Genomic DNA, 115,343 nt, shown 5'->3' on the forward strand with positions numbered 1-115,343 from the left:
TCTGTCTCCAGATCGTTTTGAGTCACTTTACTACAGCAATCTAAAACTCGCGAATTGACCCTATTTACTGTGTCCACTCTATTGACAGAGGTACAAAAATGCCGTTAGTTGGGAGATGCCCCCTCTGTTTCAATGTTAAAACAACTGGTGAAGGGAAATATTCCGCTTCTTGTAGTTGAAATCTGACGACAGTCTATGTTCCGGTGCTAGCTTTCCTATGGAAAGCTTTCAAGCGTGCGCTTTGTGCCTACAAGTCCAACCTTACCCGTTCGCTCATCTTCGCTTGTTGTTAATTTCTTTTGTTCGTCTTATACAGATAAAAATAAGATGCGGTGCGTGATTTAGCTGGAAAAAATACTGTTAACTCTTTCTCTTTAAGTGTTTTTCTCAGATTAAAAGGAAATTCTCCAGTTAATTCTTCCGTTTCTACGAGAAATCGAGGCGAATCCGAGTGATTAACAGGAGTTTTTCCAGTTATTCTTGCGAAAGGTGCGATTTCTGATCATTTAACGGTAGTATTTCCAGTTATTCAGTCACTAAAGTATTTCCGCCCGACCTTCAATCGCTTCTACACACCTGAAGGCCGGGCGGTTATCGCTTGCTCATCATTTGTTCAAGAATGCGATCATGGGCGAAAAACAGAAAATGGCGGGTTCAGGATTCTTCCTGAACACCGCCATTTCGTGATTATTGCATGATTTTTTAACAGGTGGGGTCTTATCATAGACCATGCCTTATTTTAGGGCAGCCTCTTAAGCTGTATGCTGCTTCCTAGACGGGCAGAGCGGAGGAATAGCCGAGATGGTTATTAACCTTTCAAAGGTTGAACCACCGGCTTCGAGCTGTCCAGCTCTACTGGCTGTCCGTACAGGCTCAACGTCAACGCTTCGCCCTCAAGCAGCTCCAACTCCACGTTTCCTGTTGTGATCGTTACCGCGATCAGACGTCCGCGGAAGGTCAGGCGGAATGCGTATTTTTCCCATCCGGACGGGATGGAAGGCGCAAGCGATAATCCGCTTTCTTTTAAGCGGGTGCCAGCAAAGCCATAGACAATTGCCATCCAGGTGCCGCCCATGTTGGCTAGATGCAGACCGTCTTTGGTATTACCGTGTGTATTGTCGAGATCCAGACGGGCAGTCTCAATGAAATACTCATAGGCTTTCTCGTGATAGCCGATCTTGGAGGCCATGATGCTGAAAATACAAGATGACAACGAGGAATCATGGGTCGTGATTTTCTCGTAGTAGTCATAAGAACGACGGATCGTTTCTTCGCTTTGCTCATCCTCAAGCAGGAAGTGGGCCAGCACGGTATCGGCCTGCTTACACACCTGATAGCGATACAGTGTGAGCGGATGGTAGTGCAGCAGCAGCGGGTGCTTCTCTTTTGGTGTATTTTCGAAATCCCAAACGGCTTTGCGCAAGAACGTGTCGTCCTGCGGGTTGATCCCCAGCTTCTCATCGAACGGCAGCAGCATGGCTTCGGCAGCTTGACTCCATTCTGCAACTTCTTCAGTTGTTACGCCAAGACGTTCAGTGAGCGCGTGGAAGCCTTGCTCATCGTAAGATTTCAGGGTTTCGAAGCTAGTCACTGCCCATTTCAAGTTATGCTTAGCCATCACGTTAGTATAATAGTTATTGTTCACGAGACAGGTGTATTCATCCGGTCCTGTAACTTCGTCGAGGTGGAATTTGCCTTCATGGTAGTGGCCAATTTCCATCCACAAGCGGGCGGTTTCGAACAATACTTCAGCGCCGTATTCCAGCAGGAAGGCGTTATCCTGTTCAGCCAGATAATATTGAATGTAACTGTAGGCAACGTCGGCGCTGATATGATACTGAGCGGTGCCGGACGGGAAGAATGACGAGCATTCTGTACCGGAAATCGTCCGCCACGGGAACAATGCACCCTTGGAGTGTCCCATTTCCTTAGCCCGATCACGAGCTTGCTCCAGCTTGGAATAACGGTATAGCAGCAGTTGACGAGCCAGGTCAGGAGAAGTCATCAGGAAGACAGGCAACATGTAAATTTCCGTATCCCAGAAATAGTGGCCCTCGTATCCTTCGCCTGATAAACCTTTGGCAGAAATATTGCTGTGCGGATCGCGTCCTGCGGATTGCAGAAGCTGATACAGGTTGAAGCGAATGCCCTCCTGAAGCTGGGCGTCGTTCTCAATCACAATATCAGAAGTCTTCCAGAAGTCTTGCAGGTATTGATGCTGCTGTTCCAGTAAATTCGTGAACGTTAGGGCTTTGAGGCCTTCCTGCAGAGCAATTCCGGTCTCAACAAGAGCGTCCGAATGACGAAGGGTATCGGTATATACATTCCATTTGGTCAGTTGCAGTGGACCCGTGAGCTGAGCCGTGGCTGTTACTTCGCCAGCCCGATCGTTGCTCTGTGCCTCAACTGTCCAAGCTCCGTCCCATTCGTGCCGGGTAACGCAGGCTGTGCGTAGACCAGAAGTCATAGTGGCGTTCTCGACATGCACATACTCACCCTGAATCCCGCAGCCGACTACAGACAACCGTTTGCTGTGTCCGGCAGCGACCCGCGGATCATTAGGGTTACTGTAATTGCTGACATCCCCGTTCACTTGGGATACAATCTTGATTGCACCTGTGAAGTTCACTGGTTCTAGCGTGAGGTTAATCGCGAACAGTTCCTTATGTGTGAAGGAGACCAGTCTGCGGAAATGAAGCTTCAGTTCTTTGCCGGAAGGTGTTCTGAAGTGGACTTTGCGCTCTGAATAGCCTTTGTCCATATGCAGGCTGCGCTCATAACTCACAATGCTGCCTTCGGTCAGGGAGAAAGGTTCTTCCTCGTCACCGATATATATGTTGATGCCCTGTGCATCGATAATGTTCACCAGCTTCTGCTGGGTGCCCGGGAAAGCATACAGTTTCTCGCCATATGGAATGTCAATTACATCATGGAAGGCGTTCAGGTATGTGCCACGAATGCTCTGAATTCCAGTATCGGCATACCCTTCTTCGAAATTCCCGCGAACCCCCAGATACCCGTTGCCCAGCGCGAAAATACTTTCTAAATTAAGCAGTGTCTCTGCGGTTAATCCCTGATTGGAAATGTTCCAGCTCATGCTTTTTAAGTCCTCCCTTGGTGGTTATGGATTGAATTTTAAGGCGGGAAAGTCTAAGATTATACTAATATATTTAACTTTTTATCAAAATTTTAAGGTGGGGGTAGAAGTATGACAAGGCAGGAGCAAGCAATCCCTTTGCCGTCCTATTTATCCACCCGTTCCGAGAACCTAAATCAAGGTTTTGTTCATCCTCCGCTGGATTATGAGCATGAGCTGCTAGAAGCCATCCGCGTCGGGAATGAGAACGGGGCGCTGGAGGCGCTGCGAAAGATTAATGCACTGGAAGCGGCCAAGCTGGCCCGCTATCCGCTGCGTTCGAAGAAGAATGCCATGATCGCTTCATGTACGTTGTTCACGAGAGCGATTATCCGTGGTGGTGTGGACCCGGAGACCGCTTTTCAATTAAGTGACACGCTGATCCGCGACATTGAGATGGCAACGGAGATCGAATGGCTGCTGCGTTTTGAATACGAGATGGTATTGCAGTTCATTGCTGTTATGAAAAGAGAAAAAGAAACCCTTCACTATTCTCATATTGTGAATCTGTCCGTGTATTTCATCCGGGAGCATCTCTTTCAGGACCTGACCCTGGGGATGATCGCCCGCCATGTGAGTGTGCATCCAAGCTACTTGTCAGACCGCTTCAAGCGGGAGACCGGGATGGGGATCACAGAGTTTGTCAATCGTCGTAAAATCGAAGAGTCCAAGTCCATTTTGGCCCACAGCAATCAGTCGATTTCCGAGATTTCATTCATGTTCAAATTCTGTAGCCAAAGCTATTATACCCAGCTGTTCCGGAAGTACACCGGCATGACCCCCAAGGCATTCCGAAGAAGTGGGGAATTCCACAAGCTGCAAGGGGATCATAACTAAGATATGAACCCGCCTGCCTTCTCCTATAATAGGGGACTGCAGGTTTTTTGCAGATATAAATGGCTAAAACCGTTAATATTGTATAGCTTTCGTTATTTTGTATAATGGAATCCTGTGGCAGTATACGCTAGCATAGAATTATTCAGCCGCTTGGATCGGGCGCAGCAGTGCGAGACGAGAGCGCGGAGGAAAGAATCTGTGCAGTCTGGTTTAGCAGGCATTGAAAGCGGTATCATTCAAAGACAAAAGGAGGTTTACAGGAATTGCGTAAAAAAGGAATCTCACTGGTGTTATGTTTCCTGATGGTGTTCAGCAATCTTCCGGCTGCCTTTGCGGCCAAAAACGAAACCGCTTCCGTAACTCATTGGGCCGAAGGAACGCTGGCTTCATGGGTAGAGAAAGGGTTGATCCACGGGTACCCGGACGGCACTCTGCGACCGGATGAAGCCTTAACCCGGGCTGAGGCTGCGTCACTCGTCAACAAGCTGTTTGGCTTTAAAGTGTCTTCGGCCGGGAGCTTCAGCGATGTGAAAGACAATGCCTGGTATTCGGACACGGTATCCGCAGCTAAAGCGGCAGGTTATATCACAGGTTATCCTGACGGAAGCTTCAAGCCGGAGCAGAAGGTGAACAGGGAGCAATTTGCCCGCATGCTGGCTGGGGCATTTCAGCTTCCAGACAGCGGTGCTTCTGCATTAGCTGGATTTGGAGATGGCACAGCAGTTAGCGCCTATGCCCGCGAAGCCATGGGTGGACTATTGGCCGGTGGTTATGTAAGCGGATACGCGGATCATACGCTGCGGCCACAGAATGTAATTACCCGTGCTGAGGCGGTGACGTTGCTGGATCGCTTGGCGGGACAGATCGTGAATAAGCAGGATGCGAAGGTATCCGGAATTAAGAGCACGGGGAACGTAGTGGTAAATGTGCCAGGCGTGACCCTGAATGGAGCTGATATTGCTGGAGATTTGTACGTCGCTCCTGGCGTGGGGGAAGGCGATCTGATCCTGGAACATTCCACCGTTAAGGGCAGTGTGCATATTGATGGCGGTGGGCAGTTCAGTGTCTATCTGAAGGATTCTAAGCTCGGGAAAGTATCCATTGAGAAAAAGAGTCCTGTACGCGTTGTTATCTCCGAAGGCAGCCAGGTAGGAGACGTAGATATTCTTACGCCTAGCAATCGACTTGAGGTAGGGCAAGACGTAGTCATCCAGTCGCTCAGCATTGCCTCGGATGCGTCCGACACCAAGGTCGATGCCCAAGGCACGATCCTGGAGATCAGCAATGCGGCGCCATCTGTTACGCTCAATAATGCCGCTTTGCCAGCTGAGAGCGGAGTAAAAGTGGAGAAAGGCGTGCTAGGAGCAGCAACTCAGAGCAGTAGCGCTCCGTCGCAGCCTCCCGTTATTCACGGCAATGTCGTACCGAGTACGTCGCCGACAAGCCAGTCGACCTCGGGGCCGGTAATCCAGCCGACGACAGCACCAACAAGTCAACCGACGACAGCGCCGACAAGTCAGCCGACGACGGCGCCAACAAGTCAGCCGACGACGGCGCCAACAAGTCAGCCGACGACGGCGCCAACAAGTCAGCCGACGACGGCGCCAACAAGTCAGCCGACAGCGGCGCCAACAAGTCAGCCGACGGCGGCGCCAACAAGTCAGCCGACGGCGGCGCCAACAAGTCAGCCGACGGCAGCGCCAACAAGTCAGCCGACGACAGCGCCAACAAGTCAGCCGACGGCAACGCCGACAAGTCAGCCAACGACGGCGCCACCTGTACTGGCACCGGATACGACGTTTAATTTCGTCAGCCAAACTATTGAACTGAGCTTTGCAGATTCAGCGGCATGGCGCAGTGCAATCAGCGGAATCACTGTTAATGGCGTGTCCCTGGATGCCGGACGCTACAAGGTAGGAGCGGGCAGCATCGCATTCAAGGCCGATACCTTTAACATTGGTGAGAACCAGATTGCCGTGTCAGCCACTGGATACAGCAACAGTAGCGTTGTGCAGGAAGTGTTGAAAAATCCTTCCGAGGAGAAGGATTGGACACTAGCTTGGAGTGACGAATTTGACGGCAAGGGCAACAATTTGGATACCAACGGAGTGAATCTGGATAAATGGGCCTATCAGCTTGGCACGGGTTCCCAATACGGGTTGACCGATTGGGGCAACAACGAGCAGCAATATTATCGTAAAGAGAACGTCAAAGTAGTAGATGGCAGCCTGGTGATTCAGGCCAAGAAGGAAAGCTTCGAGGGCAAGCCTTATACTTCAGCCAGACTGTATACCGAGCCGACCTTCAATAAGACTTATGGTAAATTTGAAGCCAGAATCAAGCTTCCGAAAGGTCAGGGACTATGGCCAGCATTCTGGATGGTACCGACCGAGAGCAAATACGGAATGTGGGCCTCCTCCGGTGAGCTGGATATCATGGAAGTGAGAGGACGCCTGCCGGGAGAGGTTGACGGTACGCTCCACTTCGGTGAGGGCTGGCCGAACAACCGTGCAACAGGAACGGCCTATCATTTTGCTGAAGGAACCGACATTACCGATTTCCATACGTATTCTGTGGAATGGGAGCCGGGTGAGATCCGCTGGTATGTGGACGGGGAAATCTATCAGATTCTCAACAACTGGGACAGCTGGGGCAAGAATATGCCTGCCAAATACGCCTTCCCAGCCCCGTTTGATCAGAATTTCTATATGATTATGAACCTCGCTGTAGGCGGAACATATGATGGCAATCGGGAGCCGGACGCTTCTCAGCTTCCTGCGGAGATGGTAGTAGATTATGTTCGCGCGTATGATATGACCGGAAGACCATATATGACTCCGGTTGAACCGAGCGTTGCCCTGGAGCCACTGCCGGAAGGCACGAAGTCTGCTATAAATGGAAGCTATGTGTATGACCCCGGTTATGAGCAAGGGTTTACGAATGTGCCGGATTCTTCGGTAGAAATGGATACCCGGTATTGGAATTTCGTCCATATGGATACCTTTGGTGGTGACGGTGCCATAAGCGCCGATACTATAAATGGTAGCAAGTTTGCCAAGATCGAGATTTCTAAACCTGGTAATGCCGTGCATGCAGTTCAGCTCATTCAGAATGTCACGCTGGGCAAAGGCAGATGGTATAAGCTGAGTTTTGATGCCAAAGCCGCCTCCAGCCGTAGCCTGAGCGCCAAGCTTAGCGGTGGGGCAGACAGAGGCTGGAGCAGTTACTCCAGAGTGCTAGAGGCTCAGTTAGGCACAGAAGTACAGCCTTATGAGATGACTTTCCAGATGGATAAGGATTCAGATCCGTTGGCACGTCTGGAATTGAATATGGGTCTCAGCCCGTCCACAGTCTGGATCGGCAATGTGAAGCTGGTAGAGACAGAAGCACCTGAAGCCTATCCCGATCAGGCTAAAGAGCCGCTGGCGGATGGCAACCATGTATACAACGGTTCTTTTGATCTGGGACGTATGGATCGCATGACTTACTGGCATTTCAATGCTGATCAGGCTGTAGCTACGGCCTCGGTAGATATTGAGGCACGTGAGTTGTCTGTAGTCATCAAAGGCGGAGATGTTCAACCGGAAGCGGTTATACTGAACCAACCGGGTATAAATCTCGTCGCAGAGAACAAGTATCAGCTCACGTTCAAAGGAAGAGCGGATGTGCCGCGTGAGATTCAGGTGGCTGTTCGCAGTAAAGATGGATTGAGAAGTTACTTGGAAGCTGAGAAGGTCTCTCTGACAGAGACGATGGCAGAGAAAACAGTAACCTTCGACATGCCTGAGATCACTGATTCTGAAGGACAGTTGATATTCCTGCTCGGCGGAAATAGCGGAACTCTTGTGTTGGATGATATCTCTTTGCTACGCCTGACCAATAACAACATGGGCGAGCTGCCGCTGGAAGAGCAGTTCCCGCTCAAGAACGGCGATTTCTCCAATGGCACAGTGAGCTGGAGCGAGCATGTGCAAGGGCGTTATGACGGTTGGGATAAGGTCACGAAGTTCTCCGCGGAGGGTGGAGAATTGAAGTTCCATATCGCGGGTCAAGGCAATAACCCGTGGGATGTCATGCTGATGCAGAATGATTTCCCGCTGCGCAAAGGCAATACCTATACCGTCTCGGTAGATGCAAGATCGACCAAGAGCCGGGACATTGAGATCGTAGTTGACGCGGCCAATGAACGCTATATCAACCAGAAGGTACGGTTGACACCGGAAATGCAGACCTTTACTTACGAGCTTCCGGTTACCGGGGATCTGATAGCTTCCTTCAAAATGCTGCTAGGGAAAGTGGAAGGGCTGGCTGCCTCTGGAGATCATGATGTCTTCGTCGACAATGTTCGGGTGGAGCTAAAAGGGGCGCGGGCCAAGGCCTTCCTGCTGAACAACGGCGAATTCACCGATGGATTGAACGGATGGGATACCCATTGGCAGGGTAAGTATGATCCTGGCACCTCCGAAGCCGACTTTGACGGCAGTGGGCATGCAGCCCAAATCACCGTTGACAAGACGGGCGCCAATCCATGGGATATCATGCTGATGCAGGGCGACAAAACGCTTGAGAAAGGCAAAACCTACGTGTTGTCCTTCTTCGCGAGATCGACGCTGCCCCGGAGTATTGAAGCGGTAGTCGAGAGTACAGACAATGTCCGTTTTCTGAATGAAAAGGTGGCACTGGATACATCTACTCAGCACTATAGCCTGGAGTTTACACTGAAGGGCAATAGTATAGGAGCCCTAAAGTTCCTTCTTGGAAAAGTTAACGGAGAAGAACTTGCAGCACATAAAGTCTATTTGGATACGATTACCCTGGAGGTCAAAGGAGCGAAGGCCGCAACGGGCGAGAAAGCACAGGAAGGTAACGATATTTCTTTGCCTAAAGGTCCTGTCCTGTCCCCGGATGCATCAGCCAATCAGCCGGGAGCACCGATTCAGCTTACTTTTGCTGATCTTCCTGCTTGGAGAACGGCCGTCACCGAGGTGTTGGTGAACAACGTCCGTCTGCCGGATTCTTCGTACACGTTGACAGCAGGGGTGCTGACGCTGAGTGCTACTGTCTTTGAGCACACAGGGGAATACACAGTGACAGTTAAGGCAACAGGCTTTGAGCCTGTGCCCGTGACCCAGTCGATTGTAGGCGAAAGCGAGTGGAGCCTGGTCTGGAATGATGAATTCTCCGGCACCGGTACGCAGCTCGACACTAATGGCGTGGACTTGAGTAAATGGGCTTATCAGAACGGAACCGGCCAAGAGTTCGGACTCGACGGCTGGGGTAACAATGAGAAGCAGTATTATCAAAAGGACAACATTAAGGTGAAAGATGGTCACTTGGTCATAGAGGCGAAGGAGCAGAATGTTGGCGGTAAGCCTTACAGCTCGGGCCGGCTGTGGACCAATCCTACATTCACCAAAGCTTATGGGAAATTTGAGGCCCGGATCAAGCTGCCGGAAGGCCAGGGGCTGTGGCCGGCATTCTGGATGATGCCGAAGGATCAGGCGTACGGTACCTGGGCGGCTTCCGGTGAAATTGACATTATGGAAGCAAGAGGTCGGACTCCAAATGTGGTTGACGGAACTCTTCACTATGGAAAGAGCAGTCCCAACAACAAGGCCAGCGGGGGCCATTATAATTTCCCTGCGGGAGAATCCATCACGGATTTCCATACGTATGCGGTTGAATGGGAACCGGGAGAAATCCGCTGGTACGTGGATGGCGTTCTTTTCTTCAAGGAAAGTAACTGGTACAGCTGGAGCACAGGACAACCGGAGAAAAATGCTTATCCGGCACCGTTCGACGAGCCATATTACATGATTCTCAATTTGGCTGTTGGCGGCAACTATGACGGTGGTTTGGAACCGCCCGCCTCGAAACTGCCTGCACAAATGCTAGTCGATTATGTTCGTGTCTATGAGTTGACTGGTCGGGACTACAAGACACCGGTGGAGCCTGAACTGGTCAAGGAGCCTATTCCGGACAATGCCAAGAAAGCCATTAACGGAAACTATGTATACGATACTGCCTACGAGAAGGGATTCAAGGCGATTACACCGGACGATACTCTTGATCCTGTATATTGGAACGCGGTAACTGGAACAGGTGGCGCGGCGACGGCAAGTGTCGAGGCTATCCTGGGGACACCATACGCCAAGATGAACATCACCGCCGGAGGCAACAACGATTATTCGGTGCAGATGATCCAGAAGGTCTCTTTGGTCTCCGGCCACTATTACAAAGTGAGCTTCGATGCGAAGGCGGGATCAGCCCGGAACCTGAACGTTAAGCTGTCGGGTGGAGCCGACAGAGCATGGGCAGCGTATTCGGATGTGTTCTCAGCGGCGCTCAAGGAGCAGTCGGAACAATATAGCTTTATTTTCCAAATGACGGAGAATACGGATCTTGGGGCGCGATTGGAATTCAATATGGGCCAAAGTACGCTTCCTGTATGGATTGGCAACGTCAAGGTGGAAGAGACAGAAATGCTGGTCGATCTGAATGCGCCTAAGGCGCCGCTGGATAATGGAGATCATGTCTACAATGGCGGATTTGAGCTTGGAACGATGGATCGGATGATTTTCTGGAATTTTGCAGCGAAGAATGGCGCTTCTGCTGAGGCGTCGGTGGACCCTGCTACTAAAGAACTGGCGGTTTCGATCAGTAAACCGGGTTCGGGGACAGATGATATCCAGCTCACGCAGAAGGGGATCAATCTGTTGCAGCGGGATAGCTATAAGCTAACCTTTGATGCTAAATCAGCAGCGGATAGAAGCTTGAAGATCTCACTGCTTAGCAAGGATAGCGTTAAGGTCTATGCGGAGCAAAGCCATAAACTAACACCGGACATGAAGACTTATACGCTGGAATTCACCATGCCTGCTGGAACAACGGATATAGAAGCGATGCTGGCCTTTGACCTTGGCGGGGAACTGGGCAATATCACACTCGACAGTGTCCGCCTCATCCGTACGACCAATAATAATGTGGACTACTCGGGCGTGAAGCTGTTCCCGCTGGTTAACGGTGATTTCGCGCTAGGTCTGGAAGGTTGGGAGCCATTCGTTCAAGGTGGGGCAGCAACGTTCTCTGGTGAAGGTGGCAAGGCCAAGATCACAGTATCCAATCCCGGAGGCGAAGCCTGGAATGTGATGCTGAACCAATCCGGCTTGCCCCTGACAAAGGGCTTCGAGTATGTACTGTCCTTTGATGCAAGTTCCACGGTTGCCCGAAATATCGAGGCGTCGCTCGAGAATGCGGGCTACACCCGGCGTTTTGAGACCGGACCGATTGATCTGACTCCGGAAACGAAGCATTTTGCGTATACCTTCAGAGCTGGATCAGATGATTTGGTTGCATTGAAGTTCATTCTTGGCAAAACCTCATCCAGTCCGTCTGCTATTCATGATATCGTGATTAGTAATGTAGTGTTCGAGATCAAGGACGCCCCTGTTAAACGGCCACCGACACTGGTACCGAGCCGGACCGGCAATGTTGTAGGCGCACCGGTGGTAATCGCTTATAAGGGAGCGGAAGCTTGGAGTCAGGCCATCCAATCTGTGAAGATTGGAGAGAGTATCGTTCCGTCAAGCAAGTATACGGCTTCGGGCGACCGATTGACGCTGGCAGCAGAGCTTTTTGAGACAGAAGGTAATTATACGATTACTGTAGAAGCGAACGGGTACGCTCCAGCTACTGTTAAGCAATCTATATTCAGCAGTGATGGCAACCTCGTCTATAATGGCTCCATGTCTAATGGAAAAGCCCACTGGGATGTATGGAAAAATGCTGCCGATTGGTCTGACTGGAACGTCGTAGACGGAGTCTCCAAGATTGATATCCATTATGACGGCGGCAACGATAACGAATGGAAAGTTCCTTTTAACTGGTCAACCCAACTGATGCAGGAAGGGATCCAGCTGGAAGGCGGAAAGGCTTATGAACTTAGCTTCAAGGCGTGGTCTACGCTAGATCGTCCAATTGTTGTTGAACTGAACGGCTATGCAGGCACGAATAAGCTTACTTACAGCATTAACGGAGATCGTGAAGCAGTGTATAAGGCTGCGATTACTCCAGGTAATGCAACGACGCTGAAGCTGATCTATCTGCTCGGTAATGTGGATGGTACCACAAATGGCAAGGAGCATAGTATTTTTATCGACGATGTGGCGATTAGAGAAGTGAAGGCTTCGCCGGTACTCGCGGAAAATACAACAGATAACAAGGTTGGTCGTCCAATTACACTCCGTTTTGCGGACAACGCGGTATGGCGGGGGGCCATCCAAGGGGTGAAGATCAATAATGTTGTTGTCGCCAAGGATCAGTACACGGTTAATGCGGGGGCAATAGTGCTGAATGCTGGATTGTTCCCTAGCGCGGGCAGCTATACAATTACAGTTTCGGCCACGAGCTATGCCGATGCCACAGTAGTGCAGAAAATCAAGACTGACGCGGAGAATTTGGCACTTCATAAACAAGCCACCGCCTCCAGTGCGAAGCAGCCTGCAAGTAATGCTTTTGACGGCAATGCTCAGTCCCGCTGGGAGTCGGATGCTACGGACCCGCAATGGATCGCGGTTGATCTTGGCGCTGTCTCCAAACTCGAGAGTATTGTGCTGAGCTGGGAAGGCGCATTCGGCAAGGGTTACCAGATTCAAACTTCTACGGCGGCGGTTCCCGGCGAAGGGGACTGGAAAGAGGTATACGCCAAGGAGAACGGTCTCGGAGGTTTGGAAGAAATCACATTGAACAGTGTGGAAGCGCGTCATGTCAGACTGTATGGAATTACACGCGGGACGCCGTATGGATATTCTTTGTGGGAATTTGAGGTGTATGGTACTCGTGATGGAAGCGGAGAACCACCAGGGCCAGAAGGTCCCGGTCAGCCGGATGTGAAGACGGCCCCGGTTCTGACGGCGGATTCCTTGGGCAATATTGTCGGTCAGCACATTACGGTGAGTTTTGCAGACAATGCTGCTTGGCGGGAGGCCATATCATCGGTAAAAGTAGATGGTGTCGCTCTGACTCAAGGGTACACGATTGCAGCAGGCACCCTTTCATTTGAGCCTACGGTATTTACCCAGGCCAAGGATTATTCGATTAAGGTATCAGCGGAGGGATATGCAGATGCAACTGTCGTTCAGACGCTAAAGGCAGCCCCTTCGACTGCTGTGAACGTAGCGCTTCATAAAACGGTGAGTTCATCTTCAGCCCTTACTCCTGCAGCTTTGGCATTTGACGGTGATCCAGGTACCCGCTGGGAATCGGAACACAGTGACAATCACTGGATCGCAGTGGATCTAGGGGGAATCTATCTTCTGAACGCGATTGAACTGAACTGGGAAGGAGCATACGCCAAAGGTTACCGAATTGAAGTCTCTACCGCGGCGGAGCCGGGGGATGGAGACTGGCAAACCGTGTTCTCCACGAATAACGGAGTTGGCGGACTGGAGAAACTCCCGCTTCAGGACGTTCAGGCTCGGCATGTACGCCTGGTCGGTACGGAACGTGGTCTGCCCTACGGATATTCGTTATGGGAATTTGGAGTGTATGGTGTTCCACAGCGCTAGTACTCTCTGCTACAGAATATTTAGTCGAGCAGTAGCGCTAGTATAGAAGAAGGCCAATCAGCGATATTGCTGGTTGGCCTTTTTTACAGGTGAATAAACGTACTGAAACTGAAAAAATACAAGGGATAAGAAATGGGGAAGTTGGATCTTTAGAGCCGGCAGCATCTGCCTGGAAGTTTGCCTAATAAGACCGCTGGAGATCTGAAGCTCAGGATTTAATAATCCGTATGGATTCTTTCAAGAATCGCCGAGTGTAATAGAAAGACAGGACCAACAGAAAAGCGAGTAGCAAGCCCACTGGAAAGCCAAGAATTCCAGGCAAGGCGTACCCCGGATAAATATTCATAGCTACACCGTTCCAGCCGAAAAGCCCCAGTAGGGCAGCGATCAGGGCGATCGCCGCGCATAGTAGGCTCCCCACCGTCCAAACACTGAGAATGGGAACACAGAAGAGGATCAGGAAACTTTTAATCGTAAGTTTTATTAGGCTACCTTTGGAATAGGTACTGCTATTCATCACGTTGCCTCCCTGTCAGGTAGGAATACCACTTTTTTCACCTTTGATTTGGAATCTACGTTCAGACGCTTGCTGTAATGGAGTTCCTGAATAATGCAGCCCGGCCCAATGGTGACGTCCTCGCCACAGACCAGATCAGCACTGGTTCGCTCCAGCCTGATCGTGGTTCCTGTGATGGTACCGCAGTTCATTTTACGCAAGGGTCCCATCAGGAAGCTGAAAGGGGTGGACGATAAAAGAATGGATATCTCTCCGCCTGCGCCCATCTTATCAATTGAACACGCATTTCCAAGACGGATTTCTATGGAATCTCTGGCCGTCAACGAGCTCATCCGCACTGCCCCTTCGGCATAAAGGGATCCCGTTGTCGTCTCCTGCGTTGCAGAAAAATAACCGGATGAATGAATCTCCTCAGCTTGAAGACTACGCACTCGTAAACTTCCGAGATTCTTGACTTGATGTGCAACGCAGGCATTCGCAACGGAGCACTCGCCGGATATTTTTAACCGTGTTGTTGTAATGCTCCCCCGGGCAGTCAGGGCTCCCAGCACTTCCACCGAGGTAGCCACAATATCGTCCCTTCGTAAGAGTGAGCCTTTCACTTTTAGCGGAAGCTGACTAAATGCAGGTTCAGACGGTATGTCATCGTGCATCGTACAGTTCACCACCTCAACAAAAATTTATTTGAACGATTAAAATATATAACAATTATAATGTATATTCAATATAACATTATTTTGACCATGGGTATGCCAAAAAAGCACTGCATTGTGCCTTAAAACCACACCCTGCAGTGCTTTGCTGTAAATCTAATCTGAGTAGGCTCAGGAAAGCTAATCTACAATGTCATTCATCAGCTCATGAACCTTTTGAAGTGTCCCAGCGATGATCTCCAGTTGGTCCTTATCGAACCTGTCAAAAAGCTGCCGGATGCGCTGCTCCCCCTGAGCTGTAATCACAATATTGACTACTCTGCGGTCTTCCTTGGTACGAACCCTTTCAATCAGGCCATCATCTTCCAGCTTATTGCACATGAAGGAAGCCGCTCCGGGTGTGATAATGAATCGTTCTGCTATATCCGTAATATTCAGGCTCCCGGTGAGCTGAAGCTGAAACAGCAGCATGATTTGATTTTGTGTCAGCGACTCCGTTTGGATTATTTTTTCAACAAAAGCCTGGGAACTCCGCTGCACACTGGCCATGGTATCCATAACAGCATGGATGGCCTGGTCCTTGTTTGTTTTAGCACTCATAAGCCCACTCCAATTTGGCAATATTCCTATAGTTCCTAAAATATATAGAAGCTATAACTTTGTTGTCAAGCCACTGTAATCTAAACCTCCGTAGGATACTGCTTGCAGATCTCTATGAACTGCTGAACAATAGCTGGTTGCTGCTCATTGCTGCGGGTACAGATCGCCAGATTGTTCGTGAGATGAATGTCCTCCACCCATACCCTTGCCAGCAGCCCGCGCTCAACATACTCACGAACTACCAGTGATGAGACAAAGTTCGCCCCGTATCCCGCTATCACCGATCGGATGGCCTCGTTGAGACCGTTGAATTGCAGCGCCACCTGCGGTGGTTTCAAATCATAGGTCCTACACAGGGAAAATAACCGCTCCCGCGTAGAGCTTCCTTCTTCACGCATGATGAACGGTTCTTTCATCATCTCAGCTAGGGTCACCGAACGATTGGCAAGGGGATGGGAAGGAGAGACTACAAACCACAGCTCATCTTCAAAAAGCTCCACCCAGTCCATATTCTCCGGCCTGCCCTCCAATCCGCCTCCATAAATGGCCACATCTGCCTCGTGCCGGTTCAACTGTTCAAAAGCTTGCCGCGAGTTCGTGGTCGTAATGACGACCTCAATCTGATCATAGCGGGCTTTAAAGCGGGCGGCCCAGCTAGGAATCAGGAAGTTTGCCGGAAGATACGTAGCGGCAATGCGGATTTTGCCGATTCGTCCTTGCCGGTAATCCTCAATGAATTCATCAATCTGTTCCTCATACGTAAAAAAGTTCCCGGCCTGCTTCGCCAGCTCCATGCCAAAGGGAGTCAAGGATACACCTCGCCCGCTCGGTGTGAACAGGGGAAGCCCGAGATCCTTCTCGAACTTCTTGATCTGGCTTGTAACCGCAGGTTGGCTGATTCTGAGTTTGACGGCCGCCTTCGTCACGCTGCCCGTCTCTGCGACATAGTAGAACAGCCTGAGGGCATGTATATTCATCCTGTTTGCCACTCCTTATATAACCAAAATATATGAATGAGTTAAAAACATATATTAGAATTATGATTTCATTCATCATAAGCTGTAATCAGGAACAAGACAAATACTTGATTCAACGATTATGAGGAGGAATGAAACGATGGAAAGAACACAGAGATGGAGCGAAGTGGATAATTATTTCAACAGCAAGCTACTGGCAGAAGATCCCTTGCTTGATGCCGTGTTGTCTGCCAACTCAGGAGCGGGTCTACCCGCCATTGACGTTGCGCCGAATCAGGGCAAACTTCTGCATCTGCTGGCCCGCATGAAGGGAGCAAAGCGTATTCTGGAGATCGGAACGCTGGGCGGTTACAGCACGATCTGGCTGGCTCGGGCGTTACCTGCTGAGGGGAAGCTAGTGTCACTGGAGTTTGAACACCTGCATGTGCAAGTAGCCGAGGATAATCTGCGGGCGGCAGGTTTGGCTGACAACGTACAGGTTATCGAAGGACCGGCACTGGAATCTCTGGCTGCTTTGGAGGCTCAGGGCGTGGAGCCATTTGACTTTATTTTCATAGATGCCGACAAGCCGAACAATCCTCATTACTTGCAGTGGGCGCTGAAGCTGGCAAGCCCGGGCGCTGTTATCATTGCCGATAATGTGGTTCGTGACGGTGAAGTCGTGAATGGAGACAGCGGGGACGATCGGGTTCAGGGAATTCGTCAGTTCACCGATCTGCTAGCCGCCGAACCGCGAATCGATGCGACTGCGCTACAGACCGTAGGCAGCAAGGGATATGATGGGTTTATACTCGGTGTGGTGAAGGGCTAAACGAACTCTCGTAACTCACTAGCAACAAACACAAACACAAACACACTCACTAGCTAATAAACAAGCTATATAGAACGTATTAAAAAACTAATATAGCCAAGAAAAAAGAGAGTTTTTATAAGAAGGATCGAAGTGGTGTAATTAACGACATTTTCGTACCTTAAATCCTCTGTAGCTACCGGTTAATGGAGATTAATTGCAATATTGTACCTTAAATCCTCCAGAATCACCCGTCCAGCGTGTTTTTGGGAAAATAAGATACAAATATGTCCTTATATCCCTTATTTACCTATATTAAAGAAAAATAAGGTGCAAAAATGCACTTAGTTGAGGAGGGGCCCTTCTTTTTCACTGTTAAGACGGCTGGTAAAGGGGAATATGCTGCCATAGGTTCAAATCTATCGACAGTCTATGTTCCATTGCTAGCTTTTTTGTGGAAATCATCAAAAATTTACCATCCAAAGAAATCCACACGGAAGCCAAAGAAGGCGTCCAAACCTAGCTTTCCTATGGAATGTTTTCAAGGGAGCGCTTTGCGCCTACAGTTCCAAACTTCCCCGTTCGCTCATCTTCGCTTTTTGTTAACTTCTTTTGTTCTACTTATATAACTGGCTTATATAACGAAACAGCAGCTTCTCTCGCTACTTGCATCCGGAGAAAGCTGCTGTTTTAGTTTTATTTTATAAGTCCAGAATCCTTAAGGAATTGTTTAGCTACATCTTTGTATTCTTGCTTATTAATATCTACTTCGCCATTCAATTTCTGCATAGTTGCATCATCCAGCTTCGCGGATACCGCATCCAGAAGCGAACTTATTTCCTTATCCTGATCTAAAGTTTCTTGACGAATAACTGGAGCAACATTATATGGAGGCCATAGGTGTTTATCATCCTTGAGAACCACCAAATCCGGGTTAAGCAGTTCGCCGTCTGTTCCAAAGGCCATGGTAGCTTGAGCTTCATCGTTTAAGACTACGCGATATTTAACTCCATAATCGAAAAGCTTGAGGCTCTTAAATTTGAAATCTCCATATACACGATTCATTCCAAGTAATCCATCTTCACGTTCCTCGAATTCAGGTACACCGGCGAAGTTAATCTCGCCTGCTTTGGCTTGCAGCTCAGAGAGGGTTGTGATGCCGTATTTCTCGGAAGCGGAGCGGGATATAGCTATTGCCTGGGTGTTATTGGCTTGGGAAGGTGCTAACCAAACGAGGTTAAATTCCTTCTTATAATAGTCCGAGACAAGATCAAACACTTGCTTAGGATCTGTGAGCGGCTTCTCATTCAGGATGTTCTGCAGGGCTGTGCCTGTGTACTCTGGATATACATCGATATCCCCTTTTTTGAGTGCTTCATGGGCAATCAACGTTCCGCCAAGGTTAAGCTTTCTATCTACTTTAATGCCGGCATTCTCAAGTACTAATGCATACATTTCGCCTAGTATGAGCGATTCGGTAAAGTTCTTGGAACCCACCACTACTTTTTTCTTGGAGGATCCGTCTCCGCAACCAGCAGCAATACTCATTAAAGCAATGATTAGTGTGAGCAGTAGTAAGCTTGATTTCTTCTTTTTCATCTCAATTCCCCCTGCAATCATAATTAGACTTTATTGATTATTATCATTCAGTAATAATGGATTATTACTTTACAGGGCCAATAATAACATTACTTACAAATAAATTCAATCACATTTGTTTACTTGGGATTATTTTTTTAAAAGATGGATTTTAAGCCGTACAACACTTCGGTTTATTCCCTATAAGAATACTTAATATTTATTGACAATCAAAACGATGCCACTTACTATCTATTTAATAAATTGTTATCATTTTGTAATAATGAACTTCAATAAATACTTTGTGAGGAGTATGAACATGAGTGCCTCATTACAATTAGACGGATCAAACTTGAAGATGGAGGATATGTCTGCAGTTTTGGCGGGTAAGGTATTCAAAGTGAACATAGTTAAACAACATGGCCAAACCCACTCATTCCAACAGTCAGATCTCCCAACAGAGACGTTTGGAGAACAGGGAGAAAGTTTCTTGGATTCATTAAGGGACTGGGTACAATCCGATGGCGAGTTATTGCCTAAAGAAGTAGGTCTCTTGAGTTTATATCTTCTATTGAATCATTCAGTTAAGCATAGTGATGTGCTAAGTGATGGATTGCTGGAAAGAGTTTTGTTTTTCGTGAATCAGCGGATCGAGCCTTGCTTACATAAAGAAAACAGAACTGGGTTCTCCGTGATGAGTGAACTAATTCTGATCCTTAACGGGGAAGAGGAACTGGTGTGTTACCACGAGGGGCAATTCAAAGCGGTGGGGTCCTTATTCCGGGAGATGAATCTGTCCAAGCTTCAATTAACTCAGCAAGAGATAGTGTTGATTAGCAACCTGTGCTGTGTGTCTACAGCGATGTCTATTTACGCAGTTGCTGAGGCTTCGAGGTTGACGAAAACTGCAGATATTTGTGTTGCAATGCAGCTTGAAGCCATACGCGGGGAGACTGGAGCTTTTGACCGACGCTTGCATGAGCTTGGTAGGCCGTATACTAGTCAGATCGAAGTGGCGGAGAACGTACGAAGAATCATTTCTGATAGTGAATTTACTACTGAACGAGGCCGGGAAGCTTACGGCGGAGACAATGGCCCCCGCTGCCAAGATGCCATCAGTATTCGGGCTGTACCCCAGACGCATGGGGGAGTCAGAGATACGGTTAAGTGGCTGAAGGAGCAACTCGATAAGGAGATCAATGATATCACGGAGAAGTCGAATCCGTTATTAGGGTACTTGCTGGATTTGGTCATTGTCGGCTTAATAGATCTCGGTAATATCAGTGAAAGAAGAAGCTTCAGACTCTTGGACAGCAAAATGTCATATGGGCTGCCGATGAATCTTGTTGGAGAAAACCCGGGTTTCAATCATGGCTTCCCGGTCATCCAGGCTGCTGCTACAGCAATATTGGCTGAAATGAAATTGCTGGCCCTTCCGGGTACTGCTTTTTCAAAGATCGATCACAGTACCCAAAAATATGTGTGCACGACGCTGGAATCTTCGCTGAAGATGCTCGATGCGATATCGCTGCTTAACAAGATTTTGGGGATCGAGATGTACATGGCTGCTCAAGGGATGGATCTTGCCAAGGGTAAACTCGTGGACTTTGAGTTTGGCGTGGGATCAAAAGAAGCGCTTCATGTATTCAGAAACTTTGTACAGACGGTGACAGTGAACCGTTTTGCTTCCCCAGATATGGTTGCCGCGGAGAAAGTCGTCACAGATGGCATCGTGCTTCAGGCAGTAGAAGATATTGTCGGAAATTTAAAGTAAGGTGTGAGCCTATGAAGGATGCAAACTTATATATCAATGGTTATAGCTTAACTGTAGAACATATTATTGAAGCTGTGCGCGGAGAATGGGAAAGTGTACGCCTTAAGGCAGAAGCAAAAGCAAGATGTGAGAGCAGCAGGGCGCAAGTCGCTCGTTGGCTTGGATCGGATGCCCCTGTTGTTTACGGTGTGAATACGGGGCTTGGCAATCTGAAGGATACGGCATTGTCGCCGGAAGAGCATCTGGATTGGAATAAAACGATCCCCTATCCTCATGCCGTAGGTGTGGGGGAGTATCTGAATCCCGTCATCACCAGAGCATCTATGCTCATTCGTGCCAATGTGCTAAGCAGGGGATACTCTGGTGTAAGACCCGAGTTGATTGAGAGAATGCTGGAGATCTTTAACCATGGAATTGCTCCAGCGATTCGTGAGCTAGGCTCTACAGGATTAAGTGATCTTGGCCCGCTTGCTCACAACGCTATGGTTGTCGGGGGATTGGAAGAAGCAGAGGTGTTCTACAAAGGCAGACACATGACTGCTCAAGCTTGTTTTCAAGAATTGGGCATGGAGGATGTATTCCCTCTGGAATGTAAAGAAGTGCTATCGCAAATGAATGGTTCAACCATGACACAAGCGATCGCTATCTTTGCCTGTCATAATATGCAGCAATTGCTGGAGATTGAAACAAGGATCGAAGCCATTCTGAATCACGGCCAACCGATCCTTATCGATTCGAAAGAACAGGTCGATATGGCTGTCGAGAAGGCCTTTGAGATCATTCTGAACACCGTGAACTTCGAGAATAACATCACCTGCGACAATCCGCTTCTATTCGAAGTGGAGGATGGCTACGAAGCTGTAATGGGATGTAATTGCAGTAACACACAAGTAGGCTATGTGATGGACCTGCTTAATTTTCTCATTGCCGATAAGGCGAACTATATTATGGAGTTCATAAACAGGATAGACCTGAAAGAAGGCGGAAGGCTGAAAGCAATTCGCGAAGCAGCTTCGGCACGAGTGAGACTGATTCATTCCTTGAGCCTCCCTGCTAGCGCCGATTCTATATCTACCAAGGCCAACCAGGAGGATCACGTTGAATTTAGTTTTGGTGCTGCAAGAAAGGCGCTTAAGGCGCTGACTGCCTACCAATCTCTGTTGTCATATCTGTTTGCTGCGGCTACAAAGACAGATGCGGTTCGTAAGAACGCAAGTAAGGTGCTGGAGGTGTTCCCTGATTTGAAGGTGAATATAACGGGTTCCTCTGCTAATCTGGCCGCCAGTATCAATCACTATTTGGCTGAACAATTCGATCTGGTTTCATTGGTATTAAAGACGGATTGAGACTGAAGCTTAACTTCTGCCATAAAAGTTAAGTCTCGATGAGTGCGGCGTATCATTCTGTAATCAAATAACCCGTAAGGAACGGAAGTGCTTCTCTCCGTTCCTTACGGGTTATAGTATGCATTCATGTTATACAGTACGTTTCAGCGGCGTAGTGACAGGCCGGATGACATTCGTGTGGGTATCTTTTCTATGGAGCAGCTTGCGCAGGTATGGAAGGACGAAGTAATCAAGGCCGATTTTACCAGCATTGGCGGCCGATACGATGACGATCACTTCCATGAGCAGCAATTGTACATTCGTGCTGACGGTACCCGAGAGCAGGTAAGCAGCGTTCATAACTAGACCCATGAGAGCAGCGAAGGTAGTGAATGTTCCTAGAATCAGTCCCAAACCAACCAGAAATTCACCAGCCGGTACCAGGAAGTTAAAGAAGTCTACACCAGGCAGCGCCGCATGCTGGAGGAAGCTTCCCCACCAAGCTTGGACGGTTGCGCCCTCGCCGGCACTCTTGGCAATAGCCCCACTAATAAATCCCGAAGCGTCGAATCCCCCGGTAAGCTTGTGCCATCCGGCAGTAAGCCATTCATATCCCAGATATACCCGTACTATTGTGAGCAGCAGCATAGCGGCTTTATTTGTTCTGAACCAGTTGTTAAACATATCCCTTCACTCCTTTTAATGTGTGCTTTCTTGTCTGTATCGGATGATCATCTTCGATAGCTTTATATTAAGTGATTTATTTCACAATAGGTGTGATAAATATCACAAAAAGCTAATAAATTTTGATATCAAACTAAAATTGTGAATATTTTGTTTTGAAATGTGTCGAAGGGAACTTAATCGAGGCAACGGTATCGCTTTCAAATGGTTCTTGACAGAATTTTTGCATAAAATTAACATACAGATATGAATGAAAAAGCTATCGTAGCCGTTATAGGCCGAATCCATCGTAGAAGTAATAGATTTATCGAAAAGGAATTGAAGAAGCATAATATTCACGGAATTGCTCCATCACATGGGGACATTCTATTTCATTTGTATGGACAGGAATCCATTACAATGAACCAGCTCTCTTGCCTGATCGACAAGGACAAATCAACCATCACTGCATTAGTCGAGAAATTAATGCGTCTGGAGTATGTCAAGAAAGAGCAGGACCTGAATGATGGCCGCATCTTCCGCTTATCCATTACAGATAAGGGAAGAGCGCTGAAGCCAATTTTTGAAGCAGTATCCGATTCATTGCTGACTGCGGTGTATGAAGATTTTGCCCCGGAAGAGAAGGAGCAGTTGCTTCAGTTGTTGGGGAAGATTAATTTGTGAGCGAAGATGCGATTTTTTTAAAAAATGAGACAGCTCATCACGAAACTGCAAAGAACAGCTCAGATTTGTGCTGTTCTTTGTGCTGTTCATTGTCAGCTAGTTTAGGAAAAGTGATACCGCAAAAGAGGGCTTGGTATAAATTTCGAACTAAATTGTATAAATTTAATGAGCTAATGCAACCTTTTCGAATAATCGCCGTCTAGAGTGTACCAATTGGGAAATAAATCATGACAACACAACCAGCAACCCAACACAATTCACGGAGGAATGAAGATGAACAAACGATTTTTAAAACCACTGCTTCTAATGATGATGGTCGCAATTTTTAGTTTTAACGTTACGGGGGCGGCCTTTGCGAAGGGTGGCGGGTCCAAGAATCCTCCTAACAACGGCATAGATATAGCGACTGCAGTAAGCATGATCGTAAAAGGACTAGACCTGAACCTGAATGCCATCGATTTTATCAAAATGCCAGTGGCAAGCGATCACTATACAAAAGTGAAGGATAACGCTCCATATGCCAAGGATTTCATTTACGCGTATTACAATGGAGTGCAGCTTCCTAAGGACATTGATCCTTCCGCCAAAATCTCCAAGGAGTACTTTGCAGAGCTTCTGTACCAAGGTTTGAGTCATAAAGGCGATTTTGTCTCGATTGAAGCATTCCAAAAGGTGGAAGTGGCAGACGGAAATCAAATCAAAAAAGAATACATGAACAGCATTCAGAAACTGCTGATCGCCAAGATCGTTACGCTCGACAGCAAACAAAAATTTTATCCGAAGAACAGTATCAGCCGCGATGCAGCAGCCAATATGATCAGCAAAACTGTGAAATTCATTAATAACTACAAACCAGTTCCAACACCCGCTCCAATCGATGTTAAATTAACCACCGGCAAGGAGACGGATGCTGTTACTAAGGTTACGCTCTCCGCTACGGCGCCAACTTCCGGGTATGGACTTGAAATCACAAGCATTCAATTCACGAAAGATCAGGCAGTGATCAAATACAAGCTGGTGAAGCCGGCCCCTGGCTCCATGAGTGCCCAAGTCATCACCGAAATTAAAGCCGTAACCTACATTCCTTCAACATTCAAACCTGTTCTTCAGGCCAATAAATAATACGGATACTCGCATAAAAGCTTTATTAGCAACGGATGGACTCGATAGGAGCCATCCGTTGTTTTTGTATAACGGGTAGGGAGAATGAAAAATAAAGAAGTGAAATGGAGGATTCTGTAATAATATCTCGAATATATAGGGGATGTACGTATGATTAGCTAAGGGGGATATCACAATGGCTCTTCAAGCAGAAACTCTTGTGGAAGAATGGCTGAACAAGAACGGGTATTTTACGATAAGAGGCATCAAGGAGAAGCTGAATGAGATTGATTTCCTCGCGGTACGGCGAAGTGACGAAGGCGAGTGGGAGTATGTCCATTGTGAAGTTCAGGTTAGTGTGCGACCTGTGGCCTATATCAGCAAGTTGACTAAGCAGCAGATGGAGAAGCTAGGCGTGAAGTCGAAGACAAGTGCCAAACTGCGCAATTCTGAAAGTCTAAAGGATAGCGTAAAGGCCTGGGTAGAGATTAAATATACCTCTGACAAAAAGAAGAAGCTGCGTAGCTCTGTGATTGACACCGAAGAGTGGCAGTATTGGTTCGTACACGGAAGAGTGAAGGACCAGAATGAGTTGGAGCAAATCAGCAGTGAAGGTGTGAAGCTGGTAGCAATCAAGGATATTTTGCAGGAACTGACGGCCAATGCGACGGAGCATAGTTTCTCTGCAGCTTCAGCGGGCGATTTGGTAGAACTGATTAATCTGTTAAATGAGGAAGAGTAGAGCAGTCCTGTTACCCTTTTCTACGTTCAGGCACCCATATGAGTCTTTGAACCCATTGGTGATGATTGAGATAGAGGACCAACTCTTTGGAGAAGATGTTGGTCTTTTTTGCGTCCATTGGTAACATGTAGGTAATATTTCTTATTAAAAACCGCGTATTTCGACAAATAAATACATATTTCTTATTAAATACCTTTACTATTTACAAAATTTTATTTAAGATTCTCTTATGTGTAATGGAATAGGAAATAATATGTAATGCGAATTTTTCTTAATTTATTACAACAGATGATCATACATGATGGAGGAATGCACAAATGTTCACAATCGAATATAATGCCGCAAAAAACAGAGTTGTCGTTACCGCTCAAGAGGTTACACTGGACAATGCTCAGCAATACATTGATGAGTTCACCAAGATTCTTGAAAAAGTAAAACCAGGGTTCACTGGAGTAACCATCCTGACTGGCGCTAAAGTATTGTCTCAAGAAGTAGCTAAGGAACTGGCACCTACTAGTGAACTGGCAACTCAAAAAGGCGTATCCACTGACAAGAAATGGGCCTATGTAACAGGTTCTTCCATTTACAAAATGCAAATGAGACGTATCTTCGGTGACTTCGTGGAGTACTTCGAAACCGTTGAGCAAGCAGATGCTTACCTGAGCAACTAATCTCTATGGAGTCAAAATGTAGCAGCTCACACCCTTAAAGGTGTGGGCTGTTTTTGTTTTATGGTTAGGACTACACACCAGGAGCCTGCGGCTGACGCGGGCTTTTTGCTGTTCCATGATGATGATCCGAAATAGAGGGTCTGCGATGCGACATACTCCGCATACAGCACAGAAACCATCGACGATACTAGAGAAGTTAAGGGGAACTCATTGTGTTATTAGTTAATTTTTTCTAAATACATGTAATAGATTACGCTTGCCAGCGTATTAGCTTCTGTAAATCACTTGGCCGGGTGAATATGGCAAGAAAGGAGAACAGAGGAATGCAAGAGCGCGCATTGCTACAATTTTTTGGTCAGATAAAGCAAGAAAGCGATACAGTCGTGGACAAAGATAAGCTCTTCACAACGATTTTTGAAACCTATTATTCAAGGATATTCAACTATACCGCTTATCGCGTCAATTGCCGATATACGGCGGAGGATTTGACCAGCCAGATTTTCGAGAAGACATTGTCCAAGCTGCACAGCTACTCTGGGGAAAAAGCACCATTCGAAGTATGGCTGTTCGCCATCGCGAGAAACGTAGTGAACGATTATTACCGGAGCCAAAAGAGAAATCGCTTGTTCTCACTGGATGCCATCCGTGAACTGGTATCAACAAGACAAGCCCCTGAGGAGCGTATGCTGGAGGGAGAACGCAGCAGCGGACAACCGTGCGCTGGATACGCTGGCGGCCAAAGAACGGAATATAGTGGCACTTAAATTCGGAGCGGGTCTAAAGAATAAGGAGATCGCCAGCATCACAGGAATGTCCGAGAGTAACATCGGCGTGATCCTGTACCGCAGTATGAGGAAATTAAAATCGGAGATAGGGAGCGTGGAACAACTGTGAATGCCAAGGATACGGTACAGAGGTTGTCCAGAGACATAGATGAGGGTCTTCATCAAAAAGATTCCGCGGAGTGGAACGGTTCTCCAGAGTACCTTGAACTGCTGGGCTTAAGCAAGGCTCTGGCTGGACATGACTTCAGTGAAATTTCCGATAAGGCAGACGTTTTGGATAAGATACAGAACCAGGTTAAAATGAAGGAGGCAGATAAAAGGATGAAGGTTAAAAACAGCATCAGACGGCCAGCTATAATCATGGCTTCCATTCTGGTTGCAGGTGTGCTCAGCGTTAGCTTCGTTAAGCCATCCTTTGCCCAGGAGATGCTAGGCAGAGTTTTGCAAAAAATCAATTTGGGAAACATTATTGCCAGTCAATACGATCCAGAGCAAGAGCCGCCGTTTCCAGAGAAGTGGAAGGGTAAGCTTTTTGACAAGGACGGAAATAAGATAGAATCGTATACGGAGAAGCTGGGCGAGGTCTATACTGCTGAGGGTGAGCTTATCGTAGGTTCTGATGGGGATGAGCTGATTACGAAGAGCCAGCAGGAACAACGCGATCAGGAGGCAACGGCGAAAAAATTAGTAGTAAAGGAACCGGCTGAACTGGAACAATACGCGCTTTTCTCAGTAAAGCTTCCCAAGTATTTACCTGAAGGCTTCGTTTTTGACCATGGAGAATTTTATAAGGATGAGAACGGTATTAACGGCAAATACCTCGACTTGTTCTTTACCAGTGAGAAGAAGGGTACGAAGATTTGGATGCAACAGCGCTACTCCGACAAGGAGACGGCATACGAAATGTCTAGCACCGGCAAGATGGAGAAGGTCAGCGTAAGCGGCGTTGACGCCGTGATGTGGGACGAGAGAAACCTCGACTGGGAAGCGGATGGGGTATTATATGGCCTCTCAACCAAGGGGCTAGACCGGGCTGAGGTCCTGAAAATCGCTGAATCTATTCGTTGAACATGCGCTAATAGTACGAATGAGAAGATCTCCTATGTGGGGATCTTCTCATTCGTTGGGGGTTATAAGTAGCGGGGAATTGTGAAGCTTAATAGATATTTCTAACTATATAACTGGAATAACAGAGAAACGAATCTATTTCTACTAAGCGGGTTAGCTTTAATCCAGAGATGTAAATAAGGGCATTTTTGTACCTAAATCGGATGAAACTGAGGATTGGCGTAGATTAAGGGCAATTTTGTATGTTAAATCTTCAGTTTTCATGTCCTACACTACTTTCACAAGAAATAAGGTACAATAATTATATTATTTCCCTTTTTATCCTCAAAAGAAAGATATGAGATGCAAAAATGCTCTTAATTGGGAATAATGGTTTGAATCTTTAATTCGCTCTATATAGCGTCTAAAAACTTACAATATCTATTGTACCAAGTTAACTACTTTAAGAGCTCGCGTTGAGTGCGGGTTCTTTTTATGATCACTTCTTTTCACCTTTCAAAACCCATGCTTGTCATGCCCGTCTGCATATTGTGGTCAAGTCCCTCATAGACATGTACTAATCAATGCATTCAAAACAGGTTAAGGGGATGATGTCATGCGCCGGTTAACATGGGTACTCGCAATCATTATGAGCGTGGCCCTGGTGCTCACGGGGTGCGGGAAGAAGGATGCTGCGTCCGTAGTCAAGGATTTGAACGATGTGGCTGACAAGTTGGAAAGCAAGCAGGGAACCTATCAAGGCTCGGGCACGATGACCCTGTATACCGGCGAACAGCCGCAGGAATACAAGGTGGAGGTATGGTACAAGAATCCATCCTATTATCGAATCAGCTTGTCCAATGTCCAGAAGGATATCACGCAAATTGTACTCCGCAATGATGAGGGCGTATTCGTACTGACGCCGAGTCTGAACAAGAGTTTCCGCTTCCAGAGCGACTGGCCGGATCATCAGGGGCAGGTCTACCTGTACCAGACACTGGTGCAAGGCATTGTCTCCGATAACAACCGCCAGTTCGTAGCCGACGGAGATAACTTCGTGTTTGAGGTGGCGGCGAATTATCAAAGCAGCGCATTGGTGCGCCAGAAGATCTGGCTGGATAAGAAGTCATATGCGCCGAAGCAGGTGCAGGTGTCCGATTCGGAAGCCAAGGTTGTTGTGAATGTGAAGTTCGACAGCTTTACCTTTGATACGGACTTCACGAAGGACTCTTTCGATATGCAAAAGAATATGTCCACCGGAACGCCATCCAAGAGTACGGTGGCCGAGGTGGATGGGGACGGCAATCCGGTGTCGGCACCGGAAGAAGGAGAGAATAACCAGCCGCCGGTGGCTGCAGAGCTTGGCGACTTCGGTATTGTGGAGCCGAACTACGTTCCTGAGGGTGTGAGCCTGAAGGATTCCAATAAAATCGAAGGCAGTAAGGATCAGGCGGTGTTGCTGCGCTACGACGGCATTTATCAATATACGATCATGGAAGCCCGTCCGCTGGACCGTGCAGTATCCCTCACTCCTGGTAGATTGTGGGATATGGGTTTCACCTTCGGAGTCCTTAGTGGGAGTGGTGACGATTTGCAGACACTGACCTGGACGAATGAAGGCATCGAGTACCGGATTACAAGCGCAAATCTGCCAGTTGATGAAATGGTGAAAGTTGCCGCTTCTATGCAGGAACAATCGGGTAAGTAATAGGAGTAGGCGGATACTGCGTATTGTGGGAACCTTTCCTCTACATCGCAGTATCCGTTTTTTCTTTATTCGCTGGTTAATTTGGGTATATTATTTTTAGGCCGCCTAACTCGCTTGTGTTACATTGACAGTCACCTTCCGTTAGCATTACCATTACCAGTAAGACATTACTTAACAGATAACGTTTTACTACAACGTAAGAAGGTGACTTTGAAGTGCAAGCAAGCTATCGACCAACAGCAGCTGAGATCAATCTGGACGCTTTGCGCGCCAATTACGAAGCTTTCCGTACCGCTTTGCCGGCGGAGACCAAGTTTATGGGGTGTGTCAAAGCTAATGCGTACGGCCATGGAGCAGTGGAAATTACCCGGGAGCTGGAGACACTGGGTGCGGATTATGTCAGTGTAGCGTTTTTAGATGAGGCGCTTCAACTGCGTCAAGCAGGAATCAAGCTCCCCATTCTGGTGCTTGGCTATACACCTCCGGATGGAATCGCTGCTGCCTGGGAGAATAACATAACCGTGACGCTGTTCACGAAAGAGGTACTGGAGGCTATTGGACAGCTTCCTGTAGATCCGGGGCATCGGCTGAAAGTACACATTAAGATGGATAGCGGGATGGGCAGGCTGGGACTATTGCCGCCTGATGTACCTGCTTTTATCGCAGAAGTGCAGCTTGTGGCGCAAGCGGAGCTGGAAGGCATGTTTACCCATTTTGCCAAAGCAGATGAAGAAGACAAAAGCTATACAATGGAGCAGTACCGACGATTCACGGACGTGGCGGAAACGCTTCGGGAACAAGAGATTGATATCCCGATCATACATACGGGCAACAGTGCTACGGCCATTGATACACCTTATCTATCCAGCAACATGGTGCGTGTAGGCATCAGCTTGTACGGCTTCTATCCCTCAACCGAGGTGAACCGGCAGCTGATCGATCTGCAACCGATTATGACGCTGAAGACGCAGGTAGTTTATGTCAAGAGCCTGCCGCCCTACTGGGGCATCAGCTACGGCACCCGTTACGTCACAGACAGTGAAGAGATCATCGCAACACTGCCTGTGGGGTACGCAGATGGATATTCCCGCATGCTTAGCGGCAAAGCGGAGGTGCTAATACGCGGCCGCCGGGTCCCCGTCGTCGGAACAATCTGCATGGACCAGTGTATGGTATCACTGAAATCTTTCGCTGAAGAAGCGGAACAAATCAAAGCAGGCGAAGAAGTTGTACTCATCGGCCGGCAGGCTGGCGTGTCGATCACGGCAGACGAGTTGGCGCTCCACCTGGGAACCATTCACTATGAAGTTGTTTGCATGCTGGCACACCGTGTACCACGCGTGTATATACGCGAAGGTTGCACTCCATACCTGGTGAATGCTTTGCTGCAGCCGTAATGCCCTGAAAGTTGACAATATATAAGTAATTTCTGGGAATGGATTAAATCGTAAACAACTATGTCTTGTATAGTCTATACGAACCACCATTTCTAGTTTATAATGGGATGCAGCATACTTGATATACTGACAGCATATATTCCTTGTATAAAATTCCTTGTATATTGCTAAACTGAAAGACAAGGGCAGAAGGTTTGTGGGGGTGGAAGAGAAGGTGGCCAATTTGCAGAACACCAAAAGAATCATGATCAGCTTGCCCGATCATCTCTTGCAGGAAGTGGATGGAATCGCTCAACTGGAGAATTCCAACCGGAGTGAATTGATCAGGCAGGCCATGAAACTGTACCTGAGTGAACGGAGGAAACGTGCCATCCGGGAGTCCATGCAGCGTGGCTACATGGAAATGGCCAAGATTAACTTGACCATGGCATGCGAGGCGTTCCTCGCGGAGGAAGATGCAGACAGCACTCTTGGCCGCTTAGTAAGCGGGGTGTAGACATTGATCGTGAAACGCGGCGACGTTTTTTTTGCCGATCTCTCGCCTGTAGTAGGTTCCGAACAGGGCGGAGTTCGGCCGGTTTTGATCATTCAGAACGACATTGGCAATCGCTTCAGCCCCACAGTCATTGTGGCGGCGATCACAGCACAGATTCAGAAGGCGAAACTGCCGACGCATGTGGAGATTGATGCGTCTGCTCACGGGTTTGATCGCGATTCGGTCATTCTGCTGGAGCAGGTTCGGACGATTGACAAACAGCGCTTAACGGATAAGATCACCCACCTGGATGATGATACGATGAAAAAGGTGGATGATTCGCTGCAAATCAGCCTTGGCCTGATTGATTTCTAAGCAGGGTAAGGATATTAATTGTACTTGAACAAAGGCGTTCGGGAGATCTCCCGGGCGCCTTTTTAGCATTGGCTGCAACGAGGGAATGAGACCTTACCCGGCAGGGGACAATGGAACTTGCGGCAGCGGGGTTCTCTTTAAATTTTAAATCTGCTATAATTAGACCGGACAGTCGGTTTAGGAGGGATTTGTAATCAAAGGACGTTCAGATGGAGAAGAAACGAAGAAACGGATTGTACAGAACGCGGCCAAGTTGTTTGTCCAGAAGGGCTACGGCGCGGTAACCATGAATGAGGTATGTGTGGCCGCAGGTGTCAGCAAGGGCAGCCTGTATCACCATTTTCCCAGTAAGGATGAATTATTCTTGTACGTGGTGGAAGAGGATACCGAGTTATGGCTCCAGAATTGGGATATCAAGCGGGCCGGGATCACAGATCTTGAAGAACGCTTCTATGCCTATGCCGAGCACTGCGCCAATGATTTCCAGAACCCGCTGATCCGGGCGCTGGAGGAGTATGCAAGAATCAAAGATCATACCGCTGAAATCGAGGAACGACTGTGGCATATGTATGATGGTTCATTGCGGGCTTGTCGTGATCTGGTAAAGGAAGGGATAGATACCCATTATCTCAAGGCAGATGAGCCTGAGGATATTGTCGTTATTCTCAGTGGTCTGCTGGAAGGTGTCGGAAAGGTGTCGGAGATTTCGCGCTCGCCGATGGGGATAGAGGAAATTAAAGAATATTATCGGAAATCGCTCAGACTGTTGCTTCAGGGAATACGTACGTAGTGAGAAGCGTAAGCTTTCTCATGTCTTAAATTAGACCGGGTGGTCGGTCTCTATTGGTCGGTTTTTTATTTTTATGGTATGGGTTTGCCCGTACCAGCAGATATTTAGAACAGAGAAAATTAGGCTTCAATGAATGCCTAAAAATATTATTCGAAACTGTGCAGGGAGCACACGGAGGTAAACCATGTCATTACTGCTTAGAAACCGGGGAGCTATACTGCTTGTCATGTTGACGATTTTTCTGACTTTTACCGGAATCGGTCTTGTTGTACCCATTATGCCTACTTTTATGAATGAACTAAATATTAGCGGAAGTACGGTTGGCCTACTGGTAGCGGCGTTCTCACTTAGCCAACTGCTCTTGTCTCCACTCGCAGGTAGGCTGTCCGACACAATGGGGCGGAAGAATATAATCGTCGTCGGGTTGGTTGTTTTTGCCGTGTCAGAGCTAGTGTTCGGCCTGGCGAGTATGCCTTGGATGCTGTTCATCTCTAGAATGCTGGGCGGAGCGGGAGCGGCCCTGATTATGCCCGCAGTTATGGCCTACGTTGCAGATACGACCTCCTTGGAGGAACGGGCCAGAGGCATGGGGCTGATTAATGCGGCCATCTCGACTGGTTTTATTATTGGACCCGGGATTGGTGGTTATCTTGCCGAGTTTGGCATTCGCGCGCCGTTCTTCGTGGCTGCCATCGCGGCAGGACTTATTGCTGTGGTGACGTTCGCGGTTCTGCCGGAATCTCTTACTGCGGAGCAGCGTAAAGAAGCTAAAGCCTCTGGAAAGAACCAGGAAAGTCTGTTGTTACAGCTTGTGCAATCTTATCGCCAGCCTTATTTCTTCAGTTTGGTTATTGTATTCGTACTCGCTTTCGGTCTCGCCAATTACGAGACGGTATTCGGATTGTTCGTGGATCATAAATTCGGATTTACGCCGAAGGATATTGCCTTCGTCATTACATTTGGTTCCATTGCCGGTGCAGTGGTTCAGGTATCGGCCTTTGGCTGGATTCTGAATCGCTTCGGAGAGAATAGAGTCATTGCCATTTGTCTTTTGGCCTCGGCCGTATTTATATTGTTGACGGTATTTGTGAGCAGCTACTGGGCTATTATTACAGTTACCTTTATCGTATTCTTGGCCATGGATATCCTGCGACCTGCGGTGAGCACGCAATTGTCCAAGATGGCCGGGGATTCACAGGGGTTTGTCGCCGGTATGAACTCGGCATATACGAGTCTGGGTAATATTGCTGGACCAATCGTAGCCGGTTATCTGTTTGATATCAACATTAATTTCCCATATGCTGTGGCGGCGCTTGTCCTTGCCGTGTCCTTTATCCTGTCACTCAGCTCCAGTAAACGGAGTATGAGAAGTCAGCAGACATCATAGGATTCCCTTATGAAAATGCCCACGCTGGCGCTTCTCCGTGTTCTCCGGAGCGGTGCCCGGCGTGGGCATTTGGGTACCGGGGCGAATGTGTGATACTATTTTAGCATGAAGGTTGTACAGAATTGCGAGGCGGAAAGAGGGATTGTATTGACTGCAGAGAACATGAATGCTGAAGCCATATCAGATGAAGCGGCTGCCCAGCGCGAGCAGGAAACGATTATTCTGGCAATTGCCAAGGAACTAAGCATTGCGCCCAAGCAAGTGCGGACCACAGTAGGATTATTGGATGAGGGCAACACGATTCCCTTTATTGCGAGATACCGGAAGGAAATGACGGGAGAACTGGACGAGAACGCGCTGCGCGACATCGAAGAGCGTCTGGGTTATCTGCGCAACCTGAGCGATCGGAAGAAGGATGTGCTTCGCAGTATTGAGGAGCAAGGGAAGCTGACGCCGGAGCTGCAGGAGCAAATCTCCAAGGCGATTAAGCTCCAAGAGGTGGAGGATCTGTACCGTCCATTCCGCCAGAAGCGGAAGACCCGGGCCAGTGTGGCCAAGGAGAAGGGGCTGGAGCCGTTGGCAGAATGGATCTTCGGGCAGCCGAGACAAGGCAGCCCTGAAGGTGAGGCAGCACGTTACATCGACGCCGACAAGGGCGTAGAGACGGCCGAGGCAGCGCTGCAGGGTGCGATGGACATTATCGCCGAGAATATCGCCGATGATCCGGCCATTCGTTCCTGGGTGCGCCAGTATACGGCCAGCCAGGGAATTCTGGTCTCGGAAGCCAAGGATGCCGAGCAGGAATCGGTATATGAGAACTATTACAGCTATCGTGAGCCGGTACATAAAATGCCACCGCACCGTATTCTCGCGATCAACCGCGGGGAGCGGGAAAGTGTGCTCAAGGTGGGCATTGAGATTGTGCCGGATAAGATTCATACCTTCATCGGACGCAAGGTCATCAAGGGACCTTCTCCGGTCAAAGACCTGCTGGAAAGTGTCATCGAAGATGCTTACAAGCGTCTGATTGCTCCATCCGTGGAGCGTGAGGTGCGCGGGGAAATGACAGAGAAGGGTGAGAATCAGGCGATCTCGATCTTCTCTGGCAATCTGCGGAGCCTGCTGCTGCAGCCGCCGGTTAAGGGTCGCTGCGTCCTCGGCGTGGACCCTGCCTACCGCACAGGCTGCAAGCTTGCCGTTGTAGACGACACGGGCAAGCTGCTGGAGGTGGCGGTGACCTATCCGACACCGCCGAACAATAAAAAGCGCGAAGCCGCTGCCAAGTTCAAGGAGCTGATCGCCAAGTATGGCATCCAGCTCATCGTGATCGGCAACGGGACTGGTTCCCGCGAGACGGAGCAGTTCACGGCCGAGGTGATTGCCGAGATCGGCAATCCCGACCTGGCCTACCTGATCGTCAATGAAGCGGGAGCCAGTGTCTATTCCGCCTCCAAGCTGGCGCAGGAGGAGTTCCCGGACCTTGATGTGGCGGAGCGCAGCGCCGCATCGATTGCCCGCCGCGTGCAGGACCCGCTCGCGGAGCTGGTCAAGATCGACCCCAAGGCGATCGGGGTCGGGCAATACCAGCATGATGTCTCGCAGAAGCATCTGGAAGAGAGCCTTAAGGCCGTCGTGGAATCGGCCGTTAACCATGTCGGCGTCGACGTGAATACCGCGTCGCCGTCGCTGTTGTCGTATGTCTCCGGCGTGAATGCGACGATTGCGAAGAACATCGTCAAATACCGTGAGGAGAACGGCAAGTTCACCGCGCGGAAGCAACTGCAGAAGGTGCCGCGCCTTGGCGCAAAATCCTATGAGCAGTGCATCGGATTCCTGCGGATTCCGGGCGGGGACAACACCCTCGACAGGACACCAATCCACCCCGAGTCCTACACGGTGGTGGACCGGTTGTTCAAAACGCTCGGTCTGGATGTATCCAGTCTCGGCAGCAAGGAAGTGGCTTCTGAGCTGGCGGCGCAGAAGCCGGAGGAACTGGCTGTCCGGCTGGATGTCGGCGTGCCGACCCTGCGTGACATCCTGGAGAGTCTCCAGCGTCCGGGCCGTGACCCGCGCGAGGAGCTGCCACTGCCGATCTTCCGCACTGATGTGCTGAAGATAGAAGACCTGGCGCCCGGCATGGAGATGCAGGGCACCGTCCGTAACGTGATCGATTTCGGCGCGTTCGTCGACATCGGGATCAAGAACGATGGGCTGGTCCACATTTCCCAGCTCAGCGGCAGCTTCGTGAAGCATCCTATGGACGTGGTGTCCGTCGGGGATAACGTGACGGTCTGGGTCATGGGTGTGGACCTTAAGAAAGGCCGGGTCAGTCTGACCATGCGCCCGCCGCGTACAGAAAATTAGGCAACGGCATACTGAATTTAGTAAAGCTACCTGCATGGTTACAACATGCAGGTAGCTTTTTTGTATAATGAGGGTATACAATCAGAGACGGTTCCTGACATATAAGATGAATGAAAGAAAGTAACAAAAAGCGAGAAGGAACGAAGGGGAAGGTTTGGAACTGTAGGAGCGTTAGCGCTCGCCTGAAAGCTTTCCACAGGAAAGCTCGCATCGGAAGCACAGACTGTTCCCAGATTTCAACCGCTAGAAGCGGTTTAATTGAAGAAATCTGGGGACAACAGCGACCGGAAGTCCAAACATTCACCGTAGTGACGACCAAGCAATACGTTTGACTCTTGAATTCATCTATATCGCAACAACAGCCAGCAGCAGTGAACACGGGTGGGAGTGAATACAGTGAAACGAATAACGATCCTGATAGCAGATGATGAAGCAGAAATTGCCGATCTGGTCGAGCTGCACCTGACCAAAGAGGGATACCATATTATCAAAGCTTTTAACGGCAGAGAGGCGGTACAGGCTGTACAGACCCAGACCGTGGATTTAGCGATTCTGGATATTATGATGCCAGAGATGGACGGATACGAGGTTACCCGGCAGATTCGCGAGAAGCACCATATGCCGATTATTTTTCTGAGTGCCAAGACCTCTGATCTCGATAAAATCACAGGACTAGTCATCGGGGCGGATGATTATATGACCAAACCGTTCAATCCGATGGAACTCGTGGCACGGGTGAATTCACAGCTGCGCCGGTCCATGCAGTTCAGCCAGCCAGCGGCTGCGGCCAGCACTGTTCTGGAAGCGGGTGGACTCAGTATTAATGCCGAGCAGCATACGGTGATGCTGTACGGACAAGCCATTGACCTGACGCCGAAGGAGTTCGATATTCTGTATTTGCTGGCCAGCCATCCGAAGCAGGTCTTCAGCTCGGAAAATATCTTTCAGCAGGTATGGGGCGAAGCGTATTACGAGGGCGCCAACACGGTGATGGTGCATATTCGAACGCTACGCAAGAAGTTAGGCGAGGACATGAACAAAACCAAGTTTATCAAGACGATCTGGGGCGTGGGGTACACGTTCAATGGATAGAGGGCTACGCAGTTTTCGGACGAGAATGATCACGTTCCTGGGACTCAGCATGCTTCTGTCGGGCAGTATTACTTATGTCATTTACAGGCTTCTTCAGATGTATTATTCCGGAGTGAAGCGTGAAGATCCCTTAGCTCATTACCGCCATATTATGTCTAACATTGGGGATATTTACTTTTTTCTGTTGATCTTTATCCCGCTCGCAATCTTCTTCTTCTACCTCTTCACGAAGCCGTATGCCTCCTACTTTAATGAGATTACTAAAGGCATTCACCATCTGGCGAGCGGCGATTTCAAGCACCGGGTCGATATCTCCTCCAAGGATGAGTTTCGGGCCATTGCCAAAGAACTGAATCTCGCCAGTGAGAAGCTGCAAGAGGCGGTGGAGCGGGGGGCGTTTGCGGAGAGCAGCAAGGATCAGCTGATTGTGAACTTGGCCCATGATCTGCGTACACCGCTTACCTCGGTCCTGGGCTACCTGGACTGGATTCTGAAGGGGGATAAACTGACAGAGGAACAGACCAGACATTTTACCGAGATTGCTTATACCAAATCTCAGCGTCTGGAGAAGCTTATTGATGAGCTGTTCGAGATTACCCGGATGAATTATGGCATGCTGCCCCTCCAGAAGAACCAACTGGATCTCAGTGGTCTGTTGATGCAGCTAAGTGAGGAGATGTACCCGGTCTTCGAAAAGAACCAGCTCAGCGCAAGGCTGAACATCGTGCCCAAGCTGCAGATTCAGGGCGATGGAGAGCTATTAGCCCGTGTGTTTGAGAATCTGCTCAGCAATGCGGCCAGGTACGGGAAGGATGGACAATTCGTAGATATCAACAGCTTCTCGGAAGGCAGCGAGGTCGTTATACAGGTGTTGAATTACGGCGGATATATCACACCCGAGAAATTACCGCATATCTTCGAGATGTATTACACCAGCGATCAGTCGCGTAGTCAACAGGAAGGTGGTACAGGTCTGGGTCTGTTTATTGCCAAAAATATCGTCGAGCAGCATCAGGGTACCATCACCGTAGAGAGCAGCGTGGTCCGTACCTGCTTTGAAGTGAGATTACCGCAGGAGAATCACCCGGTTTAACGTATGATCTCTGGAGAAGTTCTACCCTTCTAATTTAAGGAAAACTTTATATTTAGCCCCGATTTTTTTTAAACAGTGGTCTCTATTCTGAAGGTAAGAGGAATCAGGGAGGTTAACTGTATATGAAAAAGTGGGGCTTTTTTGTAGTTGTTGTACTTATGCTGGGCGGGATAGCCGTTAAATATGTTTCGAAGGGCCTTACCGAAGAGGGTGAGGCCAAAGATAGCCAGCCGGGCAGTAATGCGTTCCAGATGGTCGCGGCATCGCAGATTTATCAAGGAGAGCTGCTGCTAGTCAACAAGGATCATCCTTTGCATGAGACAAGCATCAAATCCGATATCGTGAAGCTATCGGAGCATTCGGAGCTCACGCAGGGATATGTACTGATGGACACGAAGCTCCGCCTGTCGAGGTTGGTAGCTGAGGCCTTTGTGGAGATGGTTCAGGCTGCAGAGCAGGATGGGGTCAATCGTTTTCTGATCAGTAGTGGCTACCGTGACTTTGCAGAACAAGAGGCGCTATACCGGGAAAAAGGATCGCAGGTTGCCCTCCCGCCGGGTCGCAGTGAACATAATCTGGGCTTGTCGCTGGACGTCGGATCTTCCCAAGCGGAGATGAAAAGGGCGCCGGAGGGGAAATGGCTGAAGAAAAATGCCTGGAAGTACGGTTTTGTGCTTCGCTACCCGGAGGACAAGACGGCGATTACCGGAATTCAATACGAGCCATGGCATTTTCGTTATGTTGGTCTGCCGCACAGTGCCATTATGCAGGAGAAGGATATGGTGCTGGAGCAGTATCTGGACTATCTTCGGGAGAAAAAAAGCCTTACTGCTGAAGCTGAGGGCAGGACTTACGAAGTAACCTATTACCCGGTCACGGACAATGTGATGATCAGAATTCCAGTGAATCAGCGTTATGAAATATCAGGCAATAACGTGGATGGCGTCATCGTGACGAGCGAGAAGTGAAGACAACCTGAGAGGAGAGAGGCGAGGACAACATGAAGAATTCCAAATCACCCGGTATGCTAACACTCGTATCATTCACTGCATATCTGTATCTGCTGGTCAAGGTCATCCTGTTCAAAGGCGGGCATGTGGACGTACATATTCTACTACAGCAATTTCAGCGTACGTTACAGGACCCGTGGAGGATTTTTCTTCGCTCCTACAATCTGGTACCCTTTAAGGAGATCCAGAGAGACCTGCATCACTTGTCGCTATCGAACCCTTTTCTGAATATTAATCTAACCGGCAACGTACTGGCGTTCATCCCGTTTGGTCTGCTCTTGCCGATCGTCTTCCGAAACCGCCAATGGTCGGCGGCCAAAATGTTGGTGTGTTCGCTGCTGCTCAGCCTGTGTTTCGAGTCCACCCAGCTTGTGCTGACCATCGGAACATTCGATGTGGATGATCTGCTCCTGAACACATTGGGCGGGTTAGTAGGTTATATTTTGTATAAAATGTTCTCCGGGCCTGTCCGCCGCAAGCCTGACAATGAGGCAGACCGGGGAGAAGATCAGCTGAGATCTCAGCAGCGTCTAAGTGCACCGGAGTATCTGTTTCTGGATAAATGAAGCATAGGAGTGGTTGCCATGGAAGGCGGGTGTGTAAGATTTTACGAATTTGGAAGCCCGAGGGATAGCGTACAATATGAGCTTAAACCCATTGAATTTCCGGGCGCCGGTAAGATTCTTGTGCGGATGCTGGCTTCTCCAGTGAATCCCTCTGACCTGATTCCGATTACTGGAGCTTACGCTCACCGCACCTCACTTCCTGCTATTCCCGGGTACGAAGGTGTAGGAATAGTGATCGCAGTGGGACGGGACGTATCCCCGGCACTTATGGGCAGCCGTGTGTTGCCCTTGCGCGGGGAAGGGACGTGGCAGGAATATGTGACGGCTCCCGCAGAATGGGCGGTTTCTGTCCCTGACGGGATGGATGATTATACGGCTGCACAACTTTACATAAACCCGGTCACCGCATGGGTCATTTGTACGGAGATATTGAAGCTGAACCCGGGAGATACGCTAGTGGTCAATGCGGCCGGTTCTGCGTTTGGACGTATCCTGGCTCAATTCTCCAAAATGCTCGGATTCCGCCTGATCGCCGTAACTCGCAGTAATTACTATACAGAGGAGCTGCTCCGGCTGGGCGCGTCTCAAGTGATTGATACGACAACGGCATCACTATACGATACGGTGATGGAACTGACGGAGGAGGACGGCGCCACTGCCGTCATTGATTCAATTGGCGGACCTTCAGGCATGGAATTATCCATGTGCCTTCGCCGTGGCGGTACCTTCGTAACGCTTGGACTGCTGTCTGGCATCCCGTTGAATGGGGCGGAACTGAGTCGCAGAGGCAGCATCGAGATCAAGTTGTTCCACCTGCGACACTGGAATCAGCAGGTCTCTGTACAGACGTGGCAGGCGACCTTTAACCGGATCATCTCTATGATCATGGAGGGGCGCTTATCACTGATGAATCCGGCGGCGTGTTACCCGCTGACAGAGATTAGGGAGGCTGTTCATGCGGCGGCTTCTCCCGGTAGGAATACCGGGAAGATTATGTTGAGCGGTTAGGCAGGAATGAACAGACAAGGAAGAGTAAGTATGTTAATATTGGCTCATTCTAGAGGAATGGGAGCTGGATCTTGTCATGGGAAGTACGAAAATATATTTGACACGGCATGGAGAAACAGAGTGGAATCTGGTACATCGGATGCAAGGATCTGAGGATTCGCCCCTGACCCCACGGGGGCTGCAACAGGGGGAGTGGCTTAGAAAAGGGATGCATGCCGTTCCGCTGGATGCCATCTACTCAAGCCCCAGTCCCCGGGCGGTGCGGACCGCAGAGCTTGTACGCGGAGAGCGCAGTATCCCTCTGGAGACCTCGGAAGCATTTATGGAGATGGGCTTCGGCTTATGGGAAGGAAGCTTGCATTCTGAGGTAGCGCCCCGCTATCCTGAGCAGTGGCATAACTTCTGGAAGGACCCCGAGAAGTTCGAGCTGGAGGGAAGTGAGACTTATGGACAGGTGCAGGCAAGGGCACTTCATAAATTGCAGGAAATTCTGGAGAAACATGAAGGGCAATCCGTGCTTATTGTTACGCATACCATAACGATTAAGCTGCTGATGGCTTATTTCGAAGGGAAGGCAATGATGGAGCTTTGGGGGCTACCCGAGATTCATCCAACAAGCCTTTGCCGTATTGATATTACTGAGGGTGTCCCGGAAATTGTATTGCATGGGGACATTAGTCATTACGAAGAATAAATATAATGGGGCCGACCGACATGTAAGTGATGGTACGTTGTTCCCCTTGATGGAAAAAATGACCCCGAAAGAGGGTCATTTTTTTGTTTTGAACGAACTATTGAGAATACCGACAGCAATGTTGTTCATACTTACCCGTGCAAACTACTGAAGAATCGGGTCAGCTGGCAATGAATCAATAAAACACTTTCGTATGCAGCAGATCTATAGCTTGCTCTAACTCCTTCAGCTCGTCTTCGGAGATGTCCTGTAAGCGTTCATCGAACTGGGCTTCAATCCGGCGGAACACTTCATTCATCAGCGCTTCCCCTTTGGCCGACAGCCGGATGTATTGTTTGCGCCGGTCCTCCAGATCAGTAACCTTCTCACAGAACTGCTTCTCGCTTAGCTTCTTGATTTCCCGGCTCGTATTCGGCATGGACATATGCATACATTCACTGATACTGCTGAGCGTAGATGGCTGACTGACAGCAATGTATTCGAGGATCTTATATTGAACGGTGGTAATATCACCCGGTCTGACATCTTTGGTGAAATCATTCGATATTTGATGCACAGCAGCTGTAAAAGCCAAGAATTTTTGAAAAATAGCACTCTTGTCCACAGAATCCCCTCCCTTGACAACATAGCAAATTAATTATCAAAAAACAATTATCAAATGAATATTATCAATTGACAACTAATTATTGACCGTGCTACCATTTTGTTATCAAATGATAAGTAAAGGGGTTCAAATTATGAAAATGCTCGTCATCTATACGCATCCCAATCATCAAAGCTTGAGCTACGCCTTTCTAGAGGAGGTTCTTAGAGGCAGCCAGGAGAATAGCAACATCAGTGAAATTAAGGTGCTGGATCTTTACGAAGAAGGCTTTGATCCCGTTCTGGTGTTCAATGAGCATAAGCGCAGACGGGATATGCACACAGAACCCGCGCTTGCCAAGTACCGGGAACAGCTTCTATGGGCAGATAAGATTGTATTCATATATCCGATCTGGTGGGGGCGGCCACCGGCGATGCTTATGGGCTATATTGACCAAATGTTCGCGTCGGGATTTGCTTATAAGGATACAGGTAAGCTGCTGCCGGAGGGGCTGCTGAAAGGGAAATCGGCCGTCTGTATCTCGGTCATGCAAGGACCTGCCAACTATCTGCTGTTGTTCCTGAACAACGCGCACAAGGCTTTAATGCGCAAAGGATTACTCAATTATGTCGGCATCAAGAAGGTGAAGTTCTTCGAATTCGGTAGTATGGAGAGTCCGCGTGGACGGCATAAGGTGAAGCTGAACAAGATTTATCGTTATTTTCAGGCGGTTGGACGCTAATGTTATTCTATTTTGTTGCGTTTACAACAATTTTGATATAATATAATGTTGTGAATGCAACAAAAATAATGAATCTCATTACACGCTAGGAGCTACCCCCATGAAAGAAATACTGAGAGAAGTCGGTATGATTGCCAGATGTTTTGAATCTATCAGCAATATCGAATTTAAAGAAATTCACCTTGCGAAAGGGCAATATTTATATCTTGTACGGATATGCGAGAACCCTGGCATTATTCAGGAGCGGGTTGCAGATATGCTGAAGGTGGATCGGACAACGGCTTCGCGTTCCATTAAAAATCTTGTCTCGGGTGGACTGATAGAGAAGCAAAGTGATCCAGACAACAAGAAGATATTGAAGCTGTACCCAACAGCAGAAGGAAGACGAATCTATCCGTTTTTAAAAAGAGAAGAGGAGTACTCCAATTCTGTAGCCTTGCAGGGCTTTTCCGAAGCCGAACTGGAAGTTGCTTTAAAGCTGCTGCACAGGATGCGGACTAACATAGAGACGGATTGGGAATTGGTTAAAAAAGGTGGCAAGCGTCACTACACTTGATTGAAGGTGAGACAACCGATAAGGAGAGACATGCGATATGAGTACGATCGAAATCATTAATTATGAGAAACAATACCATGAGGATTTTAGAAGGCTGTCTTATGAGTGGCTGGAGAAGTATGTCTCCGTGGAGCCGGAAGATGAGAGAATCTTAGCCAATCCTGGAGAGATTATTTTGGATAAGGGTGGGTTTATCTTTCTGGCCATGTATCGCGGTGAGGTGGTAGGAACGGCATCTTTGATCAGAGTGGATGATGCTGTATTCGAACTAGCCAAGTTCGCAGTAACCGAGCAATATCAGAGACTGGGGATCGGAAGACGCTTAATGGATCATTGCTTAAAGGTTGCGAGACAGGAACAGTCAGCGAAAATCATTCTGTACACCAACCACAAACTTGTCCCGGCCATAGCCTTATATAGAAAATATAACTTTATAGATGTACCTATTGCTGACAATAAGTATATAGAGTCCGATATGCGAATGGAGCTTCGCCTAATCTAATGATTAACTAAATTTAATCAAAGAAGCTTGACCTTGCAGTATACTTCAACGTTTAAGGTGTATGTATCATAGATGTTGGGGGTATTGCTCATGAGATTACTGGAAGTTGTTGTTGTGCTGGTGGTTCTGGCCGTTACAGGCGGAATGCTCTTTGGAAAAAGAGAGCGGCGCTGGAACACCATTATGTTGTGGTCCTTAGGACTGATTGTGCTGTTGCACGCCATTATAGATAAGGTCCGGTTACAAATGGTTCCCGCCTATGCCGTAGCACTGGTGCTGATTATCGTGTTGTTGGTTAGACAGATCAAACCTATCGGCCAAGCGCGTATCCGGTCCTGGTGGAGCAAGAGCCTGCTGTCTGTTCTGGTTCTGGCATTATCGGGTGTGGCGGTATATCTGAGCGTACTGTTGCCTGTGTTCACCATGCCTGAGCCGTCTGGAAAATATGCGATTGGCACGGTATCCCGTCAGCTGACGGATGAATCCCGTACAGAGACTTTGGGGGACCAGCCTGGCAGCAAGCGCGAACTGATGGTGAATGTGTGGTATCCAGTAGACCCGGATCAGGCCAAAGGGAAGCCGAAGGAGCATTATCCAGGAGACTTGGGAGAAGCCATCAGTCTGGTGTTCGGCTTTCCGAAGCAGCTGTTTGATTATGTAGGCCTGGTGCCTACACATGTAGTAGATGGAGTCACAGTTTCATCGGACCAAGACCATTATCCAGTGGTGTTATTCTCACCGGGGGTTCGCTCCACCCGCTTTCAGAGTCTGACCGCTATTGAGGAGCTCGTAAGCAACGGATATATTGTGGTGGGTATGGATCATCCTTACACCTCGGCCAAAGTCACGTTCCTGGATGGTCATGCTGCACTTTATAAACCTGATCCAGAATTTTCGACCTCGGCAGAGGTGTACCGGCAGAACATCAAAGGCGTTGGAATTCGTGTGGAGGATAGTCGCTTTGTTCTGGATACCCTTGAAGTGTGGAATGTGCAAGACCCAGATGGGTTGCTGCAAGGCAAGCTGGACTTGGATCATGTCGGTATCTTCGGGCATTCCTACGGCGGGGCAACGACTGCAGAGGCACTTGCGCAGGATGACCGGTTCAAGGCAGGGGTCAGTCTGGAGGGCGGATTCTGGGGTGATGTTGCCCATACCGGCCTCAAGCAGCCTTTCATGTACATGATGACTGGCGGCACGGCGAAGATGCTCGACGCCTCAATAACGAACAAGGACAAAGTGTTCTATGAGGAGTTTATTCCCGATCTGGAGTCGGCAATGACGCATAGCACCAGCGACACCTATTATTTGACGGTGGAGCCTTTCTTTCACCAGAGCTTCACAGATATTGCCCTGCTAGCCCCGTCCCTTTTTGCGAAGGACATAGATCCGGTCCATAATGTTGATATTACCAGATCCTACGTTCGGGCCTTCTTCGACCAATATTTAAAAGGAGAAGAACAGCAATTAATGGACGGGCCTTCTGCCGATTATCCGGAAGTGAAGTTCGACGACCTTTACACGAAGAAAAGAATGTAAGCTGGACATGAGGCACAAGACAGGGGGGCACTGACATGGAAGGAATGACACGCGGGGAGCTGGCGAAGCAGACAGGGGTCAGCATGGCGACGATCCGTTACTATGAGGATTCTGGTATCCTGCCCCCTCCGGCACGGATTGCCAATGGCTACCGCGTATACTCCGAGGATTATGTGGTGAAGATCCGGTTCATTAAGGATGCCCAATCTCTGGGGTATCCTCTAAAGCAAATCAAAGAAATTCTCCATGATCTCAACCAGGGTATAGGGAAATATTCGCTGGAGTCTGGTGAGGAGATTTTGAAGGAACGGGTACGTGATAAAATCCAGGAAATCGACGAGAGGATCGCTACGCTCCGGTCCATTCAGACCTTGCTCTCCAGTCTGCTGGAGATGCCTAAGGAAGAGATCCATGATTATCTGCAATCGTTTCAAAATAGAGAACAGGTGTAATCTATGACATGTTCAGGAGGATACATATGGATTGTAAAATGGTTTTCTTCGACATAGACGGAACGCTTACGAGTCATGAGGATGGCAGGATTCTGGAGGATACCCGAGCAGCGCTCCGGGCGTTGCACAGGAACGGTATCAAGGTGGGGGCAGCCACCGGGCGACCGCTGTCCATGTGTGGAGAACTTAGCCAGCTTGGCATTGAAACTGTGATTACCGCGAACGGAGGATATGCGAAGCATAAAGATGAAGTGATCCATAAGCTGCCGATGAAGCTGGATTATCTCAGGGAGGTTTTTGAGTTCGCACGAATGAAGAATCATGGATTGTCCTTTTACACTGAAGACTTCTCCATGAATGGAGTCCAGGATGCGGAGAGACTGCGGGCCTTGAAGGAGACGCTGGCCTTGGTATTGCCATGGGCAATGCAGGGGACAGACTTAAGCAATCCGCAGACTTTGTGACGAGATCATCCAGCGAGGGCGGAATTGAGTATGCGCTGAAGAAATACGGACTCATATAATCGATGCTTTGCGAAAGGTAAAAAAGCAGGCCATGCTCCCCGCGGGAAATCATAGCCTGCTTATATTGTTTTCTAGTGGTTACTTGTCTTCCACGTGTATTACTTGATACCTGGAGCTGGGGAGCTGGTACCGTTCACGGACTTTGCTACGGCTGTGTAGCCTTCCGGAAGGTACGTAACTGCTGAACCTTTGGTAATGACCTGCGGATACATTTTCCCAGGCTCAGGGTCTGTTACATTGAAATAGATCGTAGCTGTCTTGTCTTTGCCAAACTCGATCTTCTCAATCACCAGTCCATAGCCGGGGTTAGGCAGGTTGTTCACGGTCAATGTCACTTTATTGACGCCCTCTGAAGCTTTGGTCACGTTGATATCCGTCTCGTAGTTGTAGCCTGGTGCATTGGCGCTATCATCTGGTGCTGCAATGTTCTTGGCGAATTGGGCCGTATCGTAAATCCAGGCTGCGGCTTGTGAGCGGGTTACGGGATCATTTGGCCGGAATTTCCCGTTCTTGTCCAGCTGAACAAGATGTGTGTTGAGCAGAATTTGCAGGTTACTCATAACTTCATTGGAGAGTTTGTCCCCGTCTGTAATATTAAAAAACATCATCGTCACTGGGAAATTGCCTTTTGTCTTGAGCGCTTCAGCGAGCAGGTGTGCGAACTGCGCGCGCGACATCGCTGCGTTAGGGTCCACATTCTTGTCGAGTGGAAGTCCGTTCTGCTTCGCGGTCAGGAAAGCAGAGGCATACCAGGCTTTATCGTTTACATGGGAAAAATAACTGCTTACAGTGCCCGTGCTACCGGCATCGGGCTTCGGCGACAGCTTTAAACCGCTGACGATGAATTGAATGCCTTGTGCAAAGGTTACACTGCTCTTCGGCGCGAACTTGTCACTCGTAACACCGTTAATCATGCCATCCTTATGCAGGGCATTAATCTTGGCCTCCGCCGGATCTCCCTTCAGATCGGAGAATGCAAATGCCGATGTCCCGAAGGACACGCTTGCCGCTAGAATACTGCACGCTATCGTCATTTGTTTAGCGCTATGGATGAATGTCATTTTCTTCATTGTGCCTCACCTCTTATCTTCTTAGATGGGGGATTGTCTCAAAATGTTGCAGGAACTTATAATAAACTTATAACTTTTAAGTGAGTGACAGGAGATCTATAGAGATGGGGCAGCAGAGGATGGAACGGATTAATATCGGAATTTTTGCCCATGTTGATGCCGGAAAGACGACAACAACGGAGCATATTTTATATGAGAGCGGTCGCATCCGTTCGCTAGGTAGCGTCGATACCGGCACGGCGCTGACCGATTCGCTTGATGTGGAACGTCAGCGGGGGATATCGGTACGGGCGGCGCTGGCTTCCTTTGCGTGGAAAGGGGTACAGGTGAATTTGGTCGATACTCCAGGCCACGTCGATTTTCTCTCAGAGGTTGAGCGCTCACTCCGGGTGATGGACTGCGCGGTGCTGATTCTCTCTGCAGTCGAGGGCGTGCAGGCGCAAAGCGAGATGATCTGGAGCGCCCTGCGTAAGCTGAAGATTCCCACAATTATATTTATGAATAAAATGGACCGGACCGGCGCGAACCCGGAAGCGGTGCTGGCTCAGGCCCATACGTATCTATCCGGGGATATTATCCCGATTCAAGAGCCTCTTGGCAGGGAGCAGGATTATGCCGGCACTGCGGATTTATGGGAGAATGGCGCGGATTCCGCTGCGCAGACTGAACTGCTGGAAGCCTTGGCTGAGCGGGATGAGGCTTTGCTGGAGACCTATATGGCTGGCGATTCACTTGATCTTGCCATATGGCGGAACCATCTTGCGGATCGTGCAGCAGCTGCGGAGCTGTTTCCGCTGGTCTATGGTGCCGCTGCCAAGGGAATGGGCGTTACTGCCTTGCTGGACGCTATGATTCAGTATTTCCCAAGAGCGGGCGGAGATGCAGAGCTTCCCGTATCCGGCATTGTATATAACATTCAGCGGGATAAAAGTATGGGGCGGATGGCTTTTGTCCGCTTGTACGAGGGTACGATTCGCAATCGTGATGCTGTGCAGAATTACTCGCAGAATATCCAGGGCAAGATTACCCAGATCCGTAAGGTCGAGGGTGGTCGTACTGAGGATATTGGCGCTCTGGAAGCCGGAGATATCGGCGTGGTGTACGGCCTGTCAGGGGTGCGGATCGGCGATGTATTAGGCCGTCCAGATGCGATTCCGCAAGAGGCTAAGCTCGCGGTACCGCTGCTGACGGTGCGTGTACATTGGGCAGAAGCAGCAGACGATCACAAAGTGATTGCCGCCATGCAGGAGCTGGCCGACGAAGACCCGCTGCTGGATGCGCAGTGGCTCCCGGAGGAACGGGAGCTGCACATCAAGGTGATGGGGCCGATTCAACTGGAGATTCTCGGCAGCGTGATGGAGAGTCGTTACGGCCTTGCAGTCACCTTCGGGCAGCCGTCGGTGATCTATAAAGAGACGCCTGCACGTGCGGGTGAAGGCTTCATCGCCTATACAATGCCTAAGCCCTGCTGGGCGATCTTGCGGTTCCAGATTGAACCAGGGCCGCTGGGCAGCGGCCTGGTTTACGATTCGGTCGTGCGCAGCTCCGACCTGCTGCCGCAATACCAGAATGAGACGGCCCGGCGAGTGCCGGAGGCCTTGCAGCAGGGATTGTACGGCTGGGAGGTCACCGACCTGAAGGTGACATTGGTGGAGGGGCAGCACCATGTGTGGCATACCCACCCGCTGGATTTTGCCGTGGCGACGCCAATGGGCATCATGGACGGGCTGGCCCGCGTTGGCACCAAGTTGCTGGAGCCGGTGCTCCAGGTGCGGATTGTGGTGCCCGAGGAGAACGGTGGTCGCGTCATGAACGACCTCGTGCAGATGCGCGGCACCTTCGAGCCGCCGGTGCTGCTGGGCGACCGGATGGTCATCGAAGGCCGTCTGCCGCTGGCGACATCGCTCGATTATCCGGTCACGCTAAGCTCCTTCACGAAGGGGCGCAGCACGTTCACTTCTTTTTTTGCCGGATACGAAGAATGCCCGCCCGACGTTACCGCCGAGCGCACCCGCCGTGGTGTGAACCCGCTGGATCAGTCGAAGTATATTCTCAGCGTGCGCAAGGCGCTGCAGGGGTAGGCGAGGGGGAGTGTTTTCTGGATTCGAGCGTGGTGAGTGAGTAGATATAGTTTGAAGGTATAGGTAGTAGGTGTGGTAGTAAGGGTAGGTATGGGTGTAAGAGTAGGTGTGGATGTAGAGGCAGGTGTTGATGCAAGTGTAGGTATGGATGTAAAAGCAGATGCGGACGTAAGGGCAGGTATGGGTGTAAGAGTAGGTGTGGATGTAGGAGCAGATGTGGATGCAAATGCAGGTATGGATGTAAGGTTAGGTGTGTGGATATAAGAGTAAGTGTGAATGCATGTGTAAAGGCGTAGATGTAAGTGCAGGTTGTAGTTGTATGTGCAGGTAGTAGGTGTGAGCATAGTGTAACTGCCCGGTTAAATAACTGGAAAAATGGGCGTTAATTAGGCGAAATTACGGCTTCTCTCTAACAATAACAGGAAAAACTCCTGTTAATTTCGCTGATTAGCTTCAATTTCGTATGAATGGAAGAATTAACGGGAGAATTTCCCGTTATTCTGGAGATGGCGCTTAAAAATCCATGATTAACGGTATATTTTCCTGTTAAATAACCCTGTAGCCGTAGCATCCAGTGATACTGGGATATCCTTCATCAAGGGTTTTTCGAATGGACTAATAAAGCAATTTTATGATGCATTTTAAGAATGAGATAAATACCCATGCTTAAATCTTTAAATCTATACTTATTACATTTATCACCATTTATATTGATAACGCTTAAAATTTATATTGGATATGGAATCTTTCTTTAGTAAAAGTATATATATGTAAATATGGGCGTGATATAATTCTAGTTATTTGTCATATTAAGATGAATTCCAAGCACTAAAGGCCAGCAATCTTTTGTTATCTTCATAAAATAACAAAGAGAGGGTCATTGTCGTGAACAAACCCAAAGTATTTATAGGATCATCCCTTGAGGCGAAGCATTATGTGGATGCCATTAACGAAAATTTGAGCTATGTGGCTACGGTGACACCGTGGACCGCTGGCGTTTTTAATGAAAACCGTTACACGATGGAAGATCTGGACGAGCAGCTCACGCAGAGCAGCTTTGCTGTTTTTGTGCTGGCCCCAGATGACCTTGTCACTCTGCGCGGGAAGGTGTATTTAGCACCACGGGACAACACTATTTTTGAGCTGGGAATGTTCTGGGGCAAATTAAAGCGTGAACGGGTCTTCTTCATCTTGCCGCGCTCGGTGCCGCAAGAAGTAGATGGACAAGGGATCGATGGATTTCGTCTGCCTTCGGATCTGCTGGGACTTACTTTGCTGTATTATGAATTGCGGGATGATAATAATTATACGGCTGCTGTAAGTGTGGCTTGTGCGAAAATTACCCGGCAAATCGGGGAAAAGCAGCATTTTGCCGATCCCTATGTCAAGATTCACAGCCTGGAGCGGGACATTCGGATGAAGGATATGCTGCTGATGTTCTTCATCAATTATGTCCGGCCCTCGAACCTCTCGGCTGGCGGGGAATATAATAAATTATATGAGGCTGTCAGAACCAGCTATGACATCTCGTCACTGGAGCAATTCCGAATCCGGGGAGCGGCCATTTGGCGTGCAGAAGGCAATGACGGGATCAGGCAGGTGGCTGGCAATGTCGGCAAAGACCGCTTCTATGCGTTTGAGGACAACGACGGCCGTAACGGTAAGGACCGGATTCTGGTGCTGGATGCTTTTTTACAGGGAACGGTTCAATTTTTTCTGTACCGGGTGCATGTTGCTGCTGAATATATTGTGTGTTATCCTCTAGGTAAGGAATTGGTAATTACGATCCATTTGATTGGCCCTCTGGAACTGACAGCGAAGCACTTCGAGCAGCTCTCCGAGGACAACAAGGAATTTATGAACGTACTCAATTATTTGTTCGGAGGGATTTTAAATGAGCAAACCACGCGGTAATGAGGGCAGCCTTGAGAAAGCGGGGCAAGCCTATAAAGTCTCATCTATCTCCCGTAAGAATCGGGACAGGCTAAGAACAATAGCCCTGAGTAATGAGTCAGACAGAATCGTCAAGGGACCTTCCGTAAGTAGCGATAATGACGTGAATTATATTTTGGTGTACCAAATGGATGCTAATTATGAGAAGCCGTTTTTTGCACGATAACATATAAAGAATGCTGAAGGCAGGAGGATCTTGGGGGACCGGGATCAGCTTGCTTTTTTTGTTGCGGGATGAAGCTGGTTGTCTTTTAAAAGGTTATAAGATAATTTAGTATAGTATTCGTGATTAGTGAGCATGGGCTCTTCAATAAGGGGTGAACAGCATGAGTGAGCTATACAGAGTGTTGGTTGTTGATGATGAACTGTTGGTTAGACAAGGCGTCAAACATATACTGAATTGGGAACAGCATGGCTTCTGTATCGTAGGTGAGGCTTCCAATGGCAAAGAAGCGTTGGAACTGATTGAGGAGCTATCTCCACATATCGTGCTTACCGATGTCGTCATGCCGGTGATGGACGGCGAAGAGCTGACTCGTCTGATTAAGCATAGCTGGCCGGATATTGAAGTGATCGTGCTTAGCAGCTTCAGTGAGTTTGATTATGTTCGTTCCACCTTCCAAAGCGGTGTGTCTGATTATATTCTCAAGCCACATCTGGAGACGAAGATGCTGCTGAGTGTGCTGGAGAGAACGGTAGAAAGACTTCCCGCCAGTCTGCAAAGGAAACCGCAAGCCGATTACACGATCACGTTGAACCAGGTACTGGAGAAGCTCGTTGACCGCTATGAGGTGGAAGTAGATCCGTCGATCCTGGCAGAATGGTTTCCTTACCGGAAGTATTACATAATGGGCACTGCTGTGGATGAGGGTGAGCAACTGTTGGAATCTTTGCAAGCGCTTATTTCGGAGATGACCCTCTATCCATTGCCGGTGAATTCCATCCCAAGACACCCAGAACTGAGAGCTTATGTTGTGAATATCGGACAAGATGCTGAGGTAGAGACTGTTCTTTTGTCCAAGCTGAAGCTATTGTACCCTTCTTCTGTTACAGATAGTGGGGACTTCGTTTGGGCGCTTAGCGGGCCTTTTCATTCACTGGATCAACTAGGGGGCACCTTTCATCGCAGCTTCTTGCCATTGCTATCCTATCGCTTTTTCCTGCCAGTGCCGATGGTGCTTGCACCGTCTGAGCTGCCGCATTTTGAAAAGGTTATCAGAGCCTCAGCGTCCTTAAATGACACCACGTTGCACGCTTTGATGGAGCATATTCGTAGGTTGCAGCTTGAGGAAGGCTTCGGAGTGCTCTATCAATTCATTGCGCAGCAATCGGAGTCGTACAATACGGATGTATTTGAATTCAAATCCTTAATCGGTAATCTGATCTTCAACGTCATTCAGTTGCTGGGCACGATGAACATGAGCTCAGACGCGCTGAATGAGGCGAAATATAGCTATTTCAAATCCATAGAAGAAGCCGGACATGTAACAGATATTATTACGCTGCTCGAGCAGTTCCGGACGCAAATCGATCGCAGCATTCATGAGGCTACATCTTCTTTCCATGATGGCAATCCCAATATGAAGCTGCTGCTTGATTACATTGACAGAAATTATACGGAGCCGATCACATTAACCGAGATGGCTAAGCAATTTCATTTCAATCCTTCGTATTTATCTAGCTTCTTCGCTGCCCATCATCACGAGGGCTTCAAGGAGCATTTGAACCGGGTTCGCATAGATAAGGCTGCTGATTTATTACGGGGCAGTGATCACTCGATCTCTGAGATCGGCAGCATGGTCGGCTACTCGGATCATAGTTATTTCTGCAAAGTTTTTAAGAAGAATACAGGCATTTCTCCGAGCCAATACAGACGACAATATTATACACGAGTGGAGAAGGAGCAGGGATGAAGGAGCGACTTGAACGATTACGATTTCAGGGACTGTTTATTAAAATATTTTTGGTCATGGTGGGTTGTATCATTGCAATTGCCGTATCCGTGGTATGGACCAATCTGCGTATGACGCAGCAGCTGTTTCTGAAGACCTTCAGCATTACCAACTCTAAAGTGCTGGATCAGATTCATAATAACTTCGAGTCCTTTCACTACTCGGTTGTACTTGCAGCCAATCAAGCCCAGCAGAGTGTGACGCTAAAGAGCTATCTGACCGAAAAGGAATCGGACCAGTTGTACCGTGTAATGAACTCCTATTACAACATGACTCAGCAAATGAATCGAATTCAATCCGGGATCACTAGCTATTCGGTGGGTCTGTCGGTAATCGGTAAGAATGGCCGGGATTATACGGGCGTAGTGAATTATGATAAACCAACAGCGCGGGAGCTTAACCGCAGTGCTATAACGACCTATGCAGCAGAGCAGCCTGGCAGAATGATGTATCAATATTATCGGGATGAGCAGGGGAAGCATGCCATTGTCGCTACAAAAGTGTTGCGGGAGCGTACGACAGAACAGCAATACGGCATGTTGTACATCGCTATTGATGAGAGCAGCTTCAAGCCGTTCTATAATAATTTCTCCAGTGAAGGCAACGACTTCATTGTGCTTGATCGTAATGGAACCGTGGTAACAAGCAACCTGTCTGACCTTGAGGGACAGAAGAATGACGAACTGCTGCATGAGGCCAAGTTGGTTCAGGAGCAAGGACAACAAGCCAGGAAGGTCCATATCATGGATCGGGACAAGCTGATGCTCGTGCAATATTTGCCTTCGTATGACTTTTATCTGGTGAATATGATTGACCAGCAAAAAGTGCTCGGACAGATGGTAAACACACGCAGTGTGGTACTCATCTGTCTCTTTATTGTGCTTATTGCTCTGGTAGTTGTCTTCCTGATCTCGCAGAGAATGACCCGGTCGATTACGCTGCTGGCCCGCCAGATGTCCAAAGTGACGCGCCGTAATTTTCATAACTATGTCAAGGTATCCGGGGGCTATGAGATTCGGGAGCTGGGGCGGGCATACAATTATATGCTGGATGAGATCCATGATTATGTGGACAGGCTGGTGGAGACGCAAAAAGGACAGAGAAAGGCGGAGCTCGCAGCCCTTCAGCAGCAGATTAACCCTCATTTTCTATACAATACCTTGGCTTCGGTCAAATTCCTTGTGCAGCAGGGTAGTAAGGATAAGGCTGAACAAACCATTCATGCGTTAATCTCTCTTTTGCAAAATACGATCAGTAATGTGTACGAGACAGTGTCCGTAGAGCAGGAGCTTGTGAATCTGAAGAGTTATGTGTTCATCAATCATATCCGTTACGGGGAGCGGATTCGGGTTCATTTCTTTGTTGCGCCGGATTGCGTGCAGTATCAGGTTCCCAAGCTGATTATTCAGCCATTCATCGAGAATGCATTCTTTCATGCCTTTAACCGCAAAACAGAAGGTGTTATCCATGTTTTAATTGCGAGGGAGGGGCAAAGGCTACTCTGCGAGGTAATCGACAACGGTGATGGCATGGAACTGACGGGCGGGGAAGAGGGAGATCTCCTGAATTCAGCTCAGAACAAGGTGCCCAAGCATTCCAGTAAGCTGTTCTCCGGCATCGGGGTCGCCAATGTGAATGATCGGATCGGACTGTTGTATGGTGAAGAGTTTCAAGTGAACATTACCAGTACCGTTGGTGAAGGGACCAGAGTAAAGATAACGCTTCCTTTAATCGAAAAGACGGAAAATAAGTGATGTAAGCGGTACAAAATCTAATGGAATTACTATAATCCAAAAATAATACATGCCGGTATTAAGCGTAATGTGCATTCGGGCAACAAAAGAACAAATCTATATAAAGGATGTTCTAACGTTACATTGTTGCCCGGTGATATCATTAATTCATGCCTAGTAAGCGTTTTCAGTAATTTTCATGAAATCGCTTTAAAGCGGATCTTACATCATAATCAGTCAAAGGGGCGGGACAAATGAAAAAAGCACTACTCTTAGTATTGGCTTGTATGGTATTGCTGGTGGGTTGCTCTTCCGGTGGATCTAATAAAGAAGCTGCATCCGGGGATGGTCAGAAAGAACTTACAATCTGGGCATGGGACCCTGCCTTTAACATCGCAGCATTGAACATTGCCAAAGAGACTTACAATAAGAAACACCCGGACGTGAAAATTAACATTGTTGAATATGCCCAAGGCGACATTATTCAGAAAATGAATACAGGACTTAACTCGGGAACTACCAAAGGTCTTCCCAACATCGTATTGATCGAAGACTATCGTTCCAAAGGTTTCCTGCAATCGTATCCAGAGTCCTTCTATGATTTGAGCAACAAGATCAAGGGATCAGATTATGCGGATTACAAAATTGGACCGACAAGCATGGACGGCAAGCAATACGGTGTTCCTTTTGACTCCGGTGTAACTGGACTGTATGTCCGTAAAGATATTATCGAGCAAGCCGGCTTCACAATTGACGATCTGAAAGACATCGATTGGAACAGATACATTGAAATCGGTAAAGTGGTCAAAGAAAAAACAGGCAAGGACATGATTACCTTCTCACCAAGTGATCTGGGCTTCGTTCGTGTCATGATTCAATCCGGACATTCCTGGTATATGAAAGAGGATGGCAAGACGCCTGATTTGGCCGATAACAGTACATTGAAGGAAGCCTTCTCGCTGTACAAAGAAATGCTGGATTCCAAGATCGTGAAGATCAATGCCGACTGGAGTCAATTCATCTCCTTCATCAACAATGGCGATGTGGTCACTGTACCTTCGGGGAACTGGTTGACGCCTTCCGTGAAAGCTGAAGTTTCTCAATCTGGAAAATGGGCTGTACTTCCTTTGCCAAAATTGCCTAACACACCGAATGCAACACATGCCTCTAACCTGGGCGGAAGCTCGTGGTACGTCATGAATGTTCCTGGTGCTGAACTGGCGGAAGACTTCCTGGCAGAAACGTTTGGATCTGATGTTGGGATGTACGAAGAACTGCTTAACAAAATCGGAGCGATTGGAACGTTGAAAACAGCTGCGGAAAGTGAAGCCTACAAGAAAACCGATGAGTTCTTTGGCGGTCAGCAAATTGTAAAAGACTTCTCCGAATGGACAGCGCAAATTCCTAACGTGAACTACGGTGTGTCTACCTATGCCATCGAAGATATTCTGGTAGTCGAAATGAACAACTATCTTAATGGCAAGAACCTGGATCAAGTCATGAAAGATGCTCAGGCTCAGGCAGAGACGCAAATTAAGTAAAACACGTAAGTATTTGAGCATTATGTAACCCTTGGGCGCTGCGGCATCGTGAGATCCAAAGCGTCCGGCGGGTTATTTTGCAGCCAGAGAGGAGACCTTGCTACGATGAATGCTAAGAAACGTGGGCTAAGCATGACCGCTAAGTATAATTTGACAGGATGGGGCTTTGTCCTGATTTCTGTAGTTATGATTGCCTCATTCTATTTCTATCCAATGATTCAGGCGCTTTTCTTGTCATTTAAAACAGGAACAGGCACCAACCTCACCTATACAGGGTTATCCAACTATACGCGCTTGTTCTCGGATACGACCTTCAGAACAGCGCTATTTAACACCTTTATCTATCTAATTGTTCAGGTGCCTTTAATGATTCTGCTCGCAATGTTCATCTCTGTACTGTTGAATGACTCCAAGCTTAAATTCCGTGGGTTCTTCCGTACGGCGATCTTCTTGCCTGCAGTAACTTCTCTTGTCGCTTACTCTGTTGTGTTCAAATATTTGTTTGGATCCGATGGTCTGATTAATGCGATGCTGCTGAAGCTGTCGATTATTTCTGCTCCCGTGGAGTGGATTACAGACCCGTTCTGGGCCAAAATTACGATTATTATCGCCATTACATGGCGCTGGACCGGGTATAACATGATTTTCTATTTGTCCGCTCTGCAAAATATCGATGGCTCCATTTATGAAGCTGCACGTATTGACGGTGCTTCTGCCTTTAAACAATTCACCCAAATTACAGTGCCGCTGCTCAAACCGGTTATCCTGTTCACTTCTGTTACTTCGACGATTGGTACCCTGCAAATTTTCGATGAGATCGTGAACATTACCAAAGGCGGACCGGGTAACTCCACCATGTCCATCTCGAACTATATCTATAACCTGTCGTTTAAATACACGGCTGACTTTGGATATGCGGCGACAGTATCCTATGTGATCGTCATTCTTATTGTTCTGCTGTCGTTCCTTCAATTTAAAGTGGCAGGTGATAAGAAATGAGAAATCCAAAACGTATATTCACCTATGTGTTTCTGAGCATTGCTACCTTCATTTCGGTATTTCCGTTCCTGTGGATGATAATCAGTGCAACGAATAAATCCGTAGATGTAACCAAAGGCAGACTTCTGCCGGGTAACTATCTATGGGAGAACTTATCGAAGCTGATCGAAACGACTGATCTATGGACTGCGCTCTGGAACTCGGCTAGAATCTCTGTCCTGACTACAGTCCTGTCGATTATCATCGCCTCACTCGCTGGTTACGGCTTCGAGATGTTCCGTAGTAAGGCGAAGGATGTTGTATTTAACATCTTGCTGCTGTCGATGATGATTCCATTCGCCGCCCTGATGATTCCACTGTACCAGATGTTCGCGGGTATCTCTAATACCATCCCTGGAATTGGTATTGATACGGTGGCGTCTGTGATGCTCCCGACCATTACGACGGCATTCCTGATCTTCTTCTTCCGTCAGAATTCCAAGATGTTCCCTAAGGACATGCTGGAGGCCGGACGTATTGATGGTCTGACGGAGCTGGGCATCTTCTTCAAAATCTTCATGCCTACCATGAAAACAACCTATGCGGCAGCAGGGATTATCACCTTCATGTCGAGCTGGAACAGTTACCTGTGGCCGTTGATTGTTTTGCAATCACCGAACCAGAAGACCATTCCGCTGCTGATCTCCACCCTGGGATCAGGTTATGCGCCGGACTACGGCCTGATCATGGTGGCGATCGTCATCGCCACCTTGCCAACAGCCATCGTATTCTTCGTGATGCAGAAGCATTTCGTAGCGGGAATGACGGGATCGGTGAAATAAATAGCTTGCGAGTTAAGAGCAAGTGATGTGATGAAGGCGGCCCCCCACGAGAGTGGGGGGCTGTTTTTGCGTTGGGATATAAGGGGGAAGTAAATATGCAGGAGGATCTTGGAGCGCTGAGGTCAGCTTGCTTTTTTTGTTATGGAGGTTGTGTTGGGCTGTGCTACTATATAGTAGTTTTATCATGAAAATACTTATTAAGTATCACTTAAAATAGGCTGCTCAATCGAATAGACTCAAGGAAAGACAGACCAGATATTTCGGAGAAAGGAGAGTGCTATTGGAAAAGAAACCGTTGAATAACCGCTATCTTGATGCTCCCGGATATCATATGCAAATGGCCTGGATTATGTATGATCACCGTCAGTTTAAAATGTGTTACATTTTATGCGAATGGGCACTGTCAGATATGGTTCAAGCATTGTACGTAAAGAAGTTAGATGGATATGCTAACTATAGAAATCTTTCGATGGAAGAACAGTTGCATCTGCTCCATACAGAATCTGATCACGGCCTTGATATTATTGTGTTCTGGGGGACATTGAAGTGTCTTGCAACTGAACTGGATGTTACGCATGATGCGAACGTTAGGTACGAAGATGTTAGACGTTTACTGCATAAAACAGAAGGGATTCTTTGGCGATTGTCTCAGCGTGTATACGAGGAGCCGGTGATGTGGTATCAGAGGGTGCGAGGGGAGGAGAGTGGGCTTTAGGAGATTACAGGGCTAATCACAACTTTACTTTTTTGGGATAAGAAGAGGGATTCTACATATTGGAAAAGAAATAGTATAAGGAGATAGTCCTGCTATCAAGTAGGGGGAAATCCAAGTGCGAATGTATAGCTCACATGAAAACCCCGGGTCCTCCGCACCAATATTTTTACATTATTTGTGTGGAAAAATCCTGGGATGCTGATATAAGAGTTTATATTGAAGAGATTTGGTGCGATTTAGGTGTGTAAAAAGGTTTTTTATCCTTTTTATGGTTGAGATTCGCTGTCGCTCCCTACGCGGGAGCGTGGATTGAAATGTGGAACGCCGTATTCCTCAGTGATTTCCGGGTATTGGGTCGCTCCCTACGCGGGAGCGTGGATTGAAATTCGGCTTGGACCCGGTAGCAAAACATTTTTACGTCGCTCCCTACGCGGGAGCGTGGATTGAAATCGCTTAACCTCGCGATATTCCCGTAGGACACCACCGGTCGCTCCCTACGCGGGAGCGTGGATTGAAATCCATCCGGTAAGTGCAATGCGTTGGGCGTCATAGTCGCTCCCTACGCGGGAGCGTGGATTGAAATAAATTTACCTGTTTGATCTAATAACTCCTTAGCAGTCGCTCCCTACGCGGGAGCGTGGATTGAAATTCCATTATCAACTTCTCCACTAATCGGCATTGTAGTCGCTCCCTACGCGGGAGCGTGGATTGAAATTTTCCATCCACCCGGGAAGACGACAATATAGTCAGTCGCTCCCTACGCGGGAGCGTGGATTGAAATAGGAGAAGGTTAAGAAATATCTTTTTGATATTAAACGTCGCTCCCTACGCGGGAGCGTGGATTGAAATATGTGTATACGAAAGGGGAAAAATAATGAAAACCAAGTCGCTCCCTACGCGGGAGCGTGGATTGAAATCGCACGTGCAGTGCAGAGGACAAACCTTAGAGCAGTCGCTCCCTACGCGGGAGCGTGGATTGAAATGACCTTCGCCAGATGGGAGATCTCATCGAGATAAGGGTCGCTCCCTACGCGGGAGCGTGGATTGAAATTGGCTACCTCAAAGGCTTGCATTGCGATGTTCCGTCGCTCCCTACGCGGGAGCGTGGATTGAAATAGGAATTCCTCCGGCAGATCAGGGATGGAGGCAGGCTCGTCGCTCCCTACGCGGGAGCGTGGATTGAAATAAAGTAATCAAGAATGGCGATACTGGTCGAAACGGTCGCTCCCTACGCGGGAGCGTGGATTGAAATAGTGATCGTTGCAATAGTCAGCGGGAACCGTTAGTCGCTCCCTACGCGGGAGCGTGGATTGAAATTCTAGCAACGGTTCGAACTCCGCCTCTAATTGCGTCGCTCCCTACGCGGGAGCGTGGATTGAAATTTATTACAAACTAAGCCTTGTCTGGATGGACGATTCCGTCGCTCCCTACGCGGGAGCGTGGATTGAAATCAGACCTGGGTCATAAGGTTTGAGGTTGTGGACGTCGCTCCCTACGCGGGAGCGTGGATTGAAATACTTAAGCATTGAGGAGAAACATTTAAAACTTTGTGTCGCTCCCACAGGAGAAGCGGCAAGTATTCGTCGCTCCCTACGCGGGAGCGTGGATTGAAATTATTAAATGCTTTTACTTCAATAATCCCGTTGTGGTCGCTCCCTACGCGGGAGCGTGGATTGAAATTGCCCCCACTTATGTGAAACAAGAAAGGGAGGGCGTCGCTCCCTACGCGGGAGCGTGGATTGAAATCGGAGTTAGCGCGAGGCTCCCGGAAGAAGTTCAAGTCGCTCCCTACGCGGGAGCGTGGATTGAAATGTCCGCCCAGGCTGCGTAATCCCCATGTGACTCAAGTCGCTCCCTACGCGGGAGCGTGGATTGAAATGCATAGACAACGAGGTCGCCGCCGCGATCATTCGTCGCTCCCTACGCGGGAGCGTGGATTGAAATTGTGCACTGGATACCCCTGCCCCATCGCTCTATGTCGCTCCCTACGCGGGAGCGTGGATTGAAATTCCATGTCTCGCATGGCATACACAACGTTACCGGTGTCGCTCCCTACGCGGGAGTCTGGATTGAAATCGAATTGGCTACACCAGTGAGTGAATCACGCAAGTCACTCCCTACGCGGGAGTGTGGATTGAAATTTAACTGAAGTTACCGGAGCCACATACCAGCAAGTCACTCCCTACGCGGGAGTGTGGATTGAAATACACAGTAACCTTTATCTCTTAGCGTGTCTGCGTCACTCCTTACGCGGGAGTGTGGATTGAAATGTTGTGCTATATGCAATAGGAATTAATTTATCTGTCACTCCCTACGCGGGAGCGTGGATTGAAATGTTGGAGTCGTTTTGTCTGCTGTGATCGTAGGGTCGCTCCCTACGCGGGAGTGTGGGACTTGAATATTAAGCGGTAAACATCCTCCTCAAAGCGGTCACTTCCCCTTAAACAGGAGTATGGCAGTTAATCCATACTCCTGTTTGTCATCGCCTATTTTATGAACCAAACCTCTTTTTCGACTATAGATAACCTCATATCAATTCTCTTCAAACACAATTTTACAAAAAATCCACCAATATATTAGATAATTTAGGAAATAAGCAAGGATATTTATATTTTTTGGAGAATTATCTTAATATGAGTAGTTCTATATCCTTATGAAGGAGGGAACAATGCACTACATCCACGCCAATCTAGTTTGTGATTAATCCCTAAAGGAGAGATCGAATGGAAGAATATATCGCTCATATCCGAGAAAGTGACAAGAAAATACAGACTGTTGCTGAGCACTTAACGGGCGTACAAGCTCTGGCAGAGGAATTTGGGGATAAAATAGGTGTTAAGCATATCGCCGGGCTTGCCGGTGTGCTCCATGACATGGGGAAATACACTGAAGAATTTAAGGAATACATACTTATGGCTGTGTACCACCCGGAGATGCCTCCCAAGCGAGGCAGCGTAGATCATTCTACTGCGGGAGGGAAACTGTTATTTAAGTTGTTTCATGATCATAACAAGAATAGCAACGATAAAGTGGATACTATGAACAGAATGATTTTGGCTGAGATCGTAGGCAATGCTATTATTTCTCACCATTCTTATTTGCAGGACTTTTTGAATCCAGATTTGGAATCCAATTACTTACGTCGTGTGAAAGAGAAGAACCTTGAAGAATTCGATTGGTCTGAAACCAACTTTTTTAAGCAGGTTATGGATGAAACGAAGTTCCACGAGTACGTAAATCAGGCAGTCAAGGAATTGAATTCGTATCTGCAAAAAGATGCTGGGACTAGTAGAGAGCAGCAACTTATGTTTCTGACTAAATTTATTTTTAGTGCACTGATTGATGCAGACCGGACGAACACTCGATGTTTTGAAGAGAACAAGGTAGATGAACCAGTCAATCATGAAGAGTTGTTCGGAGTATTTTACGAGAGATTGATGACTAAAATTGAATCTTTCACGGAACAAGAAGGTTCTGATTCCCCCATCAATCGCTTAAGAAGAGAGATGTCAGATCAGTGTGACCAGTTTGCTGCCAAGGCATCCGGAATTTATACGCTGTCCATCCCAACGGGTGGTGGAAAGACGCTGGCGAGTTTGAGATATGCGTTGGGGCACGCCAAGGAGTTTGAGAAAAAGCACATCATTTATGTAGTCCCCTACACAACAATTATCGAACAGAACGCTAAGGAAGTCCGCAATATTTTACAGGATGAGGCTCATATTCTGGAGCATCACTCTAATGTAGTTGAAGAAGAAAAAGAGGATGATGAACTCGAAGACGGTCTGATCAATCTGCGGCAAAAGTTAAAGCTGGCTAAGGATAATTGGGATTCTCCTATTATCTTTACTACCATGGTGCAATTTCTGAATGTCTTCTATGCCGACGGGAGCCGGAACATTCGGAGACTGCATAACTTGAGTGAGTCGGTGATTATTTTTGATGAGGTGCAGAAGGTCCCGGTGTCGTGTATCTCTCTGTTTAATCAAGCGGTTAATTTTTTGAAAACCCACGCGCGTTCCAGCATCGTCCTCTGTACGGCTACACAACCTGAGTTGGATTATGTTCAACACAAGCTGAACATCGAGCCGGAAGCCGAAATGATAGGTGGCCTGGATCATGTCATTCAAGCATTCAAACGGGTGAATATTGTGGATAGGGCAACGGGGGAACAATTTGATAGTGACAAGCTAGTTGATTTTGTTATGGAAAAGGTAGAAGAGATCCAGAGTGTACTGGTCATCCTTAATACCAAAACCGTTGTTAAAACCCTATACCAGAAGCTGCAGGAGCAGAGTTTGCCTGTGTCTGTATATCATCTGAGCACCTCTATGTGTGCGGCTCATCGTAATGAAATATTGGCAGAGGTGAAGGGGAAACTTAAGGATCGAAGTCCAGTCATTTGTATCAGTACACAGCTTATCGAAGCTGGTGTCGATGTAAGCTTCAAGTGTGTAATTCGTTCCTTGGCAGGGTTGGATTCAATCGCTCAGGCAGCAGGGCGATGTAATCGCCATGGTGAGGATGATGTGCAGCAGGTGTATGTTATTGATCATGCAGAGGAAAATGTGAGCAAATTAAAAGAGATTCAGAGAGGTAAGGAAATCTCAGCAAAGATTCTCGTGGATTTGAAGCGAGATCCGTCTTCTCATGGTGGTAGCCTTCTGTCTGTACAGGCCATGGAAAGATATTTTCAAGAATTTTATACGGAGTTTGAGTCTAGTCTGAATTATTTCATTCCCAAGCTTGGGGAGAATATGACGGATTTATTGTCGTCCCAGCGGATGGAAAATAAGTATTACCAAGCATATCGTCAGAGACATCAAGAAGCATTGCCATTGTTCTTAGTTAATAGCTATAAGACTGCTGCTGAGCATTTCGAGGTCATTGATAGTCATACCACATCTGTAATCGTTCCCTTTAAAGAAGGGGAAGAAATCATTACGGAATTGAACGGGCAGCAGAGCATTGAAGACCTCTCACGTTTACTGCGCAATGCCCAGCAATATACCATTAATATTTTTACCCATGAGAAAGAGAAGTTAAGCAAGAATAATGCTTTGGTGGCTTACCTGGACGGCAAAGTTTTAGCTCTGACCGAAGGGGCTTACCATGAGAATTATGGGCTTAATCTGGAGAATGATAGTCCGTTTGAACTGCGCATGTGGTGAAAATAAAATACAAGAAACCTATCTGTCATATCAGATAGGTTCTCATATTATAAAATATACTTTTCAATCCACGCTAATAGCGACAATTTATTATAACTTTAATAGAACTAAATTCAATCTTTCGTATAATTTATAATATAAATGTTGACGTTGTTTGATTAGTGGAATATTATGTAATCAGCAAGTGGAACTTGATCCAGCAGAAAGGAGGATGAACAAACGATGAGAAACGGAATCGAATTTAAGGTGTATGGAAAATATGCTCTTTTCACAGATCCGCTTACCAAGTTGGGAGGAGAGAAGCTAACGTACAGTGTGCCCACTTATCAGGCACTGAAAGGGATTGTTGAAGCTATTTATTGGAAGCCTACCTTATTATTCGTGGTAGATGAGATTCGTATAGTGAACGCAATTCGAATGGAATCCAAAGGAATCCGTCCGATTGAATACGGAGGCGGCAACACGCTAGCTAACTATACCTACCTGAAGGATGTATGCTACGAGGTTCGCGCCCACTTTGAATTTAATATGAATCGTCCAGAGCTAGAACATGATCGAAATGAAAATAAGCACCATAATATTTTGAAGCGCTCTTTACAGGCTGGGGGCCGTAGAGATATTTTTCTAGGGGCAAGGGAATGCCAGGCCTATGTAGAACCTTGTGTCTTTGGTGAGGAGCCTGGATTTTATGATAACTATGGTGAGATTCACTTGGGCAACATGGTTCATGGCATCAATTACCCAGATGAAACTGGAAGGGCGAAGATGGAGGTGCGGCTGTGGAATCCGGTGATGAAGGATGGCGTTATCCGTTTTATCCGGCCGGAGGAATGTACACAGGTACGTACAATTTCAGACATGCAACCCAAGCTGTTCAACGAGACTAATGTTCAATCCGCAGATGAACTGCTGGCAGAGTTGGAATTGGAGGGGAATGCATGAGTTGGCTGATGAACTTATATGAGACTTATGAGTCCAATCTGGACCGTGTAGGTATTATAGAGCGGAAGAATAATGATCGTGAATACACCCTGCTGCCGGTCTCCCACACCACTCAAAATGCGCATATCGTTGTGGAAATCACTGAGGATGGCGAATTTCATTCCGCTGATGTGATCGCTAAAGAGGATATTAGTACACTGATTCCTTGTACAGAAGAATCCGCTAGCCGCGCGGGATCTAAGGTTGCTCCGTATCCGCTGCATGATAAATTAAGCTATGTAGCTGGCGATTTTATTGCCTATGGCGGAAAGATTAAGAAAGAAGAACCTTTTGCTGCCTATATCAAAAATCTTGAAGAATGGGCTAACTCCGCTTACACCTGTGCAAAGATCAAGAGTATCTACAACTATCTGAGCAAGCGCAGATTAATTCAAGATCTGGTAGAAGCAAAGGTACTATTCCTGGATGAGAATAAGCGGCTCATTGAAAAGTGGGACAAGAAATATGAAGCCCAGCATGGAGAGAAGCCTAAGCTCTTCTCGCTGATCGCCGGTGAACAGGAAAGTGCATTTATACGGTTTAATGTTCATTCACCTAACCGGACAATGAAGAGTGTGTGGAAAGATCCTGAGGTTTATGATTCTTTTGTGCGGTTCTACAGTCACCAGCTTGGAGCTGACGATTACTGCTATGTATCAGGTAAACTGCTTCCTAGCACAGACAGACACGCCAATAAAATCCGAAATGCGGGAGATAAGGCTAAACTTATCTCAGCTAACGATAATAGTGGTTTTACCTTCCGGGGGCGATTTAACCAGAGCAGCGATGCAGCTAGTATCAGTTACGAAGTTTCGCAAAAAGCACATAATGCCCTGAAATGGCTGATTAACCGCCAGGCAAAAATTGTTGATCAACGGGTGTTCCTTGTCTGGGGTAACAATGACCTTAATATTCCCGATCCAACAGAGGATTTCTTCAATCTTAACCCGGAAGCTGAGGCTATTACTAAAAGAATCAACGATACCAATGAGGTATTTGCTCGAGAAGTTGCAAAAGCATTGGGCGGATACCGCAACAGTCTTCATGCGGAAGATAAATCGGATGTTAATATTCTGGTGCTTGATTCCGCGACTACCGGACGCCTGGCTGTTCTGTATTACCGTAATATGGACAAGAATTTATATCTGGACAAGCTTATCGAATGGCATTCAACCTGTGCCTGGATGCATCGTTACCGTAAAAATGAGCAAGGAGAGACAGCCCAGTTCTACGGGGCGCCGTCCACCAAGGATATTGCTTTTGCCGCCTATGGGCCTAACGCCAACGATAAGATTGTCAAAGGACTTATGGAGCGCATGCTTCCCTGCATCGTAGATGGCCGTACCATCCCCGAGGATATTGTTAGAAGTGCTACCCATAGGGCATCCAATCCGGTAGCCCTGGAGAAATGGGAATGGGAGAAGACGCTTAGTATTACTTGTGCCTTGATTAACAAAAAGGAGAGATGTGGTATGGCACTGGAAACAGAGAATCTAGACCGAAGTTACTTATTTGGTCGATTGTTGGCGATAGCTGACGTGTTGGAAAGAAGGGCATTAGATGCCGATGAGAAAAGATCCACCAATGCTATCAGGTATATGAATTCTTTCTCCAGATATCCAGAGAGAACCTGGGGAATCATTCAGGCTGCATTACAGCCGCATCAGGCAAGATTGGGTGCAAAAGCTACCTATTATTCCAGTTTGATAGATGAAGTTGCATCAAAATTCACAACAGAGACGTTCAATAATACCGCGTTATCGGGTAAATATTTGCTTGGTTTTTATAGCCAGCGGCATGAATTGTACAAAGGCAAGGACAAGAACAAAGAATCTAAAGAGTCTGAAGAAACTTCTAACTAAAAAGGAGAAATGAATAATGACTACACTAGATCATAAAATTGATTTTGCCGTTGTGCTTTCTGTAACCAAAGCTAACCCGAATGGTGACCCGCTGAACGGGAATCGTCCGCGTCAGAATTATGACGGCTATGGCGAGATTTCCGATGTCGCCTTGAAGCGGAAAATCAGAAATCGGCTGCAAGATATGGGCGAAGCGATTTTTGTCCAGTCCAATGATCGTAAGACGGACTCTTTTAATAGCTTGAGAGAGCGGGCGGAAGCTAATTCCGAATTAGAAAAAATCTTCAAGGCTAAAGCTAGTTCTAATGACGAATTTGCCACTATCGCCTGCCAGGAGTGGCTTGATGTGCGAAGCTTTGGCCAAGTGTTTGCATTTAAATCTGACAGTAAAGGCTCTGGTGTATCTGTGGGAGTGAGAGGTCCGGTTTCCATTCATACAGCAACTAGTGTCAGCCCCATTGATATTACAAGTCTGCAAATTACAAAAAGTGTGAACTCTGAACCGGGAAAAGACCGGGGATCCGATACGATGGGAATGAAGCACCGTGTGGATTTTGGAGTCTATGTTTTTTACGGCAGCATCAATACACAATTAGCTGAAAAAACGGGCTTTACCAATGAAGACGCAGGCAAGATCAAGGAGGCGTTACGGACACTTTTTGAAAATGACGTATCTTCTGCTAGACCGGACGGCAGCATGGAGATCCATAAGCTGTACTGGTGGGAACATAGTTCCAGACTTGGACAGTATTCCGCGGCTAAGGTTCATCACTCCCTTAAGGTAAAGGCAAAGGCTGAGGAGCCGAAATCCATTGAGGATTACGCCATTGAGCTATACCCGCTTGAAGGCCTCAAGGTCGAAGAAATAGATGGACTATAACGATGACGAAGCGTTAATGCTCTCGGGTATTCAACATTTTCAATTTTGCAAACGCCAGTGGGCATTAATTCATATTGAACAACAATGGGAAGAAAATGTGAAGACCGTAGAAGGACAGCATCTGCATCGCAATGCAGATCAGCCTTTTACAAGGGAGAAGCGTGGGGATAAGCTCGTTGTCCGAGCGATGCCGGTAAGGTCAGGAGAACTGAATATTTCCGGTATATGTGATGTGGTAGAGTTCGTAAAAGATGATACAGGTGTCCCCATCAATGGTGCTGACGGCAAATACCTTGCCTTTCCAGTCGAATACAAACGAGGCAAGCCCAAGGTCAATGAAGAAGATATCTTGCAATTGGCCGCACAAGCGATGTGTTTGGAAGAAATGCTGCTGTGCGATATATCGACAGGATATATTTTTTACAATGAGATCAAACACAGAATTGAAGTACAGCTTACCCCGGATCTCAAATATAGGGTTAAGGCGATTGTAGAGGAGATGCAAGACTACTACCGTCGTAGACATACTCCTAAAGTGAAAACGGGTCCTTTTTGCCAAAGCTGCTCACTCCAACATATTTGTTTGCCTAAGCTAATGAATAAACAGACCGTAAAAAGTTATGTTGAAGGGAAAATCAAGGAATGAAAAAACTTCAGAATACGTTATATATCACCCAGCCCTCGGTCTATTTATCATTGGATGGAGATAACATTGTCCTTCTGAAGGATGAGGAAAAACTAGGCAGGATGCCTCTTCATAACCTGGAGTCGATTGTCGCTTTTGGCTATACGGGGGCCAGCCCAGCATTAATGGGCTATTGTGCGGAGCGGAACATTTCACTGATGTTCTTGACGATGAACGGAAGATTCCTTGCCAGAGTGATTGGGCCAAGCAAAGGGAATGTGGTGCTGAGAAAAAAGCAGTATCTTCTTTCAGAGGATGAGCAGTCGTCTGCGCGGATTGCCCGGAATTTTATTATAGGTAAAATCTACAATCATAAATGGATGCTGGAGCGGATGACCCGTGATTATCCTTTGCGCATTGATGTTGAGCAATTTAAGGAGATTTCTGCCCATTTATCTTCTATTATGCTTGAGGTGAGGGCTTGTGAAGAGCTTGACCGTTTGCGAGGGTTGGAAGGGCAGGCTGCGGTTAGTTATAACCGACTGTTTGATCAAATGATTTTACAACAGAAAGAAGATTTCTATTTTCATTCCCGCTCCCGGAGACCGCCGCTGGATCATGTGAATGCTATGCTGTCATTGGCTTACACTCTACTCGCTCATGATACGGCTTCGGCGCTGGAGGCTGTCGGGCTGGACGCTTATGTAGGTTTTCTGCACCGGGATAGACCGGGCCGGGCATCGCTAGCGCTGGATTTGATGGAGGAATTACGAGGAATTGTCGCAGATAAGTTTGTGCTTTCACTGATTAATAAGAAGCTGGTGCGTAAAGAGGATTTTGTGAAAAAAGAGAACGGAGCGGTCATCATGACCGATGAAGCTCGAAAGAAATTCCTCACGGCGTGGCAGAGTAAGAAACAAGAGAGTCTCACTCATCCTTATTTGGGGGAGAAAATCACCTGGGGGCTCGTTCCGCATGCGCAAGCTCTGTTGCTGGCTCGTCATCTGCGGAATGACCTGGACGAGTATCCTCCATTTCTTTGGAAGTAGGTGTGCGATTTGCTAGTACTAATTACTTATGATGTGAAAACTTCCAGTAGTGGAGGCCAAGGCCGATTGCGAAGAGTCGCCAAGGTCTGTCAGAATTACGGGCAGCGAGTCCAACATTCCGTATTTGAATGTATTGTCGATGCGACGCAATTCGCTGAGCTGAAGATTAAGCTGAAGAATATCATTGATGAAACAGAAGACAGTCTGCGGTTTTATCAACTTGGGAATAACCACAAGAACAAGGTTGAACATGTCGGGATTAAGGAATCTCTCGATCTCGAAGGGCCCCTGATTCTGTAGTGCGAATGTGAAGCTCCCATGAAATCCCCGGGTCCTCCGCACCAAATTTATTACATTATTTGTATAAAAGGAATGAAGAAACTGAGTTTGAGATGTTTCTTGTGAGAGGAATAAGGGATTTTCGGTTCATAAAAAGGTCATTTACCCTTTTTATGGGTGAAAATCGCTGTCGCTCCCTACGCGGGAGCGTGGATTGAAATTCAAAGAATTGGGTGTTGATTACAATTGGAACAAGTCGCTCCCTACGCGGGAGCGTGGATTGAAATTAATTCTATTATATACGTTTCATAATAGATTGTGTCGCTCCCTACGCGGGAGCGTGGATTGAAATCTGAAAATCGAAGGTCAGCGTTGGGATATCAAGTCGCTCCCTACGCGGGAGCGTGGATTGAAATATCGGGAATAAACCGCCCTATGGCTATGATCTTGTCGCTCCCTACGCGGGAGCGTGGATTGAAATAGCACACCGACATATCGGTCTGCATACCTTAAGAGGTCGCTCCCTACGCGGGAGCGTGGATTGAAATACAAATGTTATCGGTCTTCCCGGCAGTATGGATGGTCGCTCCCTACGCGGGAGCGTGGATTGAAATTCTAACGATATATGAAGGTTTGAAATCAATGTCAGTCGCTCCCTACGCGGGAGCGTGGATTGAAATAATTTGATCAAATGATATGATTTCCGATTCATTACGTCGCTCCCTACGCGGGAGCGTGGATTGAAATATTGTTTTGAACATCACTTGTTGCTTTAATGTATGTCGCTCCCTACGCGGGAGCGTGGATTGAAATGTCAGGCCGTCCGCCAGGCAACCTCGGAATCTAGTCGCTCCCTACGCGGGAGCGTGGATTGAAATCGTTACTGGAGCACTAGCATCAACAGAAAAAGCGGTCGCTCCCTACGCGGGAGCGTGGATTGAAATATTGCTAATTTCTCCTTTGCCCGGCGCCTTACTGCGTCGCTCCCTACGCGGGAGCGTGGATTGAAATATCTGATAATGAGGGCGGTATGAACCATGAAGATGTCGCTCCCTACGCGGGAGCGTGGATTGAAATATTGGGACAACTTTAATGACTTTTTGTCAGCCATCGTCGCTCCCTACGCGGGAGCGTGGATTGAAATTTCTTTCCATAATTCCATTATCAGAGGCATTTCCGTCGCTCCCTACGCGGGAGCGTGGATTGAAATTCAGGCACTATTGCATCTTTGGTTGGATTATCCTGTCGCTCCCTACGCGGGAGCGTGGATTGAAATACCGAAGTTAAGAATATAATGAATAGCGGAACCGTCGCTCCCTACGCGGGAGCGTGGATTGAAATCTCAATGGACACTATCACGCTGATGCGGGGAGCTGTCGCTCCCTACGCGGGAGCGTGGATTGAAATTTGACATTATCTACCCAGTTAGTCACATTAAATGTCGCTCCCTACGCGGGAGCGTGGATTGAAATCAAAAGTTGTTACAATTCGGACGTAGAACGTGACGTCGCTCCCTACGCGGGAGCGTGGATTGAAATTAAGTTGGATTGTATCAAACCTCAACATTCCTTTGTCGCTCCCTACGCGGGAGCGTGGATTGAAATACGAAAATAACTGATTCACTAAAAAAATTACCGTGTCGCTCCCTACGCGGGAGCGTGGATTGAAATGTTAAATATGCATAAAAACATCAGTTTATGCACTGGTCGCTCCCTACGCGGGAGCGTGGATTGAAATGTATGGATTCGCGCATATCGTATTCGTTTCGAGGTGTCGCTCCCTACGCGGGAGCGTGGATTGAAATTGACAGCGGTGAGGGGCGGTATAACTGGAACAAGTCGCTCCCTACGCGGGAGCGTGGATTGAAATTTTTAGCCACCAAATAGCTTTGACCATCAATATGGTCGCTCCCTACGCGGGAGCGTGGATTGAAATTCTATACCATTGATTTTAGCCAGTTTAGAGTATGTCGCTCCCTACGCGGGAGCGTGGATTGAAATGCTGCACGGTGGACGGACCGACTACGCGAGGCATCGTCGCTCCCTACGCGGGAGCGTGGATTGAAATTGAGTCTAAAATCGGCGAGTTGCTGACGCTTTCTGGTCGCTCCCTACGCGGGAGCGTGGATTGAAATGCAGCTGACCACTTCGATACTATCATCATCGATGTCGCTCCCTACGCGGGAGCGTGGATTGAAATCGTTCCGTGTGCGAGGTCGGCGTAATTGAATGTGTCGCTCCCTACGCGGGAGCGTGGATTGAAATACTCGGTGGTTTAAAGCGGCCGAGATTTGGCGTCGGTCGCTCCCTACGCGGGAGCGTGGATTGAAATACGGAGGAAGGCGGCGGTGAACGTTTCAACCGTGGTCGTCGCTCCCTACGCGGGAGCGTGGATTGAAATCCATAGGCTGTTCCCTGTTAGCTTCTGGCCCACACTAGTCGCTCCCTACGCGGGAGCGTGGATTGAAATACATCCACCATCTATTAACCTGATAATCAACACGGTCGCTCCCTACGCGGGAGCGTGGATTGAAATAAACTCTTTGGCTGTCATTTCGGACTTAGACAAGTCGCTCCCTACGCGGGAGCGTGGATTGAAATGCAGGTACATCCGCATTAGCGGGTCCCGTAAGTAGTCGTCGCTCCCTACGCGGGAGCGTGGATTGAAATATGTGCCAGCTACTGGAACTACTAATAACGGCAAGTCGCTCCCTACGCGGGAGCGTGGATTGAAATATGATATCACAGATGGTTATTTGTGTAAATAAAGTCGCTCCCTACGCGGGAGCGTGGATTGAAATAATAATTTTTATGTTTTCTTGGGCTGCGATGACTTCGTCGCTCCCTACGCGGGAGCGTGGATTGAAATTCTAAATGGAAAACCTATTCTTGATAATGGAGAAACGTCGCTCCCTACGCGGGAGCGTGGATTGAAATATATATAAAATCGCTGTGCGAGAACGGACCTGGGGCGTCGCTCCCTACGCGGGAGCGTGGATTGAAATGGTTTTAAGTACAAAGTACTTCTCTTGCATGCCTTGTCGCTCCCTACGCGGGAGCGTGGATTGAAATATACTGTTAGCTGCTGTGATGGCTGCTGGTGGGAGTCGCTCCCTACGCGGGAGCGTGGATTGAAATAGGAAGACGCAGATTGGAAGCCATGCGGTATCCGTCGCTCCCTACGCGGGAGCGTGGATTGAAATCGTGTCCATCGGTCGGGAGAAGTGGAATGAGACAGTCGCTCCCTACGCGGGAGCGTGGATTGAAATCCCGTTGCCAAACGTCGAAATTACCGTTAATAATAGTCGCTCCCTACGCGGGAGCGTGGATTGAAATTCTTGATTCTGCGGCCACGTCTCACGGTTTAGGGTCGCTCCCTACGCGGGAGCGTGGATTGAAATCTAACACAGTGCTGGCTCTTCAGACGGAAATAGGAGTCGCTCCCTACGCGGGAGCGTGGATTGAAATTTTTATTGATACTATGCTTGGCTGCATTTTGGGTCGCTCCCTACGCGGGAGCGTGGATTGAAATCCGAAGCCAATGCATGAGATTCCGACAGCGGTACTCGTCGCTCCCTACGCGGGAGCGTGGATTGAAATCGTACATGAATGCCTTCGGCCAATGGCTATCTGACGTCGCTCCCTACGCGGGAGCGTGGATTGAAATCACTTCAAGTCCAGTCAGACGAGTAGATAATCCGTCGCTCCCTACGCGGGAGCGTGGATTGAAATTCGAATGGTCGGTAACCTACTGGCAACGTGGCTGTCGCTTCCTACGCGGGAGCGTGGATTGAAATGCCATATGACCAGTTCCGTTGATAGTCACATGAAGTCGCTCCCTACGCGGGAGCGTGGATTGAAATCAGATGAGGAGGGTGAAACATTTGTCGAAGATAATGTCGCTCCCTACGCGGGAGCGTGGATTGAAATCATGATGTCATTAGCAAAGACTTATCATTCAAATGTCGCTCCCTACGCGGGAGCGTGGATTGAAATTTTAACTCATCCTCAAGATAGACCGCTCCATCAGAGTCGCTCCCTACGCGGGAGCGTGGATTGAAATTATTTTGTCAGTCTTCCCCTGCTTTAATAATTTCTGTCGCTCCCTACGCGGGAGCGTGGATTGAAATATGATCAACATGGCAAGAAAGGATCTTAATATAGTCGCTCCCTACGCGGGAGCGTGGATTGAAATTTTAGTTGCGCATCCCATACAGGGTTGCCAACAACGTCGCTCCCTACGCGGGAGCGTGGATTGAAATCTTGAAGCGATTGGCATCGAATTTGCTGGGCGGATGTCGCTCCCTACGCGGGAGCGTGGATTGAAATATACACATACCACGCCCCGACACCTGAACAGGTAGTCGCTCCCTACGCGGGAGCGTGGATTGAAATTGAAACCGGATGTGAGCTTTACCCTGATTCCTTGTCGCTCCCTACGCGGGAGCGTGGATTGAAATTCTGAAGAGCCTTCGTAACATTTTAGAAACAGAGTCGCTCCCTACGCGGGAGCGTGGATTGAAATCAGAAAGATCATGACCATGTAATGAGGGATGTAAGTCGCTCCCTACGCGGGAGCGTGGATTGAAATTTTTTACCGTGCAGGATGGTAAAAACTTCACTAGCGTCGCTCCCTACGCGGGAGCGTGGATTGAAATAATAATACAGTTGGAGATGTTGAAATCTCCACCAATGTCGCTCCCTACGCGGGAGCGTGGATTGAAATCGGAATTGGCGAACGGCTCCCGGAAGAAATTTAAGTCGCTCCCTACGCGGGAGCATGGATTGAAATCTGATTGCCTTCGCCATTGCCGCCTTGGTTATCGTCGTCGCTCCCTATGCGGGAGCGTGGATTGAAATTACGATATTATGAAAGACCTGCTAATCCCAACCAAGTCGCTCCCTATGCGGGAGCGTGGATTGAAATAGGCAATGGGTGTACAGGGGGCGGAGCCCGCGGGGAGGTCGCTCCCTATGCGGGAGCGTGGATTGAAATATTTAAATCAAGACAGGAATACAATGAGTGGAAAAAGTCGCTCCCTATGCGGGAGCGTGGATTGAAATTTGAGCAGTGGTCAGAACACATTTAGGGTTACCGGTCGCTCCCTATGCGGGAGCATGGATTGAAATGACTAGATGGCGACAAAACATCGGATTATGAGCTGTCGCTCCCTATGCGGGAGCGTGGATTGAAATTTGAACTAAACGAATGGCCACAGCGAAAGCATGGTCGCTCCCTATGCGGGAGCGTGGATTGAAATATGAATTGGTACGCGAAATAAATGGTAGTGAAAGGTCGCTCCCTACGCGGGAGCGTGGATTGAAATACGCCCCCCTCGGTTTGGGGAATTTTACGAACGTCGCTCCCTACGCGGGAGCGTGGATTGAAATACCAACGGAGCTGTACCTGGTGTTGGGGCCAAGCAGTCGCTCCCTATGCGGGAGCGTGGATTGAAATATGATCAACATGGCAAGAAAGGATCTTAATATAGTCGCTCCCTACGTGGGAGCATGGATTGAAAGATTTATGAATGATTCAATCACTGGGATGAAGTTAAATCTAGCATTGGATTAAGATACCTGAATAACTTATTATTCTACAACACAGCGATTGATAATTGGAGGATAAATTTCCTTCCAAACTACTGATCGCTTTTTAGTCTGCAAATATTGTCAAATTATGCTATGTAAGAGTTGGATAATTAAGTATAATGAAAATAGAAAGTAGTTCCAAAGTCTATAATCCAAGTTAATATTCAGGACTATTTTGTTGTTCGTGAAGGAGAGATGAGTTCATTTGTCGGATAAACAAGAAAATCTTGCTCCGAATCTATGGGATGTACAACTGCAAATAAAGCAGATCCAAAGCAAGCTACCGAAAAGGGAAGAGTTATACGATATCACGCTTGTGACGCCTATGTATGGTGGAGGAAGCAAAGCCCGCGAGATCAACGAGAAACATCCCATCCGAGAGGCATCTATTCGGGGGCATCTGCGGTTCTGGTGGCGCGCTACACGTGGTGCGGAGTGTAAGAATGTACTGGAACTTCGCAAGTGGGAAGCTGCTATCTTCGGGGATACGACCACGCCTAGTAGAGTGAAGATATGGACAGAAACAGTTGGGGCTCCCCCAGTTATCAAGAAGACAAGGCTTGATGAAGTTCCACCTCCTTCTTACGTTTTGTTCTCTGTACGGAAGAATCCCACGGACTATTTAGAGAATTACTCTTTCAGACTACATATACGCTATGACGAAGCTGACCTGGAGCCTGAGGAAATAAAGGCTTTACGCCAAGAACTTCATGCAGCCCTGTGGGCATGGATTAACTTTGGCGGACTAGGTAGCCGGACACGCAGAGGTGCTGGCAGTCTGTACTGCCCGAAGTTCTCACCCCCGCGTGGACAGGATCTGCAACAGTGGTACGATGAAAAGATCGGTAAGTATGAGTTGGATCTTCTTCCAGTCGGAGAATACCGGGACTGGCCTACATTATCTACTACAATCCACTTCAATCAGATAAAGAATGATAACACTAAGGGTCACGTAAATAATAAACCAAATATTATGTATCATTGGAAGGATGTGATCAACACCTATCATTGCTTCAGACAACGGCGAAATGAGGATGAGGATGGGAATAAGAAACGTAGTCTATGGCCTGAACCTGACTCCATTCGAAGGATCATGGGTAGATTTCAGCCGGGACATGAGCGTTTGTTCACGCTAGATCAAGAGCGGCTTATGTATGCATTCCCCAGATCTCAACTTGGAATGCCTATTATTACCACATTCCATCCGAAGGACCACGATGAGCCGTATAAAACTGAACTTCTGCCTGTCGGCAAGGATCGTTTGGCTTCACCGCTCATCCTGAAAGCCATTGCGGTTGACAAAAATAGAGGCATAGGGGCAATTATCGTACTGAATCATAAACCGATTACGGGACTGAAACTCAGACGAATGGCAGAAAGAAGAATGGATAACAACTTGAAGAAAGCAACAAATTCAAAAAAATTAATATGGGAGCACATACAAAAGGAAACAGTTGAATTTGTCGAAATCGACGAAAAAATAAATAACCTTACCATCACCCCAGAACACATCTACAGCTCGCTGAAGTATGGCAAAAGTCCTATGAAAATTGAGGGGATACCAACAACGTCAGCCATTGAAGCTTTTCTAAATAGCGAGGAGGTAAGGAGATGGAACCAAGGGAAGAGCAACACTCCACCGAGAATTTACAGACCCAAACAAAACCAATAAGAACACTGATGCTCTTCTCCATCGGTCCTGTTCAAGAATTCATTGCTCAGGCGCGTAAGACGAGAGACTTGTGGTTCGGTTCTTATTTACTGTCTGAATTGTCCAAGGCAGCGGCCACGACACTATCTAATCTGCCTGGTCTGTCTAGTGAGATTATTTTTCCTAGCGCGGGGCAGATCAAGGTGAACCCGGATACAGCGTCCGCGCACAAAGTGGCGAATGTGGCGAATAAAGTGATGGGTATAGTTGAGACCAGTGACCCGAAGCAGGTGGCGATTGCAGTCAGAACGGCTGTCGAGAAGAAGTGGAACGAGTTCGCTGTAGCGGCTGAGGCGAAGCTTGAAGGTAAAGTTAACCCCGGTCTGTGGAAGAAGCAAGTGAAGGATGTCTTGGAATTCTACGCCGTGTGGAGTATTTGGCCGGACGTAGAAACCTGTGAGGAACTGAACTTTGAGAAAATGACCTACGATGAGGTGCGGAGCAGAACAGAAGAGCTAATGGCGGCACGCAAGACGCTGAAGGACTTCCGGGCGCATGATCCTAGCAGACCTTATGGTGATCCTAAATCCTCACTCGATGGTGGACGCGAGTCTGTCATCTGGCCTGACCGGTATTCTGAACTTAGTAAATACGGCATCAAAAATAATGAGACATTGGATGCGATCTCGCTAGTGAAGCGAATGTCTCGACACACGATGCAGAAGCGAGAGTTCAAATCCGTGTGCGATGTCGCCTTTCAACAATATCTACAGGTCTTGACGACTTCAGATCGTAGTTCCGAGAGAGTTCAAGCAGTCCTGCACTACATTCATTCATTGAAAAAAAGCTATGACGATGTACTGCATATTAAGTCTACTGCTATTGGAAACTTGGATTCTCGTCTCTTCTATGACAATCGAATTGATGAATTCGTTACTGAAGAGGCGAAGCGAATATTGTCCATCACGGAACAGGAGAGTATCAGCGAAGGGACCAAATTCAGGCTGCAACAGCTGTATGACAAAATCGGTGTGAAGCCTTCTTCTTACTATGGCTTCATCATGTGTGACGGGGACCATATGGGACAATTGCTGCGGCAGATGAAGACTTACAAGGATCACCAGCAGTTCAGTGAATCGTTGTCCGGGTTCGCAGCGGAGGCGGAAGTCATTATTCAGCGGCATGAAGGACAACTCGTGTACAGTGGCGGCGATGATGTTATGGCCTACCTGCCGCTGCATACTTGCTTGGATGCCGTTAGAGATATTCAGACCGCCTTCATCTCAGCTATGCGTGCAGCGCTCCCAGAGGATGCTACTTATCCTGTACCTACTTTGTCTGTGGGCATGGTCATTGTGCACATGCTGGAGATGCTCGGGGACGTCCGTCGTTATGGCAAGGCCGCCGAAGAGCATGCGAAGGTGAATCGTAATGAATTGGCCCTGCATATTAAGAAGCGGAGCGGAGGGGACGCGCTTAAGGTTTCTATATCTTTTGACAATGACCCGATCGCTTTGCTCTCTAAAATTCAGAGGTTACATAGAGAAGGACTGTTCTCAGCCGGCTTCGCCTTCGACCTGCGTAAGTTACACCGTGAATATCAGTCTATGCTTGCGTCGGGATGGGGTGCGGGCACTGTGTATAGAGGCCAGCTTCACAAGCTGCTTCGGCAAGAGGCTGAGCGACTGGCCTACCGGAAGCTGCCCGGTGGCCTAACAGAGCCACAGAGGAAGTCATTGATTGAGCGGATCAAGTCAGAGCTGCTGCCGCTGTTCGATAGTATACAAGGTGTAGATTTAGACGCTGTAAACCAGTTGGGGAACTTATCTGAGCAGTTCATCATCGCCATGACTCTAGTGAAAGTAGGTGAAGGCCTTGAAGACCACCATACGAATTGAACCGCTGGACCCCATCCTTAACCGGGATGGTCGGCCGTTCGATACGACACCCGGTGCAACTGCGCGTAGTCTGGATTTTATTGCACCGAGTGCTGTAGCCGGGACTGTCCGTACCATGGTAGGGAAGTACCTCTCTTCTTCCACAGTGGTGGACGATTCTTTCAATTCAGAGTCTGTGGTTAAAGCTATGGCAAGAGCCACGATACGCGGCCCGCTATATGAACTGAATGGGATGATCTATTATCCATTTCCGCAAGATCTCGATCTCTATGAGGTGGATAAAAAAATCATTGTTAGCTATAGAAGGCCGCTGGCTCCGCCTAGAGCATGCATGGGCTTCCTCGGAACGGACAGGGATGGAAGATATGAGCAAGACTTATGGCCAGTAGCTGAGGCGTCTGCACAGAAGGGATGGAAGAATCGCCCGGCCTTCGTCTCAGCGGAGTGGATGCACAATTGGCTGCTGGAGAAGCTGACACCAGAAGATTGGAGTGCTGCACTCACAGAGTGGTGGGAGAACCAAGGTGCAGGGAAGCCAGCGTCACAGCCAGCGCACTTCCTCGCTTCCTTCGCACGGGAGACCAGAGTACATACCTCTATTGATGACGAACTTGGAGTGGCCAAGGACAAGCATTTGTTCGACACAGAGATGCTTGTTCTACTTGATGGAATGACTTTGCTTACGGAAATTAACATCGGTGATCAGGCAGAGCATTGGCCGGATGAGCCGATGTCCACTCTGCATACGTTCGGGGGCAAGCGTCGGCTGGCACACTCCAGCGAGGTGAAGAACTCTGCGGTCTGGGATGTGCCGGATGTCATCTTGAAGGACATACGCCCACACAATGAGCCAGACAAGTCGAATAAGTCAGATCATGCGGATAAAATCACACACGTTCGTCTCGTTCTCGCTACTCCGGCTTTCTTCGCCAAGGGATGGCTGCCCCGTTGGGTGGATACGGATACATTGGAGGCTGATTTTCCGAAATACGGGGTCAGACTGAAGCTGCGCTGGGCATGCATTCCCCGCTGGCAGCCTGTCTCCGGCTGGAGCTACAGTAAGCGTCAAGAGAAAGCCGTGCGGCGGATGGTTTCTGCGGGCAGTGTCTATTTCTTCGAGGTGCAAGGAGATGGTGATCCGGCCCCCCTAATGGAAGAGTTGTGGCTAACTTCCGTGTCTGATCCTAATCGGAGGAAGGGTGCCTTCGACCAGGAGGATGGATTCGGACTTGCCTTGTGGGGAACGTGGGAGCCAGCAAGTTTAATGAAGCGGGGGATGAAAAATGAGCAGTAATAGCAGATTGTATTTCATACATTGTCTGACGCCAGTCCATGTGGGAACAGGGGAAGGAACGGGAGTCATCGATATGCCGATTATGCGTGAGAAAATAACGGCCTGGCCGCTGTTTCCTGGCTCAAGTATCAAGGGTGTGCAGGGGGAATACCACCGGAGAACGAATTACGATGAATCGTGGTATAGCGCCGCTTTTGGCAAGGAAGATAATAAGAAGGAGGCTACCAGCGTAGAAAACTCGGGGCATGCCGGAGCCTTGGTTCTGTCCGATGCACGCATGCTCGCGTTCCCTGTAGCCAGTAGATACGGTACATTCGCCTATGTAAGCTCTCCGCTGGCAATTAAACGATTCCTTCGGGATGCAAGAGCTGCGGGAATTGAGATTCCTGACAGTCTGGATTGGGAGGGAATTGACAAAGTATTCGGTTCTACGGATCAAACGGTAGATAAAGTCATTGTGGGAACAGATTCGGTCTTGAGGGAACCCCTTCAGGCTGGAGGAAAAGAAAAAGCACGTTCGGTTGAACTCGACGAGTTTAAAGCCGAGGCGAACGAGAAAGAGTCACTCACGAATTGGCTTACTGAAATCACTAAGCATCTATTCAGTGCAGAAGATTGCTTCTCCGCTGAGATGTTCAAACAGCGGTTCGTCATAGTGTCTGATGAGGCTTTTCAGTATTTTGTCACGACATGCTGTGAAGTTACGCCGCGGATTCGCATCCTCAGTGAGACCAAGACTGTGGATGGTGGAGCGCTGTGGTACGAGGAATACATCCCGACGGAAGCGATTCTCTATGGACTGGTATGGTGTGACAAGGTATACACAAGAGCTGGCAATCTGGATGCCAAGAAACTGTTGAACCGTCTGCCTGAAGAGCAATTCCTGCAGGTCGGCGCGAATGCTTCTGTGGGCAAGGGACGCGTGCGCTTTCGGTTCTCCGCGGGTGAACGGTCATGAAGTCGATACAGCACCAATATTCCACGAAGGCACTTGGCTGCATACATGAGGTTCAACAGTTAAGTAAAAAAGAACAGCAGCAATACGGCAGCTTGTGCCACCGTGTGCCCTCGATGATCATGCTGAACGGCTTACGACTGACGGTCGCCTTCCTCTCTGTTAAAAAAGGGATGCGTCAGCACTTTCTGAAGGACATGGGACTAGCACTCGGAATCGAGATCGAGGTTAGGAAGGGTAAAGATACAGTCCCGGAGCGAATGGACGACTATCGCTTATTGACGAGCCAGGTACTGGCTGCTTCTGTCTGGTTCAAGCGATATGCGGAGGCTATTCTGGGTGTAACCCAAGCCGATGCTGATGGTCAACTGGAGGAGCAATCATGAATGCTTATTTGGTATTAACGAAGTTGAACGGCTCTTTGCTTAACTCAGGCTTAAAGGGAGCGATCACAGAGTCTAATAGTAAAAGTGACTTCTACTTCAACCTCGTCCAGGATTATACAACTGCATGGACAGGGAAAAAGCCATCCAGGCAACAAGGGAGAGGAGATACACGAGAGGGAGACAAACAGCACAGGAATGCTCAAGAAGGAAATAAAGGGCAGAGCAACACGCAGGAGAAGCCAAATCAGGCAGAAACTTCAGGCGCGGATAAGAGTGCGCTACATGAGTGGTATGAGCTTCTTTTTGCGCAATATTATGACAGATTGTCTCCATCCTCTGCAGAATCCTACACCTGCATCCTGAGCTCGTTGTCTGCACTCACGATTGGGCAAGGTCAGCCCTCTGTACTGGAGACCCACATCACACTTCACCCGATCTATGGTGTTCCTTATCTCCCAGGCACAGTGCTGAAGGGTGTGGCAGCACATTATTGTAACCGTTACTTGGGGCAAATGGATGAAAGGTTCTGTTCAGGCGGGGATTACTATAATCAGTTGTTCGGATCAACGACCCAGATGGGCAGTATCTGTTATCACGATGCGCTGGTAACACCTGAAACTGTAGGCACAGCCCTTCGACTAGATGTATTAACGCCGCATCATCAGAAGTATAACCAAATCCGGATTACAAAGGAGCAACAGGTCGTAAGCAGCGACGCCGCACCACATGATGATGATTCACCAGTTCCTATACCTTTTATAAGTGTGAACGCGGATTTCAAGTTGCAGTTGACCTACATTGGGATGTCTGCCCAGGCACGGGAATGGCTCGATATTGCAGGAGAGATATTAACCGCTGCTGTGCAGCAAGAAGGCTTAGGTGGCAAGACCAACGCTGGGTACGGAAGATTCAAGGTTAAGTAAAGGGAGGGCAAATACAATGAATAGTCCAGAGCAGAATCAACAAGTTCGAAAGAAGCTGATTGAGAATTACAGAGTCATGGAAGAACAGATCGTTAATCAACTGAAATTCAGCTCACAACATCATGTGACGACAGGGACATTCCGCGAAGAAATCTGGAAAAGCATGTTCGAGCAAATGATCCCGCAGAAATTCTCGATCGAGCATTCCGTTTTTATTATTGATTCAGAAGGGCGCGTCTCTAATGAGGTCGATTTGGCGATTTTCGACGAACAGTATACACCTTATATTTTTAGATACGGTAAATTAAAATATATTCCGATTGAGGCCGTGGCTGTTGTTGTGCAGTGTAAGAGTACTAATATCTATGGTGAAGATAACTTGCCAGATTGGGTGAACAGCCTTGAACAACTGCGTACAACAGCTAAGGCTATTAGCCGGATGGTTGGGGCGGTAGTATGTACAGGTTTTGAGCTCTTGCCAGCGACACAACCTCCGCAGCAGGAGCAGAAGAATCAAGAACCCGAAGATACATGCGGGAAAAAGAAAAACAAAACACCAGCACCTACTCAAACCTCCACAAGACCTATTAGAATCCTGTGCCATACCAATACTTCTGTAGCGAAAACAGAAGAGGCCGGATTCGATATCTTGATTCATCCTTCCAAGGAGAAGGACAAGCTGGAGGTCACCATCCCAGAGGAGGAGAAAAGCCTGGGCTGGTGGCATGGAGATTTGAATTACTATGACGATCCGCGTTCTGAAGAACATGTTATGGGAGTCATTTTCAGTGCTAAAGATACGAAACTTGAGGAATATCGAGTCATAACGAAAGAGAACTCTTCTGACGAAGTGTCTCTACTGTCCCTAACTTTCCAGTTGAACCAACTGCTGATGCTCATTAACAACCCCATCCTATTCCCGCATCTGGCGTATGTTGAGATGTTCAAGAAGAGTTTGCAGGAATAGTGCGGGTCTGGTGCGAAACCCAAGCTAACATGGTTTCCCAGGGGGATTCGCACCAGTTTTATTGAAGATAATGGGAATTATTGACGAGTGAAAATTCTGAAAATAGTAATTTTACGTAATAAAGTGTGTTGAGCAGGGCTATGCCGTGGATGCCACTTATTAAAGTGATAATTCGCTGTCGCTCCCTATGTGGGAGCGTGGATTGAAAGAACGCCGATCATCAATACGCAAGACGAACAACTCAGTCGCTCCCTATGTGGGAGCGTGGATTGAAAGGTTTTGCCATTACCGCTATTATACATCATTCTACGTCGCTCCCTATGTGGGAGCGTGGATTGAAAGGATTGTGCTGTTAGTAATAAACAATGAACCGATGGTGTCGCTCCCTATGTGGGAGCGTGGATTGAAAGCTCTTTTGAAAATTGCTCCCCCTGAAACTCATCAGTCGCTCCCTATGTGGGAGCGTGGATTGAAAGCATGTGACGATCACACCATTACTATTTGGCCAAAGTCGCTCCCTATGTGGGAGCGTGGATTGAAAGTGCACGAAGGGTCACAAGTGCCTTCTCTTTGTCCAAGTCGCTCCCTATGTGGGAGCGTGGATTGAAAGTGCGAAGTATGTCACGTTATCGGATAGTCCTAAGTCGCTCCCTATGTGGGAGCGTGGATTGAAAGAGCACCGTAGCGTCCTCTACAGGCATGACGTAATGGTCGCTCCCTATGTGGGAGCGTGGATTGAAAGATTATCCTCATTGACGCACGGTATACTAATATGGTCGCTCCCTATGTGGGAGCGTGGATTGAAAGTCCGCAAATAGAATATCGCGCTGAATAACGTCTCCAGTCGCTCCCTATGTGGGAGCGTGGATTGAAAGATCAGAGGTGCCAGCTGCTTAAAGGCCAGTACCTGGGTCGCTCCCTATGTGGGAGCGTAGATTGAAGTCACTCTACTTCTCCCATTTTGGTAAACTCATTATCCATAAATTGGACTGGCTTAATCGGCTGAGAATACACCCAAGTAAGCCTTATTGACTAATTACCAGATGAGAGAAAACCTACTTAATTTCCAAGATCGAGCATTAAAAAAGTTACCGTCTTCAGCCGATATCCGCTATTAGCTTTAAGGGAACTGGAAATACTTTCACTAAAGAAGTGAAAGTATGCAAGGATACCAAAAGAAGAGCCATGCAATGCATGGCATAAAGTACCATGTTATATGGGTAACGAAGTACCGCTACAATCTGCTGGAGGGTTCATTGGCCATCCGGACGAGAGAATTGATCCGCCAAGGTTGTGAAGCAAGAGGGATCGGAATTTTGCAGGGAAGTGTAGGGAAGGAACACATTCATTTGCTGCTATCCGTTCCGCCTAGTCTGGCCCCTAGTAGGGTCGTGTAATATTTGAAAGGGCGTTCATCTAGCTTGTTACAAGATGAATTTCCAGAACTTAAAAAAAGATATTGGGGTCAACATTTGTGGGTCAGAGGATATTTTTGTAAAACCGTAGGGGCGGTAACCCAAGAAATGATGAGGAACTATATTGCGAATCAATTTACAGAGGAAAAGAACGAAAGTTTCAGAATTGAGGACGAGTTCTAGTCGGAATTTCAGTACGCTTGAGCATATGGACTTTCAGAAGACTTGAGTCTTAGGTTAAGACTTTAGTCGTCGTCATTCATGTCTAAATCCACCTACTTTGAGCAGGTGGTAGTTTAAAATAAATCAAAACTTTAGTGGGTCGAATATGATTCCCTACAGGCGAAATGAGCCTTAGAATCGATTTTAGAGGCTCGTTTCGGTTCACATTTTTATAAATGAGACTTTTTCAGTGGTCTCGCTTTGAGCAGATAGTAGTTTGATCTACACTCCCACACTAGGGAGTGACTGCAACATTTAGTGCTGACAAGACTACACCAACATTTCAATCCACACTCCCACGTAGAGAGTGACTGCGAGCATTTTCTGAACTTATGGAACAAGGTATTGAAAGCGTTTTAGTGCGAATAGCTTTTTTTATAATGGGATTAACGTACTATTCGATGGAAAATTGAAAAAATCCTTATTTAATACACAGTGCGGAACCCCTAGGGAATTTATGTGAGCTTGGCATTCCCACAAAAGATAACATTTTTGCAATGGGGAATCAATCCTTGCTTTATTAAATTCTCTAATCGACCATCTTGCTCATAAGTATCCCTAGAGGATCATAGTTACATATTTTATTTGGACGAAAAGATTTGGGGGATTCCTATACATGCAGGAGAGCCCAAGCCAAACATACCATTTCATTCTGTATAATCAGACTCAATTCATAAGCCACTAATACTTTACCTTGACAAAGGATTTAGTTACTTACAAGAATAGTTTTATATTCAGCTCTAGACCTACAAGGCGTGAAAAATATAGAGCCGCATCGAAAGATAGTTCTTCTGCAAAAGTGAACCTTTCTGGACTTTGAAGGAATATCATCGGTTGGTGCGAACCCTAAGCTCACATGATTTCCCTGGGAGACTCGCACCAAATTTATAGTATTTTATATAAATAATTCGACAAATCGAACTTTTATAATTAGTTATTTGACGTAATAAAGTAAATCGGTTGATAATGGTATGGAAAATATCACTTTTTGAAGTGATTATTCGCTTAGTCGCTCCTTACGCAGGAGCGTGGATTGCGACCCAGATTACTGGGAATTTACCGTTGGGACTTACTAGTCGCTCCTTACGCAGGAGCGTGGATTGCGTCACTTTCTCTGCTGGAACCCACGAATGTGATATCGTTAGTCGCTCCTTACGCAGGAGCGTGGATTGCGTCCCTGAGTATAGATATTGAACAAGATTCGGCAATTGTAGTCGCTCCTTGCGCAGGAGTGTGGATCGAAGTCACTCTACCTCTCCCTTTTTGGCCCGGCTTATAGTCATTCTCTACCTATCCATAAATTTCATCAACTTGTTCGGCTGAGAATACACCCGGGCAAGCCCTATCGGCTACCCCCAGACTAGAGAAAACCCATTTCATTTCTGAAAATGGCCTTTACTCCAACAGACCTTTTATAAAGCCAAGGATACACTCCGTTGTGACAATTGTCCGCTAAGCAAGCTCCCCTTTTAATGCCAATAACCGCCTGTCGGCATTGCTTCAACATGGTCCTTCCCGATACTTCCCCTTAAACATATCCTACAGCCTACAGAAAACCCAAACCCGGATTTACTTCTTACCCTCCATCTCAGCCTTCCTCCGCGCACGAAATCGGCGGACCTTCATGAGGTTGCCACAGGCTTTGTCGTCGCAGTATCGTTTGGAGCGGTTGCGGGTATCATCATAGTAGACCCAGAGGCAATCGGCGTTCTCGCAGATGCGGAAGCGGGAGGTTTCTTTTTCGAATAACGCTATGGCAAAAGAAGCTGCAATCTGGGCCATCACCTGATCCCAGTGTCTGTGCAGTGTCGTTAATGTCATCTCATGACGTTGATTCTCTGCACTCCAGACGATTTGCCTGGTTACAGGCCCAGACGCCATGTAGTGGTTCAACTGTTCCAGCAGTGCTGGGTCTCGTGGTTGTTCTCGTACTATACTTTGCACAGCAGCCCACAGGAGGGATCGAAGCTGCTTTAATTGTTCCATCTCGGCTTGAGATGGTAGAGCATCTGTCTCTAGGCAATGCTGCTGCAGCCATGCAGAGACCCATTCTGAATCCTCCAGCATGTCCCGATCCTTGCTCCGGTCTCCTGTCCGCCAATCCCGCCAGTAACTATTGATGAAATCCTCCCAAAGCACGCCTCATTCCTCATTTCCGTTCATAGCTTTGCTCATATTGTAACAATTAAAAATCGCTTTTACTAGTTACTTGAATAGAATATAGAAATATGCTAAAGTTTTTCAGTAACTTTTATTTTCTGATTTAAGTCGTTACATATTACGATTTGGAGGTAGAACATGCAGAATAAGATCAGTGATGTTTTGCTGCAAAATTGGGATTATACCATGGATGTGGAAGACTGGTCTCCGCCGCTCAGCGATGCGCTGGATGGGGTCAACAGTACCCAAGCGAGCTGGAAGCCGCAAGGTGAAGCGGGGAATTCGATCTGGGAGACGGTCAACCATTTGACGTATTATAAGGATCGCTTGCTGCGCAAGCTGAAAGGGCTGCCGAAACAGCCCGAGCTGGAGAGTAACGATGATACCTTCACGGTGACTGAGACGGGAGAAGAAGCTTGGGAGAAGGCTGTCCAGCAGTTGAAAAGTGTCCATGCCCAGCTACGCGAAGTGATTGAAGCGCTGGAGGAAGGGGCTTACGAATGGGGCGGCTCGGGACATGCTCCCGGTGAAGAGGTGATGAGCCTCATTCTTCATGATGCCTACCATACCGGGCAGATTGTGTTGCTTCGTAAGCTTCAAGGCTCTTGGCCCGCACAGCGGAACTTGTAGTGACAGAGCATGGGGAGACTACTCATTTGGTAACATGAGGGATTCTCTACCCTGGCAAAGTTGAAAAAAAGCGGCCCCCGATCATCCGCAAGGATATCGGGGCGACCGCTTTTTTTGTGATATCAGCATTTACAGGCTTCGTTGAATAGTAGAACAATAGCTAATAACGGGCTTCACCCGGAAATTCATCGGCATTGCGGTAAAAGAACCAGCATTCGTTCAGCAGTTTGATCTGACGGCGGTCTTTTTTGTAAAAGGCTTTCATCATCTGATGACAGAGCCACTGCGGCACGGTAATCCCTCCCCTGGCATGCTTCGTAGGTTAGCATATGGGGAAAGGGGCCCAAAGGTGACCGTTATAGGCCAAATGATGTCGTTTTTTTACAAAAGAATTATCTTAATGTACGCCTTCTTCTTCCTCTTCGTACCACTGCTCCAGTTGCGCTTGCAGCGCCCGAATCTCGGTCAGCAGGGAGATCAACGGGTAATCCTTCTTCTCCTGAACCGAAGCAAAAGCACCTTCCAGAACATTGATATAATCAAGCCCGGATTGCAGCGAGTAATCCTCGCGCAGCAGTTCCAGGGAATCGCATTCCGCAATCGCCTTTGGCAGGTCCGGCACATTGTCAGCAGTCAGCTTGTCGATCTCCTTATTGAGACGCAAATTCAGCGCGCTGAGCTGATAAGCATATTCCTCTGGCATTTCCACGAATTGAAGCTCTTGATGTTGCTGCAAAATTACATACCGCATTTTCGGCATAAGTCATTCTCCCTCCGTACTTGTCTTCCTTCTTGACAGTTTAGCCTATGCACAAGTTACAATTCAAGTAGAGATATTATTCCCCGTGGAAAGGACTTGGGAGAGAACACTATGGAAAGTATGAGCAATGAAGAGCTGCAGCAGTGGATTGAGCAGGTGTCGCGGGAAAGTTTTGGACTGCCGTTCCGGCACAAAGCTTCCTTTAATAGTAGGTTGTCATCTACCGGCGGACGATATTTTATCAAAAGCCATAATATAGAGATTAATCCCCGTCAGCTGGAGACCTTCGGGCGCGAGGAGACGGAACGAATTATTAAGCATGAGCTGTGCCACTACCATCTGCATCTGGCCAAAAGGGGACATATGCACCGTGACGCGGATTTCAAAGCGCTCTTGAAGCAAGTGGGTGGCAGTCGCTTTTGTCAGACTTTGCCGGGCGCGAAGGCCCGTAAGCCGCTCCCATATCGGTATAAGCTGGTGTGTACGGCATGTGCTACGGAATATCCGCGCAAACGTAAGGCAGATCCGAGGCGCTACCGCTGCGGGAAATGTGCAGGTAAGCTGAAGTTGTTCGCCTTGGAGTAACGATGAGTGTGATAAGATGCATCTCGCGATTATATTAGCAATTTGTAGAGTAAGCTTGGAGTTGTTGAGCAGGCGTAGGCCATTCTTCGGCTTCAGGACATCCTCAACAATGTTAGAGGTAAGGTTCTCTAGAACCGTACCGGCTATCGTGGTTTTCTAACGGCAGCCGGTTTTTGTCTAACAGGTGGTCAATATCTTAGGAAGAGTCCTTTGTTTCTGAGGATAGGTGAAGCTAGTTCGGGAGATACGTACAAATACACCTTTTTATGGATAAAATTGCACATCGTTTTGTAAGCGTTGCCAACCTAAGATGGATAGGAAGTCCATTTTTGTTAGAGGGGGTACACTTATGAAGCGATTCAGGTCCGCCATGGCGGGTCTGCTGGCAATGCTGCTGATTTTCTCCAGCTTCCCTGTTTACGCGGCCGATGGGGGTTCTACCGGAAGCGGAGGCACCGGGGCAGCGCAAATCCCGGCAGGTCCGGTACTGATCAAGAACAAATGGAAGAACAATTTTTTGTACGAGACTTCCAGCGGCATCGTCCGTTACGGAATGACCAATCCGGCGGATACAGCCTCACACTGGCTGGTCGTGACGGAGAACGGTCTCTCACAGATTAAGAATGTGAAGACAGGTCACTATATTACGCTTGCAGGTAACGCCGGGAAGGAGGATTCACTCAAGACAGGTAACATCTCCGGCGGAGGAACGACAGCAGACAAATGGCTAATAGACACTTCGAACCGTGCAGGTTATATGGTCATTCGCAGTGCGACCGCACCGGATGCCAAACTGGTCATCCATCAGGAGAACCAGCTTGGTTATGCGCAGGTTAGCGGAGATATCAATGTTACGTTCGAAAGTCCGCAGTGGGCTTTTGTCGATCTGAACTCGGCACCTGTCCGGCTGGAAAGCCGAGAACATCCAGGTCATGTCATGTATGAGAGTGATGGTAAGGTGCTGCACGGTGAGAAAGATGCCAAGGATGAAACAACGCAGTGGTATCTGGAGCCGAGCGACAGCGGCACTCTGATGATTCGCAATCGTGCGACTGGACATTACATCAAGCAGAACGAAGAATTCTGGTATGGGGTTTTCTCTACGTCGATTGACCCGGACAATGTGAAATTAAGCCAGTGGGTACAGGAGAATGCACCTTCAGGAGATGGAGCGGGCTACATAACCCTTCGCAACTTCGGGATGACTGATGGGGGGAATCCGCAATGGCTGAATTCGCAGTTCCCCGGTGATAATGACGTTCGTTCTAACAGCTGGCCGGGAAGTGCGACGACACATAGTGCCCAGTGGAGAATAGTTCCTGTCTCTGAATTACAGCCAATTCGGCTGGCAACCTATACAGACGCCCAGGCTGCAACTGACTTCTTGTATGAAGCGACTGACGGTCAGCTTAAGCATGGGTCCATAGCTCCGGACACAGCGGGTGGTGGAGCGGACTATTTGTGGTATGTTGAGGATTTTGACGGCAATAAGCGCATTCGCAATGCGGCAACGGATCACTATCTGATGTATGGTGACGGTACGGTTAAGGCTGTACAGATCGCGGAGAGCGGAACATCCGACCAATGGATTTTCAAGGAATCCGATGATGTGGATGATTATCTGACGATCGGGAATGTGAGCAATACCAATGTGTTCTTAGCGATAGAGAATGGCGGCAACGCGGGCTCTTCCTCAGATCCAGCTTCCTTGCAAGCCCAGTGGCAGCTGCTGGACCCTGCGGCGCCGATTGATGGATCAGAGCATTATATCCGCATCCAGAACGGGTGGAAATCCTTCTACTGGTATGAGAGCAGCGACGGTCTTCTGAAATACGGCAATATGCAGGAGGATCAGTCCGATCAATGGCTGGTGGAGAAATACAATGGCCGTAAGCTGTTTAAGAACCGTAAGACCGGCCATTACATCAATATCACAAGCATGCCGGAAGGACATATCCGGGTCTCTGCCTTGACCGATAAGGCCAATGTTGATCCTGGTTTTATATGGACTGGCAAAAACACGGGCGATAACATCTACGTTGTCTCCAATGTTGCTGACAAGCATCCAAATGAGCGTCCAACCAAATATATTTCGCTTCAGAACCTGACTAAATATGCCGAATATGGCGTCATTAATCCGACTTGGGGCAGCCCGCAATGGCGGTTTGTTCCGGTGACAGAGAAGAAGCATGAGGTGTTCCGCTTCAAACTGAACCGTGTGAACGGAGAAGACCAGTATTTGAAAGACGGGCCATTGCCTGAACCTGTACTGGATCTGGCAGCGGTGAACGCAACAGTTACAGAGGCCACTTATGATCCGGAAGGTGGCAATGCAGTCGCCCCTGAGAATGATGTGAAGGATGCACTAAAGCCATCATCTTCCGCGAAATCGGCTGCGGCAGCTGCTGAGGACCTGACAGTTGGTCAGGCTACCTACGGTGCACTGGTACCGGGGGATGATTCTTTTATCTGGCAGCTGCAAGAAATTCCTGGCGCTAATGGCGCGGTAAAAATCAAGAACAGAGGCACTGGCCGCTATCTTTCCCTCGAGCATTTAGGCAGTGTTATTGAACAAGATGAACCGGCCGAGGCGGTTCAGACGTTAAAGACGGTTTATGACGTATGGGCCAGTATTAAATGGTTGGTCGATATCAAGTCCTCTGGAGCAGCGACTTTCAAGAGTGCATGGGCAGGTCATTACCTTTACGGTGCGTCTGATCAGGATGGGCATGCGGTAATCAAAATCAGCAAAGCCGCAGATGCAGCGACACGGGATAACTCGCAATTCACTGCTGAACCGGTAATCATCCCTGAACCGCCAGTTCCGTCTTATCCGGTTCGCTTTAAGAATGCGGGTAGCGGGGATTATCTCTATGAGAATGAACACGGCGTAGTATTGTATGGGCAGCCGGCAGCGGATAACGGTTATTCGCACTGGATCATCTCAGCCAAGAATGGCAAGCAGTACATTGTGAACCGGGCAACCGGACACTATCTGACCCTGAGCGAAGAATATTCGTTCCTGGAGAGTACGGGCGCTGAACCAGCATCCGGCGGGGCATCCGGTTGGGCTGTGAAGCTCTCTTCCGATGGGGTTAACTATACCATTCGGAGTTTGTTCGGAGAGCACGACGATGAGTTCGTCAATGTGGAGAATCGAACGGGTTACGCGGAACGCGGACTTTTGCTGGAATCTTCCGAGTCTGTACATTGGACATTGGAACCAGCAGGAGCCGAGTTCAACACCCCTGCGGGCGAGCCGCGTAATCAAGATACGACAACACCGATTCTGAGCGATACCAACACGATTACGATTGCTTCTAAGGGTGCGAACGGCAAGGTACTCGCGGAAAAAGCCGGGGCAGTCGTGTACGCAGAATCTACAGATTCAGCAGCACACTCGCAATGGCTAGTACAGGATTTCAACGGTCGCAAGCTAGTCTTGAACCAAGCGACGAAGAAATATCTTTCCATCGAAGACAATGATCAGATTATATTAACTGCGAATGTGACTTCAGTATCCACTCAATGGACCCTTGAGGAGAAGCTTGGTTATCACTTGCTGGTTAATACCAAGAACGGCAAAGTGCTTTCGCATAGTTCCAATGGAGTCATTCTTGGGACGGCAAAAGATGATGCGGCGCAATGGAGCTTTACTCCCGTATCTTCTGACGTCGTGTACCCGGGTAAAGATGCCTTCCATGGCGACCAAGTGATTCGTTTTGCTGTTAATGCGGCTACAGCAGGCGAATATATTGCTACACTTCGCTACAAGAACGACGGTAACGAGGCTGCTGCCACGCAGCTGGATGTGAATGGGATCAAGCAAGGTTCCCCTTCCCTCAATGCTTCCTCCACATGGCGGAAGGTACAGGTGAAGATGAAGCTGCGCACGGGCATTAACACCGTCGCTTTGGGCAGCGGCAGCACATCCTGGAGCGGTATTGAAGTGGATAGTCTAACTGTTCATAACAGTGTGAACAAAACCTATCGTGGTGCGACGCTGCCATACATTACTTACGAAGCGGAAGACGCCGTGACGAACGGTGCTCTTATCGGACCTTCCCGTAAGTATCGTAATATTGCTTCGGAAGCTTCCGGACGTGAGGCAGTAAGTCTGAACAACACTGGCGATTATGTGGAGTTCACATTGGCGAAGCCAGCCAATTCCATTGTGCTGCGCTACTCTATACCGGACAGTCCTGACGGCAAAGGAGCCGAAGAGACGCTGTCCATGTATGTGAACGGTGCTTTCAAACAACAGTTGAAGCTGACTTCCAAGTACGCCTGGGAGTACGGAAGCTACCCTTGGTCTAACGATCCCGCTCAAGGCAGCGCACACCGCTTCTTTGATGAGATTCATGCACTGACGGGAGACCTTCCGGCTGGAGCGAAGATTACGCTGAAAAAAGACAAGGACGATCACGCGTCCTCCTATATTATTGACCTTGCGGATATGGAACAGGTAGCCCCGGCTCTCCGCCAGCCTGCCGGATTCCTGTCGGTAACGGAGTACGGTGCTGTGCCGAATGACGGCAAGGACGATACTGCTGCGTTCAAGGCAGCACTTGAAGCAGCCAAGAGCAAAGGCACGGGCGTTTGGTTCCCGGCCGGTGAATTTGAGGTCGGCGATGGACTGCTGGATTTGGATTCCGTGCAAATCCGCGGCGCTGGCATGTGGTACACAACGCTGAATGGAGCCAAATTTGTGGGTCATGGCGGCAAGATTGGCGTCTATGATCTGTTGATCGAGGGCGGCATCAATGAGCGGGATGATGAAGCCATCACCAATGCATTCCATGGTGCTTTCGGGCAAGGCTCGGTGATCCAGAATGTATGGATTGAGCATACGAAGGCTGGACTGTGGCTGACACAGGTATCCGGTGAACAAGCACGCACGAACGGCCTGCACATGGTTGGCCTGCGCATCCGCAATCTGATGGCGGACGGTATCAACTTCGCTGTTGGCACCGGAAACAGCATGATGGAGCAGACCGACATTCGCTATCCAGGCGATGACGGTATCGCGATGTGGTCGTTCACAGATGAGAAGCTTAAGGATGTGAACGGGGCAGAACGGACACCAAGCGTGAACAATACCGCACGCTTCAATACGGTTACACTGCCTTGGCTGGCGGACAACATTGTGGTGTTCGGCGGCAAGGACAACAAAATTCAGGATAACGTCGTTAAGGACACCGTTACTAACGGCGCCGGTATTGCGGTATCCACTCGTTTCTCGGCAGAGCCTTTTGAAGGCACAACTGTTGTAGAGCGCAACACGATGATCCGTACCGGCAGTTATGATTCCGGTTATGGTGTGAATCTGGGCGCCTTGTGGCTGTATGCCGGGGAGAATGATATTAGAGGCGATATTAAGATTGAGAACAATATTGCACTGGACAGCACGTATTCCGGGCTAATCGTTCACGGTAGCATGAAAATGAATGGTGTCAGCATTGTCAATCATGTTATTGATGGTGCTGGAACGAACGGCATTGATGTGACGCCGGATCTGCAAGGTTCACTCCTGGCGGACAATGTGATTATCCGTGGGGAGCGGATGACATTGGTATCGAATCCGACCTCTGGTTTTATCATCAATGAGCTGAATCAGGGCATAGCCACTGCGATCAAGCCGTTTGCAATTTCACTTGCAGACGGACAGAACGGACCTGTGGTACTGACTGTCGGTGATTCCGTCAAAATTACGGTCAAAGGCAAAGACGGAAGTGACCTGACAGATTCAGCAACATTAACCTTCGTCAAAGCAGACAATAAAGTGGCTTCCTTTGACGATCATAAGCTGAAAGCTCTTAGTGAAGGAACAGCTCTCTTCACCGTGGCAGCAGGAAACGTGCAAAGAGAGTATTCGGTCATTGTGAAGCCGGTCGCAGGCCAACCGGATGATGGTTCTTCTGATGGCAATGATGGTATGGATAACAGCTACATTGATCCAGATGCGGGTACCAGTCCGGGAACCAACCCAGGAACGACCACGGGTTCAAGTAACCTGTCGGTACCAGTCGTGACCACTCCGGCTGCTGCCAACAATGATGCGCAGCTCAAAGCCAAGACGGCCGCAGGGCTGGCTGTGATCGAGATCCCAGCCAATGCTGACGGTACCGCCCGCTTCAGCGTAGAAGCTCTGCGTAATGCGGCAACGGCAAGTCCTAATGCCGTGCTTGTGGTACAGAACGGCGATTTGGAATACCGCCTTCCGCTCAGCTTGGTGGCGGATGTGCTGAAGGGTACCGGACATCCGGACGGCACACTTGAGTTCAAACTGGAGCCGCAAAGCGGCACCACACTTGAACAATTGACGGCAAAAGCGAAGCAGCAAGGCTTTACCGTGAAGGGCATTCCGGCCAACTTCGGTCTTAGTGTATCGGATGGTAAAACTTCCGTGCCGGTGTCTGGATTCGGTACGACTCATGTGGAACGCACGCTCATCGTCAAAGAAGTTCTCAATCCGCAGACAGCCGTAGCCTTGCTCTACGATCCAGTGAAAGGTACCTTCAGTTATGTGCCGGCGGAATTCACTGTAGAGAATGGAGCCACAAAGGTTACCGTGAAGAGCAGCAGTGCGAACGGAATCATCACGATTGCCCTGCACCCGGTTACCTTCACGGATGTGACAGGACACTGGGCAAAGGCTGAGATTGAGCGCTTGGCTAGTAGACTGATCGTCAATGGACAGTCTGCCGGACAATTCGCACCGAATGGAACTGTTAGTCGTGCAGAGTTTGCAGCTATGCTGGTTCGATCGCTGGATCTTCAGCCGGGTAGAACAGCCGGAGCTTCGTTCAGTGACGTGCCAGCCGCAGCTTGGTACGCAGAGTCTGCTAAAATTGCAGCGCAGCTTGGACTTGTTCAAGGCTACGAGGACGGCAGCTTCCGTCCGAATGCTTCCATTACACGGGAGCAAATGGCTGTGATGGCTGCAAGAGCCCTCAAGCTGCTGAATGCAGCTGAGGGTACAGGAAAGGGTGCTGCCTCCTTTAAGGATGCTGCGAACATCTCCTCCTGGGCCACAGATGCCGTGGAGCTCCTCACATCTTCCGGCATTATGAAGGGGCAAACCGCAGACAGCTTTGCACCTGACAGAAATACGAGTCGTGCAGAAGCAGCAGTTATCCTCGCACGTGTGTTGGGAGCAGCTGGACTGCTGAATAACTGAATCCTTTAAACGCAAAAGCCGCCGAAAAGGAGGGACACCCTTCCTTCTCGGCGGCTTTATTTTATATAGACGGTCTATTTAATTTGTGAAAGTACAAGACTGATCTTATAGTTGCCATAACCCAGTAGTTCATCCAGAAAGGTACTTAGTTCCTCCTGGCTGGTCGCACGCACACGCATCCAGTAGCAGCCCTCACCGCTGACCTTGTGAATCTCTTCCACTCGGCGATCCTCTTTAGCAAAGGCCAGGAACACCGGATGTGCCGCATTGGAAGCTAGAAAAACAGTCACAAAAGCTTGGACATTCTGTCCGATTTTCCCCGGATTCCAGCGCACGGTGTAGCCCTCGATAATCTCCAGCTCCCGCATTCGACGGATACGCGCGCCAACGGCTTGCCCGGTCATATGGACCTGTTGTCCAATCTCTTTATGGCTGAGTGTGGAGTCTTGAATTAATTGCTGGAGAATGCGGTAATCTACATCATCTATCAAATGTTGCGACATTATCGTGTAATCCTTTCTGCATGAAAGTAGAATGGGGCAATCTCTTTCTGCATCAAATGTATTCTTTTTGGGCGTTCTTTTATAATTAAATTGTAGCAGAGATATTCTAAAGAAGAGGTGTCAAATGATGAAAATACAACTAATCCGCAATGCGACTCTATGGATTGAATATGGCGGAGTGACCTTTCTGGTTGACCCGATGCTTAGTGAACAAGGCGTGAATCCTCCAATCTTCAACACCGAAAATGACCGCAAAAACCCGCTTGTGCCGTTGCCAGGCAACGTTCAGCAGTGGCTTCAGCCGGATGCTATTCTCGTAACGCATCTTCACCCCGATCATTGGGATGAGGCTGCGGTGTCGCTGCTCCCGCATAGTATACCCGTATTGTGCCAGGATGGAAATCAGGATACCATATCCGGACAAGGTTTTGAACAGGTGACAGTAATTGAGCCTTCCCATACGTTCCGTGGCGTAACGCTTACCCGTACCAGCGGCCAGCACGGCACCGGAGATATCGGGGAGTTGATGGGGAGAGTGTCCGGTTTTATTTTTCAGGCGGAAGGGGAGCCGACGCTGTACATCGCTGGAGATACAATCTGGTGTGATGATGCCCGCCAAGCCCTCGATACGTATACGCCTGACTGGACCGTCGTCAATGCCGGGGGCGCTCGCTTCCTGACCGGCGGCCATATTACGATGGATGACCAGGATGTGGTCGACCTGTGTGCGTATGCACCGCAGACTTCCGTCGTTGCCGTGCACATGGATGCCATCAATCATTGTCTGGTGACCCGTGAGAAGCTGCAATCCAGATTGGAACAAGAGGGGCTTCTTAATAGAGTGGCGATTCCGCAGGACGGAGCATGGTTCGGGCAGTAATTCCTAGATCCTCGTCATATGGCAAAAAGGGGCATTAGGTGCGAACCCCAAGCTCACATGAAATCCCGGGGAGATTCGCACCCTTTGATACTAAAGGCTTTTTCCGCTTATTGCACTCCAATCGTCGAAGTTTTAGAATGAAAAAGAAGAGGTTCGCACTTTCACGCCTCTGAGCCCTTGTGCCACAAGGGCTCAGAGGCGTGGCTGTCGCTCCCTAGGTGGGAGCGTGGATTGAAATAGTATCTCGAATTGCAGACACAATCAATAAAGCGTCGCTCCCTAGGTGGGAGCGTGGATTGAAATCCCGTCTATAAATCTTGGGTCGGCAAATCTCCAACGTCGCTCCCTAGGTGGGAGCGTGGATTGAAATCGATACTCTTTACAACATTGCAGTCCACGCTCTGCCCGTCGCTCCCTACGTGGGAGCGTGGATTGAAATTTAATCCACCAACTATAGCGAGAAAGGATGATAGAGTCGCTCCTACGTGGGAGCGTGGATTGAAATAGCAATTTGAATCATGCATAGTATTTCCTTATTGGTCGCTCCCTACGTGGGAGCGTGGATTGAAATTTGCCGAACACCACACACCGGATTTAGTGTACCGTGTCGCTCCCTACGCGGGAGCGTGGATTGAAATAGCTTAAAGTTTCCATAACTTCTAAAGCTTCCATCGTCGCTCCCTACGCGGGAGCGTGGATTGAAATTGGTAAGGAGGGACAACACAACATGATAATTTCAGTAGTCGCTCCCTACGCGGGAGCGTGGATTGAAATAAATCATCGACCCAACGAGAAGACCGCATAACGTCGCTCCCTACGTGGGAGCGTGGATTGAAATTTCATAATTGTATTAGCCAGTACTGTATCTTCTACTGTCGCTCCCTACGTGGGAGAGTGGATTGAAATGACGATCAGCACGGATAGTACACCACTTATGGCAGTCGCTCCCTAGGTGGGAGCGTGGATTGAAATAAACAGGAGAATTCGATATATCTGAAGCAGAAAGTCGCTCCCTGCGTGGGAGCATGGATTGAAATTTACTGCTGGTGAAGTGGGCATAAATGGGTTTATCGTCGCTCCCTGCGTGGGAGCGTGGATTGAAATCGAGATTGAGAAGGTGTCTGAGAACTTCCTTGGTCGTCGCTCCCTACGTGGGAGAGTGGATTGAAATATCCCATGTGTGCTGCGGTAAATCAAGTTTAAGCCGCTCCCTATACGGGAGTGACATTTAATATCCAATCTATATTAAGTGGATTTAAGATTGGAACAGAAGACCAGGCGTTATTCTGGTGAAGCTAGGGATTTAAGTCGCAAATTTCCTATTCCCTGCACCAGTCTTCTTAACAATGAAAAATGGCTCTAACTCCTCAACTAACAGCATTTTTGTACCTTATATTTATCGAAAAAAGGAAAAAGAGGGAAGTAACGACATTATTGTATCTTATTTTCGATAAAAGTACGCTGAAAGGCGTATTGTGGAAAAATTAACGTACAATATTGCACTTAATTGCCTCCTATTCTTAGCTGCAGAATATTTAAGGTACAAAAATGTCGTTAATTACACTTTGGAAATAACTTTTAGTCTTTGTTTGTTATTTTTAATGCGCCTACATAAAGAATATTAAAACCAGTGTTTCCTTGCGCCGCAGTAGAGCGGAGGGCCCTACGGGATTTTGGAGAAACGCCAGTGTTCGCCTTTACGATCGATTTCAACCTCTAACTCCTGTTTACAATCTAGAAATCGGTCTTTAACAGCGATCGCAAGAACCCCCCGAACCCGGAGCGGCCCAGCTAAGCAAACACTACCCCCGCCCCACATGAAACCGATCACAAAAAATTTAAATCACCGCTTGACTGAACCGTAAAATCATGATAAATTATATTTTGTTCACATCTTTTAATGTTCCCTGATAGCTCAGTTGGTAGAGCACTCGACTGTTAATCGAGTTGTCACAGGTTCGAGTCCTGTTCGGGGAGCCATTTTCATGGAGAGATACCCAAGTGGCTATAAGGGGACCCTCTGCTAAGGGGTTAGACTGCGTAAGCGGTGCGAGGGTTCGAATCCCTCTCTCTCCGCCACATTTTGTGGCTCATGAAGCGAACATACATAATGAACGTATAGAGGAGTCCTTCGGGGCTCTTCTTTTTTTGTACTGAAGGCGAAGAATGACAACATCTATCGAATACGTGATTGTATGTCTCTGCGGAGGAAGGAAGAGGATGCATGGCTGTATTTTTCTGCAGAAGAAGGCAGTGGAGGAGAGGACTTTTGGAGGCCGCGAAACGTCTCTTATACTTTTTTTGAAAAATATCTTGTCAAAACCGCTAGAGTCTGATACAATCATTTTTGTTGTGGAAAGAACATAACTGAACAGTATGGCCCGTTGGTCAAGGGGTTAAGACACCTCCCTTTCACGGAGGTAACAGGGGTTCGAATCCCCTACGGGTCACCAATATGCGGTAGTGGTGGAATGGCAGACACGCTATCTTGAGGGGGTAGTGGGTGTATACCCGTGGAGGTTCGAGTCCTCTCTACCGCATAGATAAAAGGTAAGAACTTCTTTGCTTTCGCAGAGAATTTCTTACCTTTTTTGAATTTATGTATGTCCTGAGCTTTCTGTAAAAGCACCGGCGTATTGGGGATACAACTGCCTAACGCATTCTGGGCAGATATCGTGTGTGAATTGTACGTGGAGTTGCATCTGCAAGAAACGCTCTATAGTTAGCCACACATCCTGGTCGTTGCGAATGGACTTGCAGGACGCGCAGATGGGGATGAACTTGAACGCTTGCTTCATTGTGGAACGGTGCATGGCTAGAGGCTGGGTGTGGCTCCCTGCTACAATCGGTCCGGCATCCTGATGAGCGATGACCCACATTGCTTTCTCAGGAGAAGGGGCTGGCAGGAGAGGGAACGCCTCAAAGCGGAATACCCGTCTGCCTTTGGGGATACATACTATAGTAGAATCGGTACTGACTACAAGGCGTTCTCCGCCCAGTGTAGATTTTAAGACGTTGTGCAAAAGAGTGGGCTCCACAATCCATTCTGGTAGCAGCTCAAGATAATTGCTTCCCACCTTTGCGAGCTGTGGAGGGAGACTGTATTCCTTGCAGCAGGCGCGCCAGCGGCTATTGAGTGACAGGATGGTGCCGTGCCGGTCTATGACTAGTGCATTGTGGGGGATAGTGTCAATGAATTGTGTAGCTGAAGGGGATAGGCTTTGTGACAAAGGTTTTCGCTCCTTGTGATCCCAAATGGGTCCGTTACTAGGATGGCGGCAGGTCCAGCAGCTTCTCAATCTGGCGGCGATACCGCTCGGCCCTGCGTGTTCCGTGGATCAAATTGGATAGGCGGTAGGGAGGAATATCATTGATTCGGCAGAAATCCTTCTGGTCGAGTCTGAGTTCTGTAAGACGCTGTTTGATCGTCCACCCATAAGGCGTTATGGGATGCTTATTGTTCATCTATCTCACCTCTTTATCGATATTCCAGCTGTATGATATAATGGAATAAGACATAATAATAGTTAATTATATACTTTTTTACGTCATTTTCAATAAAAATAACTTAAATAAGTGATTATTTATTAAGGTGGAAGGCGGTCAGCAAATGCAGTCCATATACGAGCGTATTGAGTACTTGATCAAACAAAAAGGGATGACGAAGAAGTCGTTTTGCGAGGAACTGGGCATCAGCACTGGGAATATGGGCGACTGGAAGCGTGGTAAGTCTACCCCTGGCACTCATAAACTAATTGAGATTGGGGCATACTTTCAAGTAAGTCTGGATTGGCTGATTCTTGGCAAAGCTGCACCGGAAATGGTGCGTGAGAGCAGCGAGGATTATTTTTTTGAGCAAATACGGCAATTGAATTGCCACACTGAGTTGCTGCCAGATGAGAAAATATTCATTAAGGAATACCTTGCTTTTACCGAATACCGGAGACGCAAAGCAGCGGAAGAAAATTCTTGAATGAACATCTTTACATTTGAGGATAAAGAGATTATAATATTGAATGTTGACCTCAGAACAATGCATTACGTTGTACACACCGCGCGGTAGTGGTGGAATGGCAGACACGCTATCTTGAGGGGGTAGTGGGTGTATACCCGTGGAGGTTCGAGTCCTCTCTACCGCATATATTGTAAGATGAAGAAAGCCTTGCGTAGCAAGGCTTTTTTTTGTTAATATCAGGTAGCATGAATTTGGAGGTGGAAGGTTATGATCATAAGCACAATTCTGGTGGGTCTGGTTGCGGTTATACATATTTATATTTTGTATCTGGAATGTTTCCTGTGGGCTACGCCCAAGGGGATGAAGACTTTCGGCCTGACAGAGCAGGATGCTAAAGCTACAAAATCGCTGGCGTTCAACCAGGGCTTCTACAATGGGTTTCTGGCTGCTGGTTTGATCTGGGGTCTGCTGTATCCAGGGGATGTGGCCGGACGTCATATTCAGTTGTTCTTCCTGGCGTGTGTGCTAGTTGCAGGGATTGTCGGCAGCCTTACAGCCAAGAAATCAATCCTGTACGTGCAGGCATTGCCGGCATTGCTCGGGATTATAGCTGTTCTTTTCCAGTGGTAATTCAGACTTAGGGAATTGGCTTCATCGCAAAAAAAGGATACTCCTCCATCACAGTGTAAACTGCAGTGGGGTGAGTATCCTTTTTTGCTATACGGAAAAAGTGTTATTTGAGCAACTGTTTGATTTCTTCCTCGATCTGGTCTGGTGTTGTCTTCGGAGCAAACCGTTTCAGGACACGGCCATCCTGGTCGACAAGAAACTTGGTGAAATTCCACTTGATGCTCTTCGAGCCCAGTACTCCCGGTGCTTCTGCGGACAAATATTTGAACAACGGATGCGCTTCATCGCCCTTCACGTCCACTTTCTCATACATCGGGAAGGTCACACCATAATTAATTTCACAGAACTCTGCAATTTCTTCACTCTCGCCCGGCTCTTGCCCTGCAAACTGGTTGCTTGGGAAACCCAGTATCTCAAATCCACGATCATTGTATTTTTCGTACACTTCCTGGAGACCTTTAAACTGGGGGGTAAATCCGCACTTGCTGGCTGTATTCACGACGAGCAGGACCTTGCCTTTGTACTTGGAGAGAGATTCTTCTTCTCCGCGCAGGGTTTGGGCTTCGAAATCATAAATGCTCATGGATAACGCCTCCTAATTTTTAAACCTATAAATATTTATGTCAATTTAATTGTACACTATTTATTTTCAGAGTCAAATGTTGATGACAAGCGATTTGTGACAAATGGTTTCAAATTATGCCCATGGTTTAAAGTTAGGGTGTAAGGTTGCAACAAATACAGCGGTTAAAGGAGAAGATGACTGATGAAAGCATTGTATACAGCAACAGCAACAGTACATGGCGGACGGGAAGGTTCGTTCGAATCCTCTGACGGCGCACTGAAACACAACTTGAGTATGCCCAAAGAATTGGGTGGTCCCGGTGGCACGGGTACCAATCCGGAGCAATTGTTCGCGGCAGGCTACGGCGCCTGTTACGAGAGTGCTTTGGCGAATATCGCCCGTAAGGAAGGTGTCAAACTTCAAGAGGTGGAAGTGACCTCCAATGTAATGATTGGCAAGGATGACAGTGACGGCGGCTTCAAGCTGGCTGTTCGTCTGGATGTGAAGATCCCGGGTGTCGATAAGGCTCAGGCGGAGGATCTGGCGAAGAAAGCCCATGCTTTCTGTCCGTACTCCAAAGCTACCAGAGGTAATATTGAAGTGGAATTGAATGTGATATAAAACATAGAGCGCAGCGTTATGAATATAGCCTATGCGCAGGTAAGGCCCGGCTTGCATAGCGGGTCTTTTTTACTATTTTAAAAGATGTGGGTGAAGTATGATTTTTATGGCAATCCTATCTAAATAGGGATTATGGACAGTGAAAGAGATCCAGCAGTGCGTGCTTTGGTTGACATCCCCCTTAAAATTCTTTAATATGTCTAAGTATCTGAATATGTCGCGTGTGCAATTAACCAACAAAAATTTAAATAATGGGTGATGAAGATGTCTTACAGACCGAATATTACGAATGTGACCAAGGCCAGCAGCAATGATAAGGAAGGATTGTACGAGTTCATTATCAAGCTTGCTGACGGAACGGAGTGCCGCGCGTTTTATCATCGGTTTCCGGAATGGAAAATGACGAACATCAGCCGCCTGTTGAAAACGCCATGTCCAATTTGTCGCAAAGATTTCATCTGCAAGTGTATGGACGCATTTACTGCTGATTTCGAAGAGCAAATGATTGGCGATAATCAGTGGATTGAGAAGGCTATTGCTGAATAATTGAATGAACGGAACTTAGATGGCGCGGAAGCTTTTTTCCGCGTTTTTGTTTGCTTTTTAACAGAATTTATTGGGAAAAATGGGGGAGAGGTGCGTGGATTATGGGTGAGCAAGAGAATTCTGTAGGTCGGCCTGCGACAAAGTTGACTGATGCAAGGCTGCACGATAAATCGGTGGTACTTATTGATGGCGTATGCCATCTCTGTCAGGGACTGGTTCGCTTTATTATTCCTCGTGATCCGAAATCGAAATTTGTATTCGCTCCCCTGCAAAGTGAAATCGCTGCCGGGCTGCTCCGTGATGGAGGCCTTGATCCGAAGCAATTGGATACCGTCGTGTTGGTTGAGCACGGGAGGTATTATACAGAGTCAGCTGCGGCGCTACGGATTGCTCGTGGGCTCCGTTTTCCATGGCCACTGGCTTACGTGTTCATTCTGGTGCCGCGTCCGCTTCGTGATATCCTTTATCGTTATGTGGCACGCAACCGTTATCGCTGGTTCGGACGTGATGAGCAGTGTTTGCTCCCGACGCCGGAGATTCGGAAGAGATTTCTGTAAGAGCAAAGAGTGCGGTTCATGCGCTTGCTAATGCTTTTGCAAATTGTATATTTATTGTATCATTTCATTATATTGATCTGTTATCTATAAATTACAGGGTGGGATGGAGCGATGGCTCGAAAAGCGGGGATTCAAATGCTGGTTTTCATGTTGGTTTCTTTATGGATAACGGGTACGGTGTCTGCGGCCCCCAAGCTTCAGGTTGAGGTGAATAATTCAAGCGTGGCGGGAGTTGTAACCGAATCCGGGCATACGATGGTTCCGCTGAAGGCTTTTGAACGCTTTGGCAATCTCTCCATGCAGTGGGTGGCTCAGACGAAGAAAGTAACGATTAAACGTGATTCTACGGTTATTCAGCTTACTGTTGGTGATAGAACTGCTTATATCAACGATAATCCAGTGCAGCTGGAGGTGGCTGCCAAGATTGTGGACGGAAGAGTTACGGTCCCGCTGAGATTTATTGCTGAGGCACTGGGCGCTAGGATTACTGTAGATGCCGTTGCCAATACGGTCTGGATTCAAGAGCGGGCCAGCGCGGCGATTCTGAAGAATTATAACAGCAGCGATTTGGCGGCTTCAAGGATAGCAGCACTGCAGATTCCAGTGGATGGGAGCACGCCTTCCCGGTTAATAGAAGAGAGTACTGCAGGTGATCCTGAAGTTTTCTCCGAAAGTTATTACTTTGCTAAGGGGAAATCAGACGGCTACTACTTGCAGAACGGGCATTTCGTGACTTATTTCGAGATTAAGGATAATATTCGCCAAGCGGTCTGGGAAGCCAGTCTGGACAATACCAAAGAGGCGACGAACAAGGATATTACATCTGTGTTTGGACATCCGATCTACAAGGAATATGGCAAGCGGCCTGCACAAGCCGAGGAGTATGTTTATTTTTACACCAGTATCTGGGGTAGTTCGGTGACCTACGGCGTAGCCAATGTTGATGGAACCTCCTCTGAACTCGGGCGTCTGATGGACTGGCCGGATACACGTAAACAGTTTGTAGTAGCCATTCCGGGGGAGACCAAACGCTGAGAACGGTCAGAGGCTGTATTTATGGTGTGCGAAAAAAAGATTGCTCCCTGTATATATGCCACTATAGATGAAAATTAAAGGATATTAACGGAAGCGCCGTTCATTAACCGTTTTTCACGGTTTTTTGCGGTGCTTTTTTGCTGTCTTTTTTAGAGAAAGGAGAGTGCTGGCCGTGCGAGTGAAAATGCGTTGTGGTGACTATTTTTACCACAAGGAGATCACTTTGTCTTTATTTTTTTGATCTTACAGTTTACTGGAAGCGAATTTGCTCATTTATAGTTTGTAACTTTAACTCTGTCGATTCGACAGCATATTCTTCGCAACACTAAGAAAAAATGACATTGCTTAATGACTCAAATCCCTGAAACGTTCTAACTCCGCGATCAGACTCTCTATTTTTGCTTTGTCTTTTATCTGATAGGTCTGCTTTCGCCCATCCTTTGATGCTACAATATATGATTTGAATACATCACCAATGTCTGCATAAAGGTATATTTCACTTATATAGATACCATGTAGTTCGTGTATAAGCGGGATAACAAAGATATTATACTGTACCATACCGCGCTTATTTTTATTCCAGTCAATGATTTGCCGCGATAATGGTACAGTACCTAGATTATCAATTATTTGTGAAAACTCTTCAAAAGATAGTTCATTTCTCTTCTCTGTAATGCCGCCAGTGGAATTAGGTTGTGATTTATACATAAATATATCGTAATCTTGAGAAACAGGCTTTTGAAATTCTATAATATTTGGACGATAATAATAAAAAACTAATGATAGTGAAATTAGAAACAGCCCGGTAGAAGTGAGTGTTTTTATACGATAATGCTTTGATTTTCGTCTATAAAGGGTTGTAGCCAAGATGATCAGGCTAATGATGGACAAAATAATCGCACCAATTACCAGATAAGTAATGAAGTCGTAATCAATTAGCCTTTCAAGTTTCATAATAATCGTCTCCTTATTCAACTAGTGTACAAATTACGAGTGACTTCTATTGCAGGTTGTTTCATGAAGCAAGCGCGTAAGAGTCAATTGCCATGACAAATTATTATCTTGAAATGGGGTACAGGTAGTATTCCCCTGAGATTAATTTAATTGATCGTACCACAGTTAGAGTCAGGTAGAATATTCGGAATGTTCTCGTCTTCTCTATTCTCTTGCATGTTCAAGGTTAGCCAAATAAGAAGAGTACACTTGTATGAAGCCATGTTTTTCTAGCATAGCAGTATATCGTTTTAATGATCCGTTTGTTTTAATTGGTTCCTGATCATTACTATGAAAGACCAAAGACTTCTTACTGCTTTCAATATATAAGATATTTTGATAGCCACACGGCGATACTCTTTATTTGTTCGAATTATAGTGGTTGCACACCGTAAGGCAGCTTTGTTCATGGCTCCAGTAAGAATAGAATAGAAATGATCTTCTGAGAAAGGTTTGACCAAGAACTGAAAGGCTTCTACCCTGTATCCCTCCCCCACAATTTGAGTCCTTTCATGCTTTTCAACCAAAATAAGGTATTGATGAATTGAAAAACGATCGCCAGGGTAACAGTAACGTAAATTGGATCATTGCTGTTATCTAATGACCTGCGTGTTTTGTGAAGAATATTACATAACTTCAGCGAAATTGGGAATGTTTTAAATTCAAAGGTGTTTTTAAGTCGTGTTATATATTTCCTGTTACCGACGCCGGAGATTCGGAATAGATTTCTGTAAGAGGGTATGGTGCGAAAAAAAGGATTGCCGCTTGTTAATATATATGCTACTATATCTGTAAATTAAAGGAATAGTAACGGAAGCACCGTTCATTAACCGTATTTTACGGTTTTTGGCGGTGCTTTTTTGCTGTCTTTTTTAGAGAAAGGAGAGTGATGGCATGGCGGCAAGGATTGTGCTGGCTGTGCGGGAGAGTCAATACATTGAACCGTTGCTGCATTATCTTCATCATAGCCGGTATAGCGATCTGCTGCGGATTACGGCGTTCAGTCGGATTGAGGCTTTTGCAGAATTTATACAGGGCGATGAGGTGCCAGATGCTGTTGTTGGGGATGCGGCCTTCATTGAAGCCTGGCTGGTCGGTGGACGAAGCACTGTACGGTGGGCAGTTCTAAGTGAAGATGGAGGACCAGGAGGCTATATTGGGACCAGTAACAAGAGTTTGGCCGGCGGGGAAGTCATTGCCAAGTACCAGTCGTTGCCTTCCTTGCTGGAATCAATACTGCAATTATGTGATGTCAGGCGTTCAGGCATGCTGTTTTCGGCCAAAGAAGAAACTTTGCTGCTTGGTGTAGTCTCCTGCAGTGGAAGCAGCGGTAAGACTACCATTGCTCTAAATATGGCGAAAACGCTGGGTGAACAGGGCTTGTCAGTCTTTTATCTTAATTTGGAAAGTGTGGACAGCAGCGGTATGATTCTTCGCGCGCCGCAAGGGAATGTCCCAGGGCTGGAAAGGCTGCTCTATGATCTACAGGCTGGTCGGAATAATGATGAGGTTGGAACACCTGAACTCAGGCGTTATGTCATCCGGCATGAAGAGCTACAGAGTGATGCGTTCAGACCTGTGGGCAATCTCAAAGAAATGCTCCAGATGACTTCACAGGATACACTCGATTTGCTGGAACTGCTCACAGCCACTCGCAGCTATGATGTTGTCATTATTGATACCGGGAGCATAGAAGAGGAGCGGGCCAAGGCGGTGCTGCAGCGTTGCGGTATTCTGCTATGGGTGATGCGCAATGATGATCTAAGCATACATAAGACGGCTAGATGGCTGTCGCATTGCAGTGCACCTCATTCCGGTCTGCCGCCGGGCATTCTTGAGAAGAGCCGGTTTGTCATAAATTTTGGGTCAGATGATATAGAAGTAGGGGGCTTGCCGGAAGGGCTGAGCATGGACGGGGTGCTTCCTTATATTCCGTCTTGGACATTGCGGCATCATGGGGAACTGTATCTCAATTCTTCCCAATTCCAGCAAGCAGTTATGGAACTGTGCAGGGGGATCGTAGAGCCTTCTCTGCCGCAGGTTTTTACTGGGAATGCCGGTTATGAATGAGGAAATGTTCAGGGCGCTGCGCGGTGATATCCGGGCCGGACTGGATGTTACTTCATCTGTTGGGAATCGAGAGCTTACAGCCTATATTGAGCAGACCATTCTGGAACGGGAAAGTCTTCGCTACCTAACGGCACAGGAAAAGCATGAACTGGTGAAGCGACTGTTCGATTCCTTCCGCGGGCTGGATGTACTTCAACCCCTGGTAGATAATTCGGCGATTACAGAAATTATGATCAATAGCCACAACGATATTTTTATAGAAGAAGAGGGAGTCATCCGCCGTCTACCGCTAGCTTTTGAATCCAGCAGCAGACTGGAGGATATTATCCAGAGCATCGTCTCCGGCGTGAACCGGGTGGTCAATGATTCTTCACCTATTGTGGATGCAAGACTCAAGGATGGTTCCCGCGTCAATATTGTTCTGCCACCGGTTGCCTTGAAAGGTCCGGCGATGACCATCCGCAAATTTCCGGAAAAGCCTATGACCATGAACGAACTGGTCCGGCGCGAGGCGCTCAGTGAAGAAGCGGCTGAGCTGCTGCAGACTCTGGTTGAGGCCAAATACAATATTTTTATCAGCGGAGGGACGGGTTCAGGTAAAACCACATTCCTGAACGCATTATCTCAATTCATTCCCCCGCAGGAGCGTGTCATTACGATTGAGGATTCAGCGGAACTACAGATTGTCACCGTTCCGAATCTAGTATCTTTGGAGACACGAAACGCCAACACGGAAGGCAAGGGCGAGATTACGATCCGCGATCTGATCCGCTCTTCACTGCGAATGCGGCCGAACCGGATTGTCGTTGGCGAGGTGCGGGGCGCGGAATGCTTGGATATGCTGCAAGCGATGAACACTGGCCATGACGGTAGCTTGTCCACGGGACATTCAAACAGCGCCCGCGATATGGTTAGCCGTATGGAGACGATGGTGCTAAGCGCGGCGGAACTGCCAGTTATGGTGGTCCGGCAGCAGATTAGCTCAGCGATTGATATCTTCGTGCATCTATCCCGGTTGCGCGACCGTTCCCGCCGGGTGATGGAAATTTGTGAGGTCGATGGATTGAAGAACGGCGAGGTACAGCTCAATCCACTCTATGAATTCCGGGAGGTGGGGGAGCGTGACGGACGGGTTCAGGGAGGTCTGACGGCCTGCGGCAATGCACTTCTGCATACCGGCAAGCTAAGAATGTCAGGTATCACTACGCATCCGCTATCGGAGTATACGGAGGATGTAACAGAGGGGGGAGAAAGGATTTGATTCAGAGCGGGAATTTCAAGCAGGCTCTTGTCAAGTCACAAACCGGGAAGTCTGGCGCAAAGGAAAGAACGGTCCTGCCGGATTACAAAGTCTACATCTTATCTTCTCGGAAAAAGAACGCAGCGATCCTAATAGGGGGCTTGCTTCTATATGGAGTCGGCTATCTCTTTTATCATCATTGGCTCATAGCTCTGTTGCTGGTACCGGGCGGACTTTATGCTCCGCGGCTACTGCGGGATTATTTGCATAACCGTCGCCGGATGGGACTCACGCTACAGTTCAAGCAGACCCTGTTCTCATTATCCTCTTCCCTATCGGCAGGCCGCTCCGTAGAGAATGCCTTCCGGGAAGCAGTGCAAGATTTGCACATGCTTGATCCCGAAGGGGGCGGTGATATGATTGCCGAGCTGAACATTATCTGCACGCGTATGGAGAATGGGCAGCCGGTGGAAGAAGCGCTGCATGATTTTAGTGCACGGGCAGGCTTGGAGGATATTGAACGCTTCGCGGATGTGTTCACAGTATGCAAGCGGACAGGTGGTGATCTGGTGGAGGTGGTGCGCCGGACTTCGACAGTCATTGGAGAGAAGTTGGATATTCAGCAGGATATTGCCGTCAGCATTGCCCAGAAGAAATTCGAGGCTAAAGCTCTACTGATCTCTCCGCTGGCCATGATCATGTTCATGAGTCTAACGGCTGGAGACTATATGCAGCCTATGTATACCGGGCTAGGGATAGTTATATCTACATTGGCACTGGCGGGATTGTTTCTGTGCTATCTGTGGACTTCCAAGATAATGAATATCCCGCTGTGAAGGATGGATGAGGATGAGATGGGTGTCTGGTGTGGTCTTGGTTCTATTGATCGTATTCTGGTGTGTCCTTCGTGTGCAAAGTGGCAACCGGTATGCTGGATTGCGCACACTGCCCATGGAGGGACTGAGATTACGGAAGCTTGGTGAACCGATGCTGCTGTTGATTGAGAGGATCGGCATTGGTAGTCGTTTTCCGTCAGTGATGTTCAAAATTCAGCGTTCCCTTCAACGGATTGAGGGTACCAGATACAGCGCAGAACGAACGCTGCTGTTCGTAGGAGAAATGCTCAGCTATAGCTGGCTACTGGCAGCCTCGGGGAGTGCACTGACGCTTTTTAACGGGGAACAGACGGGGATTGTACTGGGATCTATGCTGGCTCTTGCATTGCCGGTTGCTCTAGCAAGTGATTTGCATAAAAAGGTGCGATTGCGGGAGCAGAATATTTTGCTGGAGCTGCCTGAACTGCTGAACAGTATCGTGCTGTTGGTCGGTGCAGGTGAGACTGTACAGCGGGCGATTCAGCGTTGTCTGGAAAGTCGCAAAGGGAATACAAAGCACCCGTTATATAAAGAGTTAGTAGCTATGACAGGGGAATGGGAGAGCGGTTATTCCTTTCAGCAGTCGCTCGAGAACTTCAGCAAACGCTGTGCTGTGCAAGAGGTGTCGCTATTCACCACAACCGTATTACTGAACTATCGGAGGGGTGGAAGTGATTTTGTGCTGGCGCTCCGCGACCTGTCACGGATGCTATGGGATAAGCGGAAGGCGGTTAGCCGTACACGCGGGGAGCAGGCCTCCTCGAAGTTGGTCTTTCCGATGGTAGTGATCTTTTTAATCGTTATTGTGCTAGTGGGAACACCGGCAATCATGATGCTCAAAATGTAGAGGAGGAAGACGGAATGTCGTTGATTATGGGGAAAATGAAAAGCTTCTGGAAGGACGAGGGTGGACTTGGTACCTTGGAAATGATTCTGATTATTGCGGTATTGATTGCTGTGGTATTGGTATTTAGAAAAGAAATCGTAGAGGTTGTGAAGTCGTTGATCAGTACAGCCGGTAAGAAGAGTCAGGAAGTATTCGATTGATGTTACTTAGGGATGATCGCGGGAGCTTCACCATCGAGGCTTCCCTCCTGCTACCCATTATTATGTTTATTACAATGCTGCTTCTGTTCTTTGGACTGTACAGTTATCAGAAGACGATGTTGCTACAGGTCGCGTCGGCTTCTGCCGAACGCGCGGCCTTTAATTGGGATAATAGCCATAAAGAGAAGACGGGTGCTGTTGCTGCCGGTGAATATGATTCATTGTATTGGCGTGTCGGGGAGGACAGTTTGCTTGCATCGTTATTTGGTGGTGAGGGTGGAAGTGGAGGTACACAGATTGAGCTTCCAGGTGGAGATGCAGATGCAGCTCTACTGCCTGCCCTTAAGCTGACTAATGCTTCCCGCATGATCCCAGCCAATATGCCAGGGGTGATGGGTTACAAGTACGGCTTTACTGGGCGTAAAGTGAGCTTGGAATTAAAAGGTCAGCTTCACTTACCTGTATTGGATGAAGTGCTTTCAGACGGTGCTAGTCCCAGTATACAAGCTACATCTGTCGTTTCTGAGCCGGCCGAGTTTATTCGTACTATAGACCTGATGCGCTATTACGGAGCCAAGTTCAAAGGTCGTCAGGGAAATGGTGAGACCCAGCAGCTTATGAACAAACAGGATGCCTCCGCAATGATGATGAAGCTTGGCAAAAAGTGAGGCTGGATCAGGAACTGGAAGAATAGGCATGGAGAAAGGAAGACGTGGATGAAGAGAGCGTATAACGGCTCTAACCGCGGCTTGAAGCGCAGGAAGGCAGGATGGCTTTTTCGAACAGACGGTTCGGTATCCATTTTTTTGATCATGGTGTTGGCCTTTGTCTTCCTGTTCGATGCGGTTTTGATTGATTATGCGCGGATTGCTGCCGCCAGTACCCAAGGGGAACGCCTTGCTCGGGCAGGAATACGTTCTGTGCTATCTGCTTACGATGTCCGGCTACTGGAGAAATACGGCTTGTTCGCTTCTGGTGGAACGGATGGAAATATGCTGTTATCCAGCGTACTCAATGATAATCTGCACGAAAGCGGGCGGGTGGATGCCTTTAATCTTATTCAGATGGGCGTTGAGAGCTCTACCGTGGAATGGACTCGACCACTAGGAGAGTATGATATTTTCCGTCGTCAGATTATTGAAGAGATGAAATATAAGGCTCCGATCGATTTTGCCTTGGAATTGGGTGGAAAGTTCAAGCCCTTGTCTGGAGCGATGGCGGAGGCCTCGCAGGTAACTAATGTACTCCGTGCATTGCAGCCGCTTTATGATGAACGTGAGGAAGCACTGGATCAGATGATAGAACGACGGAAGCAAGCAACAGAAAGCGGAAGAACAATGCTTCAGCTCATCATGAATCCGCCGGGAGATAGTCTCCAACCAAGTACTCTTGGTCAGGTATCCACGGCAGCAGATGTAGCTGCGCAATATGATGATTTTGTTTACAAGTATATGTGGGATATGAACCGTGACAGCCGGGAGTCTGCAAAATATACATATCCGTTATCCCGGTATTCGCAGCAATCGGCTCTTGTTATTCAGCGAATTCCGCAAGTCATGAATACTTTCCGTGAAGAGCATAATGTCTTCATTCAACAAGCGGAAAGTGCTTTGCTACGGGCGAGAGAGCTGAACGAAGAAATGAAACTGGTACTGGAGCAGTCCAGAAACAGCGGCTCTGATAAACGTGACCGGGCCAGAGATTGGGATATTCCAGGCAGCGGCGGTGATGAAGTAGACTCCGATCCGCTGTACAAGCTTCGTGAGCAGGAGGATACCCTGATTCTTGATCAAGCTGACTTTACAAGCCTGGAGGAACATCTTGCTGTGCAAAAGAGAGACTTTGAACGGCTGGAACCACTAACTGCTGCATTGCCAGGTGTCCTTGCTGAATCTTCTGGACTATACAGTGATGGTTCAAGAATGCTTGGGGCTGTTTTAGCGGCTGCGCGATCTGTTAGGGACTATCTGGGCAGCTATGGTGCTGGCGGCAGCCTTATTGAGTCTGAACTTGCTGCGCTTGAAGAACACCGGGGTTCGGATAAGCAGCGGAAGCAGTGGGAGAAAGAGGCCAAGGCCAAGCTGGGTGATGCCATGAAGATAATAGATAAAATCCGGGAGCTGAGTGACCGGGCGGGAGAAGCAATGCAGCGGTATGATACTTTGCAGAAGTACTATGAGGAGATTCTTTCTCTGAACAAGGGACTGGATGATGCTGGAAAAGATGGGCAAACCTCCTCCGACCCATATACAGCCGGAAGCTCTGCGATGACAAATATGGACGGGGTATACGATGTTATGACCAATGCCCTTACGGGGACAAGAGACAGGCTTTTTCAAACAGAGTATACGGCACTCTATTTTCAGCATTTTGATATCTCGGCTTTGTCCTCTATGGCTAGTGGAGAGGAAGACACGAACGTTGATCGTCTTGCTGCACAGATGGACCCGCATGCCCAGGAGCTGGAGTATATTCTGTACGGATTCCATAATCCGGCAGGCAACATTGCTGCGGCTTATGGTGAGATATTCGCCATGAGGATGGCCATTCGCACGATGGAGGGGTTTGTCAAAAAGGCGGGCATTGGCAACCCGCTGGCTGTGCTGGCGGCCGCGCTATTGTACGGTATTGAGCAGGCAGTTCAAGACATGCTGAAACTGTGCAAGGATGGTTCGATTCCATTATCAGAGTTTATAACGGCTCAGTTTACTTATCGTGATTACCTGCGTGTGTTCCTGATGCTGCATGGCAGTGGCGAATCACAGTTATCACGAATGCTAGCTGTGATTCGGCTCAATACAGGCATCAATCCCGCAGAGAGAAATACTTATGCTTCTGCCAATATACGTTTCGGCCTTCGGCTGTGGTTTTTGCCAGGGATGGTTCGGCTGTTGAATTACAGTGGGGCGCTTGCAGGGGATGTGGAAGGAAAGGTCTACTACAGGAAGATACAGGCTGATTCAGCTTACTAGGCGAAGGGAGTGAGGTGCATGAGACGATGGCTCAAAGGGAGAAGCAGTGACAAGAACGAGAACGAGGGTAGCATGGTGGTAGAAGCGGCAATGGTTCTCCCCATTTTTTTGTTATTTGTTCTGTTCCTGATCTTCATCATTCAAATGAGCTTATACTCTACCGCCCTGCAAAGCACGGCCTCGGATACCGTGAAAGTTATCTCCAACCATATCTATCCCGCA

General features: G+C 48.0%; 92 protein-coding genes, 5 tRNA genes, 1 pseudogene and 4 CRISPR repeat arrays (1 of these 102 running past the window's edge). Of the genes and pseudogenes, 80 read left to right on the forward strand and 18 right to left on the reverse strand.

What is annotated here, in order from left to right; translation table 11 throughout:
- Window positions 1-808: 808 nt before the first annotated feature.
- A complete protein-coding gene (locus ACFVRY_RS07485) occupies window positions 809-3,097 on the reverse strand; it encodes a glycoside hydrolase family 65 protein (RefSeq protein WP_387498835.1) in 2,289 nt (762 codons plus the stop codon).
- A gap of 111 nt (window positions 3,098-3,208) precedes the next feature.
- On the opposite strand from ACFVRY_RS07485, the gene ACFVRY_RS07490 reads away from it, so the two are divergent.
- Together ACFVRY_RS07490 and ACFVRY_RS07495 are read left to right on the forward strand one after the other, a co-directional pair.
- A complete protein-coding gene (locus tag ACFVRY_RS07490; protein WP_387498837.1) occupies window positions 3,209-3,973 on the forward strand; it encodes a helix-turn-helix transcriptional regulator in 765 nt (254 codons plus the stop codon).
- Window positions 3,974-4,236: 263 nt separating this feature from the next.
- Entirely contained in the window at window positions 4,237-13,539 is a 9,303-nt protein-coding gene (locus ACFVRY_RS07495; RefSeq protein ID WP_387498839.1) for a hemoblobin-interacting domain-containing protein, read from the forward strand.
- Between the two features lie 208 nt (window positions 13,540-13,747).
- Here ACFVRY_RS07495 and ACFVRY_RS07500 read toward each other — a convergent pair whose 3' ends face one another.
- The 4 genes from ACFVRY_RS07500 to ACFVRY_RS07515 all read right to left on the reverse strand — a co-directional run bounded on the left by ACFVRY_RS07500 (window position 13,748) and on the right by ACFVRY_RS07515 (window position 16,286).
- Complete coding sequence (locus ACFVRY_RS07500; protein ID WP_387498841.1) at window positions 13,748-14,056, reverse strand: hypothetical protein; 309 nt, start codon at window positions 14,054-14,056, stop codon at window positions 13,748-13,750.
- On the reverse strand, window positions 14,056-14,709 hold the full coding sequence (locus ACFVRY_RS07505; protein WP_387498843.1) for a hypothetical protein: 654 nt from the start codon (window positions 14,707-14,709) through the stop codon (window positions 14,056-14,058). Before ACFVRY_RS07505 ends, ACFVRY_RS07500 begins: the two co-directional genes overlap by 1 nt.
- A 180-nt stretch (window positions 14,710-14,889) precedes the next feature.
- Window positions 14,890-15,309 carry a MarR family winged helix-turn-helix transcriptional regulator gene (locus ACFVRY_RS07510; RefSeq protein WP_387498845.1) on the reverse strand — a complete coding sequence of 140 codons (420 nt, stop codon included), beginning with the start codon at window positions 15,307-15,309 and terminating at the stop codon, window positions 14,890-14,892.
- Between the two features lie 80 nt (window positions 15,310-15,389).
- Window positions 15,390-16,286 (reverse strand): LysR family transcriptional regulator, encoded by an 897-nt coding sequence (locus ACFVRY_RS07515; RefSeq protein WP_387498847.1) that lies wholly within the window; start codon window positions 16,284-16,286, stop codon window positions 15,390-15,392.
- Between the two features lie 139 nt (window positions 16,287-16,425).
- Here ACFVRY_RS07515 and ACFVRY_RS07520 point away from each other — a divergent pair, with 139 nt between their 5' ends.
- Window positions 16,426-17,097, forward strand: coding sequence for an O-methyltransferase (locus tag ACFVRY_RS07520; RefSeq protein ID WP_387498849.1), 672 nt, complete (start codon window positions 16,426-16,428; stop codon window positions 17,095-17,097).
- A gap of 675 nt (window positions 17,098-17,772) precedes the next feature.
- Here the strand turns inward: ACFVRY_RS07520 and ACFVRY_RS07525 are convergent.
- Window positions 17,773-18,675, reverse strand: a complete 903-nt coding sequence (locus ACFVRY_RS07525; protein WP_387498851.1) for an ABC transporter substrate-binding protein — start codon at window positions 18,673-18,675, stop codon at window positions 17,773-17,775.
- Window positions 18,676-19,144: 469 nt separating this feature from the next.
- Here ACFVRY_RS07525 and ACFVRY_RS07530 point away from each other — a divergent pair, with 469 nt between their 5' ends.
- Both ACFVRY_RS07530 and ACFVRY_RS07535 read left to right on the forward strand, forming a co-directional pair.
- Window positions 19,145-20,428, forward strand: a complete 1,284-nt coding sequence (locus ACFVRY_RS07530; protein ID WP_387498853.1) for an aromatic amino acid lyase — start codon at window positions 19,145-19,147, stop codon at window positions 20,426-20,428.
- Window positions 20,429-20,439: 11 nt separating this feature from the next.
- On the forward strand, window positions 20,440-21,774 hold the full coding sequence (locus ACFVRY_RS07535; protein ID WP_387498855.1) for an aromatic amino acid ammonia-lyase: 1,335 nt from the start codon (window positions 20,440-20,442) through the stop codon (window positions 21,772-21,774).
- A gap of 129 nt (window positions 21,775-21,903) precedes the next feature.
- Here ACFVRY_RS07535 and ACFVRY_RS07540 read toward each other — a convergent pair whose 3' ends face one another.
- A complete protein-coding gene (locus ACFVRY_RS07540; RefSeq protein WP_387498857.1) occupies window positions 21,904-22,437 on the reverse strand; it encodes a DoxX family protein in 534 nt (177 codons plus the stop codon).
- Between the two features lie 318 nt (window positions 22,438-22,755).
- On the opposite strand from ACFVRY_RS07540, the gene ACFVRY_RS07545 reads away from it, so the two are divergent.
- The 20 genes from ACFVRY_RS07545 to ACFVRY_RS07640 all read left to right on the forward strand — a co-directional run bounded on the left by ACFVRY_RS07545 (window position 22,756) and on the right by ACFVRY_RS07640 (window position 41,405).
- Window positions 22,756-23,100: a MarR family winged helix-turn-helix transcriptional regulator gene (locus ACFVRY_RS07545; protein ID WP_387498859.1), complete on the forward strand. Its 345-nt coding sequence runs from the start codon at window positions 22,756-22,758 to the stop codon at window positions 23,098-23,100.
- A 273-nt stretch (window positions 23,101-23,373) separates the two neighbouring features.
- Entirely contained in the window at window positions 23,374-24,222 is an 849-nt protein-coding gene (locus tag ACFVRY_RS07550) for a protease complex subunit PrcB family protein (RefSeq protein WP_387498861.1), read from the forward strand.
- 175 nt (window positions 24,223-24,397) lie between these two features.
- Entirely contained in the window at window positions 24,398-24,943 is a 546-nt protein-coding gene (locus ACFVRY_RS07555; RefSeq protein WP_387498863.1) for a hypothetical protein, read from the forward strand.
- 317 nt (window positions 24,944-25,260) lie between these two features.
- Complete coding sequence (locus tag ACFVRY_RS07560; RefSeq protein ID WP_387498865.1) at window positions 25,261-25,614, forward strand: hypothetical protein; 354 nt, start codon at window positions 25,261-25,263, stop codon at window positions 25,612-25,614.
- A gap of 323 nt (window positions 25,615-25,937) precedes the next feature.
- Window positions 25,938-26,378, forward strand: coding sequence for a sigma factor (locus tag ACFVRY_RS07565; RefSeq protein ID WP_387498867.1), 441 nt, complete (start codon window positions 25,938-25,940; stop codon window positions 26,376-26,378).
- Entirely contained in the window at window positions 26,368-26,508 is a 141-nt protein-coding gene (locus ACFVRY_RS07570) for a sigma factor-like helix-turn-helix DNA-binding protein (protein WP_387498869.1), read from the forward strand. The genes ACFVRY_RS07565 and ACFVRY_RS07570 overlap by 11 nt, the downstream gene beginning before the upstream one ends.
- Complete coding sequence (locus ACFVRY_RS07575; protein WP_387498871.1) at window positions 26,505-27,467, forward strand: DUF4367 domain-containing protein; 963 nt, start codon at window positions 26,505-26,507, stop codon at window positions 27,465-27,467. The genes ACFVRY_RS07570 and ACFVRY_RS07575 overlap by 4 nt, the downstream gene beginning before the upstream one ends.
- Before the next feature lie 595 nt (window positions 27,468-28,062).
- The gene (locus tag ACFVRY_RS07580; protein ID WP_387498873.1) at window positions 28,063-29,154 is read left to right on the forward strand and encodes an outer membrane lipoprotein-sorting protein; all 1,092 of its coding nucleotides are present in this window, start codon (window positions 28,063-28,065) and stop codon (window positions 29,152-29,154) included.
- Window positions 29,155-29,369: 215 nt separating this feature from the next.
- On the forward strand, window positions 29,370-30,551 hold the full coding sequence (alr, locus tag ACFVRY_RS07585) for an alanine racemase (RefSeq protein WP_387498875.1): 1,182 nt from the start codon (window positions 29,370-29,372) through the stop codon (window positions 30,549-30,551).
- Window positions 30,552-30,765: 214 nt separating this feature from the next.
- Window positions 30,766-31,047, forward strand: coding sequence for a CopG family ribbon-helix-helix protein (locus ACFVRY_RS07590; RefSeq protein WP_066367449.1), 282 nt, complete (start codon window positions 30,766-30,768; stop codon window positions 31,045-31,047).
- Between the two features lie 3 nt (window positions 31,048-31,050).
- Window positions 31,051-31,401, forward strand: coding sequence for a type II toxin-antitoxin system PemK/MazF family toxin (locus tag ACFVRY_RS07595; protein WP_066367250.1), 351 nt, complete (start codon window positions 31,051-31,053; stop codon window positions 31,399-31,401).
- Window positions 31,402-31,633: 232 nt separating this feature from the next.
- The gene (locus ACFVRY_RS07600; RefSeq protein WP_387499696.1) at window positions 31,634-32,191 is read left to right on the forward strand and encodes a TetR/AcrR family transcriptional regulator; all 558 of its coding nucleotides are present in this window, start codon (window positions 31,634-31,636) and stop codon (window positions 32,189-32,191) included.
- Window positions 32,192-32,375: 184 nt separating this feature from the next.
- Window positions 32,376-33,578, forward strand: coding sequence for an MFS transporter (locus ACFVRY_RS07605; protein WP_387498877.1), 1,203 nt, complete (start codon window positions 32,376-32,378; stop codon window positions 33,576-33,578).
- 162 nt (window positions 33,579-33,740) lie between these two features.
- The gene (locus ACFVRY_RS07610) at window positions 33,741-35,942 is read left to right on the forward strand and encodes a Tex family protein (RefSeq protein ID WP_387499698.1); all 2,202 of its coding nucleotides are present in this window, start codon (window positions 33,741-33,743) and stop codon (window positions 35,940-35,942) included.
- 396 nt (window positions 35,943-36,338) lie between these two features.
- Complete coding sequence (locus ACFVRY_RS07615) at window positions 36,339-37,034, forward strand: response regulator transcription factor (protein WP_387498879.1); 696 nt, start codon at window positions 36,339-36,341, stop codon at window positions 37,032-37,034.
- Window positions 37,027-38,127, forward strand: coding sequence for a sensor histidine kinase (locus ACFVRY_RS07620; RefSeq protein ID WP_387498881.1), 1,101 nt, complete (start codon window positions 37,027-37,029; stop codon window positions 38,125-38,127). The genes ACFVRY_RS07615 and ACFVRY_RS07620 overlap by 8 nt, the downstream gene beginning before the upstream one ends.
- A gap of 122 nt (window positions 38,128-38,249) precedes the next feature.
- Window positions 38,250-39,095 carry a M15 family metallopeptidase gene (locus ACFVRY_RS07625; RefSeq protein ID WP_387498883.1) on the forward strand — a complete coding sequence of 282 codons (846 nt, stop codon included), beginning with the start codon at window positions 38,250-38,252 and terminating at the stop codon, window positions 39,093-39,095.
- A 32-nt stretch (window positions 39,096-39,127) separates the two neighbouring features.
- Complete coding sequence (locus ACFVRY_RS07630) at window positions 39,128-39,703, forward strand: VanZ family protein (protein ID WP_387498885.1); 576 nt, start codon at window positions 39,128-39,130, stop codon at window positions 39,701-39,703.
- Window positions 39,704-39,721: 18 nt separating this feature from the next.
- A complete protein-coding gene (locus ACFVRY_RS07635; RefSeq protein ID WP_387498887.1) occupies window positions 39,722-40,711 on the forward strand; it encodes a zinc-dependent alcohol dehydrogenase family protein in 990 nt (329 codons plus the stop codon).
- A 76-nt stretch (window positions 40,712-40,787) separates the two neighbouring features.
- Window positions 40,788-41,405 carry a histidine phosphatase family protein gene (locus ACFVRY_RS07640; RefSeq protein ID WP_387498889.1) on the forward strand — a complete coding sequence of 206 codons (618 nt, stop codon included), beginning with the start codon at window positions 40,788-40,790 and terminating at the stop codon, window positions 41,403-41,405.
- A gap of 175 nt (window positions 41,406-41,580) precedes the next feature.
- Here the strand turns inward: ACFVRY_RS07640 and ACFVRY_RS07645 are convergent, their stop codons facing one another.
- Window positions 41,581-42,009 carry a MarR family winged helix-turn-helix transcriptional regulator gene (locus ACFVRY_RS07645; RefSeq protein ID WP_387498891.1) on the reverse strand — a complete coding sequence of 143 codons (429 nt, stop codon included), beginning with the start codon at window positions 42,007-42,009 and terminating at the stop codon, window positions 41,581-41,583.
- A gap of 133 nt (window positions 42,010-42,142) precedes the next feature.
- Here ACFVRY_RS07645 and ACFVRY_RS07650 point away from each other — a divergent pair, with 133 nt between their 5' ends.
- The 7 genes from ACFVRY_RS07650 (at window position 42,143) to ACFVRY_RS07680 (ending at window position 46,302) form a co-directional block, all read left to right on the forward strand.
- On the forward strand, window positions 42,143-42,730 hold the full coding sequence (locus ACFVRY_RS07650; protein WP_387498893.1) for an NAD(P)H-dependent oxidoreductase: 588 nt from the start codon (window positions 42,143-42,145) through the stop codon (window positions 42,728-42,730).
- Between the two features lie 100 nt (window positions 42,731-42,830).
- A complete protein-coding gene (locus ACFVRY_RS07655; protein ID WP_387498895.1) occupies window positions 42,831-43,286 on the forward strand; it encodes a MarR family winged helix-turn-helix transcriptional regulator in 456 nt (151 codons plus the stop codon).
- Between the two features lie 37 nt (window positions 43,287-43,323).
- The gene (locus ACFVRY_RS07660) at window positions 43,324-43,788 is read left to right on the forward strand and encodes a GNAT family N-acetyltransferase (RefSeq protein ID WP_387498897.1); all 465 of its coding nucleotides are present in this window, start codon (window positions 43,324-43,326) and stop codon (window positions 43,786-43,788) included.
- 90 nt (window positions 43,789-43,878) lie between these two features.
- Window positions 43,879-45,327, forward strand: coding sequence for an alpha/beta hydrolase family protein (locus ACFVRY_RS07665; protein WP_387498899.1), 1,449 nt, complete (start codon window positions 43,879-43,881; stop codon window positions 45,325-45,327).
- Between the two features lie 35 nt (window positions 45,328-45,362).
- Window positions 45,363-45,779 carry a MerR family transcriptional regulator gene (locus ACFVRY_RS07670; RefSeq protein ID WP_387498901.1) on the forward strand — a complete coding sequence of 139 codons (417 nt, stop codon included), beginning with the start codon at window positions 45,363-45,365 and terminating at the stop codon, window positions 45,777-45,779.
- Between the two features lie 26 nt (window positions 45,780-45,805).
- Window positions 45,806-46,243: an HAD-IIB family hydrolase gene (locus tag ACFVRY_RS07675; RefSeq protein ID WP_387498903.1), complete on the forward strand. Its 438-nt coding sequence runs from the start codon at window positions 45,806-45,808 to the stop codon at window positions 46,241-46,243.
- Window positions 46,198-46,302 (forward strand): HAD hydrolase family protein, encoded by a 105-nt coding sequence (locus tag ACFVRY_RS07680; protein WP_387498905.1) that lies wholly within the window; start codon window positions 46,198-46,200, stop codon window positions 46,300-46,302. Before ACFVRY_RS07675 ends, ACFVRY_RS07680 begins: the two co-directional genes overlap by 46 nt.
- Before the next feature lie 99 nt (window positions 46,303-46,401).
- On the opposite strand, the gene ACFVRY_RS07685 is transcribed toward ACFVRY_RS07680, so the two are convergent.
- Entirely contained in the window at window positions 46,402-47,373 is a 972-nt protein-coding gene (locus ACFVRY_RS07685) for an S-layer homology domain-containing protein (protein WP_387498907.1), read from the reverse strand.
- Window positions 47,374-47,477: 104 nt separating this feature from the next.
- On the opposite strand from ACFVRY_RS07685, the gene ACFVRY_RS07690 reads away from it, so the two are divergent.
- From ACFVRY_RS07690 to tnpA, 25 genes and pseudogenes are all read left to right on the forward strand, one after another.
- The gene (locus tag ACFVRY_RS07690; RefSeq protein WP_387498909.1) at window positions 47,478-49,454 is read left to right on the forward strand and encodes a GTP-binding protein; all 1,977 of its coding nucleotides are present in this window, start codon (window positions 47,478-47,480) and stop codon (window positions 49,452-49,454) included.
- A 90-nt stretch (window positions 49,455-49,544) separates the two neighbouring features.
- Window positions 49,545-49,718: a hypothetical protein gene (locus ACFVRY_RS07695; protein WP_387498911.1), complete on the forward strand. Its 174-nt coding sequence runs from the start codon at window positions 49,545-49,547 to the stop codon at window positions 49,716-49,718.
- Window positions 49,719-50,339: 621 nt separating this feature from the next.
- Window positions 50,340-51,368 (forward strand): TIR domain-containing protein, encoded by a 1,029-nt coding sequence (locus ACFVRY_RS07700; RefSeq protein ID WP_387498912.1) that lies wholly within the window; start codon window positions 50,340-50,342, stop codon window positions 51,366-51,368.
- Entirely contained in the window at window positions 51,349-51,573 is a 225-nt protein-coding gene (locus tag ACFVRY_RS07705; protein WP_387498914.1) for a hypothetical protein, read from the forward strand. Before ACFVRY_RS07700 ends, ACFVRY_RS07705 begins: the two co-directional genes overlap by 20 nt.
- Window positions 51,574-51,733: 160 nt before the next feature.
- A complete protein-coding gene (locus ACFVRY_RS07710; RefSeq protein WP_387498916.1) occupies window positions 51,734-53,320 on the forward strand; it encodes a response regulator in 1,587 nt (528 codons plus the stop codon).
- On the forward strand, window positions 53,317-55,113 hold the full coding sequence (locus ACFVRY_RS07715) for a cache domain-containing sensor histidine kinase (protein WP_387498918.1): 1,797 nt from the start codon (window positions 53,317-53,319) through the stop codon (window positions 55,111-55,113). The genes ACFVRY_RS07710 and ACFVRY_RS07715 overlap by 4 nt, the downstream gene beginning before the upstream one ends.
- A 233-nt stretch (window positions 55,114-55,346) precedes the next feature.
- A complete protein-coding gene (locus ACFVRY_RS07720) occupies window positions 55,347-56,633 on the forward strand; it encodes an ABC transporter substrate-binding protein (RefSeq protein WP_387498920.1) in 1,287 nt (428 codons plus the stop codon).
- A 105-nt stretch (window positions 56,634-56,738) separates the two neighbouring features.
- Window positions 56,739-57,632 carry a carbohydrate ABC transporter permease gene (locus tag ACFVRY_RS07725; RefSeq protein ID WP_387498922.1) on the forward strand — a complete coding sequence of 298 codons (894 nt, stop codon included), beginning with the start codon at window positions 56,739-56,741 and terminating at the stop codon, window positions 57,630-57,632.
- Window positions 57,629-58,453, forward strand: coding sequence for a carbohydrate ABC transporter permease (locus tag ACFVRY_RS07730; protein ID WP_387498924.1), 825 nt, complete (start codon window positions 57,629-57,631; stop codon window positions 58,451-58,453). The genes ACFVRY_RS07725 and ACFVRY_RS07730 overlap by 4 nt, the downstream gene beginning before the upstream one ends.
- Before the next feature lie 280 nt (window positions 58,454-58,733).
- Complete coding sequence (locus tag ACFVRY_RS07735; RefSeq protein WP_387498926.1) at window positions 58,734-59,168, forward strand: hypothetical protein; 435 nt, start codon at window positions 58,734-58,736, stop codon at window positions 59,166-59,168.
- Between the two features lie 284 nt (window positions 59,169-59,452).
- Window positions 59,453-61,503: direct repeats of the CRISPR family, unit length 32 nt; unit sequence GTCGCTCCCTACGCGGGAGCGTGGATTGAAAT.
- Between the two features lie 388 nt (window positions 61,504-61,891).
- Complete coding sequence (gene cas3 / locus ACFVRY_RS07740; protein ID WP_387498928.1) at window positions 61,892-64,339, forward strand: CRISPR-associated helicase Cas3'; 2,448 nt, start codon at window positions 61,892-61,894, stop codon at window positions 64,337-64,339.
- Between the two features lie 222 nt (window positions 64,340-64,561).
- A complete protein-coding gene (cas5c, locus tag ACFVRY_RS07745) occupies window positions 64,562-65,281 on the forward strand; it encodes a type I-C CRISPR-associated protein Cas5c (RefSeq protein WP_387498930.1) in 720 nt (239 codons plus the stop codon).
- Window positions 65,278-67,182 (forward strand): type I-C CRISPR-associated protein Cas8c/Csd1, encoded by a 1,905-nt coding sequence (cas8c, locus tag ACFVRY_RS07750; protein WP_387498932.1) that lies wholly within the window; start codon window positions 65,278-65,280, stop codon window positions 67,180-67,182. Before cas5c ends, cas8c begins: the two co-directional genes overlap by 4 nt.
- 16 nt (window positions 67,183-67,198) lie before the next feature.
- Window positions 67,199-68,062: a type I-C CRISPR-associated protein Cas7/Csd2 gene (gene cas7c, locus ACFVRY_RS07755; protein WP_387498934.1), complete on the forward strand. Its 864-nt coding sequence runs from the start codon at window positions 67,199-67,201 to the stop codon at window positions 68,060-68,062.
- Window positions 68,052-68,708, forward strand: a complete 657-nt coding sequence (cas4, locus tag ACFVRY_RS07760) for a CRISPR-associated protein Cas4 (protein ID WP_387498936.1) — start codon at window positions 68,052-68,054, stop codon at window positions 68,706-68,708. Before cas7c ends, cas4 begins: the two co-directional genes overlap by 11 nt.
- A complete protein-coding gene (gene cas1c / locus ACFVRY_RS07765) occupies window positions 68,705-69,736 on the forward strand; it encodes a type I-C CRISPR-associated endonuclease Cas1c (protein ID WP_387498938.1) in 1,032 nt (343 codons plus the stop codon). The genes cas4 and cas1c overlap by 4 nt, the downstream gene beginning before the upstream one ends.
- Before the next feature lie 9 nt (window positions 69,737-69,745).
- Window positions 69,746-70,036 (forward strand): CRISPR-associated endonuclease Cas2, encoded by a 291-nt coding sequence (gene cas2 / locus ACFVRY_RS07770; protein WP_387498940.1) that lies wholly within the window; start codon window positions 69,746-69,748, stop codon window positions 70,034-70,036.
- A 168-nt stretch (window positions 70,037-70,204) separates the two neighbouring features.
- Window positions 70,205-75,537: direct repeats of the CRISPR family, unit length 32 nt; unit sequence GTCGCTCCCTACGCGGGAGCGTGGATTGAAAT.
- 274 nt (window positions 75,538-75,811) lie between these two features.
- Complete coding sequence (cmr1, locus tag ACFVRY_RS07775; RefSeq protein WP_387498942.1) at window positions 75,812-77,278, forward strand: type III-B CRISPR module RAMP protein Cmr1; 1,467 nt, start codon at window positions 75,812-75,814, stop codon at window positions 77,276-77,278.
- A complete protein-coding gene (gene cas10 / locus ACFVRY_RS07780; RefSeq protein WP_387498944.1) occupies window positions 77,218-79,155 on the forward strand; it encodes a type III-B CRISPR-associated protein Cas10/Cmr2 in 1,938 nt (645 codons plus the stop codon). The genes cmr1 and cas10 overlap by 61 nt, the downstream gene beginning before the upstream one ends.
- The gene (cmr3, locus tag ACFVRY_RS07785) at window positions 79,133-80,449 is read left to right on the forward strand and encodes a type III-B CRISPR module-associated protein Cmr3 (protein WP_387498946.1); all 1,317 of its coding nucleotides are present in this window, start codon (window positions 79,133-79,135) and stop codon (window positions 80,447-80,449) included. Before cas10 ends, cmr3 begins: the two co-directional genes overlap by 23 nt.
- Window positions 80,439-81,407 carry a type III-B CRISPR module RAMP protein Cmr4 gene (gene cmr4, locus ACFVRY_RS07790; protein WP_387498948.1) on the forward strand — a complete coding sequence of 323 codons (969 nt, stop codon included), beginning with the start codon at window positions 80,439-80,441 and terminating at the stop codon, window positions 81,405-81,407. Before cmr3 ends, cmr4 begins: the two co-directional genes overlap by 11 nt.
- A complete protein-coding gene (gene cmr5 / locus ACFVRY_RS07795; protein WP_387498950.1) occupies window positions 81,404-81,790 on the forward strand; it encodes a type III-B CRISPR module-associated protein Cmr5 in 387 nt (128 codons plus the stop codon). Before cmr4 ends, cmr5 begins: the two co-directional genes overlap by 4 nt.
- Window positions 81,787-82,713, forward strand: a complete 927-nt coding sequence (gene cmr6 / locus ACFVRY_RS07800) for a type III-B CRISPR module RAMP protein Cmr6 (protein ID WP_387498952.1) — start codon at window positions 81,787-81,789, stop codon at window positions 82,711-82,713. Before cmr5 ends, cmr6 begins: the two co-directional genes overlap by 4 nt.
- 16 nt (window positions 82,714-82,729) lie before the next feature.
- A complete protein-coding gene (locus ACFVRY_RS07805) occupies window positions 82,730-83,680 on the forward strand; it encodes a DUF6602 domain-containing protein (RefSeq protein WP_387498954.1) in 951 nt (316 codons plus the stop codon).
- A 177-nt stretch (window positions 83,681-83,857) separates the two neighbouring features.
- A CRISPR array of direct repeats spans window positions 83,858-84,623; the repeat unit is 32 nt; unit sequence GTCGCTCCCTATGTGGGAGCGTGGATTGAAAG.
- Window positions 84,624-84,840: 217 nt separating this feature from the next.
- Window positions 84,841-85,278, forward strand: a pseudogene (tnpA, locus tag ACFVRY_RS07810) (IS200/IS605 family transposase).
- Between the two features lie 1,608 nt (window positions 85,279-86,886).
- Here the strand turns inward: tnpA and ACFVRY_RS07815 are convergent.
- On the reverse strand, window positions 86,887-87,456 hold the full coding sequence (locus ACFVRY_RS07815) for a CGNR zinc finger domain-containing protein (protein WP_387498956.1): 570 nt from the start codon (window positions 87,454-87,456) through the stop codon (window positions 86,887-86,889).
- Between the two features lie 159 nt (window positions 87,457-87,615).
- Here ACFVRY_RS07815 and ACFVRY_RS07820 point away from each other — a divergent pair, with 159 nt between their 5' ends.
- The gene (locus ACFVRY_RS07820) at window positions 87,616-88,107 is read left to right on the forward strand and encodes a DinB family protein (RefSeq protein WP_387498958.1); all 492 of its coding nucleotides are present in this window, start codon (window positions 87,616-87,618) and stop codon (window positions 88,105-88,107) included.
- A gap of 160 nt (window positions 88,108-88,267) precedes the next feature.
- Here the strand turns inward: ACFVRY_RS07820 and cmpA are convergent, their stop codons facing one another.
- Together cmpA and ACFVRY_RS07830 are read right to left on the reverse strand one after the other, a co-directional pair.
- A complete protein-coding gene (gene cmpA / locus ACFVRY_RS07825) occupies window positions 88,268-88,399 on the reverse strand; it encodes a cortex morphogenetic protein CmpA (protein WP_139084739.1) in 132 nt (43 codons plus the stop codon).
- Window positions 88,400-88,504: 105 nt separating this feature from the next.
- Window positions 88,505-88,867, reverse strand: a complete 363-nt coding sequence (locus tag ACFVRY_RS07830; RefSeq protein WP_387498960.1) for a hydrolase/acyltransferase — start codon at window positions 88,865-88,867, stop codon at window positions 88,505-88,507.
- 120 nt (window positions 88,868-88,987) lie between these two features.
- Between ACFVRY_RS07830 and ACFVRY_RS07835 the strand changes: the two genes are divergently transcribed.
- Together ACFVRY_RS07835 and ACFVRY_RS07840 are read left to right on the forward strand one after the other, a co-directional pair.
- Window positions 88,988-89,452: a SprT family protein gene (locus tag ACFVRY_RS07835; RefSeq protein WP_387499700.1), complete on the forward strand. Its 465-nt coding sequence runs from the start codon at window positions 88,988-88,990 to the stop codon at window positions 89,450-89,452.
- A gap of 349 nt (window positions 89,453-89,801) precedes the next feature.
- Window positions 89,802-96,632, forward strand: a complete 6,831-nt coding sequence (locus ACFVRY_RS07840; protein WP_387498962.1) for an S-layer homology domain-containing protein — start codon at window positions 89,802-89,804, stop codon at window positions 96,630-96,632.
- Between the two features lie 74 nt (window positions 96,633-96,706).
- Here ACFVRY_RS07840 and ACFVRY_RS07845 read toward each other — a convergent pair whose 3' ends face one another.
- Window positions 96,707-97,135 (reverse strand): Lrp/AsnC family transcriptional regulator, encoded by a 429-nt coding sequence (locus tag ACFVRY_RS07845; RefSeq protein ID WP_387498964.1) that lies wholly within the window; start codon window positions 97,133-97,135, stop codon window positions 96,707-96,709.
- Between the two features lie 127 nt (window positions 97,136-97,262).
- On the opposite strand from ACFVRY_RS07845, the gene ACFVRY_RS07850 reads away from it, so the two are divergent.
- The 5 genes from ACFVRY_RS07850 (at window position 97,263) to ACFVRY_RS07870 (ending at window position 100,555) form a co-directional block, all read left to right on the forward strand.
- Window positions 97,263-98,015: an MBL fold metallo-hydrolase gene (locus tag ACFVRY_RS07850; RefSeq protein WP_387499702.1), complete on the forward strand. Its 753-nt coding sequence runs from the start codon at window positions 97,263-97,265 to the stop codon at window positions 98,013-98,015.
- 539 nt (window positions 98,016-98,554) lie between these two features.
- Window positions 98,555-99,186: direct repeats of the CRISPR family, unit length 32 nt; unit sequence GTCGCTCCCTACGCGGGAGCGTGGATTGAAAT.
- A gap of 733 nt (window positions 99,187-99,919) precedes the next feature.
- A tRNA-Asn gene (locus ACFVRY_RS07855) sits at window positions 99,920-99,995 on the forward strand.
- A 7-nt stretch (window positions 99,996-100,002) separates the two neighbouring features.
- Window positions 100,003-100,094 (forward strand) — tRNA-Ser (locus tag ACFVRY_RS07860).
- Window positions 100,095-100,393: 299 nt separating this feature from the next.
- Window positions 100,394-100,468, forward strand: a tRNA-Glu gene (locus ACFVRY_RS07865).
- A 4-nt stretch (window positions 100,469-100,472) separates the two neighbouring features.
- Window positions 100,473-100,555 (forward strand) — tRNA-Leu (locus ACFVRY_RS07870).
- 57 nt (window positions 100,556-100,612) lie between these two features.
- Here ACFVRY_RS07870 and ACFVRY_RS07875 read toward each other — a convergent pair.
- Together ACFVRY_RS07875 and ACFVRY_RS07880 are read right to left on the reverse strand one after the other, a co-directional pair.
- Window positions 100,613-101,245, reverse strand: a complete 633-nt coding sequence (locus ACFVRY_RS07875) for a hypothetical protein (RefSeq protein ID WP_387498966.1) — start codon at window positions 101,243-101,245, stop codon at window positions 100,613-100,615.
- A gap of 37 nt (window positions 101,246-101,282) precedes the next feature.
- On the reverse strand, window positions 101,283-101,480 hold the full coding sequence (locus tag ACFVRY_RS07880) for an XRE family transcriptional regulator (protein ID WP_379465481.1): 198 nt from the start codon (window positions 101,478-101,480) through the stop codon (window positions 101,283-101,285).
- A 145-nt stretch (window positions 101,481-101,625) separates the two neighbouring features.
- Here ACFVRY_RS07880 and ACFVRY_RS07885 point away from each other — a divergent pair, with 145 nt between their 5' ends.
- From ACFVRY_RS07885 to ACFVRY_RS07895, 3 genes are all read left to right on the forward strand, one after another.
- Window positions 101,626-101,988, forward strand: coding sequence for a helix-turn-helix domain-containing protein (locus ACFVRY_RS07885; RefSeq protein WP_379465480.1), 363 nt, complete (start codon window positions 101,626-101,628; stop codon window positions 101,986-101,988).
- 83 nt (window positions 101,989-102,071) lie between these two features.
- Window positions 102,072-102,154, forward strand: a tRNA-Leu gene (locus ACFVRY_RS07890).
- Window positions 102,155-102,237: 83 nt separating this feature from the next.
- Window positions 102,238-102,600: a DUF1304 domain-containing protein gene (locus ACFVRY_RS07895; protein WP_387498968.1), complete on the forward strand. Its 363-nt coding sequence runs from the start codon at window positions 102,238-102,240 to the stop codon at window positions 102,598-102,600.
- A 103-nt stretch (window positions 102,601-102,703) separates the two neighbouring features.
- Here the strand turns inward: ACFVRY_RS07895 and ACFVRY_RS07900 are convergent, their stop codons facing one another.
- Window positions 102,704-103,183, reverse strand: coding sequence for a glutathione peroxidase (locus tag ACFVRY_RS07900; protein WP_387498970.1), 480 nt, complete (start codon window positions 103,181-103,183; stop codon window positions 102,704-102,706).
- Window positions 103,184-103,366: 183 nt separating this feature from the next.
- Here ACFVRY_RS07900 and ACFVRY_RS07905 point away from each other — a divergent pair, with 183 nt between their 5' ends.
- From ACFVRY_RS07905 to ACFVRY_RS07920, 4 genes are all read left to right on the forward strand, one after another.
- The gene (locus ACFVRY_RS07905; protein ID WP_387498972.1) at window positions 103,367-103,786 is read left to right on the forward strand and encodes an organic hydroperoxide resistance protein; all 420 of its coding nucleotides are present in this window, start codon (window positions 103,367-103,369) and stop codon (window positions 103,784-103,786) included.
- A 264-nt stretch (window positions 103,787-104,050) separates the two neighbouring features.
- On the forward strand, window positions 104,051-104,332 hold the full coding sequence (locus ACFVRY_RS07910) for a hypothetical protein (RefSeq protein ID WP_066373018.1): 282 nt from the start codon (window positions 104,051-104,053) through the stop codon (window positions 104,330-104,332).
- A 101-nt stretch (window positions 104,333-104,433) separates the two neighbouring features.
- A complete protein-coding gene (locus ACFVRY_RS07915) occupies window positions 104,434-104,889 on the forward strand; it encodes a thiol-disulfide oxidoreductase DCC family protein (RefSeq protein ID WP_387498974.1) in 456 nt (151 codons plus the stop codon).
- A 111-nt stretch (window positions 104,890-105,000) separates the two neighbouring features.
- Window positions 105,001-105,924, forward strand: coding sequence for a copper amine oxidase N-terminal domain-containing protein (locus ACFVRY_RS07920; RefSeq protein WP_387498976.1), 924 nt, complete (start codon window positions 105,001-105,003; stop codon window positions 105,922-105,924).
- A gap of 345 nt (window positions 105,925-106,269) precedes the next feature.
- Here ACFVRY_RS07920 and ACFVRY_RS07925 read toward each other — a convergent pair whose 3' ends face one another.
- Window positions 106,270-106,878 (reverse strand): hypothetical protein, encoded by a 609-nt coding sequence (locus ACFVRY_RS07925; RefSeq protein WP_387498978.1) that lies wholly within the window; start codon window positions 106,876-106,878, stop codon window positions 106,270-106,272.
- Window positions 106,879-107,082: 204 nt separating this feature from the next.
- Window positions 107,083-107,250, reverse strand: a complete 168-nt coding sequence (locus ACFVRY_RS07930) for a LytTR family transcriptional regulator DNA-binding domain-containing protein (RefSeq protein ID WP_387499704.1) — start codon at window positions 107,248-107,250, stop codon at window positions 107,083-107,085.
- Between the two features lie 561 nt (window positions 107,251-107,811).
- Between ACFVRY_RS07930 and ACFVRY_RS07935 the strand changes: the two genes are divergently transcribed.
- The 8 genes in view from ACFVRY_RS07935 to ACFVRY_RS07970 are tightly spaced (at most 48 nt apart) and all read left to right on the forward strand, a layout consistent with a single transcriptional unit that may run on beyond the window.
- Entirely contained in the window at window positions 107,812-108,987 is a 1,176-nt protein-coding gene (locus ACFVRY_RS07935) for a P-loop NTPase family protein (RefSeq protein WP_387498980.1), read from the forward strand.
- The gene (locus ACFVRY_RS07940; protein WP_387498982.1) at window positions 108,980-110,248 is read left to right on the forward strand and encodes a TadA family conjugal transfer-associated ATPase; all 1,269 of its coding nucleotides are present in this window, start codon (window positions 108,980-108,982) and stop codon (window positions 110,246-110,248) included. The genes ACFVRY_RS07935 and ACFVRY_RS07940 overlap by 8 nt, the downstream gene beginning before the upstream one ends.
- Entirely contained in the window at window positions 110,245-111,063 is an 819-nt protein-coding gene (locus ACFVRY_RS07945) for a type II secretion system F family protein (RefSeq protein ID WP_387498984.1), read from the forward strand. The genes ACFVRY_RS07940 and ACFVRY_RS07945 overlap by 4 nt, the downstream gene beginning before the upstream one ends.
- A gap of 13 nt (window positions 111,064-111,076) precedes the next feature.
- Window positions 111,077-111,949 carry a type II secretion system F family protein gene (locus ACFVRY_RS07950; RefSeq protein WP_387498986.1) on the forward strand — a complete coding sequence of 291 codons (873 nt, stop codon included), beginning with the start codon at window positions 111,077-111,079 and terminating at the stop codon, window positions 111,947-111,949.
- Between the two features lie 14 nt (window positions 111,950-111,963).
- Window positions 111,964-112,149, forward strand: a complete 186-nt coding sequence (locus ACFVRY_RS07955) for a Flp1 family type IVb pilin (RefSeq protein ID WP_066373036.1) — start codon at window positions 111,964-111,966, stop codon at window positions 112,147-112,149.
- A complete protein-coding gene (locus ACFVRY_RS07960; protein ID WP_387499706.1) occupies window positions 112,149-112,817 on the forward strand; it encodes a TadE/TadG family type IV pilus assembly protein in 669 nt (222 codons plus the stop codon). The genes ACFVRY_RS07955 and ACFVRY_RS07960 overlap by 1 nt, the downstream gene beginning before the upstream one ends.
- Window positions 112,818-112,865: 48 nt before the next feature.
- On the forward strand, window positions 112,866-115,121 hold the full coding sequence (locus tag ACFVRY_RS07965) for a hypothetical protein (protein ID WP_387498988.1): 2,256 nt from the start codon (window positions 112,866-112,868) through the stop codon (window positions 115,119-115,121).
- An 18-nt stretch (window positions 115,122-115,139) separates the two neighbouring features.
- Window positions 115,140-115,343 carry the 5' portion of a TadE/TadG family type IV pilus assembly protein gene (locus ACFVRY_RS07970; protein WP_387498990.1) on the forward strand. 807 nt of this gene lie beyond the right edge of the window, so only the first 204 of its 1,011 coding nucleotides appear in the window; its start codon is at window positions 115,140-115,142; the stop codon falls past the right edge of the window.

It is taken from the genome of Paenibacillus sp. NPDC057934 (assembly GCF_042887565.1).
Classification (GTDB): Bacteria; Bacillota; Bacilli; order Paenibacillales; family Paenibacillaceae; genus Paenibacillus_AQ.

Coding starts and splice junctions, on each gene's coding strand:
- cmr4 (WP_387498948.1), top strand. CDS start 80,439: ATGAGCAGTAATAGCAGATTGTATTTCATACATTGTCTGACGCCAGTC.
- ACFVRY_RS07555 (WP_387498863.1), top strand. CDS start 24,398: ATGGCTCTTCAAGCAGAAACTCTTGTGGAAGAATGGCTGAACAAGAAC.
- ACFVRY_RS07490 (WP_387498837.1), top strand. CDS start 3,209: ATGACAAGGCAGGAGCAAGCAATCCCTTTGCCGTCCTATTTATCCACC.
- ACFVRY_RS07625 (WP_387498883.1), top strand. CDS start 38,250: ATGAAAAAGTGGGGCTTTTTTGTAGTTGTTGTACTTATGCTGGGCGGG.
- ACFVRY_RS07705 (WP_387498914.1), top strand. CDS start 51,349: ATGAGCAAACCACGCGGTAATGAGGGCAGCCTTGAGAAAGCGGGGCAA.
- ACFVRY_RS07520 (WP_387498849.1), top strand. CDS start 16,426: ATGGAAAGAACACAGAGATGGAGCGAAGTGGATAATTATTTCAACAGC.
- cmr6 (WP_387498952.1), top strand. CDS start 81,787: ATGAATGCTTATTTGGTATTAACGAAGTTGAACGGCTCTTTGCTTAAC.
- ACFVRY_RS07905 (WP_387498972.1), top strand. CDS start 103,367: ATGAAAGCATTGTATACAGCAACAGCAACAGTACATGGCGGACGGGAA.
- ACFVRY_RS07540 (WP_387498857.1), bottom strand. CDS start 22,437: ATGTTTAACAACTGGTTCAGAACAAATAAAGCCGCTATGCTGCTGCTC.
- ACFVRY_RS07840 (WP_387498962.1), top strand. CDS start 89,802: ATGAAGCGATTCAGGTCCGCCATGGCGGGTCTGCTGGCAATGCTGCTG.
- ACFVRY_RS07510 (WP_387498845.1), bottom strand. CDS start 15,309: ATGAGTGCTAAAACAAACAAGGACCAGGCCATCCATGCTGTTATGGAT.
- ACFVRY_RS07960 (WP_387499706.1), top strand. CDS start 112,149: ATGTTACTTAGGGATGATCGCGGGAGCTTCACCATCGAGGCTTCCCTC.
- ACFVRY_RS07915 (WP_387498974.1), top strand. CDS start 104,434: ATGGGTGAGCAAGAGAATTCTGTAGGTCGGCCTGCGACAAAGTTGACT.
- ACFVRY_RS07805 (WP_387498954.1), top strand. CDS start 82,730: ATGAATAGTCCAGAGCAGAATCAACAAGTTCGAAAGAAGCTGATTGAG.
- ACFVRY_RS07845 (WP_387498964.1), bottom strand. CDS start 97,135: ATGTCGCAACATTTGATAGATGATGTAGATTACCGCATTCTCCAGCAA.
- ACFVRY_RS07885 (WP_379465480.1), top strand. CDS start 101,626: ATGCAGTCCATATACGAGCGTATTGAGTACTTGATCAAACAAAAAGGG.
- ACFVRY_RS07525 (WP_387498851.1), bottom strand. CDS start 18,675: ATGAAAAAGAAGAAATCAAGCTTACTACTGCTCACACTAATCATTGCT.
- ACFVRY_RS07830 (WP_387498960.1), bottom strand. CDS start 88,867: ATGCCGAAAATGCGGTATGTAATTTTGCAGCAACATCAAGAGCTTCAA.
- ACFVRY_RS07635 (WP_387498887.1), top strand. CDS start 39,722: ATGGAAGGCGGGTGTGTAAGATTTTACGAATTTGGAAGCCCGAGGGAT.
- ACFVRY_RS07500 (WP_387498841.1), bottom strand. CDS start 14,056: ATGAATAGCAGTACCTATTCCAAAGGTAGCCTAATAAAACTTACGATT.
- ACFVRY_RS07895 (WP_387498968.1), top strand. CDS start 102,238: ATGATCATAAGCACAATTCTGGTGGGTCTGGTTGCGGTTATACATATT.
- ACFVRY_RS07950 (WP_387498986.1), top strand. CDS start 111,077: ATGAGATGGGTGTCTGGTGTGGTCTTGGTTCTATTGATCGTATTCTGG.
- ACFVRY_RS07850 (WP_387499702.1), top strand. CDS start 97,263: ATGAAAATACAACTAATCCGCAATGCGACTCTATGGATTGAATATGGC.
- ACFVRY_RS07560 (WP_387498865.1), top strand. CDS start 25,261: ATGTTCACAATCGAATATAATGCCGCAAAAAACAGAGTTGTCGTTACC.
- cas3 (WP_387498928.1), top strand. CDS start 61,892: ATGGAAGAATATATCGCTCATATCCGAGAAAGTGACAAGAAAATACAG.
- ACFVRY_RS07910 (WP_066373018.1), top strand. CDS start 104,051: ATGTCTTACAGACCGAATATTACGAATGTGACCAAGGCCAGCAGCAAT.
- ACFVRY_RS07670 (WP_387498901.1), top strand. CDS start 45,363: ATGGAAGGAATGACACGCGGGGAGCTGGCGAAGCAGACAGGGGTCAGC.
- ACFVRY_RS07680 (WP_387498905.1), top strand. CDS start 46,198: ATGGGCAATGCAGGGGACAGACTTAAGCAATCCGCAGACTTTGTGACG.
- ACFVRY_RS07900 (WP_387498970.1), bottom strand. CDS start 103,183: ATGAGCATTTATGATTTCGAAGCCCAAACCCTGCGCGGAGAAGAAGAA.
- ACFVRY_RS07835 (WP_387499700.1), top strand. CDS start 88,988: ATGAGCAATGAAGAGCTGCAGCAGTGGATTGAGCAGGTGTCGCGGGAA.
- ACFVRY_RS07715 (WP_387498918.1), top strand. CDS start 53,317: ATGAAGGAGCGACTTGAACGATTACGATTTCAGGGACTGTTTATTAAA.
- cmr5 (WP_387498950.1), top strand. CDS start 81,404: ATGAAGTCGATACAGCACCAATATTCCACGAAGGCACTTGGCTGCATA.
- ACFVRY_RS07940 (WP_387498982.1), top strand. CDS start 108,980: ATGAATGAGGAAATGTTCAGGGCGCTGCGCGGTGATATCCGGGCCGGA.
- ACFVRY_RS07665 (WP_387498899.1), top strand. CDS start 43,879: ATGAGATTACTGGAAGTTGTTGTTGTGCTGGTGGTTCTGGCCGTTACA.
- ACFVRY_RS07965 (WP_387498988.1), top strand. CDS start 112,866: ATGAAGAGAGCGTATAACGGCTCTAACCGCGGCTTGAAGCGCAGGAAG.
- ACFVRY_RS07515 (WP_387498847.1), bottom strand. CDS start 16,286: ATGAATATACATGCCCTCAGGCTGTTCTACTATGTCGCAGAGACGGGC.
- ACFVRY_RS07650 (WP_387498893.1), top strand. CDS start 42,143: ATGAAAATGCTCGTCATCTATACGCATCCCAATCATCAAAGCTTGAGC.
- ACFVRY_RS07505 (WP_387498843.1), bottom strand. CDS start 14,709: ATGCACGATGACATACCGTCTGAACCTGCATTTAGTCAGCTTCCGCTA.
- cas7c (WP_387498934.1), top strand. CDS start 67,199: ATGACTACACTAGATCATAAAATTGATTTTGCCGTTGTGCTTTCTGTA.
- ACFVRY_RS07485 (WP_387498835.1), bottom strand. CDS start 3,097: ATGAGCTGGAACATTTCCAATCAGGGATTAACCGCAGAGACACTGCTT.
- ACFVRY_RS07880 (WP_379465481.1), bottom strand. CDS start 101,480: ATGAACAATAAGCATCCCATAACGCCTTATGGGTGGACGATCAAACAG.
- ACFVRY_RS07730 (WP_387498924.1), top strand. CDS start 57,629: ATGAGAAATCCAAAACGTATATTCACCTATGTGTTTCTGAGCATTGCT.
- ACFVRY_RS07630 (WP_387498885.1), top strand. CDS start 39,128: ATGAAGAATTCCAAATCACCCGGTATGCTAACACTCGTATCATTCACT.
- ACFVRY_RS07550 (WP_387498861.1), top strand. CDS start 23,374: ATGAACAAACGATTTTTAAAACCACTGCTTCTAATGATGATGGTCGCA.
- ACFVRY_RS07720 (WP_387498920.1), top strand. CDS start 55,347: ATGAAAAAAGCACTACTCTTAGTATTGGCTTGTATGGTATTGCTGGTG.
- ACFVRY_RS07685 (WP_387498907.1), bottom strand. CDS start 47,373: ATGAAGAAAATGACATTCATCCATAGCGCTAAACAAATGACGATAGCG.
- ACFVRY_RS07695 (WP_387498911.1), top strand. CDS start 49,545: ATGGGTGTAAGAGTAGGTGTGGATGTAGAGGCAGGTGTTGATGCAAGT.
- ACFVRY_RS07710 (WP_387498916.1), top strand. CDS start 51,734: ATGAGTGAGCTATACAGAGTGTTGGTTGTTGATGATGAACTGTTGGTT.
- ACFVRY_RS07580 (WP_387498873.1), top strand. CDS start 28,063: ATGCGCCGGTTAACATGGGTACTCGCAATCATTATGAGCGTGGCCCTG.
- cas8c (WP_387498932.1), top strand. CDS start 65,278: ATGAGTTGGCTGATGAACTTATATGAGACTTATGAGTCCAATCTGGAC.
- ACFVRY_RS07660 (WP_387498897.1), top strand. CDS start 43,324: ATGAGTACGATCGAAATCATTAATTATGAGAAACAATACCATGAGGAT.
- ACFVRY_RS07675 (WP_387498903.1), top strand. CDS start 45,806: ATGGATTGTAAAATGGTTTTCTTCGACATAGACGGAACGCTTACGAGT.
- ACFVRY_RS07725 (WP_387498922.1), top strand. CDS start 56,739: ATGAATGCTAAGAAACGTGGGCTAAGCATGACCGCTAAGTATAATTTG.
- ACFVRY_RS07655 (WP_387498895.1), top strand. CDS start 42,831: ATGAAAGAAATACTGAGAGAAGTCGGTATGATTGCCAGATGTTTTGAA.
- ACFVRY_RS07565 (WP_387498867.1), top strand. CDS start 25,938: ATGCAAGAGCGCGCATTGCTACAATTTTTTGGTCAGATAAAGCAAGAA.
- cas4 (WP_387498936.1), top strand. CDS start 68,052: ATGGACTATAACGATGACGAAGCGTTAATGCTCTCGGGTATTCAACAT.
- ACFVRY_RS07935 (WP_387498980.1), top strand. CDS start 107,812: ATGGCGGCAAGGATTGTGCTGGCTGTGCGGGAGAGTCAATACATTGAA.
- cas5c (WP_387498930.1), top strand. CDS start 64,562: ATGAGAAACGGAATCGAATTTAAGGTGTATGGAAAATATGCTCTTTTC.
- cas1c (WP_387498938.1), top strand. CDS start 68,705: ATGAAAAAACTTCAGAATACGTTATATATCACCCAGCCCTCGGTCTAT.
- ACFVRY_RS07610 (WP_387499698.1), top strand. CDS start 33,741: ATGAATGCTGAAGCCATATCAGATGAAGCGGCTGCCCAGCGCGAGCAG.
- ACFVRY_RS07820 (WP_387498958.1), top strand. CDS start 87,616: ATGCAGAATAAGATCAGTGATGTTTTGCTGCAAAATTGGGATTATACC.
- cas10 (WP_387498944.1), top strand. CDS start 77,218: ATGGAACCAAGGGAAGAGCAACACTCCACCGAGAATTTACAGACCCAA.
- ACFVRY_RS07955 (WP_066373036.1), top strand. CDS start 111,964: ATGTCGTTGATTATGGGGAAAATGAAAAGCTTCTGGAAGGACGAGGGT.
- ACFVRY_RS07925 (WP_387498978.1), bottom strand. CDS start 106,878: ATGAAACTTGAAAGGCTAATTGATTACGACTTCATTACTTATCTGGTA.
- ACFVRY_RS07535 (WP_387498855.1), top strand. CDS start 20,440: ATGAAGGATGCAAACTTATATATCAATGGTTATAGCTTAACTGTAGAA.
- ACFVRY_RS07690 (WP_387498909.1), top strand. CDS start 47,478: ATGGGGCAGCAGAGGATGGAACGGATTAATATCGGAATTTTTGCCCAT.
- ACFVRY_RS07605 (WP_387498877.1), top strand. CDS start 32,376: ATGTCATTACTGCTTAGAAACCGGGGAGCTATACTGCTTGTCATGTTG.
- ACFVRY_RS07640 (WP_387498889.1), top strand. CDS start 40,788: ATGGGAAGTACGAAAATATATTTGACACGGCATGGAGAAACAGAGTGG.
- ACFVRY_RS07620 (WP_387498881.1), top strand. CDS start 37,027: ATGGATAGAGGGCTACGCAGTTTTCGGACGAGAATGATCACGTTCCTG.
- ACFVRY_RS07920 (WP_387498976.1), top strand. CDS start 105,001: ATGGCTCGAAAAGCGGGGATTCAAATGCTGGTTTTCATGTTGGTTTCT.